Below are 112914 nucleotides of genomic sequence, written 5' to 3' on the forward strand. Positions count from 1 at the left end.
AGCGCCTGCACCGTTGACGCGGTGATCACCGTGGTCGACAGCCCGGCCGTCGCTGCTGGCACCTTCGCAGCGTTCCCGGATCAGGTCGATGCCCAGCGCAAACTCGATCCGAACCTTGATCACGAGTCGCCGCTGCATGAACTGTTCGCCGATCAACTGGCCAGCGCTGACCTGGTGATCCTCAACAAAGCCGACCAGACCAGCGCGGAAGATCTGGCTCGGGTGCGTGCTGAAGTCGCCGAAGAGCTGCCGCCAGCGGTAAAAATCATCGAAGCCAGCAACGGCCGCCTGCCGCTCGACGTGTTGATCGGCCTCGGTGCCGGCTCCGAGGAGCACATCGACAGCCGCCACAGTCACCACGATCACCACCATGACGGTGATGACGACGACCACGATCACGACGCCTTCGATTCGATCTCCATCGAATTGCCGCAAGCCGATGAAAGCCTGCTGCTCGACGCGCTGACGCAACTCGTGGTGCAACACGGCATTCTGCGCGTGAAAGGCTTCGCGGCGATTCCGAACAAGCCGATGCGCCTGTTGATCCAGGGTGTGGGCACGCGTTTCGACAAGCATTTCGACCGTCAGTGGGGCGCCGAAGAAGCGCGCGTCACGCGTCTGGTGCTGATCGGTCAGGAACTCGATGCCGCACAACTCGAAGCGCAATTGCGCGCTGCGCTCAGCGTTTAAGCCATGCACCTGCTCAGGACCCAGCCCGGCGGATTCGTCTCGGACGACAACATTGCCGATCTCGGACAAACCCCCGCCGAGCTGGTGATCCTGTGCAGCGGCGATTCCAGCCTGGCGCTGCTCGCCGAGGCCGCGCAGCAATTGCCCGATGACTACCCGAGCCTGCGTCTGGCCAACCCGATGCAGGTGCAGAATCATGCCTCGGTCGATCTATATGTCGACGAAGTGCTGCGCCACGCCAAGGTCATTCTGATCTCACTGCACGGCGGCATCGCCTATTGGCGCTACGGTGTCGAGCGGCTGGTCGAGTTGTCCGAACGCGGCGTGCAACTGATTCTGGTGCCCGGCGATGACCGCCCGGACCCCGAGCTCAGTGACTTGAGCACGGTCAGCGCCGAAGTACGCGATCGACTCTGGCAATTTCTGCGTCAGGGCGGCATGGGCAATGCACTGGATTTCTTCCGTTGCCTGGGCAACCAATGGTTCGCCCGCGATTACCCGTGGAACGAGCCGCAAACCCTGCCGCGCACGGCAATTTATCACCCACAGAAAAACAGCGCTGCCCTGAGCGACTGGCAAGCCGAATGGCTGCCCGGTCAACCGGTGGCGGCGCTGTTGTTTTATCGCTCGCATTTGCAGGCGGCGAACACCGCGTTCATCGATGTGTTCTGTCAGCGTTTGCAGGCAGCCGGGCTCAATCCGCTGCCGATCGCGGTGGCCAGTCTGAAAGAACCCGGTTGCTTGTCGGTGGTCGAGGACTGGCTCGATGAAGTCGAGGCGGGGGTGATTCTCAACACCACCGGTTTTGCCCAATCGAGCCCCGAAGCACCGCATCTGCGCCCGTTTCGCCGCAACATTCCGGTGATTCAAGCGATCTGCGCCCAGGACAACGAGCCCGGCTGGCGCGACAGCGAGCAGGGCCTCGGACCGCGCGATTTGGCGATGCACATTGCTTTGCCGGAACTCGATGGACGCATCATCAGCCGACCGATCAGCTTCAAGGATCTGGCTTGGCGCAGCGAGCGCAGTCAGTCCGATGTGGTCTGCTACCGCGCCCAGCCCGAACGCATGGATTTCGTCGCCGAACTGGCGCGGCGTTGGGTTGCTTTGGCACGCGTGCCGAACGGCGAAAAACGCATCGCGTTGATCCTCGCCAACTACCCGACCCGCGACGGCCGCATCGGCAATGGCGTCGGCCTCGATACGCCGGCGGCGGCGCTGAACATCCTGCGCGCATTGCGAGCGGAGGGTTATCCGGTCATCGCTGAATTGCCCGATAGCGGCACCGAGCTGATCCAGCAATTGCTCGGCGGTGTCAGCAACGACCTCGACAGTCTCGACCTGCGCCCGTGCCAGCAAAGCCTGGCGATGGACGATTACCTGGCAATGTTCAATGCGTTGCCGAAAGCGAATCGTGTCGCGGTGCAAGAGCGTTGGGGGGCGCCGCAAAACGATCCGATGTGCCGCGACGGTCGCCTGATGATCGCCGGTCTGCGTTTCGGTCTGACTTTTGTCGGCATCCAGCCGGCCCGGGGTTATCAGGTCGATCCGAGCGCGGTGTATCACGACCCGGATCTGGTTCCGCCGCACGGTTATCTGGCGTTCTATTTCTGGTTGCGCAACACCTACGGGGCCCACGGCGTGATCCACGTCGGCAAGCATGGCAATCTCGAATGGTTGCCGGGCAAAGGCGTCGGCCTTTCGGAGAATTGCTGGCCGGACGCGCTGCTCGGGCCGCTGCCGAATATTTATCCGTTTATCGTCAACGATCCGGGCGAGGGCGCTCAGGCCAAACGCCGCACGCAAGCGGTGATCATCGACCACCTGATGCCGCCACTGACCCGCGCCGAAACCTACGGGCCGCTGCGCAATCTGGAGCTGCTGGCCGACGAGTATTACGAGGCGCAACTGCTTGATCCGCGCCGTGCCCGCGAGTTGCAACGCGACATTCTGCAACTGGTGCGGGACACGCAGATCGACAGGGAACTGCAACTGGACGCAGCGCTGGACAGCGATGCCGATGCGGCGATCTGGTTGCCGCGTCTGGACACTTATCTGTGCGACCTGAAGGAATCGCAGATTCGCGATGGGTTGCACATCTTTGGCGAATCGCCGAGCGGGCGCTTGCGTATCGACACCTTGCTCGCGTTGCTGCGCATCCCGCGCGGTGACGGCAAGGCCGCGCAGTCGAGTCTGCTGCGAGCACTGGCTAAAGCGTTTGATCTTGGTTTTGATCCGCTGGATTGCGCGTTGGCCGATGCCTGGAGTGGCCCGCGTCCGACCGAGTTGCAGACTATCAGCGAAGAAGTCTGGCGCACCGCCGGCGACACCCGCGAACGCCTCGAATTGTTTGCCGCAGACCTGATCTCCCAAACACTGAATGTCCCCTGTGGTAGCGAGCCTGCTCGCGAAAGCGGTGTGTCAGTAAAAGACCAGTTGTCTGACCCGACGCCTTCGCGAACAGGCTCGCTCCCACAAGGGCCGGGGTGGGCGGAGGTTGATTCGATACTCGAGCATCTGCGCGAAGTCGTCGCCCCACGCCTCGATGCTTGCGGCCCGGCCGAAATGCGCGGTCTGCTTGACGCCCTCAGCGGTCGTTTCGTCCCCGCCGGCCCCAGCGGCGCGCCCAGCCGTGGCCGTCTCGACGTCCTGCCCACCGGGCGTAATTTCTATTCAGTCGACGTGCGCAATCTGCCAACAACTACTGCGTGGCGCATCGGTTTCCAGTCCGCCACGCTGATTCTCGAACGACACTTGCAGGATCACGGCGATCACTTGCGCCAACTCGGCTTGTCCGTGTGGGGCACCGCAACCATGCGCACCGGCGGCGACGACATCGCTCAGGCCATGGCGTTGATGGGCGTGCGTCCGGTCTGGGCCACGGGCAGTCAGCGTGTGGATGATTTCGAGATTCTGCCGCTGAGTCTGCTCGATCGTCCTCGGGTCGATGTGACATTGCGGGTTTCGGGGTTTTTCCGTGATGCGTTTGCCAACCTCATCCGCCTGTTCGACGCCGCCGTGCAAGCGGTGGCCGCGCTGGACGAGCCGGACGACCTGAATCCGCTGGCCGCTAAAGTGCGTGCCGAACGCGAGGCGCTGTTGCAGTCGGGCGTCGATGAAGATACCGCGCGGCGTCAGGCCGGGTGGCGCATCTTCGGCGCGAAACCGGGGGCGTATGGCGCCGGGGTGCAAGGCGCCATCGACGGGCGTTTGTGGCAGACCCGCGAAGACCTCGCCGAGGTCTACCTGACCTGGGGCGCCTACGCTTACGGCGGCGCCGACGAGGGCACGGCTGCCCGCGAGCAGTTCAGCCAGCGTCTGAGCCAGGTACAGGCAGTTCTGCAGAACCAGGACAACCGCGAGCATGACTTGCTCGATTCCAACGATTACTACCAGTTCCAGGGCGGCATGCTCGCGGCGGTGGAGACGCTGCGCGGCGAAGCGGCGGCCAGTTATCACGGCGATCACAGCCAGCCGGATCTGCCGAAGATTCGTACCCTGAAGGAAGAGTTGAACCGCGTGGTGCGCTCGCGCGCGGCGAATCCGAAGTGGATCGACGGAATCAAGCGTCACGGCTACAAAGGCGCGTTCGAACTGGCGGCGACGGTTGATAATCTGTTCGCCTTCGATGCGACTACGCAGTTGATCGATGACCATCAGTACGCGCTGCTGGCGGAGGCATATTTGCTTGATCCGGCGACCCGGGATTTTGTTCGTGAACATAATCCGCACGCGTTGCGCGACATGACCGAACGCATGCTCGAAGCGCAGCAGCGCGGGATGTGGCAGGAGCCTGGGGCTTATAAAGAGGCGCTGGAGAATCTCCTCTTGGACATAGAAGAAGACACCTGACACAACGCGATCCTGTAGGAGCGAGCCTGCTCGCGAAAGCGATGTTTCAGGCAACATTTTCGTTTGCTGCCCCACCGCGATCGCGAGCAGGCTCACTCCTACAGTTGAAGCAATTCACCGACCATGACCGAGTAATCAATATGACCGACACCCCGCATTTCCCACTCTCCGCCGTGGTCGGCGCCGATGACCTGAAACTCGCCCTGTGCCTGACCGCCATCGACCCGAAAATCGGCGGCGTACTTATCGAAGGTCCGCGCGGCATGGCCAAGTCGACGCTGGCGAGGGGCCTGGCGGACCTGCTCGCCAGCGGCCAGTTTGTCACTTTGCCGTTGGGCGCCACTGAAGAGCGGCTGGTCGGCACCCTCGACCTCGACGCTGCCCTCAGCGACGGTCGCGCGCAGTTTTCGCCCGGTGTTCTGGCCAAGGCTGACGGTGGCGTGCTCTATGTCGATGAGGTGAATCTGCTGCCCGATCACTTGGTCGATCTGCTGCTGGATGTCGCCGCCAGCGGTACCAACCTGATCGAGCGCGACGGCATTTCCCATCGGCATTCGGCCAAATTCGTTCTGATCGGCACCATGAACCCGGAAGAGGGCGAGCTGCGGCCGCAACTGCTTGACCGCTTCGGCTTGAACGTTGCCCTCAGCGGCCACACCGCGCCCGCCGAACGCGGACAGATCATTCGCCGGCGGCTGGATTTCGACAGCGATCCACAAGGGTTCTGCGCGCAGTGGGCGAGCGAGCAACACATCCTGCGTTCGCGCTGTGAAAGCGCGCGCGAGCGCCTGGTAGCCATCCCGCTGGATGACGCGGCATTGGCGTTGATTACCGAGCGTTGTTTCGCTGCTGGCGTCGATGGCTTGCGTGCCGATCTGGTCTGGTTGCGCGCGGCCCGCGCCCATGCCGCGTGGCGTGGGGCGGATGCGATTGCTGAAGAGGACATCGATGCGGTGGCCGAATTTGCCCTGCGCCATCGCCGTCGCGAGCAGCCCTTGGCTGGCGCAGAGCCACAAGCGCAATCTCCGTCAGGCGCAGACAGCAAATCCGGTGAAGGGCAGGGCCAGTGGGGCGAGATGCCGGCAACGGCGCAAGCCACCGGTGCCCGCCGCGACGTTCCGAGCTGGCCGCCACTGGCAAAAAAGCCCTAGGCATTCGCCCCCGGTCGGACGCGGGGGCGAATGCCAGACCCCGTGCCGGACAACTCGACAATGGCCGCCAGGGCCAGCGGCATGCGGCCGGCAGCGGATCGGTGAACTGGCCGGGCACGCTGCTCAATGGCCGCCCCCAGCGCCGCGCCGATCTGCTGTTTCAACAGCGCACCCGCTCGCCCCATGAAATCTGGCTGGTGATCGTCGATGCGTCGGCCTCGACCCGTCGCCATCAGGCTTTGAGCGATGCCAAGGGCCTGCTCGCGCAGCTGTTCGACGATGCTTATCGCCAGCGGGCGCGGCTGGCGTTGCTGACCGCCAGTGGTTCTGCGCCGAAATGGCAGGTGCAAGGCTTGATGGCCTCAAGCGGCCTGAGCGTCTGGCTCGACGGTTTGGGCGCCGGTGGCGGCACGCCGTTGCTCGCGGCACTGGAGCAGGCGCAGCAATGGCTGACGCTGCGACGCAAGCGCTTTTCTGCCGAACAGCAACGCTGCCTGATCGTGACCGATGGTCGCGTGAAAGAACTGTCGGCGTTGCCAGTGCTGGCGTGTCCGGGATTGCTGATCGACATTGAGCGCGGGCCGATTCGACTGGGCCGGGCGAAGGATCTGGCGACCGCGCTGCAAGCGCAGTATCAGCATATCGATGAGCTGGGTTTGCGCTGAAATCCGCCGCACCGCTCGCACCCTGTGGGAGCGAGCCTGCTCGCGAAGGCGTCTTCAGCAACGCTGAAAATCTTCGGTTACATTGATTCGTACAGATTTTGAAATGATTTGCCGCTGTAGAACAGGCCGGTCGACGCTGTACCCTCGAAGGCCATTTTTCATTCAGGATCTACATGAACACCCTCTCGGAGCCTCCCAGTCAGCATTCTCCAGCGCAATATTGCGCGGTCTTGATCCATTCGCAGCATCCCGTCTTCCGACTCCCGACTATGGTTGATAACGCGGCCCTTGAGCCTTTGCGTTGCACTTTGCCGTGTCCGGCCGCCTGAATTCACTGAAGAGAGATCGAGACGTTTTATGGAATGGTTAGCGGATCCCACAGCCTGGTTAGGCCTGTTGACTCTGATCGTGCTGGAACTGGTGCTGGGTATCGACAACCTGGTGTTCATCGCAATTCTTGCCGACAAACTGCCGCCGCGTCAGCGCGATCGCGCGCGGATCATCGGCCTGTCGCTGGCGTTGATCATGCGCCTGGGCCTGTTGGCGAGCATTTCCTGGCTGGTTACGCTCACGCAGCCGTTGTTCGAGGTGTTCGACAAGAGCTTCTCCGGTCGTGATCTGATCATGCTGTTCGGTGGCGTGTTCCTGTTGTTCAAGGCGACGATGGAGTTGCATGAGCGGCTCGAAGGCCATGTCGGCGAGCGCTCGACCAACACAACCTACGCGCTGTTCTGGCCAATCGTGGCGCAGATTGTGGTGCTCGACGCGGTGTTCTCCCTCGACGCGGTGATTACCGCTGTGGGCATGGTCGATGAACTGGCGGTGATGATGATCGCCGTGATTATTTCCATCGGCCTGATGATCGTTGCCAGCAAGCCGCTGACCCGCTTCGTCAACGCACATCCGACCGTGATCATGCTGTGTCTGGGCTTCCTGATGATGATCGGTTTTGCCCTGACCGCCGAAGGTCTGGGCTTCCATATCCCGAAAGGTTACCTGTACGCCGCCATCGGTTTCTCGATCCTCATCGAAGTCTTCAACCAGATCGCCCGGGCTCGGCGCAAACGTTCGATGCAGGGCGTGCGCCCGATGCGCGAGCGCACAGCCCATGCGGTGATGCGTCTGCTCGGTGGCCGCAAGCTGGCGGCGGAGGAGGTTGGTGAGGAAATCTCCGACCTTCTGGACAACGGTGAAGCGCCGGTGGCCGAGCTGTTCGACCGTCGTGAGCGGGTGATGATCAGCGGTGTGCTGCAACTGGCGGAGCGGCCGATTCGCAACCTGATGACGGTGCGCGCCGACGTTGACCTGATTGATCTTGCCGATGACGCCGAAGCCATTCGCACGAAGCTGATGCATTCGTCGTATTCACGCTTGCCGCTGATTCGCGATGGCGCGGTGGACGAGCCGCTTGGCTTCGTACACAAGAAGGAATTGCTCAAGGAGTATCTGGCCGGCAATGAGCCGAACCTGGAGCATCTGGCACGCAAGACCGTCAATCTGCTCGACAGTTACTCGATCCTCAATGCCCTGGAGCAGATGCGCGCGGCATCGACGCACATCGCTTTCGTGGTCAATGAGTTTGGCGATTTCGTCGGCGTATTGACCATGACCGACATCCTCGAATCGATCGCCGGTGAGTTGCCCGATGCCAGTGAAATCGAAGGCCCTGATGTGGTCGAAGAGCGCGGCGGGTTTCTGGTCAGCGGCGCGCTGCCCTTGGCTCGCGTTCGCCAGCGTACCGGCTTCGATGCCGAGCCGACCGAGGATTATCAGACCATGGCCGGGTTGGTCATGAGTCTGCTGGATCGGTTGCCGATGACCGGTGATCGGCTGGAATACGAGGGCTGGCAACTGACCGTCAAAGCGGTCGAAGAGCGGCGGGTGACGCGCGTGTTGCTGGAGCGTGAGGTGGCTTGAGCATTCGCGGAATGGCGCAGCGGTCGCTGCGCTTGTTACTGATGAAACGTAAAGCGGTTCTTGCCCGTATGCTTTGATTCGTACAACGCCGCATCCGCCTTGATCAGCGCCTGATTCAACGAGTCACCCTCAGCCACCCGGGTAATGCCGATGCTGATGGTGACCGGGTGCTGGGTGGGCTGTTCACGCACTGATTGGCACAGTTGCGTGGCAAGGCTTTCAACATCCTCGCGCCGCACTCCCGCCAGATAGATCGCGAACTCCTCACCGCCCATACGCGCGTAGTCAAACGCAATCATCACTGCCTTGATATCGGCTGCGACGCGAATGAGCACCTCATCACCGATGTCATGCCCGTAGGTGTCGTTGACCTTCTTGAAGTTGTCGATGTCGATCATCATCAGGTAATGATCGCGCTCGCGCGGGCTTGCCAGCAGCCGTTGCCCTGCGTGGGTCATGAACGAGCGTCGGTTGGGAATCTGCGTCAGCGGGTCGTTGTAGGCCTGATCCAGCAGCAACCGCGACATCAGGTAGTTGTTCAGCTTCGCCTCGCGGAATTTCAAAAAGGTGTACACCGTGAGCGCGCAGAGGAACACGCTGTAGCAGGCAGTCAGGACGCCGCGCAGTTCAGTGATTTCGGTAGTGGTGGCAAGAAACGGGTTGAGGATCACCCAGATCACAACTTGTACCGCAAAGAACGCCCAGCGCCGCAGCGGCAGTACCGACACGCTGTACAACATGCTCGCTGCTGCCAGCACCAGCCACAAGCTGTGCGAAGCAGGCGCGAGGCCGTCGACGATCATTCGCACACCGACGGTCAATCCCAGGACCAGCAACAGGGTGAGCACATCGAAATGGCTAGCCCTGCGCGTAAAACCGAGCACCACCGTCAACAGCGCGAAACCAGCGAGAAACGCCATCGAGCGCCACGTGAAACCCTGGCCGCCGAGAAAACTGACGATCAGATCAAACAGCAGCCACATGAAAATGCTGACCACATAGATCAACAGGCTGAACGGTTTGAGCCGTTCGAACTCGCGCTGGAGAAACTCGTCCCTCAACTCGTTTGACGCGGTTTCCTTCAACGCTTGCGCTTCAATGGTTTCGAACATGCTTATCCCGCTGTCTGCGCCGATCCTGGCAACCACCCGAACCGGCGGGCGGCGCGCAATGTGTTCGCTCAACAGCAAAGCAGGCAGACAGCGGGTTGTCCAATCCCGGTCGGGTTCAGCGCAGAAGCCGGTGGCGCGAACCAGTGACGGTGCGCAATGACTTGAGTGTTCGCCTCAGCCATGCCAGATCATGGTGAGGTTTGCGTGGGGTTGCGGGAGCCTTTGTCCTGCCGACATGCCGGGCCATATCCCTCGCCAGGGTTTCCTCGGTGCCGATACCTTTGAGCTTTTTCAGCAGCCTGCCGTTTTTATAGAACAGCACTGTTGGCGTGCCCGTGACGTTCGGGTGCTTGGGCGATTGGCTGGTGTTGAGCATATAGATGTTGGCGCGCAGTCGGTAAGGCTCGGCAATCTGCCGAAAGACCGGCCCGGCCCATTCGCAGGCGGGGCAGTGTTCATTGGCGAAATAGAGAATGACCGGACGCCAGGTTTTCAGGGCTTTGCGGTAAACCGGGTCCAGCGCGGAAGTTGTGTTTGTGGCGTTCATCGAAGGGTCCTTTTCAACGAGCGGGTAGGCTCCTTGACGTTAAAGGAGCAGGGGCGTCGCGGTCTACTGTCAGAAATTACAGGTGGGGTACGTAACCACGAGATTAATCCCACAAGAACGCCAGATAGACCTGACAACCAATGCGGGAACCTCACAAGAAACCGCGTGGTAACCTCAATGTATTGCGCCGAGCATCACTTGGAGTGCTATTTTGAGCACTAATCAGAGCACTTCAAGAGGCACAGTTCATGACGCACATTGTTCTTTCTCACGTCGTAGCGAGTATTTCCGAATTGAAAAAAAATCCTATGGGTACAGTGGCAGCTGGTGGAGGCCGGTCTGTGGCGATCCTTAATCGAAACGAACCGGCCTTCTACTGTGTTCCTGCCAAGGAATATGAAGCAATGATGGAGCGCCTGGAGGATCTGGAACTGATCGCCCTTTGCAAGGAGCGAGAAAACGATCCGACCATCAAGGTATCCATTGATGACCTATGAACTGGAATTTTCTGAAAAGGCTTGGAAGGAGTGGCGAAAGCTTGGGTCGGAGCTCAGAGAGCAGTTCAAAAATAAACTTGTTGAAAGGCTGGCAAATCCCCACGTTCCGGCGGCTCGTCTGAAAGGATTGTGTAACGCCTATAAAATCAAGCTTCGAAGCGCTGGATATCGGTTGGTCTATCGGGTCAGGGACGAGGTACTGGTCGTTACGGTGATAGCGGTTGGGAAACGGCAGGGTGGTGATGTGTACAGGCAGGCACTCAACCGCTGACACAGGTATTGCTCAACTGTAACCCTGATTCGCACCATCACGACGCCATCTGACCCAAGTTGGGAACGAACCACCCCTTTCATTAGTGATCGCAGGGACCTTTCTGCGTATTGGGTCGGACCGATCAATTGGTCCGCAAGTCCATATCTCCTTGATTACCAAAGCATTCAATACGACTACAGATTTCTCCTGATTCCTGTGGCACACTTTCTGCTGTCTATTCCGTAGTAACAAACCGTGTTCCGGTATAGCGGAATAAACACAATTCTGGAGTGCTTGCCATGCATCGCCGTCCTTCGTTGTTCAAAGCGTGTGTTTTTGTTCTTGCAGCTTCTTCCTCGGTCATGGGCCTGGCCCAGGCTGCCGACAGCAAGCTCGACAGTGTTCTTGCCCGTGGCAAGTTGATCGTGGGCACTGGCAGCACCAATGCGCCGTGGCACTTTCAGGGCGCGGACGGCAAGTTGCAGGGTTTTGATATCGACATCGCCAGGATCGTGGCCAAAGGGCTGTTCAACGACCCGAGCAAGGTCGAGTTCGTGGTGCAGTCGTCCGATGCGCGGATTCCCAATCTGCTCACCGACAAGGTCGACATGAGCTGCCAGTTCATCACCGTCACCGCCAGCCGCGCGCAGCAAGTCGCGTTCACCCTGCCGTACTACCGCGAAGGCGTCGGCCTGCTGTTGCCGAACAACAGCAAGTACAAGGAAATCGAAGACCTGCAGGCGGCGGGCGATGACGTCACCGTTGCGGTGCTGCAGAACGTCTACGCCGAAGAACTGGTGCATCAGGCATTACCCAAAGCCAAGGTCGATCAGTACGACAGCGTTGACCTGATGTACCAGGCGGTGAACTCCGGCCGCGCCGATGCCGCCGCCACCGATCAGTCGTCGGTCAAATACCTGATGGTGCAGAACCCTGGCCGCTACCGCAGCCCGAGCTACGCCTGGAGCCCGCAGACTTACGCTTGCGCCGTCAAACGTGGCGATCAGGACTGGCTGAACTTCGTCAACACCGCGCTGCATGAAGCCATGACCGGGGTTGAGTTCCCGACCTATGCCGCTTCGTTCAAACAATGGTTCGGTGTTGATCTGCCATCTCCAGCCATCGGTTTCCCAGTCGAATTCAAATGATCCCGTGAGAGTGGGGCGATACCGTCGCCCCGCTCAAGGTACCGCTGACCATGAACTATCAGTTGAACTTTGCCGCCGTGTGGCGCGATTTCGACACCTTGCTGGCGGGGCTCGGTCTGGGCTTGCAGCTGGCGCTGGTGTCGATCGCCATCGGCTGCGTGATCGGCCTGCTGATGGCGTTCGCCTTGCTGTCGAAGCATCGCGCCTTGCGGGTGCTGGCCTCGGTGTACGTCACGGTGGTACGCAACACGCCGATTCTGGTGTTGATTCTGTTGATCTACTTTGCACTGCCCAGCCTTGGCATTCGTCTGGACAAGATTCCTTCGTTCATCATCACGCTGTCGCTGTATGCCGGCGCGTACCTGACCGAAGTCTTTCGTGGCGGCTTGCTGAGCATTCCGAAGGGTCAGCGCGAAGCCGGGCTGGCAATCGGTCTCGGTGAATGGCAGGTCAAGGCTTACGTCACCGTGCCAGTGATGCTGCGCAATGTGCTGCCGGCGCTGTCGAACAACTTCATTTCGCTGTTCAAGGACACTTCGCTGGCGGCTGCGATTGCGGTGCCGGAGCTGACCTATTACGCGCGCAAGATCAACGTCGAAAGCTACCGGGTGATCGAAACCTGGCTGGTGACCACGGCGTTATATGTCGCGGCCTGTTACCTCATTGCCATGCTGCTGCGTTACCTCGAGCAGCGTCTGGCGATCCGCCGATAGGAGGCTGCGATGTACGAATCTCCCAGTTGGTTGCATGAATTGTGGGTCGCGCGCGAGCCGTTGTGGCAGGGCTTTCTGACCAGTGTGCAGGTCTCGGCGCTGGCCATTGTGTTGGGCACCTTGCTCGGCGTGGTTGCCGGCCTGGTCCTGACTTACGGCAAGTTCTGGATGCGTGCGCCGTTTCGGCTGTACGTCGATCTGATTCGCGGCACGCCAGTGTTTGTATTGGTGCTGGCCTGCTTTTATATGGCGCCGGCGCTCGGTTGGCAGATCAGTGCGTTTCAGGCCGGAGCCCTGGGCCTGACGCTGTTTTGCGGCTCGCACGTCGCCGAAATCGTTCGTGGTGCGCTGCAAGCCCTGCCGCGCGGGCAGATGGAGGCGGGCAAAGCCATCGGCCTGACGTTCTACCAATCCCTCGGCTACGTACTGTTACCTCAGGCGCTGCGGCAGATTTTGCCGACCTGGGTCAACTCGTCCACCGAAATCGTCAAGGCGTCGACCTTGCTCTCGGTGATCGGCGTCGCCGAATTGCTGCTCAGCACGCAACAGATCATCGCCCGGAACTTCATGACCCTGGAGTTCTACCTGTTCGCCGGTTTTCTGTTCTTCGTCATCAACTACGGCATCGAATTACTCGGCCGGCACATTGAAAAGCGGGTGGCCCTGCCATGACTCAAGCTCAAGTTGCTTCACAGGATCAGGCATTGCTGGATATTCGCGGCCTGCACAAACAGTACGGCGCGGTGGAAGTGCTCAAGGGTGTCGACCTGAGCATGCAGCGCGGCAACGTCGTCACGCTGATCGGCTCCAGCGGTTCGGGCAAAACCACGCTGTTGCGTTGCGTGAACATGCTCGAAGAATTCCAGGGCGGGCAGATCCTGCTCGACGGCGAGTCCATCGGCTACGACGAGGTCAACGGTAAACGCGTGCGCCATGCGGAGAAGGTTATTGCCCGCCATCGTGCGATGACCGGCATGGCCTTCCAGCAATTCAACCTCTTCCCGCACCTGACCGCGTTGCAGAACGTCACCCTTGGCCTGCTCAAGGTGAAGAAGATGCACAGGGACGAAGCCGTGGTGCTCGCGGAAAAATGGCTGGAGCGCGTTGGCCTGCTGGAGCGGCGCAATCACTTTCCCGGTCAGTTGTCCGGCGGCCAGCAACAGCGCGTGGCGATTGCCCGAGCGATTGCGATGAACCCGAGCCTGATGCTCTTTGACGAGGTCACCTCGGCCCTCGACCCGGAACTGGTTGGCGAGGTGCTCAACGTGATCAAGGGGTTGGCCGAGGACGGCATGACCATGTTGCTGGTGACCCACGAAATGCGTTTCGCCTTCGAGGTTTCGGACAAGATCGTTTTCATGAATCAAGGGCGGATCGAAGAGCAGGGACCTCCCAAGGAACTGTTCGAACGCCCGCAATCGCCGCGTCTGGCGGAATTTCTCAAGAGCACGCGGTTTTGAATCTGTACTTTTGCAATCAGGAGAAACACCCATGAGCATTACGCGTTACGGCACCGGCAGCACCGCCGCCGGCGGCCAGCCTCGTCCATTCGCCCGCGCAGTTGAAGCGGATGGCTGGCTGCATGTGTCCGGCCAGGTACCGGCGGTGGATGGCGAGATCATCGTTGGTGGCATCGTCGAACAGACCCACCAGACCATGAAGAACCTGATCGCCATTCTCGAAGAGGCTGGTTATGGCCTTGAGGACGTGGTTCGCGCCGGCGTCTGGCTGGACGATCCACGGGATTTCAGCAGTTTCAACAAGGTCTTCGCCGAGTATTTCAAACCCGAACACGCCCCGGCGCGCGCCTGTGTGCAGGCGAGCATGATGGTTGATTGCAAGGTTGAGATTGACTGCATTGCCTACAAGAAGAAGGCCTGATACACGCCGATCGTTCCCACGCTCTGCGTGGGAATGCAGCCCGGGACGCTCTGCGTCCCAAAAGCGGACGCGGAGCGTCCGGTGAGGCATTCCCACGCGGAGCATGGGAACGATCATTGGCTGTAAACTCCCGGCGACTTTGAATGGAAACCACTGACATGACCGAAGACACCATCAAGCGCCGGGCACGCGGTCTGGACCGGGCGTTCGATATCCTCGATTTTCTCAAGGAAATCGGCCAGCCCCTGCGCCCCAACGACATCGCCAATGGCATCGGCAGTCCGAAGTCGACGGTCTACGAACTGGTCGCATCCTTGCTGGAGCGACGGATTCTCGAGCCGGTGGGCAAGGACGGCCACGTCTACCTTGGCCGCCAGTTGTACTTCCTTGGTCAGGCGCATCTGCGCCATTTCGACCTCAGCCGCGAGGCTGATCACGCTTTGCAGGAGATCGTCAGCCAGACCCGCGAAACTGCGCAGATGTGTCTGCTCAACGGGCGCAAATACACGGTGGCGTTGATGAAGGAGGGCGAGCGGCATTTCCGCATCTCATCGGATATCGGCGAAAACGCGCCGATCCCGTGGACGGCTTCCGGGCGTCTGTTGCTCGCGCACTTGAGCGATCAACAGATCATCGACCTGATCGACGAAGACGACTACATCCTGCCCGACGGCGAACGCCTGCCACTGGACCGTTTTCTGGCGGAGATTCGTCAGGCCGGCAGCGATGGCTTCTTCTCCTTCGACAGCGTCGCCGACACCTTCACCCATTGCTTCGCCGCGCCGGTCAAAGACCCGCAGGGCGTGGCCATTTGCACTTTGTGCATCGTCGCCCCGCGCGCCGATGCGAAAAACAATTACAGCGACTATCGCCGGGTGCTGATCGAGAGCGCCAACAGCCTCGCCCGGCGGATCAACGAATAACCGTGGCTGCCTGCGGCCGCGCCTGTGAGGATTCGACCATGACCACTGCCATCAACTCTGCCGTAGAAAAAGGCGACGCCGTGATCGGCGCGCAATTGACCCGCGACGTCAGCCTGCCGGCGCTGGTGCTGCACCGCGAGGCGCTGGAGCACAACATTCGCTGGATGCAGAAATTTGTCAGCGACAGCGGCGCCGAACTCGCGCCCCACGGCAAAACCAGCATGACCCCGGCACTGTTCAAACGACAGCTTGATGCCGGCGCCTGGGGAATCACCCTCGCCAGCGCCACCCAGACCCGCGCCGCCTATGCCCACGGCGTGCGTCGCGTGTTGATGGCCAATCAACTGGTCGGCACGCCGAACATGGCGTTGATTGCCGATCTGCTCGCCGATCCGACGTTCGATTTCCATTGCATGGTCGATCACCCCGACAACGTCGCCGACCTCGGGGCTTACTTCGCTTCCCGTGGGGTCAAGCTCAACGTGATGATCGAATACGGCGTGGTCGGCGGCCGTTGCGGGTGCCGCAGCGAGCAGGAAGTCATCGAACTGGCCAAGGTCATCGATGCGCAACCGGCACTGGCCCTGACCGGTATTGAAGGTTACGAAGGCGTGATTCATGGCGATCATGCGGTCAGTGGCATTCGCGAATTCGCCGCGTCGCTGGTTCGTCTCGCGGTGCAGCTACAGGACAGCGGCGCCTTTGCCATCGCCAGACCGATCATCACAGCGTCGGGTTCGGCCTGGTACGACCTGATCGCCGAATCTTTCGAAACCCAGAACGCCGCCGGCCGCTTCCTCAGTGTGTTGCGCCCGGGCAGTTACGTGGCGCACGACCATGGCATCTACAAAGAGGCGCAGTGCTGCGTGCTCGACCGTCGCAGCGACCTGCACGAAGGCCTGCGCCCGGCGCTGGAAGTCTGGGCTCATGTGCAGTCGCTGCCGGAACCGGGTTTTGCGGTGATCGCCCTGGGCAAGCGCGATGTCGCCTTCGATGCCGGTTTGCCGGTGCCGTTGTTGCGCTACAAGGCCGGCGTGGTGCCGGCGGCGGGGGATGATATCGGCGCGTGCAAGGTCACGGCAGTAATGGATCAGCATGCGTTCATGACCGTGGCGCCGGGTGTAGAACTGCGGGTCGGCGACATCATTTCCTTTGGTACTTCGCATCCATGCCTGACTTTTGACAAGTGGCGGGTAGGGTTGCTGGTGGATGAGCAGTTGGCGGTCATCGAGACCATGGAGACTTGTTTCTAAGGCTTGAGATTGCGTTGCGGCGGCTATTCGCGAGCAGGCTCGCTCCCACAAGATCAATGCGTTCCATTGTGGGAGCGAGCCTGCTCGCGAAGACGCCCGCTTAGCCACCACTGAACCACCCGAGATCCCACCCGATGAAAATCCTCAGCAACACCCCACGCATCGCCCTGATTGGCGAATGCATGATCGAACTGCAACAACGCGCCGACGGTAGCCTGCAGCAAAGCTTCGGTGGCGACACCCTCAACACGGCGGTGTACCTGTCCCGTGCGCTGGGCGACAAGGCGCAAGTCGACTACGTCACCGCGCTGGGCGATGACAGTTTCAGCGACGCCATGTGCCAGATCTGGCGCAGCGAAGGCATCGGCCTCGATCTGGTGCAGCGTTTGCCCGGTCGGCTGCCCGGTCTGTACTGCATCCAGACCGACGCCAACGGCGAACGGCGTTTCCTGTACTGGCGCAACGAAGCGGCGGTACGCGATTGCTTCACCACCCCTGCGGCCGAGCCGATCCTCGCGGCGTTGCCGCACTACGACGTGCTGTATTTCAGTGGGATCACCCTCGCCGTACTCGGAATGCAAGGCCGCGCCCGACTGATCAAGACCCTGATTGAAGCCAGACAGCGCGGCGCACGCATCGTTTTCGACAACAACTACCGCCCACGCCTGTGGGCGTCGGTGGAAGAGGCGCGCGCGGCGTATCGCAGCGTCCTGCCTTATGTCGATCTGGCGCTGCTGACGGTGGATGACGAACAGGCGTTGTTCGGGTTTGCCGATTGCGCTGAGGTGTTTGCCACGTACGCACAGATCGGCACGCCGGAAGTGGTGCTCAAGCGCGGCGCCGAGGCGTGTCTGATTCGCTGCAATGGTGAGGCGTTTGAAGTGCCGGCGCACAAGGTTGATAAGGTTGTCGACACCACAGCGGCGGGGGATTCGTTCAGTGCGGCGTACCTGGCCAGGCGCTTGCTCGGCGGCAGTCCGGCAGAGGCGGCGCAAGCGGGACATGAATTGGCCAGTCGGGTGATACAGGTGCCTGGAGCGCTGATCCCCAGGTAATCAGAGAATGGCCGCTTGCTGCGCAATCGGTTCGCGAGCAGGCTCGCTCCCACAATGAAAACGCGGTCGACATGGGGGAGCGAGCCTGCTCGCGAAGAAGCCCGGCAGCCAGCCGATCAATCCCGATAAAACACCTGCACCAGGTGATAACCAAACTTGCTCTTGATCGGCCCATGCACGGTGCGCAGCGGTTTCTTGAAAATCACCGCATCAATCGCGCCGACCATCTGCCCCGGCCGCACTTCGCCCAGGTCGCCGCCGCGTTTGCCGGACGGGCAGGAGGAAAATTTCTTCGCCAGCACATCGAACGCTTCGCCCTTGGCAATGCGCTGTTTGAGTTGTTCGGCCTCTTCGGCGGTTTTCACCAGAATGTGGCGGGCTTGGGCTTTCATCGTGCAATACCTGATAACGGGGTGACAGCGGGGCGCGCGATTATGCCTCAAGTCGCGGGGTCGGGTTGCTCAACTTGCGAATCTTGCTCGCCAGCACTTCAAGGACAAAGGGCTTGGCGACCATGTCCATGCCCTCGTCAAGAAAGCCCTGACGCTCGGCAGCAATCTGCGCGTAACCGGTCATGAACAGCACTTTAAGCCCCGGACGATGCTGGCGAGCAATCTCCGCCAACTGGCGTCCGTTCATACCCGGCAGCCCGACATCGGTAACCAGCAGATCGACGCGTTGCACGGACTCGAGCACGGGCAGGGCGTTCGTGGCGTTTTCCGCTTCGAAGGTTGTGTAGCCCAGTTCCTTGAGCAGATCGAGCACCAGCATGCGCACTGCCGGATCATCCTCGACCACAATCGCGGTCTCGCCCGAAGATGAAGCGGCAATCGGTTCAGCTTTCTCCACAGACGAGGATTCGGGCGTCGGCTCAAGCAAACGCGGCAAGTACAGACGTACACAAGTGCCTTGCCCCGGCACACTGTCGAGGCTGACATGGCCGCCGGACTGCTGGGCGAATCCGTAAATCATCGACAGCCCAAGCCCGGTGCCTTGGCCGATCGGTTTGGTGGTGAAAAACGGGTCGAACGCTTTGGAGCGAATTGACGGAGTCATGCCGGTGCCGTTATCGCTGACCGCGAGCATCACGTATTCCCCGGCCTTCACCGGCTCGAGAATGGTGGTGTCGCTGCTGTCGAGATACACGTTCGCGGTCTGGATCAGCAACGTGCCGCCTTCGGGCATCGCATCGCGGGCATTGATCACCAGATTGAGCAGGGCATTCTCCAGCTGGCTGACGTCGGTACTCACCGGCCACAAATCCTCGGGCAGGCGCAGTTGCAGCTCGATCGCATCGCCCTTGGTGCGGCGGATCAGGTCTTCCAGTGAATGCACCAGTTCATTGACGTGCAGTTGCTTGCGGTCCAGCGACTGGCGCCGCGAGAAGGCCAGCAAGCGATGCGTCAGCGCGGCCGCACGGTTGGCCGACGACACGGCCGCCTCGGTGAAGCGACCAATCTCATCGGCGCGACCGTTGGCGATGTAGCGCTGCATCAAGTCGAGGCTGCCGATGATGCCGGTGAGCATGTTGTTGAAGTCGTGGGCGATGCCGCCGGTGAGCTGGCCGACAGCTTCCATCTTCTGCGCGTGGCGCAAGGCGTCTTCGGCGCGCTCGCGTTCGAACATCTCGTTCTGCAAACGCTCGTTGGCCTGAGCCAGTTGCTCGGTGCGCGCGCTGACCCGCTCTTCGAGGGTCTCGTTGAGATTGCGCAGGGCTTCCTCGGTTTTCTTGCGCTCGGTTTCGTCGATGACAAAGATGTAGAAGCCATTCACTGCACCGTCTGCGCCATGTCGCGGCAGATAATTCATGAGGGCATGACGGGTGCTGCCGTCGCGGTGCGGCGTGTAGAAACTGAAGGAGCAGGAGCGGCCGGCCAGTGCTTCGGCGATGTACGGCGCACGCAGGAAATACGCCTCTTCGCCGATGACTTCGCGGATCGTGCGCCCATACAACTCCTGCGGCGTCAGGCCGTACCAGTCCAGATAGGCTGCGTTGTTCAAGCGAAAACGTTCTTCGGCGTCGACGTAGCTGATCAGGATCGGCATGGCGTTGATGATCAGCTGAAGTTCGGTCTGGCTCTGACGCAGCGCCTGTTCCGTATGTTTGCGTTCGGTCAGGTCCAGCGCCGCGCCGAGAAAGCGCATCGGCCGACCATGATGATCCTTGTAGCAACGCCCGCGCGCGAACACCCAGCGCAGCGTGCCATCGGCCTGCAACAGGCGATATTCCTCGGCGTACTCCGTGCCATGAGTGATGCAGTACTTGATGCCGCGCGCGACCATGGCGCGGTCTTCGGGGTGCACCCCGTGCATGTATTCGCTGATCGGCAACTGCCCGGCGCTGGCAGGATCGACGCCGTGCAGTTCGGCGAAGTGCGCATCGGCGATGAAACGGTCTTCGCCAATGTCCCAATCCCAGGTGCCGACGGCGTCGGTGGCGGCGAGGGCCAGTTGCAGACGCTCCTCGGACTGGCGCTGGGCCTTGAGGCTTTCTTCGGAACGACGCTGCAATTCCAGGGCAATGCGTCGGCGCTCGTTGGTTTCGATGGCGGTGATCAGAATCCCGGCCACCTGTGCGGTTTCATCGCGAATCGGGCTGTAGGTCAGATCCAGCCAGAAATCGGTTTTTTTGCCGTCCCGCTGCACGCTGAAACGCTGCTCGCTGAAGCTGCGCACCTGACCCTGCAGCACCGCTTGGTAAATCGGCTCGGCAAAATCCCGCACCTCTGGCCAGACCTCATGCGTCGGCTGCCCGAACGCTTCGGGATGCTTGCTGCCAGCGAGCAGGGCAAAGCCATTGTTGTAGATCTGCGTGAGTTGCGGGCCCCATAACAGCAGCATCGGCATCGGCGAATGAATCACGATGTCCACCGCCGTGCGCAGGCTCTGCGGCCAGGTGCCGGCGGCGCCCAGCGGGCTGCGGCTCCAGTCGGTGCGGGCAATCAGGGCCTGAGCGTCATCGGTGGTGGATACAGCATTCATGTTTCAATCCTGAGCGTGGTTCGGTGAGACGGGGTCTATCATTGTTGCAGGAGCCGCGCCAAGCGTCGGCCAAATTTGCTCATTCAATGCTTCGCGGGTGCTTTCAGCCATGGAAATCGATGCACTGTTGTCAATATTGTCGCAAAAAAACGGCTCGGATCTGTTCCTCTCTACCGGCGCAGCGCCGAGTGCGCGCATTGATGGCGTGCTGACGGCGCTCAGCGATCAGCCATTCAAACCCGGCGAAACCGCGGCCATCGCCACCTCCCTGATGGACGCCGAGCAGCGCCGGGAGTTCGACCGGGATCTGGAAATGAACCTGGCAATCTCCCGAACGGGCGTCGGGCGGTTCCGGGTGAACATTTTCAAGCAGCGCAACGACGTTTCGATCGTGATCCGCAACGTCAAGGTCGACATCCCGCGATTCGAAGACCTGAAGCTGCCGCCGGTGCTGCTGGAAACGGTGATGCTCAAACGTGGCCTGATTCTTTTTGTCGGCGCGACCAGTTCAGGCAAGTCGACTTCACTGGCGGCACTCATCGATCACCGTAACCGCCACAGCGCCGGACACATCGTGACGATCGAAGACCCGATCGAATATATCCATCGACACAAGCGCTCGATCATCAATCAGCGTGAAGTCGGCGTAGATACCCGAAGCTTTCATGCGGCTTTGAAGAACACTCTGCGCCAGGCTCCGGATGTTGTATTGATTGGTGAGATCCGTGACCGCGAAACCATGGAGCATGCGCTGTCATTCGCTGATACCGGCCATCTTGTGTTGTCGACGCTGCATGCGACCAACGCCAATCAGGCGCTGGATCGAATCATCAATTTGTTTCCCGAGGAGAAGCGCGAACAGCTTTTGCAAACATTGGGCAACAACCTCAAAGCCTGTGTCTCGCAGCGTCTGCTCCGCACTGTCGATGGCCAAAGGCGCGCGGCAGTCGAAATTCTTCTGGGTACGCCGACCATCGCTGACCTGGTCCGACGCGGCCAGTTCGAAGAGCTCAAGCCGATGATGGAAAAATCGACCGGACTCGGTATGCAGACATTTGACGCGGCACTGTTTGCGCTGTTTGCAGAAGGTGCAATCAGTGAGCAGGAAGCATTGAAGAATGCCGATTCGGTAAATAACTTGAAGTTGCGAATCAAACTTCAGCACGACCAGGCAAGTGTTAACAATACAGGCCCCGGCGAGTGGGGTTTGATGGATTGACTTGGTGTCTTCGATTGCATCGAGTGTTTGCACGGCAACAACACTTAATAATTGACTCGTGGTTCGGTTGTATGTGTTTGGGTAAAACGTCATTACGCTGAATGGTCAGCTAGTTGGTTTGATGAGGTTTTACTGTGAACGAAGTTAAGAAAAATAAAGTATTCCGGCCATCGAAAGTTGCGCTGGCTGAATGGAAGTATCGGTCTGCGGCAGATGCTACCGAGCGCGATATGGTTCTTCGGCATCTGGAAGAGGCATTGAATGAGTACACCGAAGATCACGGTATAGACTGGTATGGGCGTGAAGTAGAGTTGCAACCAGGCTCTTCACTGCATGAAATATATAACCCCGGCAGACTTCTGCTCAATGAGCTGCTGAAAACCGGGCCGGTCATTGGTGCAATCGGTCGAGAGGAGGCGCGCGAGCATAACGGCCTGGTTCGGATTACGCCGGAAGGCAAGATGGAAGTCCGTGCCGTCAGAGGTTGGGTAGATCTGGTTGCGGCGCAGTATTTTGAATACAGTCAACCTACGCGCTCGACGGTGAGTCTCATCGCCGACATTGCCGCAGTCGCCGGCGGTTTTGTATGGCCTGATCTGGATGTAACCCTGGATCAGTGGTTCAAGTTTCATGATATCGATCTGCCTGACACCAAGGCCAAGATCAGTAACTTGATCGGGTTGTTCAAGTTTTCACCCGAGGTCAGGGAGCCAGTTGCTTTTTGGGATCACTTTCAATCAAGTGAGCAGAGTCACAACGCGTTATCCGAAGAGCAGTTTGCAGATATTCGTGGCGCCACCGCCAAATTGATGCCGAAGCGCAAACTGTTGTCAGCCTTGTACAACGTCACAGGGCGCGCGGATATATCTCACGAAACGGCGGCGCAGCGCCTCTTTGAATTTGTCGCCTATCCAGTTTCGCTGGATCTTGCCAGAAGTTATATCAAAGAGCTGAATTGGTACGGGGTGAATGACGGGGAAACGCTTTCCGAAAATATTCTCCGCCAATTGTTGATGACCGCGATATTACTCGACCTGGACCCATCGATCGGCCATCGCCACCTGGTCCAACGGCGAGACCTGTACTCGCCAGACAATGTTGAGCGCCATCCATCAGAGATACTCGAGGAGTACACCGAGTTTGTGCGGAACAAGCGCTGGGTAGATCCGATATTGGCGCCTTTGGTGGTTCATCTTCTCCTGGCACGCAACGCACCCGAATTTCTGGTCAGGAAAATTCCGACAGAGGTGACACTTGGGTCGATCGCCTGGATCAAGTTCTGTCGCGCTGTAGTATTGGTCGAGGCAGTAAAGACCGGGGCCTCGCGGGAATTGACCTATGCACAGATCATCGCTTACGGCGAACTGGAGCCGGTCAGTGAAGCGCAGAAGCATATGCGCGATCTGGCGCTGATCGACCCGATCGTGGAGTGGGCGTTGCTCAACCGGATTATTTCCAGAGCCGAGCTCGAACAGGCAGAAGAAACCTGTACACGAAGGGCGATTGACGCGTTTGAGCACCACGCAGACCAATTCGCCCAGCTAGCCCGCGCATTTTCGACACCGTTACCCAACCGAGCGGAAATTGCCCGAAGCCAATTGAGAAAAGCTGCACCTGGCTGCGACACACTGGATGAAAAAGCGCTGTCCGAGAAAGGCGGACAGCAAATCATGTCCATGGTCGAGCTGCACCAATCGGGTGACCTGGTCACCGGTCAGTGGGACAGGCGCACCGTACGTTTGATCGTCAACGGATTGCTGCAACCTGCGATCAACTACAACCCTGCGGGTCTCAGTCTTTATCAGCGTTATCCGCGACTGCTGACGATTGAATCCTGTGACGAGGAAATGGATCGTCAGTTGGCCGTGCATTTCGAAGCGGTGAACGGCGGCATGATGTCTGCCATCAAGCTGGCGTTGGCACACATGCCGGAAGCGGATCTGCAAGTGTTCATGAATGCTGACATTCATTTTTTTACCGTGCGTGAATCGGCATCCTATGTGACTACGCGCCGGGCCGGCGGACCTTTGAATGTAGGGCTTGAACAAGAAACACAACAAAGCCGGGATGCCGCCACGGGACGCTTCGGCGTTGTGATGTACACGTCTGATGAAGACGCTGATCTTTGTTATGAATTATTCACTTCGCGTGCAGAAACCCGCAGGAATGATGCGCTGGGTGCTTTCATCAGACGGGAAAAAAAGCTTCAGCAACGCTCAAGAATGAGCGCCAGTGCCAACATGACGACGCCCCTGAGCAACACCCTGACCCAGAGCGTTCCGCTGAACATCAGGCGCTATACCCATGCCGCGGCCGAGGACGCTTCGATCAGCAGCAGTATGGCGATCATCGATTACTTCGGCGCGCTGAAAGCACCAGCGCAATCTGCGCGGTTGCAGACAGGGTTCTACCAGAAATTCAACGACCCTAACATCGTGCGCATCGCCGGGTTTCTCGCCGAGAACAGACCGTTCCTGAATAAAACCGAGCTCAGAGAGCTCGTGCGTGTACCGACGCCGCTCGAACTCTCCCGGGAGGAGGGCGAACGCTTGCTGACTTACTTCATCGACCTGTTGGTGCCGTTCAAAAAATGCATCGAGGACATCGCCTCGGGCGAAGACAACAAGATGGTGGACGGGGTTTACGGATGTTTGATGGACGGCATCGGCCTGGTGGGAACAGTGGCTGGCGCCAGCTCGAAGGCGCTGAGTATTTCCACCAGGGCCATTTCCACTACTGCCAAGGCCGCGCGTTTCACCCGGCTGGCGTTTACTTCGGCCATCTCGCTTTTCAATCCCTTCGATGGTGTGCCCTCCGGTCTGCAGGCGGGCGGTAAACTGGTACACAAGGGCCTGCTGCGGTTCAACAAGAACACTCATGACCTGATTACTCTGGCCAGGGGGCAATTGCACAGGATCAGCGGTCGCCGGCAATCCTATGATCTGCTTGAAGCGGCTGATAACGCGCAATTCGGGTTGGGTAGCTGGCGGCCACGCGGGGCTACGCATGAAGCCGTCGCCGTGCTGGCCGCGCGCAGTGGTGACAAATGGTACTCGCTGAATCGACGCGGCAACTTGTGGGGCAAGTCTCTGGAGGATTTTGTGTATCAAGCCCCCTTGCAGCTGCCTGCTTCGCCGCGCACGTTGCCGCTCAGTTACACGCGCAAGTTCATCGAGCAAAGCCTGCCCCGTGCCCGGGCCAAGATCGACAACGCATTGGAAATCTTCAACCGTCATGATTTCAAACGCGATCGCGACGCGCTGATGAAGATCGTGTTCGGCGATGCTTCTCAGATGTCCACTGATCGGCTGGTGAACTACTTGCGTTTGATCCGCTTCGATTTCGCCGGTTTCTCCTTGAGCAACATGGTTCTCGACGGCCTCAAGATCAACGATACCCTGGCATCGTTCGATGCAAACAATTACCAGCGCTGGAAAGACGCAGGTTCGAGCGGTGATTGCGCTATAGCGTTTGTTGAGGTCTACACGAAAAACTTCAATCGACACTTCGTCAGCATGGGTCTGAACCACGATGTGATCGCCGACGACCTGATTCATGAGCTGTTCCACGCCAGCGCACAAACCGACGATGTCGGCTATGCCACCGACGCCGTGCATGCCAGTGACAGCGGACAGCAGCTGGATGTGTCCGTATTGCTCAATCTGGGGGCAGGTTGCCTGGCGCAGTCGCAGAACGGCACTGACTGTCATGCGCCGTCCAGAGCCTTCGAAAACGCCGACTCGCTCACGCTGGTCACCTCATTGCTGAGTCAACTGATCACTGACGAGGTCACTTTCGATCAAAACATGACTGTTCTTGGCAGTGCGCTCGAGGCCAGTGCAGGCCGGGCGATTGGCGAGCCGGTGGTCATTACCTTGAACAAACCTCGTTGATGAAAAGCACTGCCGCCAGCCTGTCGGATCAGGGCGTCAGTGCCGATTTCAATCAGCCAGTTCCGGCCGATCCCGAAACTGCTCCAGCGCTTCGGGATTGGCCAGTGCATCGGTGTTTTTTACCGGCCTTCCATGCACGACGTCACGCACCGCCAGCTCCACGACTTTGCCGCTGATGGTGCGCGGTATGTCCGTCACTGCAACAATCCGCGCCGGGACATGTCTCGGCGTGGTATTGGCACGGATCACCTCGCGGATTCGCTGTTCAAGCCCTCGATCGAGTTCGACACCATCGCGCAAACGCACGAACAGCACAACGCGCACATCATCCTGCCACTGCTGACCGATGGCGACGCTGTCCAGTACCTCGGTGATTTTCTCGACCTGCCGATAGATTTCCGCCGTGCCGATGCGCACGCCGCCCGGGTTCAACACCGCATCCGAGCGGCCATGGATCATCATCGCGCCGTGGGGCAACTGTTCGGCGTAATCACCTTGTGCCCAGACGCCGGGGAACAGGCTGAAGTAGGACTGGCGGAGTTTTGAGCCGTCGGGGTCATTCCACAAGCCGATCGGCATCGCCGGGAAATGCCGTGTGCAGACCAGCTCACCTTTCTCACCAATCACCGGTTGGCCAGCGTCGTTCCACACCTCGACGGCCATGCCCAGGCTCTTGCCCATGATTTCTCCGCGACGTACCGCTGACAGCGGGTTGCCATTGACGAAGCACGAGACGATGTCGGTGCCACCGGACATTGAAGCCAGGCACACATCGGTTTTGAAGTCGCGATAGACGAAGTCGTAGCTTTGCGGTGACAAAGCCGAGCCCGTGCACAGCAGGGTTTTCAAGCTGCTCAAGTCATGACTTTCGCGGGGCCTGGCGCCGCTGCTTTCCAGCGTCGCGAGGAATTTCGGACTGGTGCCAAACACACTGATGCGTTCGTCGTCGATCAGGTCGAGCAAGCGCTGATGGTCCGGATAAAACGGCGAGCCGTCGTAGAGCACCACGGCGCTGCCAACCGCGAGCGCTGAAACCAGCCAGTTCCACATCATCCAGCCGCAGGTCGTGTAGTAGAACAAGCGGTCACCGGGACCGAGGTCGCAGTGCAAACCATGTTCCTTGACGTGTTGCAGCAGCACACCACCGGTGCTGTGGACGATGCATTTCGGCACGCCAGTGGTGCCGCTGGAGTACAGCACGTAGAGCGGATGATTGAACGGCACCGGGGTGAAAACCGGTTCGCCGCCGGGTTGATAAAAGTCTTCCCACAAGCAGACATCAGCGTGGGTTTGATAATCCTCGATGCGCGCTTGCGGACGGGCGTACGGGACGATGATCAACTGCTGCAGCGACGGCAGCTGTATCAGGATTTCGTTGAGCTTGGCGGTCTGATCCAGGATTTTTCCGGCGTATTGATAACCGGCACAGGTGAGCAGCAATTTCGGTTCGATCTGGCCAAAGCGATCGATCACGCCGTGGGTGCCGAAGTCCGGCGACGAGCAGGACCAGATCGCGCCGAGGCTGGTGGTGGCCAACATCGCCACCAGGGTTTGCCAGGTGTTGGGCATGCACGCCGCCACGCGATCACCCCGGCCAACGCCCGCCGCGCGCAGGCTCGCCTGAAAACCGGCGACGTGTTCGGCCAGTTCGGCCCAGGTCAGTTGTTCGCGCTGGCCGTTCTCCGCCACAGCAACCACCGCCACGGCATCGTCGCGGCGGCGCAGCAGGTGTTCGGCAAAGTTCAGCGTCGCGCCCGGAAACCACTCGGCGCTGGGCATCTCTGCACCTTCACGCAAGACGGCGTCTGGCTGGGTGTGAAAGCGGATGTCGAAGAAATCGACGATCGCCTGCCAGAACGCCGGGCGCTGCTCGATGCTCCATTGGTGCAGGGCAGGGAAGTCGTCGAGCTTAAGCGAATGCCGCTGATTGATTTCGCGCCGGAAAACGTCCATCCGCGAACCGGCGATACGCTGGGCGTCGGGTTGCCAGAGGATGTCGGACATGGGTTTGCCTCTTCTTATCGGATTCGCGAACTGGCTCGCTCCCACAATGGCCAGGTGTTTATTGCGCCAGCCAGCCACCATCAATATTCCACGCCGCGCCGCGCACCTGGCTGCCGGCTTCACTGCACAAGAACAGCACCAGCTCACCCAGATGCTGGGGTGTGACGAACTCCAGCGACGGCTGTTTTTCCGCCAGCAGATCATGCTGCGCCTGCTGCGGATCGACACCCTTGGCCGCGCGATCATCGATCTGCTTCTGCACCAGCGGCGTCAACACCCAGCCCGGACAGATCGCATTGCAGGTGACATTGCTGGTCGCGGTTTCCAGCCCGACCACTTTGGTCAGGCCGATCACGCCATGCTTGGCGGCAACGTACGCGGCTTTGCCGGTGGAGCCGACCTGGCCGTGCACCGAGGCGATATTGATGATGCGCCCCCAGTTCTTGCGGCGCATGCCCGGCAGGCTGAGCCGCGTGCTGTGGAATACCGATGACAGGTTGATCGCGATGATCGAATCCCAGCGCTCAACAGGAAACTCTTCTACGGCCGCAACGTGCTGAATGCCGGCGTTGTTGACCAGAATGTCGACGCCGCCAAACTCGCGCTCGGCGTAGGCGACCATGTCGGCAACCTGTGCCGGGTCGCTGACATCGGCGGGATGATGGCCGACCTTGCCGCCGAACTGAGCGACGTCGGCGATCACCTTCGAGGCGTCGCCGAAGCCATTGAGAATCAGGTTGGCGCCCGCTTTCGCGAGGGTCAGCGCGATGCCCAGGCCGATGCCGCTGGTGGAGCCGGTTACCAAGGCTGTCTTGCCGGAAAGAGTGGTCATGAATACCTCACACAATGCCAGTGGCGTAGAAAGTGCCGATCACCACGAAAACCGCGAGGGTCTTGATCAGCGTAATACAGAAAATGTCTTTGTAGGCCTCGCGGTGGGTCAGCCCGGTCACCGCCAGCAAGGTGATTACCGCGCCGTTGTGCGGCAGGGTGTCCATGCCGCCGCTGGCCATCGCGGCCACGCGGTGCAGCACTTCCAGCGGAATATTCGCCGCGTGCGCTGCACTGATGAACTGCTCGGACATCGCCGCCAGCGCGATGCTCATGCCGCCCGACGCCGATCCGGTAATGCCGGCGAGCAGTGTCACGGTAATCGCTTCGTTGACCAACGGATTGGGAATCTGCTTGAGCCAGTCGGCCAGCACCAGGAACCCCGGCAGCGAAGCGATTACCGCACCAAAGCCGTATTCAGACGCGGTGTTCATGGCCGCGAGCAACGCGCCGCTGACCGCGCTTTTGCTGCCTTCGGCGAGCTTGCTTTTAATCGCCTTGAAGCCGAACGCCAGCACCATGAGGATGCCGACCAGCAACGCCGCCTGCACCGCCCAGATCGCCGTGAGCTTGGCGATTTCGGTAGTGACCGGCGCGGCCATGCCCGGCAGTGCCAGGCTGTGCGTCTTGCCGTACCACTGCGGAATCCACTGGGTGAACAACAGGTTCATGATGCCCACCGCCAGCAATGGCGACAGGGCAATCCACGGGTTGGGCAGCTTCAGGTCTTCGGCGGTTTCCGGTTCGTTGCGAAGTTCAGTGCCGTAGCCTTCGCCGGCACGTTGCGCCTTGTTGCGTTGGCGCTGCAGAAACAGCATGCCGGCGCAGAACACGAAAATCGTGCCGATCACACCCAGCCACGGCGCCGCCCATGCGGTGGTGTTGAAGAAGGTGCTGGGGATGATGTTCTGGATCTGCGGCGTGCCGGGCAGGGCGTCCATGGTGAACGAGAATGCGCCGAGGGCAATGGTCGCCGGGATCAGGCGTTTGGGAATATTGCTCTGGCGGAACATCTCCGCTGCAAACGGGTAAACAGCGAAGACGACGACGAACAACGACACGCCGCCGTAGGTGAGCAGGGCACACACCAGCACGATCACCAGCATCGCTTGTTTAGTCCCGAGCAAGCGAATCGCAGCGGCCACGATCGAGCGCGAGAAGCCGGACAGTTCGATGAGCTTGCCGAACACCGCGCCGAGCAGGAATACCGGGAAATAGAGCTTGATGAAACCGACCATCTTGTCCATGAACACCCCGGTGAACGCAGGGGCAACGGCGGACGGATCGGTGAGCAGGACCGCGCCGAGGGCGGCGATCGGGGCAAAGAGGATGACGCTGTAGCCACGGTAGGCGGCGAGCATCAGCAGCGTCAGGGCTGCCAAGGCAATGATCACACTCATGGTGTGTCTCTCCAGGATTGTTATTTTTGTGGGTGGAACGGGTGCGGAGAGTGGGTTAGCGAGATTTGTGCCAATCTTCTAACTGTTTGAAATATAAGGAAATTAGATCAGAGTCGCGTTCTGGGAGCTGTTTTTGTCTCTTAATTGAGATTTTCTTTGAATGGGCCGTCGCCTTCGCGAGCAGGCTCGCTCCCACATTGGTCATGCATTCCCCTGTGGGAGCGAGCCTGCTCGCGAAGCTTTTGCTCTAGTCTTAAAATGGAGATCAGATGTCTCTATATGTAGACTCTGCAATCCCCAGCGCAGCCATTTTCTTGTACAGCGTCGACCGCCCCAGCCCCAGCCGAACCGCCGCCTCCGGTACTTTCCCCGCGCATTGCGCCAGGGTCGACTCGATCAACTGCCGATCAAACCGCGCCCGCGCCTGTGCAAATGTCTCCCCAGTGGAGGCTTGCATGCTCGGCTCGGACGTTCGCTCAACCGGAGTAAAGGTGCCAATCGCGCCGCGAATATCCTGCTCGGTCAGGATCAGATCATCACTGAGCAACGCCGCCCGCTCCAGCACATTGCGCAACTCACGGATGTTGCCCGGCCAGGCATGCTGGCCGAGCAACGCCAGCGCGTCGCGGTGCAGTTCATGCTGGCTGCGCAGTTCTTCGAGAATCGCCTCGCTCAGCGCCGGCAGATCATCGAGACGTTCACGCAGCGGCGGCACCTGGATTGGCAGTACGTTGAGGCGGTAGTACAAATCGGCGCGAAATTCGCCGCGCTTGATCGCCGCCTGCAAATCCGTCGACGTCGCGGCGATTACCCGCACATCGCTTTGAATCACTTCATTGGAGCCGACCGGTTCGAATTCTTTTTCCTGCAACACGCGCAGCAGTTTGCTTTGTAGCGGCAGCGGCATATCGCCGATCTCATCGAGAAACAGCGTGCCACCCTGAGCGATTTGTAATTTACCAGTGCGGCCCTTGCGGTCGGCGCCGGTAAAGGCGCCGGGTGCCGTACCGAAAAATTCGGCTTCCAGCAGCGCCTCGGGAATTGCCGCGCTGTTGATGCTGACGAAGGCTTTGTGCGCGCGTGGTGAGGCGCTGTGAATCGCTTGGGCAAGCAACTCTTTACCTGTGCCGGTTTCCCCCAGCAGCAAAACCGGCGAATCAGCGCTGGCACTGCGCCTGGCGCGGCGTTTGACTTCAAGGCTGGCAGCGCTGGTACCGATGAAGTGGGCGAAGTTGTATTTGGTCTGCCGCGCACGTAGCAGCGAGCGGGTCGAGGCGAGTTCTTCCTGCATGCTCAAGTAGCGCTTGAGCATCGGCGACAGCGTGCGCAACTCGTCGAACAGGGCAAAACCGATGGCGCCGATCACGCTGCCGGCGTCGTCGTGGATTGGCAGGCGCATCACCACCAGTGGTTCCTTTGGCGTGTCCTGCATGTCCAGCAGAATCGGCCGACCGGTGCGTACCACCTCGCGCAGCAGGCTGCCGGGGATCACGCTTTCGCAGGGTTTGCCGATAGCGCCTGCCGCTGAATCGAGACCGAAGCGCCGGGCGTAGCGTTCGTTCATCCAGACGATATTCGCATCGCGGTCAACAATCACCGTGCCCTCACTGGATTGCTCGATGATCTCGAACAGCGAACGGATCGCCAGGGTGCGCACCCGTTGGTAGTCCTTGAGGCTTTCGGTGGTGTTCATCCTGTATTCCAAGGTTGATGAAGTCTGTCGGCGCCGTCGGATAGCGCGAGTCATTATGCCGATGGATTGCTACATGATCATCTGGTGTCAGTGATTGGCCCTTTTAAAAGCCCACAAATCGGCTCTCGACCGTTCGTCCGGAAAGTGTGCCTACCTGTAATTTCTGACAGTTGCGGAGAATGAACCTCAGTCGCCTAATGCTTCTACCCGGCGCCAGAAGGCAGGATCCCGATCCAGCGCCCCAGCGCATCAAGGAGACATGAAATGATGAAGGAAGAGATGTTGCCAGAAGATATTTCTGTACAGGATGCGAACATTCTGACGCTAGTCCCGCTTTATATTCCCGGACAAATTCCGGGCATCCACGATGCGGACGGCACGCCTAACGCCAATCGCTTTGGCGTAAACCGCAGCATGTGTACATCCAATGCCGAGGGTTTGCTGGTTAATGTCTATCCGTACCTCAATGCTGAAAAGGGCGACCACATCGTCATTCGCAGCAGCATCGATGCGACCGAATTGCTGTCATTCAATTTGGCGGCGGGGCAGGAGGATGAAACGTCTCATGTTTTCCTGCCGGGGCATTTGCTCAAGCCGGGCTTTCAAACTCTTCATTACGAAGTCATCCGCAAGAGCCAGAACTACGGGCGCTCTACGCCGCTGGATGTGTTGATCCGGTTTCTGATGCCTGGGGGGCCGGATCCGGAGCCGGATCGTCCCGGGCACTATCGTTTGCTGGCGCCACGCCTGCTCAACGTGCCGGCGGGAGGTATTACTCGCCAGCTGGCGGAGTCCGTTGACGGCGTGCAATGGGCTATTCCGGCCTATCCAAACGTTCGTCAGTTCGACATCATGCCCCTGAGCTTTGGCGGCTTGCTCTTTTATCACACCGTGACGATGGAGCAGGTCGGGAAAGAAATCCAGGGCAAGATCCCGGTCGACGTCATTCTGAAGGCCGGTAACGGCGACCAGATTTTTATCTACCGCCCCATCGACGAAGTGCACAACCGCGCCAGCGACTGGTCGCTGCGCACAAGCGTGTACAGCGAAGTGACCTCGGATCTCCTGCGCCCGGTGATTCTCGATGCCGTGCAAGTCGATCCAGACACCGGTGAACTGTTCTACGACCTTGCCACGCTGGGTAGCAAAGACATTCAGGCTGACGTGGTCACGCGCCCGGTGACCTTCGAGATCGGCGATAGCGTCAGGCTGTGGGTTTCGACAATCAAGGGCGGTGTCGAGGCCGAGGTCTTCAGCGAGATCAAACCCGTCACTCAGATCAACAGCACCGTGCGCTTTTTTGTGCCCAACACTACAGTGATGCAACTGGCTCGGGAGCACATCTACGTCCGCTATGAGCTGACCAGCAAAAGCACCGGTGAGACCCGTCGATCAAGCCGAACCACGGTGTGGCTCAAGGGCAGTGCGGTCAACCTGCCGGCACCTAAAATCCTGCCGATCAACGGCGTTGTCGTCGATCCTGCCAACGCCGCCACCGGCATCGTTTCGCCCCATGCCGGGATTTCGGCTCAGGCCTGGCTGCATTTTTATGCGCGGGGAACTGCACCAGGCGGTGTGGAACACCTGTACGACAGTGGGCGGCGTATCAGCAGTTCGCAGGCTGCGCGCGACATGACATTTCCAATGTCGGCGCCCTACCTGGCGAAAATCGATGGCGGTGCACTCGAGGTTCATTACAAGGTCGGCACCAGCATCGACGATCCGCTGGCCGCCGAATCGCTGCGCCACTCCGTGAGGGTTGGCGAGCCCAAGCCGGACTTGCAGGCAGCCATCGTCGTGTGTGCGGTTGACGGTGTGCTTGATCCCGAAAAACTGCCACCCTTCGCCGATGCCGAGGTGCAGGTTCCACCGTTCAAAGACATGAAAGGGCAGACGGTTTATCTCTGGTATCAGTCTGACAACCCTCAGGACCCGCAACGCTATGACGATTCGGTGGACATCAATGATCGTGATCTCGACATCCCGGTTTCGTTTTTTCTTTCGCAGGACTTTCTCAAGGAACATGTGGGCTACAACCTGACCATCGGCTATTCGGTCGAGCCTACCAACGGCTCAGGCACCGAGCGTTTCGGCGCCAATACGCAGGTGGCGATCGGCGCAAGTTCGAAGCAGCCGCTGCCCGCGCCAAAAGTGCTGGAGGCGAGCGAGGCCGGTGTCTTGAACCCGATAGATACGGCTCTGCGAGGGGCTTCGGTGGTGATCGATGCCGAGTTGAAATTCGGTGATTACATCAAGTTATGCTGGAACGGCGATGCGCAGGACGGCGACTATGCGTGGGAGGAGCCGATCTCCTTCAATGGCGATGGCAAGCCTTTCACCCACCAGGTTCCGCAGCGTTATGTGCTGGCCAATCAGGATCTGGGCATCAGGGTTTCCTACACCGTTGAGCGCGACGGCGGTGGCGAGCAAAGCTCTGATGTTCTGATATTGAGTGTCCAGCGCGCGGTATTGCCGCTGCCGGCGATCAGTGAGGCAACCGGCGCCAATCGTGATCAGATAAACCCCGACGATGTGCCCGCCGAAGGCGCCAGCGCGCGGATCGGTGTGACGGCGCAACTCAAGGAAGGGGACGTTGTTACCCTCATGCCCAGCGGCGCGGCCCCGATCGTCAGGAATATACTGCGAACGGATGAAGGCCGGGAACTGATCATGCGTATTTCGCGGCCTTTCATAGACTCGAAAAACGGCGAAAGTTTCACCTTGAGCTACACGATTAGGCGTGCGGCTGGTGGTCCTGATGAGTCTTCAGCGTTCAAGAATTTCGATGTCCGTCGGGTGATTGGCTCGGGCCGATTGAAGGTCATGGGCGCGCGACATAACTCCAACACCTACCGATCTTCCAGTGCGCCGTGCCTGATGTGGGCGCTCAATGCGCAGACGCTGCAACCGATGCTGTCGGAGTGGCGCTATGCCGGCGATGCCGCCTGGGTAGCGGCCACTCAGTTTATCGATACTGCGTCGTCACGGGCGTTGCAGGTGCGCTCTGCTGTCGAGCAGGTCACCCTCAATCCGGTCAATGTCTGCGGCAATGGTGTCGATTCCAACGTGAGTGGTGCCGCCGCGGTTGTGGTGATACGTGATGCTCGGGTGTCGGCCGGCGGGGCAATGGGGGGGCGCGATCTCGCCAGTTTTGGCAATGGTTCCTATGGCGGCAGCATCCCGCCGGTGTATTTGATTCAGGAAAATGTCAGAAACGTCTTCTGTTCCGGTGGCGCTTTCGTCGCGCTCACTCAGGACGGTGTCGCGCTGCCGTTTGGTGAAGCCGGTAGCGGTGCCAATATGGGCAACGTCAGCCCCAGCGGGTTCGCGACGATCGCCAGTAACAGTTACGCATTTGCCGGTCTGACGACAACGGGTGATGTACGTGCCTGGGGCAACGCGAGCTATGGCGGCACGTTGCCGACGGGCGGCTTGAGCAACATCAGACGGGTGTTCAATGGCGGTTTGTCGTTCTGTGCTGAACGGACCGATGGCAGCATCGTGGCATGGGGGGCAGGTGTCGTGGCAAACCCGGTTCCGGGAGTGACCAACGTCGACCGCGTGATCTGCTCGTACCAGGCATATGCGGGCATTACCCAGACCAAGCGGCTGTTCGCGTTCGGTGTAACGGCCTTCGGTGGCACGCTTCCCGCCGATATCGCCAACCGCACCGATATTCAAAGGCTTTGTTGTGCCAATGCCCGGGCGTTTGTGGCGCTGACCACCGGAAAGAACGTGGTCGCCTGGGGTGAGGCTGGCTATGGCGGCAATCTCGCCAGTTTCCCTGGTATTGCCGCGTTGCGCTTCGTCGATGTGGCGTCCACCTGGCAGGCGTTTGCCGGTATCACGGAGAACAATCGTGTGGCCGCCTGGGGGGTCGCACCTGCCGGTGTGGTGCCCGCTCACATTGCCGCTTTGACCAATGCCATCCAGGTGGTCGGCACTTCTCATGCCTTTGCAGTGCTGTGCGCTGATGGTCGGGTCTTCGCCTGGGGTAACGCAACGCTTGGCGGTGATACCTCAGCCGTGGCCGCCCAGTTGATCAACGTCGTGGCCATCTACACCAACTCCCACGGTTTCATTGCGTTGACATCCGACAAACGTGTCGTCACTTGGGGGCAAGCGACGGGTATCGGTGGCGCGAGCGGCCTCAACGGATTCGTTTCCTATGTCGATGGCACCGTTACCGCAATGGAAGGGGCGAGTGTCGAAGCGCACGAAGCGGCCGAGTCCCCATAAAACCTGGTGACCTTTCCAACGCGCATCGCCCGTGCAGCCGATGCTCGACTTTCCGACTTTGAGGTAGCTGAAATGTTCGAAGAAAATACCGGTGTCATGGCAACGCTTCCTGCCCCGACCGTTGATGGTGCAGTCGATGGCACGCTGGATCCGCAAGCGCTGGAGCCGCGGACTGCCGTGCGCGTGCGCGCCTATCCCGGAATGAAAACCAGTGATGTGATTGACCTGTTTCTGAAGCCCGCAGGAGGTGCGACAAGGCTGGTCGACAAAATCAAGATCAGGGCCAACCAAGGTGAAACGGCGCCGGTTTTTCGTATCGATTCGAGCCTCTTCGCGCAATACCTGAGCAATTTTATCGAATTGAATTACGAGGTGTCGTTCGGCACTCAGCGATTGCACACCTCGCAAACGCTGCGCCTTGAAATCAAGGCAGGCTTTGAAGTTGGGCAAACGCTGGATCTGAGTTCGTTCAATTACGTGCTCGTCACTGGTAAGCCTCCGAACAATCCACCTGCGTTCAGCCGCATCACTCGCGAAGCGACGTGGGGAGTGGCGCCTTACGAGTACAGCAGCAGCGATTCCACGGTAGCGGTGGTTGATCAGCAGGCAGAAGTGACTGTCGCCGGTAATGGAACGTGCCTGATCAGTGCCACGGACAGCGCCGGCGAAACGCAGAAGTATCAACTGACAATCAGCGGCATCGGCCAATTGAGTTTTCTCACTGCCACCGCCACCTGGGCGGGTATGCGCAATGCCTGCTCGATCGCCGAATTGCAGCCAGCGACACTGGCGCAAATGCGTCAGCTACTGAAGGTCTACGACAGCCATGCCGGGTCACTGACTGATTACCTCGGACGCTCGCCGTACCCGTTCTGGACCGACGATCTCAACGGCGCCAACACCGCGTGGATCGTGGATCTGGACAAACCGGCAGGCCTCCCTCTGGATCCAAATCCCACTTCGGCTGACCTGAGCGAGGAGCATCAGGTGCTGGGTGTTTCGATGAGTTGAGTCTGCGCGTGACGTAGCACCGGGAGAGATTCCATGAACGTACATCGTTTGCTGGTCAACAGCACGCTATCGCTCTGCCTGTTATCTGGCGGATTCGCTTGGGCGGTCACTGGCCCGGAGGTCGCGCACGTCCTGAACAGCCGTTACGCGATCGATCAGCAACTGTGTCCGGGCAACACCCACCCTTACCATTGCAGTGGAGTGCTGGTGCGCGGTTCGCAGGTCAGTGCCGGGCGCCCCTTCTGGATGCTCAGCACGGAGGCGACGGGGGCGGGTTTTGAACGATTTGCCTACCTGCGCAAAGACATTTCCCGCGATCCTGCGCTGTTGCAGAACGGCTATGTGTTCGCCGATATTTTCACCGCACTGGGTTTGGGTAAAACCTTGGATGTTTTGCATCCCGAGCCGCGCGCTGAAGCGCAGGTCAAGAACTGGAATGATCAGTCGCCTCAGGAGATACCCGTCCAGGGATTGTTTTACGACCGCAACTGGCCGACGGGACTACTGGCCGCGCAGCGTGATCAGCGCGACTACTTTCAGGCGACCGGGGTGTGGTTGCCGGTTTTGCGCCTGGATTTGCGCGATGCCGCGCAACAGGTGTTCGGCTTCAATCAACAGGACCAATTGTACGCCGGCTATCAGGTAGCCGCACGGCTGAATGCACGGTTTCGGGATACCGCCGTGGCCTGTCGTGACGGCAGCGCAGCGTTTCACTGCAATGGTGTGTTGCTCCGCGGCACGGCGGCGTCGACGCAGTTTCATGCGTGGAATCCCAGCCCCAATTCGGTGGGGCGTAACGGGGTGTCGTTCTCCTGGGCCCGAACCGACGTGGGGATGGTGCAAATCGCCGGTAGTCAAGGGCTGATCTTCAAGGAAGCCGCAGCGCCGGCGCCTTACAACGCAGCCTGGCGCTGCGTTTATCCGACCAACGCGGGTACCAGCGGCATCCCCAACAGTTGCCGCACCCACTGCGATGCCCTCGGCGTGACCACGGTGGCCGCATATCGAGCGCAGGGCGGCACATGTTCGTTCAACGTTACGCCGACACAGGTGCAGCTGAGCATTGATGTACGCAATCGCAATCCGGCATGGAACGAAGTGATCATCGCTGCGTGGCCGCAAAACATTCCCCAGCAGTTGCCCCTCGAAGCGATCTTTGTCGTGGCCGGCAGTGCCGGGCTCAAAGATGCCCAGTTCATCCAGCGTGATTTTTATCAACAGACGGCACGCACGCTGCCCGTGGTTCGGATTGCGCTCAATGCGGCCAACGGTGCGCCGTTTGTCTATGAACCCGCGGATCAGGGCGTTCAGTAATTTGTCGGTAAGTGCAGTTCAGGGAGGAATTGTCGTGGGTATAAGAAAGAGAATGGTTGCTTTCCTGGCTTGGTGTTCATTGAGCTTTCTTACCATGCCGATTGCTCTGGCGCTCACCGGACCGGATATAGCTCAAGTGCTCAATGCGCGATTTCGACTGACGGAGGCTGCCTGTCCGGGTGGAACTGCAGTGTATTTGTGCAGTGGCCTGCTGGTGCGGCGCTCACAGAATCCAGCTAACGTGGCGTTCTGGAAATTAAGCCCTGAAGCCGTGTCAGCCGGGTACGAGCGGTTTGATTACTGGCGACTTGATCGCGAGCCGGTTGATGTAAGTGCTCCCAACGGATTTGTGCTGACGGACATTTTGACCGCCATCGGAATCGGCAAAACACTGGAGGTCAACGCTGCGACTGGCGATGCTCAGGCGTTGGTCAAAAACTGGGACGACACGGCGCCGCTGCGCATTCCGTTGCAGGCATTGTTCTATAACCTTGCGGTAGGCGGCTCGCTGCACGCCGCGCAAAGAGACCAGTTGGTTTACTTCCAGGCCACGGGCGAGTGGCTGCCGATCTTGCGACTGCAACGTGATGAGGCCCAGCAGAGCCTTTTCGGCTTCAGCATGGCGGATCAGTTGTATGTCGGCTATCAGGTGGCCGCAAAACTCAACGCCAGGTATGCCGATACCTCCCCGACCTGTCGCGATGGACGGGCGGCGTTTTATTGCAACGGTGTGCTGGTTCGCACCACAGATCAGTCCACGGCGTTCCATTCTTGGAATCCCAGCCCCGGTTCGGTGCGCGGCAATGGCGCCTCGTTCAGCTATTTGAGAGCGGATGCGGGTGTCAGTCGTTTTTACAAATCGCAGGGTTTTGTGATTCGTGAGCAAGCCGCTCCTGCTGGTAATCCGATGAGCTTACGGTGCGCCTACCCCTACGATGCAGGCACTGGTGGGAGCGCGGACGTGTGCAGAACACATGGCGGCCTGTGCAGCGAGTTGGGTGTCAACAGCGTTGAAGTCTGGCTCGCGCGGTATGGCGCTCGCGTGAATGCATCGTGTGCTTTCGACGTTGACCCGCAACAGTTTCAGCTCAGCATTGACGTACGCAAGACCCGTGGTGACTTCTACGGCTGGAACGAATTCATGGTCGCAGCGTGGCCGCAGAACAATCCTGCGCAGTTGCCCATTGAAGCTTTTTTCTACAACGCGCAGGCCTTGGTACCCAGCAACGGATTGCCAGGTGCTCAATACGACCAGAGAGACTATTTTAAGGTCACAGGTCGTTCCATTCCGATCCTTCGCGCCACGCTAGGCACAGCAAGTCCGGTATTTGTTTTCAACCCCTCTGAGCAGGGTCTTTAACCGTTCCATCATGGATGCGCCGCCGCCAACAGCTCTTTGGTGTAGGGATGTTGCGGGTTGTCAAACACGTCGTGACTGGCACCACGCTCTACCACTTGGCCGTCCTTGATGACGATCATGTCGTGTGCCAACGCGCGCACCACCGCCAGATCATGGCTGATAAACAGGTAGGTCAAACCGTATTTTTCCTGCAAATCACGGAGCAGGGCGACCACTTGTTTCTGCACAGTGCGGTCGAGCGCGGAGGTCGGTTCATCGAGCAGGATCAGTGCGGGTTTGAGCACCAGAGCCCGGGCGATGGCGATGCGTTGGCGCTGGCCGCCGGAAAATTCATGCGGGTAGCGATGGCGGCTTTCCGGGTCGAGACCGACTTCCTTGAGCACGCGGATCACTTGCTCATCGCACTCATTGGCCGTCGACTCGCAGTGCACTTCCAGGCCTTCGCTGATGATCTGTGCCACCGACATGCGCGGGCTGAGGCTGCCGAACGGATCCTGAAACACCACCTGCATCTGCCGCCGCCACGGGCGCAGTTGCTTCTGACTGAGGCCGTCCAGCGCTTCGCCCTGAAAGCGAATGCTGCCTTCAGAGTCGAGCAGACGCAGAATCGCCTGACCCAGCGTCGACTTGCCCGACCCGGACTCGCCAACAATGCCCAGAGTCTTGCCGCGCTGAATGTTCAGACTGATGCCATCGACTGCGCGCAGAAACTGCTTGCGCCTGAACAACCCGCCGCTGACCTGGAAATCGACGCGCAGGTCAGCGACCTCCAGCACATTTTCACGTTCGTCACGGGGCAGGGCTTCACCTTCCGGCTCTGCGTTCAACAGCACGCAGCTGTAAGGGTGTTTGGGTTCGGTAAACAGGGTTTCGCAGGGCGCCTGCTCGACGATCTCGCCAGCCTTCATCACGCACACCCGCTGCGCGATGCTTCGCACCAGATTGAGATCGTGACTGATCAGCAGCAGCGACATGCCGAGCCGCTGTTGCAGGGACTTGAGCAGCAAGAGAATCTTGCGCTGCACCGTGACATCCAGCGCCGTGGTCGGCTCATCAGCGATCAACAACTCCGGTTCGCAGGCCAGGGCCATGGCGATCATCACCCGTTGCCGTTGCCCGCCAGAGAGTTGATGCGGATAGGCTTTCAAACGCTCCTTGGGTTTTTGAATGCCGACCAGTCCGAGTAGTTCGAGAATGCGCTGCTGCGCTTGCTTGCCGCCGAGGCCACGGTGCAGCAACAGGGTTTCGCCAATCTGCTTTTCGATGGTGTGCAACGGATTGAGCGAAGTCATCGGCTCCTGAAAGATCATGGCGATGCGATTGCCGCGCAGTTCTCGCAAGACCTTCGGATCAGCACCGAGCAATTCTTGCCCGCGATAGCGGATGCTGCCACGGGTTTGCGCCTCGCTCTCAGGCAGCAGTTGCAGGATCGAATGCGCGGTCACCGATTTCCCCGAACCCGATTCGCCCACCAGTGCCAGGCACTCACCGGGGCGGATATCCAGGCACAGGTCACGCACCACGGTCTGGCCATGGAAGGCGACATTGAGGTTGCGGATTTCAATCAGGTTTTCTGTCATGGTCACGCTTCAGGATCGAGGGTCAAAAGCGTCACGTAACGCTTCGCCGATGAATACCAATAACGAAAGGATCAACGCCAGGGTAAAGAACGCGGTCAACCCGAGCCACGGCGCTTGCAGGTTCTGCTTGCCCTGACCGATCAGTTCGCCCAGCGAGGCACTGCCGGCCGGCATGCCGAAGCCGAGGAAATCCAGCGCGGTCAGCGTTGAAATCGCCCCGGTCAGAATGAACGGCAGGTAGCTGAGCGTCGCGTTCATTGCGTTGGGCAGAATGTGCCGGAAGATCACCTTGCGGTCAGTCAGGCCCAGGGCGCGTGCGGCTTTGACGTATTCCAGATTGCGCCCGCGCAGGAACTCGGCGCGCACCACGTCCACCAGCGCCAACCAGGAAAACAGCGCCATGATCCCCAGCAGCCACCAGAAATTCGGCTCGACGAACCCGGAGAGGATGATCAGCAGATACAACACCGGCAGCCCCGACCAGACTTCCAGCACGCGCTGTCCGAGCAGGTCGACCCAGCCACCGTAATACCCCTGCAATGCGCCGGCGGCGATGCCGATCAGCGCGCTGACGAAAGTCAGCATCAAGGCAAACAGAATCGATACCCGAGCACCAAAGATGACCCGCGCCAGCACATCGCGCGCCTGATCGTCGGTGCCAAGCCAATTGACCGAAGTCGGCGGACTCGGCGCCGGTTTGTTCAGGTCATAGTTGGGCGTGTCGTCGCTGAACGGAATCGGCGGGAACAGCAACCAGCCGCCGTCCTTGCGAATCAGATTCTGCACGTACTCGCTGCGGTAATCGGCCTGGAACGGCAGTTGCCCGCCGAACTCCTGTTCGGTATGGCGCTTGAACACCGGGAAGTACCATTGGCCCTGATAACTGACCATCAACGGTTTGTCGTTGGCGATCAATTCGCCACCCAGCGTCAGCAGGAACAGGCCGATGAACAGCCACAGCGACCACCAGCCACGACGGTTTTTCTTGAAGCGTTCGAAACGGCGACGACCCAAAGGCGAGAGCTTGAACATCAGGCATTCCTCGCGGCAAAGTCGATACGCGGGTCGACCAGGGTGTAGCAGAGGTCGCCGATCAGTTTTATCAGCAGGCCGAACAGGGTGAAGATGAACAGCGAACCGAACACCACTGGATAGTCCCGCGATACCGCTGCTTCGTAACTCATGCGCCCAAGGCCATCGAGGGAGAAGATCACTTCGATCAGCAGCGAGCCGGCGAAGAACACACTGATGAACGCCTGTGGTATCCCCGAAACCACCAACAGCATCGCGTTGCGAAACACGTGTCCGTACAGCACGCGGCGTTCGCTCAAGCCTTTGGCGCGGGCTGTTACTACGTACTGTCGGGTGATTTCATTGAGGAACGAGTTTTTTGTAAGGATCGTCAGAGTCGCGAATCCACCGATCACCAGCGCGGTGACCGGCAGCACCAGATGCCAGAAGTAATCGGCGATCTTTCCCAGCGTCGATAGCGATTCGAAGTTGTCCGAAACCAGTCCGCGCACCGGAAACCAGTTCAACGAAGTACCGCCGGCGAATACCACGATCAGGAACATCGCGAACAGAAACGCCGGCATGGCGTAACCGATGATGATCGCCGTGCTGCTCCAGATGTCGAAATGGCTGCCGTGGTGCACAGCCTTGCGGATGCCCAGCGGGATCGACACCAGATAGGTGATCAGCGTCGCCCACAATCCGAGCGAAATGGTCACCGGCATCTTTTCCAGAATCAGGTCGGTAACTGTTGCACCACGGAAGAAGCTCTTGCCGAAGTCCAATTGCGCGTAATTCTTCAGCATCAGCCACAGGCGCTCGTGGGCCGGTTTGTCGAAGCCGTACTGTTTTTCAATGTCCTTGATCAATTGCGGATCGAGGCCACGGCTGGCGCGCGAAGCGTTGCTCGATGTCTCGCCGGCTCCGCCGCCGACACTGGCGCCGCCAATGCCTTGCAGATGGGCGATGGCTTGTTCCACTGGTCCGCCGGGCGCGGCTTGGATGATGACGAAATTGACCAGCAGGATGATCACGAGCGTCGGAATGATCAGCAGCAGGCGCCGCAGTATGTAACCCCACATCAGTGCGGCCCTCCGGGTCTGCCGCGACTGATTTTCTCGGCGGTCATCTGCTGATTGGTCAGTGGCGTGCGGCTGATTTCCCACCAGCTCTCGATGGCTTCGTCATTGCTCGCCTGCACCGTGGGAATGCCGAAGCGGTTCCACCACACGGTCGAGGTGCCCGGCGGGTAATAGTTGGGAATCCAGTAGTAATTCCATTGCAGCACCCGGTCCAGCGCATGGGCGTAATGCAGCATGTCCGACTGAGTAGAGGCGCGGATCAGGCCGTTGATCAAGGTGTCGACCGCCGGGTTTTTCAACACCATGTAATTGTTCGCGCCGGGATCGTTGGCCGCTGCCGAGCCGAAATAGTTGAGCAACTCACCGCCCGGAGAAGTGGTAACGGGGTAGCCGGTGACGATCATGTCGTAGTCGCGACTCATCAGGCGATTGACGTATTGCGAGGCGTCGATACGACGGATATTCAGCTCGATGCCGATCTGCTTCAGCGTGCGCTTGTAGGGCAACAGCAGGCGGTCCATGCCGTTCTGGCTGACCAGAAAAGTGAAGCTCAGCGGCTCGCCGGCGCCGTTGACCAGTTGATCGCCATCCGGTTTCCAGCCGGCCTGCTCGAGCAGTTGCAGGGCTTGCAACTGCTTGTCACGGATGATGCCGCTGCCGTCGGTCTTCGGCGCCTCGAAGACTTTAGTAAACACTTCTTCGGGAATCTGATCGCGCAGTGGTTCAAGGATTTTCAGTTCCTGTGCGTCGGGCAACTGTCGGGCGGCGAGATCGGTGTTGGAAAAGTAGCTCTGCTGGCGGATATAGACGTTGCGCATCATCTGCCGGTTGCTCCATTCGAAGTCCCAGAGCATCGCCAGTGCCTGGCGTACCTGGCGGTCCTGGAACATCGGCTTTTGCAGATTGAACACGAAACCCTGGGCCGATTGCGGCGCTTCAGTGGCGAGGTGGGCCTTCTGCAAACGGCCATCGCTGAGGGCGGGACTGTCGTAGCCGATCGAATAGCCGGTCGCGGAAAACTCGCGGTTGTAGTCATAGGCACCGCCACGCAGCACCTGACGGGCGACATCGGTGTCGCCGAAGTACTCGATACTGAAATGGTCGAAGTTGTACAGGCCGCGACTGACCGGCAGGTCCTTGCCCCACCAGTCGCCATTGCGTTCGAAAGTGATGCTGCGCCCGGAGTCGACCTTGCCGACCCGGTACGGCCCGCTGCCCAGCGGCGGCTCATAACCACCGCCGCCGGCGAAATCGCGACTCTTCCACCAGTGTTCGGGGAACACCGGCAGGGTCGCGATATCCAGGGGCAGGGTGCGGTTTTCGTTACTTTTGAAATCGAAGCGCACGGTCAGTGGTGCCTCGATTTCGACGCCTTTGACGTCGGCAAACTGGGTGCGATAACGCAGGCTGCCCTGGGTCATCAGCAGGTTGTAGGTGTAGCGAACGTCTTCGGCGGTAATCGGTTTGCCATCGGCAAAGCGCGCCTTCGGGTTGATGAAAAAGCGCAGCGACAGACCGTCTTCAGAGCGTTCCATTTTCTCCGCCACCAGACCATACACCGTGTAGGGCTCATCCAGCGAGCGCTGGGCCAGTGGCGAATACAGCAGGCCGTCGATCTGCGTCACGCCGATGCCTTTGTCTATATAGGGCAGCAGATGATCGAAGTGGCCGATTTCGATTGCCGAGCGCCGCATCGTCCCACCCTTCGGCGCCTGCGGATTGGTGTAGTCGAAATGGCCGAAGCCGGCGGGGTATTTGGCCGGTTCGCCGTAAACGGTCAGTGCGTGTTGCGGGGCAGCGGTCGCACCGGCGGCACCCGTGAGCAGGGCGAGGGCGGTGAGCATCAGTGTGGGAAAAACCAGTCGCATCGTCAGCCTTGGAACGCAAAATCGATAAGCGCAAGTTGTACGCGAGCGGCGCGCCACTCGCCAGCCGTATATGTAACCGAAACACAACGGCCCACCAAAGGGTGGGCCGTTGTCAGCAACAGAACGACGAATCAGTCCTGACGGCTGGTGACTTCCAGCAGGTGGTAACCGAACTGGGTCTTCACCGGGCCTTGCACGACGTTGATCGGCGCGCTGAACACCACGGTGTCGAATTCCTTGACCATCTGGCCAGGACCGAACGAACCCAGGTCACCGCCCTGACGGCTGGATGGGCAGCTGGAGTTGGCTTTGGCGACTTCAGCAAAATCGGCGCCGGCTTCGATCTGAGCCTTGAGTTCGTTGCACTTGTCTTCGCTGGAAACCAGGATGTGGCGGGCAGTGGCTTTGGCCATGGGGAATTCTCCGAACTGTTTCAATAAAAGGTGGAGCGTACCGGAATCAGTCGGTGAATTCTCGGCAAAGTTCCATTCTGATTCCCTGACTCTACTCAAAGATCCGCCGCACGCAGGCGCCGGGCATGCTCGACGTACAGCTCGATAGGGTCCGGCGAAGACGCGGTTACGCCCGGGCTGCGCCGCAAGCTCGCCAGGTGATCCATTGGATAATCAGAGCGTATCACTTGGCCGAGATGGCTACTGAAGCGTCCGACGAAGCCGTCATTCTGCTGGGGTTCGGTGGTGAAATACTGCGACAGGACGCGGCAGGTTGCTTGAACCGGATCCAGCGCCGGCAGCCTGGATTGCGCAACAACCCCGCTCCACGAGTAGTAACGCACGCCGTTGACTTGCTCCGGGCCGTGACCGCCCCAGGCGTGTGGCAGGCCTTGTGGGAATTTGTCATTGAATTGACCGACGCCGACGGTGGTCAGTGCGTTGAGTGCGGCCACTGCATTCTGTGGCAGTGCCACGCTGCCACTGAGCAGCGACAACAAATCGGCAAATTGCGTCGCCACGTTTTGTGCAACGACCTCCGGCAGCTTGCCCGGGACCAGTGCCTTGCGCAGGAAGTCGGCGAGCTCCGAACCATGGTTCGGACCACTGACGGAGGTGACTGAAGCGACGACGTTTGGTGCAAGCGCTGCCGCATAGCGTGCAGCGAGTGCACCTTGACTGTGTCCTATAAGGTTGACTTTCTTCGCGCCTGTGCCTCGCAGCACGCAGGCCATCTGTGACAGCAATTGCTCACCCCGCATTTCATTGTCATGGGTGGCCGAAAGGTGTGGAACAAACAATCGACAGCCAGCTGCTTTCAGCGCGGATTTGACGTCATGGAACAGCTCGAAATGACCGATACGCTCGAACCCGAACAGACCGTGGACCAACAGGATGGGATAACGAGTTGTAGCATTCCGTTGCATGTTCTTACCTTTTTCGTAGAAGTTCATCGGGAAATCACCGAGCCACTCTAAAACACCCCTGTCGCTGAGGAAGTACGAAGAGGCTTCGCGTTGTGTTTGAAAATGGACTACGAGGCGTACGAAATTTCGGAGAGCTGTGAAATCCGAATCGGAAGTTCAGTGGGTCGTTTGTCGGCATAACAGCGCGAACGCCCCGGTTGCCTACCTTGCGAGTAGCGCTTGCGCCGTCGTTGCGGTGTATTCGGCTGACATCAAGAACATTCGAAGAAGTCCTCAATGTAGATGTCAGTGTCGCCATTCGGGGCGGCACGTTTTCCAGGGAGTGGAAACGAAAATGAATAGCCATGAAGTCGAGTTTTGCTGGCGGATGCGTCAGCCGATGGTTGCCGAAGTGTCCATCGAAACTCTTGTCGCGCCGATGATTGACGGGCTCAGTGGGAGCGTGTTGGATCCTTCAGTGGTCAAAGCCATCGTTCGCATTTCTCCTTATGCCAACATGAGCTGCGGCGATCAGTTGATGCTGTATTGGGAGGGGCTGGATATCGAAGGCTTCACCTATCAATACGAGAGTGTTCGATTCATCAGCCAGGCTCAGGTCGGCAGGGACGTAATCTTCGTCATCAAGGCCATGCATGTGGCTGCGCTGGATGGAGGCTCGCTGGAGGTTTACTGGACACTGCAAAGTGCGTCCGCGCCCAAGGCAGTGGAATCTGCACGCCTGCAACTGTCTGTGGGCGACATACGCACGCAATTGTTGGCGCCACAGATCGAAGGCTCGGTAAACGGAGCGCTGGAGCCATCGCGAGTGGCCGAGGGCACCCTGGTGACTCTGCAGCCTTACGCGAGGATGTCGGCGGGCGATCGGGTGATGTTGTCCTGGCACGGCGATACCTCGCCCGAGATCTTTACCGACTCATTGAACGTGGAGGCCTACTCCGTCGCGCAATGCCTGTCGTTCTGGGTGCCGGGTAGCTACATCGAAGCTCACCGAGGTGGTGAAGTGGTCGTCGCCTACCGTGTCGAACAACGCTGTGGAACGGTTCGAGCGTCCGAGCCTGCCACGGTTTTCCTAGGGCCTGCAGTGCGTGCGCAATTGCCTGCGCCGGATGTCGTCGAGGCAGTTGAAAACGTGTTGTCACTGAAGGATTCGGTCGACGGCGTTTCCGTTCTCATCGAAGGGGCGCAGGTGCAAGAGGATGAGTTGGTCTATCTCAAGTGTGACGGTGAGTTCTTCAGTCACCGGGATGATCTTGAAATTACGCGGGAGACGGCTGGTCAAGCGGTGTGTTTCATTGTCCCTCACCGGTTCTGGCGTGAACATCACGGCACAACGGTGCAGATCGCCTACACCGTGGAGCGTCTGGACGATGTCAGTCAGCAATCCCCCGTTAGGCAAATCAGCGTGGAGGCTTTGCCAGTGAATGCCGGCCCTCCGCGCTTTGAATGAGCGGGAGGGCGGTTCGATCAACGTTCGGCTTGTGCGACGCGTCGTGCGGCATCGGTCAGCAATCGCTCAGTTGCATCGAAGCCGAGGCAGCCGTCGGTGATCGATACGCCGTAGCTTAGAGAGCTGCTCAGCGGCTGGCAGCCTTCGAACAGGTGAGATTCCAGCATCATGCCGATCAGCGAGTGGTTTCCCCGCAGGCGTTGTTCAAGGACGTCATTGAAGACTGCTGGCTGGCGCAGTGGATCCTTGCCGCTGTTGGCATGGCTGCAATCGACCATGATCCGGCTGGGGATCTTCAGTCTGCTGAGCTCGGCGCTGATGTTGGCCACGCTGGTTGCATCGTAGTTCGGCCCTTGATGGCCACCGCGCAGCACGATGTGGGTGTCAGCGTTGCCGGCTGTCTGCACGATCGCCGGATGCCCTTGGCTGTCGACGCCGAAGTGCCGATGCGGATGGGCTGCCGAGCGCATGGCGTCGACAGCAACGGCGGCGCCGCCGTCGGTGCCGTTCTTGAAGCCCACCGGCATGTTCAGGCCGCTGGCCATTTCGCGGTGGATTTGCGATTCGGTGGTGCGGGCACCAATGGCCACCCAGCTCAGCAGGTCATCAAAGTAGTTGGCGGCCATGGGTTGCAGGAGTTCGGTAGCGACCGGTAGTCCGAGCCGGATCATTTCCAGCATCAGTTCGCGCGACAGCGTCAGACCGGCAGCCATATCGTCAGTGCCGTCCAGATGCGGATCGTAGGCCAGACCTTTCCAGCCGATCGTCGTTCGCGGCTTTTCGACGTAGGCACGCATGACCAGCAGCATTTCACCGCTGACATCTTCGGCCAGGCGAGCGAGTTTGCTGGCGTATTCGATTGCCGACTGCGGATCATGGATAGAGCAGGGGCCAACGATGACCAGCAGGCGCGGGTCTTCACCGTCGAGGATGGCGCGCACCGCCTGGCGATGGGCATTGACCTGCTGATGCAAGGAGTGGCTGAGCGGTAATTGCTGTTTGAGCTGCAATGAACTGGGCAGACGCAGGGTCAGCGCTTCGTTGGCAGAGTCGAGAGTGGACAGCGGCAAAGCGGAAACTGAAGAGTTCATGTTCGGTCTTCCTGGGCGGATGGCGGGTTTTTCCCGCGCACTCGGCCCTACTGGGGTGTTCGACAAATGGCCGTACGGGCTAGGCGTGTGTGTTTGCCACCGGTAGGTGACCGATCGGAGGCGGCAGGCTGTCCCGAGCGGAGGCTGGTAAATCGCCAGGCGCTAAAGCTGTCGTAACGGTAATAAGTGGCGTAGTTCATGGTGGAATCCTCGAAGTGTGGTGTGTCGCTGAAAGTGATGGGCCTGAAAAAACAAAACCCCCGGTCGGGAGGCCGACCGGGGGTTGAGAAATCTCTGGTAGGCGACCCGTTATCATGGGCGCCGTTTGGGTATCAGGCGCGCCAGTGGCTAAACCAATACCCAAAATAAAAGTTGTCTGGAGCGCAGGCGTCGTTGACCCACGCAGCCGCAATCGAGCGCGAGGCGCTGGCGATGCAAGACTGTGAAGAGGCGTTGAACATGGTCTGTCTCCGATGAATACGCCGAGCTTACTCGACGCTGATACGCGTCAGCAATCAGAAAATGCTATTGCGTGCCGAGCGAAACGGCTATCACTGGTAAACGATCTGGTTAAAGTACATTTTTACGATTGGAGAGAGCTGAATGAGTTATCGAATTCGGCATGCCACCCATGATGATCTTGCGTTTGCGCGGGATCTGACCTGTCGCAACATGCTGCGCTATTACATTGACCACGATCTGTTGTGGCAGGACGAGGCATTCGACGCAGGCTGGCAGTATCGTGAGAACTGGATGATCCTCCAGGATGAACTGCTGATCGGCTTTGTCAGTCTGAGCGAGGATGCCCGAGCGCTGTACATACGCGAATTGCAGATTGATCATCCGTGGCAAGGGCAGGGCGCCGGTTCCTGGGCCATTGATCAGGTGATCGAGATGGCTCGGCAGGCAAGGCGACCGGCACTGCGGCTGACAGTGTTTGACAATAACCCGGCGCAAAAACTGTATGCATCTAAAGGACTGCACATCGTGGGCAGGGATGAGTGTTTCCTCAGAATGCAGCTCGATTTGAGTACAGCTGTGCTCTGAAACCCACAGCCGGCAAGCCCTGAATGACGAATTGAAACTTTTTAAATGCGGCTTTCCGCTAGGTCTGTCTGGCACTTTTTGCTAAGGTGTCCGGCATCCCAATAAGACCATATCGCGAGGTGTCTGCTTGATTAGGGTGCTAGTGGTCGACGACCATGATCTCGTTCGTACAGGCATTACACGGATGCTGGCCGATATCGATGGCCTGCAGGTGGTGGGTCAGGCCGAGTCAGGTGAAGAGTCCCTGATCAAAGCCCGTGAATTGAAGCCTGACGTAGTGCTCATGGACGTCAAGATGCCCGGCATCGGCGGCCTCGAGGCCACACGGAAACTGCTGCGCAGCCACCCGGACATCAAGGTGGTTGCCGTTACGGTGTGCGAGGAAGACCCTTTCCCGACGCGTTTGCTGCAGGCCGGCGCCGCCGGTTACCTGACCAAGGGGGCAGGTCTCCCGGAAATGGTTCAGGCCATTCGGCTGGTTTTCGCCGGGCAGCGTTACATCAGTCCCCAGATCGCTCAGCAGTTGGCGATCAAATCATTCCAGCCAACCAATGATTCGCCGTTCGATGCCTTGTCGGAGCGGGAAATCCAGATTGCCTTGATGATTGTCGGCTGCCAGAAGGTCCAGATCATTTCCGACAAGTTGTGCCTGTCGCCGAAAACCGTGAACACCTACCGCTACCGCATTTTCGAGAAGCTTTCGATCAGCAGCGACGTCGAGCTGACACTGCTCGCGGTGCGTCACGGCATGGTGGATGCCAGCGCCTGACCATGACCGAGACATTTGATTCCAGTGCTTTCCTGTCGACCGTCAGCGGTCGCCCGGGCGTCTATCGCATGTTCGACAGCGAGGCGCGCCTGCTGTATGTCGGCAAGGCGAAAAACCTGAAGAAACGTCTGGCGAGCTACTTTCGCAAGACCGGGCTGGCGCCGAAAACGGCTGCACTGGTCGGGCGTATCGCTCAGGTCGAGACGACCATCACCGCCAACGAAACCGAAGCGCTGCTGCTGGAACAGACGCTGATCAAGGAGTGGCGCCCGCCGTACAACATCCTGCTGCGCGACGATAAATCCTATCCGTACGTGTTTCTCTCCGACGGACAGTTTCCGCGCCTGAGCATCCATCGCGGCGCAAAAAAGGCCAAGGGCAAGTATTTCGGCCCCTATCCGAGTGCCGGCGCCATTCGCGAAAGCCTGAGCATCCTGCAAAAAACCTTTTTCGTCCGTCAGTGTGAAGACAGCTATTACAAGAACCGCACCCGTCCGTGCCTGCAATACCAGATCAAACGCTGCAAGGCACCATGCGTGGGTTTGGTCGAGCCTGACGTCTACGCCGAAGACGTGCGCCACTCGGTGATGTTCCTCGAAGGTCGCAGCCACGCGCTGACCAACGAGCTGTCCACCGCGATGGAAGAGGCAGCGATCAATCTCGAATTCGAACGCGCGGCCGAATTGCGTGACCAGATCGCCTTGCTGCGCCGGGTGCAGGACCAGCAAAGCATGGAAGGCGGAACCGGCGATATCGACGTTATTGCCGCATTCGTCAACCCAGGCGGCGCCTGTGTCCACCTGATCAGCGTGCGCGGCGGGCGAGTGCTGGGTAGCAAGAATTTTTTCCCGCAGGTCGGCATCGAGGAAGACGTTTCCGAAGTCATGGCGGCGTTTCTCGGCCAGTACTACATCAGCAGCCCCGAGCGCGATTTGCCGAGCGAGTTGATCGTGAATGTGGTTCACGAAGATTTTCCAGCGCTGATCGAAGGGATTCATACCTTGCGCGGCCGCGAATTGGCCATCAGTCACCGGGTGCGCGGTACCCGTGCGCGCTGGCAGCAACTGGCAGTGACCAACGCTGAGCAAGCCTTGGGCGCGCGTCTGGCCAACCGTCAGCACACCGCCGCGCGATTCGACGCGCTGGCCGAAGTGCTGAATCTGGATGAGCCGCCGCAACGTTTGGAATGCTACGACATCAGTCATTCCAGCGGCGAAGCTACGGTTGCCTCCTGCGTGGTGTTCGGGCCGGAAGGTGCGATCAAGTCGGATTACCGCCGCTACAACATCGAAGGCGTCACCGCCGGCGACGATTATGCGGCCATGCACCAGGCGCTGACCCGCCGGTTCAGCAAACTCAAGGACGGCGAAGGCAAGTTGCCGGACATCCTGCTGGTCGACGGTGGCAAGGGTCAATTGTCGATGGCCCGTGATGTGCTCAACGAATTGGCCGTGCCGGATCTGATCCTGTTGGGCGTCGCCAAAGGCGCCACGCGCAAGGCCGGTTTCGAAACGTTGTATCTGAATGATGCAGCCCACGAGTTCACCTTGCGCGGCGATTCACCCGCCTTGCACCTGATTCAGCAGATCCGCGATGAGGCGCACCGCTTCGCAATTACGGGGCATCGCGCTCGTCGCGGCAAGACCCGCCGAACCTCAACGCTGGAAGGCGTGGCAGGGGTAGGGCCGACCCGCCGCCGTGACCTGTTGAAACATTTTGGTGGATTGCAGGAGCTGTCTCGTGCAAGCATCGAAGAGATCGCCAAAGCCCCGGGGATCAGTAAAAAGCTCGCTGAGTCGATTTATGCGAACCTGCATAGTGAGTAGAATGCCCCTTCACCTCGTAGCCAGTTGTGCCGATGAATATCCCTAATCTGATTACCGTTCTACGCGTCCTGCTCATCCCGATCTTTATTTTGCTGTTCTATCTGCCCTACGAGTGGAGTTACATGGCCTCCGCTTCGGTGTTCGCCTTCGCGGCCGCAACCGACTGGCTCGATGGTTACCTGGCGCGCCGACTGGAGCAGAGCACACCGTTCGGGGCGTTTCTCGATCCGGTCGCCGACAAGCTGATGGTCGCTGTTGCCCTGGTCTTGCTGGTGCAGGAACACGGCAATCTTTGGCTGACGCTGCCAGCGGCGGTCATCATCGGTCGTGAGATCGTGATTTCGGCACTGCGCGAATGGATGGCCGAACTCGGCGCACGAGCGCAGGTAGCCGTTTCCAATCTGGGCAAATGGAAAACCGCTGCGCAGATGCTCGCGCTGGTGATTCTGCTGGCTCATCCAAAGGCATTCAGCTTCTGGGTCGTGCTCGGTTATACGCTGCTGATCGTATCGGCAGGGCTGACCCTGTGGTCGATGGTTCAATACCTTCGCGCCGCCTGGCCGCACCTGAAGACCGATGTCGAAAATAAATAAAAGTTTTTTGAATCAAGGGGTTGACGGGGCATCTTAATTCTATAGAATGCGCCACACCAAGCGGGAATAGCTCAGTTGGTAGAGCACGACCTTGCCAAGGTCGGGGTCGCGAGTTCGAGTCTCGTTTCCCGCTCCAATTTGTACAGTGTTTGTTGTTGTGCTACTGACAGCAAAGACTTTGAGGCCGAGTAGCAAAATGGTTATGCAGTGGATTGCAAATCCACCTACGCCGGTTCGATTCCGACCTCGGCCTCCACTATCAAAAACCCCGTAGATCAATGATCTACGGGGTTTTTTGTTGTCTGCAGAAAAGTGTGGTGCTCACCTGTTTGCGGAGGGTCAATCAGTCAAGCACGATCCGGTCTGGATGTGGCTGGCACCTTCCACCGTGAGATTCGAGAAAAAGATGCAGCCAATGAGCCGCGCGAACAGCGTCAATGTCTCTGCAAGATCGGGGTTGTCAAACAGAACAGCCCTTGAGTCCAGAGCACATAAGGCACCCCAGAGTCTCCCGTCCGGCAGGAAAACAGGCGCGCCTGCGTAGCTTTCAATCGAATATTGCTTCACCACAGGACGTGACGAAAGTCGTCCATCCTGGCTGATTTGTGGAAGGAAGAGGGCTTGCGGATTTCGTCGAAACTCACTGCAAAGGGTGGTTTCCAGATCCAGCGTATCGCCGACATTTATTCCCAGTTCAATCGGATCGTACGCCGAACAAACGATCCACTCTGTTTCAGTGAATTTTGCGATGCCGGCAAAGCGTGTACCGGTCAGACGGGTGACAAGTTGCAGGATATTGGTGGTCGCTTCGATCTCGGCGATCGCCGAGCGCTCCTCTTGGCTTAAAGACGCTTTTAGAACGGTGTCACTCATTTGCATGGAATCAAATCTCCTGATTGCTTGTACATCCCTGAGCACTGCTCTGGTGACGTTCTGTGAGGCGTGATCGTGGTTGAAGGGGGGGGGGCGTGCTGATTACCCTTTGATTATTGATTTCGGCGCCATCCTTTAGCGTAGACATCCCGTCCAGTCCTGGGTTGCCTGCTCATAATCTCAATCGATGAAACATCTGTCACCCGTGCAGCTAAGGTGATGGTGAGCGTCTGAATCTTTTGAGTTTATCGTCTCAATTTCCAGTCGGGTTGCTGCGATTTGCCAGTAACCTCGGCGTCTACTTCAAGCAAACTCCGTAGCTCCCTGATTTCTGAGGCTTTTTGATTTTCCTTGGTCAGCGATATTTAGTTCTCAAATCGCGCACTCCAAACTTGCTTCACCGGGACGTGATGTATATATTCCCCGCTCGGCTTTTCAAGCGGCCATCCTGTCAGGATCGCAACCGCAAGGCTGAGCAAAGCAACACCGCGCTACCGCCCGAATGGCGAAACTGGTAGACGCATGGGACTTAAAATCCCCCGCTCGTAAGGGCGTGCCGGTTCGATTCCGGCTTCGGGCACCATGAATATCAAGGGCTTGCATGACATACCTCATGCAAGCCCTTAGTTCTTTTTTCCGCAATCAAAAAATCTTTTCCGCAATTCGTGACCGTTAGTCACCTCGTAGGGGTGACCTTCATGCCCTTCCGCATACGGATGTACTGTTCTGTCATCCCTACGGTGGTGTGCCCAAGTTGGTCTCGAGCTTCTCTGATGTTCCCTGTTGACTCCTCTTTATCCGTGGCCGCTTTTGCTCGTAGGTCGCGCATCTGAAATTCTGCTTTTGGAATCCCGGCTGCTTCCCTGGCGTCATCGAACCTTTTTCTGAGCATTCTGGTCGTCATCGGCTGCCCAGAGTCGATTACTACCAGGCGTGTTGATCTGATTTTCTGTCCGGTCTTTCGCGCCATGATTCGATCTATTACGACTTTGAGCTCACCAATGATTTCGATCCTTCGTTTAGCCCCAGTTTTGCCTTGCTGGACGGAGAGCTTTCCGTCCTTTATGTCGCGCTCATCCATCTTCAATGTGTCAGCGACCCTCTGACCTGTTAGATAGAACAGGTCCAAAGCATCTCTTAATGGTTGATCGGCATGCTGGTAGGCTCGGGCAAGGACGTCGTCTTCAACATATATGTCGCGACCGGTTTCTTTATTACCCTTCACGCCTGAGCACGGATTTGCCAAGGATGTGTAGCCGTTCTCGCGAGCGAAGTTCCAAATGGAGCTGAGTAACGCTTTTTCCCGATTTGCACGAATAGGAGCTGCCTTACCGCGATGACGAAGGTACTGGCTGACATGTTTCGGTTCGATTGCTTCTAGAGGGGCCGGTGGGTCGTTGAAGAACAGGAGAAGATTTTTCAGTTCGCGCGCGTTGTCCTTCTGGGTGGCATGGGCTTTCGTGGGTACCACCTCATTCATATAAAGCTCGGCCACGTATGCAAAGGTAAGTACGGTTTGTGTCAGAGCTTGAGAAACGCGGCTTTTTTCGAGCTTTGCGTACTCCAAGATGGCTAGGCCGTAATCTGTACCCAGCGGGATTTCCTTGCGTGGTTTCCCGCCAGTGTCATAAAGGTAGTAGGTGGTGTTGCCGCGTTTTCTCTCGCGTAGGCGAGGAATGCTTCCCGGCTTTGTTGGTCTTCGTCCCATTTATCCCACCAAGCGTGGCTGCCACGTCGGAACTTCTGGTGCGTTTGTAGTTACCCCTGTTAGCGCCGAGGCAATCACGCAGGGCCAGCCATTGCGCTTGATGGTGTGACGAATGCCATTACGCTTCAGTACAGTAATCTGACCGGCTTTAGTTTTGGCTCCAGTCAACTCGCAGACCTGCTCATGGCTAAGAAATTGAATGTTCATGCTGCCTCCTTGCTAGGAAATACAGAGCGCTTCGAATGCGCTTGCGATACCGCTGACCCGAGCAAGGCTGCCGTCGCTGCTCGCCACCAACAGGAGCGGCTTCAGCGTAATGTGTACAGCCACGTCGCTACACAATCCGAACCGACCAACATGGCTGCGCCGCCGCCCGTTGATCCCGCGCAAGGGCAGTCCCCGGACTTTCAGAAAGCGCGTGCACATCGCGAGCACTACTTGGCGCGGATGGCTGAGATGGAGTTTCGCAAGGCGCAGGGGGAGCTGGTGGAAATCAGCTTTGTGCAGAAAGCCGCTTTTGAAACGGCGCGATCGCTTAATCATTCGCTAATGAGCCTGTCGCCGCAATTGGCGCCACAACTCGCCGCGCTGTCGGATCCGTGGGTGGTGGAGAGGCAGCTAACGGCTGCGCTGCGCCAACGACTTAACGAAGCGGCACAAGTGTCAAGCGATGACTTTGGATTTGCGTTTAGCGAGTGCTAAGGATATCCGCTGATAGGCATTTTTCTGCTCGCATCGGAATTGATTGGCGCCTGCTTCCAGTCAGTATTAGCCGTCGGCGTAAAGTGTTATCACGCGCCTACCGATGCAGCAGGCAAGTGTAATTTTGAATCTACCACCGCATGCGTAGTCACCCATTTTAAGACCTGGATATGCAGGTTCTTGTCAGAGGGTTATCGCTCTACTGCGACGCACTTGATCTCCACGAGAAGGCCAGGTCGAGCTAATTCACTGACACCAATGCAGGTCCATGCACAAGTGCTTCTCGGAAATACTTTATCCTTTACGCGTCTGAAAATTGGCATGTGACGGTGCATGTCGACGTGGTAAGTTGTCATTTCTACGACATCTTCAAATTTACAGCCACCTGCCTCCAAGACGATCCGGAGATTGTCCCATGCAGCTAAAAACTGCTGCTCAGGTTCTTCAATGACGGATAATTCCGGCGTCCTGCCTACCTGACCCGCGCAGTAGAGAGTTTTTCCTACCTTTACTGCTGGTGCATAACCCGCGCGCTCGTAGATCAATCTCATGCCATCTGGAACAATGATCTGACGGTCAGTCATGATTGCGGAGCCCCAAGTTAGAACGGTTACGAAAGCTAACTCAGGGGCCAGAGCCGCGTCCACTCAGTTCACTTCTCATCTATTAATCAACCCCACAGGTGCTTTTAGCCGCTGCTGAGTCTTTTTGAACTCATTACCTAATGTGGCTACCTCGATCGATGCAAAAGGCGCGAGCCGGTAGCGTTACTGATCAGAAGCATTTCGATGGTTGGTTCGCTGCTAGGCTGGCTCGTCAGTTCGTGTCGTCATCACCTTGAAATATATCTGCGTAAAGTCGCGCGACTGTAGGGGTAAGGTTATGACCGGCAGGAATGAGAAAGTCGGCGTGTGGTGCGAGCCGTTTTACGTAGATGACTTCGTAAACCCTGCGCACGATTCCAGGTGCTGTTTCTTCCCGGTCCAAGCCAGGCATTATCCCTACCGCTTTGTAACCGGCTTGCTCCAGTGCTTGTTGCATATACGGCGTGCGGGTTGTTGCCATGCCATAGATCAGCCCCGCGCCCATGAACGTGCCGATTTTTTCTCCAAGGTCCTGGGCCGCAACGGCCAGTCTGGCTTGTCTGTGCGGTTTGGCTACCGCGCCGACCCGCCCGAAAATAACGTCAGCACCGTCAATTTTTTCCCACGTGGCGATAGCGACAATCTCATCGTTCTGGCGGACGACGGTAGCGAATATGCCTCGATCCGGATCGTCTTCGAGCACCACGTTGTCTGCGTAGAACTGCTGGTCCAGAAACGGGCTTGCCAACCCCACCGAAATGGAGGGAAACCATGTCCGGAAAAAATCTGTCGCGACATTGATCTCCTCACGTTTCAGGTAATCCCAACTGTAGCCATAGGGTAAATCGGTGAAGCTGCGAATTTGCTCGATCGTTGGCCATTTCATGCGGTTCTGCTCGTTTGTCTGATTGCTTCGATAAGTGGCGCCGGGGTCAGGCCCGAGGGTCAGGGTTATTGGCGGGTGCCGGGGCATGCCTGGCGGCGATCTGCCTGTGGCGCTCGACCACTTCGCCAATGACCAACTGCATCAGCCTCTGCACGATGGCCGTATCCAGCTCGGCCTCCTGAGCAAGTGCTGCCAGACGCTGGTATTGCTGCTGCTCTCTGGCCTCGTCTACCGCAGGCAACTGATATCGGGCCTTGAGCAATCCGACCTCATCGGTACAGCGAAACCGTTCCGCGAGCAGGTGGATGAGGGCGGCGTCGATATTGTCGATGGTTTTCCTGAATGTTGAGAGTTGACGCGCGATGTCGGAGTTTTCCATGAATGACCTCGTGACAGGTGTTCGAAAGAGCTTCTCAATGATTCGTCTGCTGAGCAAAAACCGACCAGTCCTTGTCGCCATCTCCCCTGGCTACCGCCGACGTCATTTTCAATCGCACGGCATCCGCCGCTGGCAACTCCAGCCCCTTGAGACGACCCGCATCGATCGCCAGATTCATATCCTTGAGGCCAAGCGACAGTTTGAATCCCGGTTCAAAATTGCTGCTGACGATGTTCTGCCCATAACGTTGATAACTGGGGCAGGCGAACAGGGTCTGGGTCATGAGCTTGATGAAAATCGAAGGGCTCAGTCCGTGGCGTTGAACGAGTCCGCTGGCTTCGCCCAGCGACTGGATGGCTTGGGTGATCATCATGTTGCCGGCGATTTTCGCGATACAGGCCTGTTCAGGTTGGTCGCCCAGATACCAGGTTTTTTTCCCGAGCAGGTCGAACAGCGGTTGGACGGTCGAGACAGCGGCCTGCGATCCGGCCGCCAGGATATTCAACTCGCCCTTGGCCGCCACGGCGGGCACGCCGAAGACCGGCGCCGCGATCAATGGCATGCCGACGGCTTCATGTTCGCGCTGCAACTCCAACATCAGCGAAGGCGACAAGGTCGACATCACGACATGCACGCAAGCTTTGTCTGCAGTTTCCAGAACAGCCCTGGAGAGCAGCACTTGCCTGACGGCGGCATCATCGGCCAGAAGAGTGATGACTACCTCTTGCTGGAACGCCGAGGCCGGCGTTTCGATAACGCTGATGCCTTCGAGATCCTTGATCGCCGCCTGACTGCGGTTCCATGCTGAGACGTGATGGCCAGCGCGGACGAGCAGTGGAATGATGGCTCTGCCCATGCATCCCACTCCGATAAAACCAATCTTCATTTGCAGTCTCCGGTTGGTATTCGACGACGGTGAGTGCAGACAAGTATGTCGGGCACGGGATTGCTACGGCACTGCCATTGCTGCACTCTCACTGTTCATTTTTGTACGGGGGCGGAGCATGGACTGGAGTGATGTGCGGGTCTTTCTCGCGATTGCCCGCAGCGGGTCATTAGGGGCTGCCGCCAAGCTGTTGGGGGTCAGCCATCCGACCGTGGGGCGGCGCTTGCAGGTGCTGGAACAGTTCAGTGGCCAACCCGTTTTCCTGCGTACCAACCAAGGTCTCGTGTTGACCGACAGCGGCGAGAAGCTCCTCAGCCTCGCGCAGGAAATGGAGCAAAGTGCGTTGGCCATCGAAAGGCGCCTCGCGGGGGACAGCGCACAGCCCGAAGGTGTGCTGCGCATTTCCTGCGCTGACTGGTTCGCCTGTTATGTGCTGGCCCCGGTGCTGAGTGAACTGGGCCGGCGTTATCCATTGATCGTGCCCGAGGTCATTGCCGGGCATCGATTGTTTGATCTGGCTCGCCGCGACGCCGACATCGCGTTTCGAATCGTTCCGTTCACCGAACCCGATATCGTGCACCGCAAGCTGATCTCCCTGAATTACGGGTTATACGCAGCCGTTGGATCTGCTGACCCTGAGCCACAGGGCGCCGGGCTGGGTCTGATCACCATGAGTGTTGCCCAGTCCCATTATCCCGATGTGCAGTGGCTGCAGCAGCGTTACCCTCTGGCGCGTACCGTGTTTACCAGTAGCAGTCGCACAGTCCAGGCGCAAATGTGTGCGCAGGGGCAGGGCGTCGCGGTATTGCCCCGCGCTTTGGGCGACCAGTTGACGGCGCTGCGTCTGATCGATTCAGATGAACCGCCACCAGGCCGCGACATTTGGATGGGCTACCACCAGGACATGCGCCAGATGGACAGTCTGCGCGCGCTTGCCGACCTGGCCTCCGTCATGATTGGCACTCAGGCAGGCGGTTGATTCACTCTGCCGGCTGCATGGCCGCCGTTTGCAGCTCTGCAGCAGATTGGCGCGCCAGACTCAGACTCAGTCCTGCGCCTACCACCAGACACGCAGCGATGCACAGTATGGCGACGGTGAAGGCGTGGGTGATGGCCGCCGCGTCCGTGTCCTTGCCCAGAAGCGTGTAAAAAATGCCACCGATGATCGCTACGCTCAGTGCCGTGCTGATTTGCAGTGTGGAACTGGTGATGCCCGCAATCATGCCGGAATACGCCGGTGCCACGCGTCCAGTGATCATGCGCATCAATGTCGGAAGGGCCAGTCCTTGTCCGAAACCGATCAGAAAGAGAATCACGGCAAGGGACAGCGCAGAGGGCGTGACGGCGGTTGGCGTGTGCGCCACGAGCCAGGCCAATAGCACGAACCCCAGCACTTCGAGTGCCATTCCGAAGGGATTCACATAAGACCCCAGCAAACGCCGGAATAGATGGGTGGCGAGCGGCCCCAGCAAGAAACCAGCGCCGAATGGCAGAAAGACCAGACCTGCACTGAGCGGGCTCGTATGCAGCGCTCCCTGTAAATAGATGGAAAACAGCAGGAAGAACACGCCGATCGCGTAAAAAGTCAGCGCCACCAGCAATGCCCGGCCCAGCCCGGGCGCACGCAGTGCAGCAGGGTTCAGCAACGGCGCGCCTTGCGCTTGATACAAGCGGGCTTCGTAGCGCCAGAACAGCCAGGCCAGCAGTGGCACCGCCGCCAGCGACAGCCAGGCCCACCACGGCCAGCCCGCTTCACGTCCCTCGATCAGTGGAACGATCAGCGCCGCAAGCGTCACCATCGACAACAGCGTTCCACCCAGATCCAGCTTGCTGGTCTGGGGTGCGCGGGTTTCCTTGACCACGGGGATGGCGATCAGAATGACCAGCAACGCAATCGGTAGATTCACCAGAAATATCGACCGCCAGCCCAGGTTCATCAGGTTGAGCGAGATCAGAATCCCGCCAAGTGCCTGGCCGACTACCGACGCCAAACCAAACACCGCACCGTACAGGCTCAACGCCAAGGGTTTTTCCGACTCAGGGAATATCGCCTGCACTGAAGCGAGTGCCTGCGGCGCCATGACAGCGGCCGTCACGCCTTGCAGCGAGCGTCCGGCGATCAACACCCAGGGTGACTCGGCGACACCGCAGATCAGTGAGGCGACGGCAAAGCCAATCAGGCCAACGAAGAACATTCTCATGCGGCCAAAGATGTCGCCAAGCCTTCCGCCGGTGATCAGTGTCACGGCATACAGCGCCGCGTAAGAAGAGATGATCAACTGTTCGGCAGAGGAGGCCGTGCCCAGCGATTGCTGAATCGAAGGCAGCGCTACGTTCACGATGAAGAAATCCAGCGGCGGCAAGAATGCACCGACCAACAGGATGGCGAACATCAGCCAGCGCCGCTGTTCCGGAAGGGCTACTATTTTCTCAGGCATAAGGTCTCCTTTCTGAAACCCTTCGGCTCCAGAATATTTTCGATTGCGAGTCATGCTTTGAATAAGCTGACTTCAATCTAAACGATCAAACCCTGGCTGACGCCTCACATAAATGAACGGCCAATGTTCATTTATGGCAGTGCCGCTGCGCCCCTGCCTCCTCGCAAAATGGCCGCACTGTGGTTCCAGTCGAGCCACACAACCGAAATCGAGGAGTCAGTTATGTCAGGTAAATTCGCTGATCAGGTCGCAGTCGTCACCGGCGCGTCCACCGGGATCGGATTTGCGATTGCACAGGGTTTGATTGCCGAGGGCGCCAAGCGCGTTTACATCACCGGGCGTTCTGCAGCCACTCTGGAGGCTGCGGTGGCCAAGCTTGGCGACAGGGCGGTCGCGGTCATTTCCGATGTCGCGCGCCAGGTTGATCTGGACGAGCTCAAGGCGACGATTGAGGCGCACGGCGATCAACTGGACTCAGTGTTTGCCAATGCGGGTATTTGTGAAAAGAACCCGCTGGGCGAGACCACCGAGGCCGCCTATTTCAACATGTTCGACATCAACGTAAAGGGAGTCTTTTTTACTGTACAGACGTTGATGCCATTGTTGAAAAATGGCGCTTCGATCGTGCTGACGGCCTCTATCTGTTCCAGCAATGGCATGGAAGGACTGAGCCTCTACAACGCCTCCAAAGCCGCGGTACGTTCCTTTGCCAGGACGTGGGCCAACGAACTCAAAGGTCGCAAGATCAGAGCGAATGTCCTGAGCCCTGGCTTCACCCGCACACCGCTGATGGATAACGGCTTGAAGATGAGCGAAACCGACGTCGCCGCGCTGCGTCAGCACGTCGAGCAGATCACGCCATTGGGGTACATGGCCGAGCCTGAGGAAATCGCCTCGTCGGCGCTGTTTCTTGCGTCTGCCGATGCGAAATATGTCAACGGTGTGGAGTTGATGGTCGACGGCGGCCTGTCGCAGATCTGACTACGTGCTCAACCGTAGCGCAGCCCTCGCGCAGGGCTGCCTTCCTCGCTTATGCGCAGCCCCTGCAGGAAACCTCATCATGAACAATGAACAACTGACAGCCCGACTGGACGCCCTGGAAAGTCGCGCCGCCATCGAGTCGCTGATCAGCGCCTACGCCAATGCTTTCGACCGCATCGACGCCTCGCTTCTTAGCTCAATCTGGCACGAAGAGTCGACACTGGATCTACCGGGTTTTGGCCAGGCTGGAAACCGTGACGAAATCCTGGCGATGGCGCAAAACAGCTGGCGCCAGATGCCCCATATGCACCACTGGATGGCCAACCCGCTGATTGAAATCGAGGGTGACAGCGCAGTGGGCACGGTAGCTGCGGATTGCCTGTTTCATGACATTGAAAAAGGCCCGGTGCAAGTCAGCGGTCTTTACCACGACAGGTTTGAACGTCGGGACGGAAAGTGGGCGTTCCTGTCACGTCGTTTTGAAATGCATTTCCTGACGCCGTTAAAAGATTGGGTACCCGCAGCGGGCGAAGAACAGTTTGCACCGTTCGAGCAGCTCAAGGGAACGACAGCGAAAAACGAATAGTCCCGGCCCTTGGCTGTTCGACACCCACGTGGCCGTCATGCAGTTGCATGATGGCCACAACAATGGCGAGGCCAAGCCCGTAGGAGTCGGAATTCTGGTGCCGAGACGCATCGCCACGGTAAAAGCGGTCGAAGAGTTTGCCCAGGGTTTCGTCGCCCAGCACCGGCCCTTGGTTCTCCACCTCAATCCGGGCTCCTCCGTGGGTTTCCAATACCCGTATCAGAATCTCGGTGCCCTCGTAAGCGTAGCGAACAGCGTTCGCCACCAGGTTGCTCAACGCTCTGCGCAGCAGCAAGGGGTCAGCGAGCACGATACCATCGCCCGTTATTTGGAAGCTCATTCGCCGCTCTTCAGCCAAACCCTCAAAATACTCAGCGATGCGCTGTGATTCGTCATGCAGCGACAGTTGTTGGCGCTCCACTACGGCTTGCGCTTCATCGGCGCGCGCCAGAAATAGAATGCTTTCGACGATGCGCGAGATCCGTTCGAGTTCTTCAAGGTTCGAAGCGATCAGCGCCTGATATTCGTCCTCGCTACGGCGTTGGCGAAGGGCAACCTGACAATGTCCCATCAACGACCCGACCGGCGTGCGGATTTCATGGGCAAGGTCGGCGGAAAATTGCGTCAGTCGCTGATAACCCTGAGCAAGACGATCAAGCATCGCGTTATAGGCGTCACTCAGCTGTTGCAATTCAACCGGCGTATCGGCGCTGTCCATACGGCTGTGCAGACGCTCAGGCGTTATGGCTGCGGCATGGGCGGCCATTTTGCGCAGCGGACGCAGCCCGCGACGCAATAACAGATAACCCAGCAACGCGGTTGCCAGAAAGGCAAGGGCCACGGCCAGGTAGATGCGCTCGCGATACGCTGCAAGCATCGCCATTTCCTTGCCCATAAGGTGGGCGGCCGTCAATCGGACTACACGGCCACCCGACGTCGTGACTACGGAGGCGGCGCGCAGCCTTGTTCCCGAGTCGGTCACGCCGCTGCGCAGATCACTGACGCTCAGCTTTGTGTCCTGGCCGATCACCGGCAGTTCAGGCAACGTGACGTTGAGTGGATTGACCTGGATGACCGGTGGCTGCCCCGGCTCTTCAATGATGAAGATGTCGTCTTCGCTGTCGAGCATGTTCTTGAAAATCTGCGGGCTGTCGCGCAGCTTTTCGATGGCGAGTTCGTAATGCAGGAGCTTGCGAAAATGCTCCAGACGGCCCATCACCGCGTGATCGCTGTAGACCAATACCGAGGCCTTCATCGTCTGATACAGATAGAAGCCCGCGCCGGCCACGGCCAGCATCGCGACCATGGCAAACGCCACGGTCGATCGCAGCGTCAGCGAGGGTTGGCGTCGGGACCGCATGGCCTCACCTCGCAGACATAGCCGATACCGCGAATGGTATGGATCAGCTTGATCGGGTAGGGCTGGTCGACCTTGTTGCGCAGGCGCTTGACAGCGACGTCCACCACGTTGGTATCGCTGTCGAAATTCATGTCCCAGACTTCCGAAGCGATTTGTGTCCTGGACAACACATCGCCGGCTCGACGGAGAAACAGATGGAGCAGGGCGAACTCCTTGTTGGTCAGCACGATCACCTGTTGTTGGCGGGTCACGCGGCGCCGGACCAGATCCAGTTCGAGATCGGCAAGGTGGAAATGGTCGGCTTCGCGCACGACACCGCGGCGCAGAATAGTGCGGATGCGCAACAGCAGTTCGGTAAACGAAAAAGGTTTGATCAGGTAATCATCGGCGCCCAGTTCCAGACCGCGAATGCGGTCTTGCAACTGGTCGCGCGCGGTAAGGAACAGCACGGGTACGTCTTGTCTGGCGCGCAACAGCTCGATGATCTGAAACCCGTCAATCCCGGGCAACATCACGTCCAGCACGATCAGGTCATAGGTCGTATGCAAGGCCATGTGCAGGCCGTCAGCGCCATGCTGGGTCCAGTCGACGTTGTAACCGGACTCACCGAGCCCCTTTTTCAGGTACTCACCTGTTTTGGTGTCATCTTCGATCAGCAGGATATGCATCGTCAGGCGCGCTCGGGTTTCTTCATGACGGGATTCAGTCCGCGACATCGGTATCTCGGCTGTGCAGTGTAACGGGATGAGCGGGCGCAGTCGGTTACATTTCTGTCATTCATGGTCAGGGTTGGCGAATGACAAAATTGTCATTCGGCGGTCATCGTGACGTCCCGGTCTGCGGTCGAGGATGGCGACACATCAACCCATGAGGAATCGTCGCCATGCAACTCAAAAACGCCCTGTCTACCACGTTCGGTTTGGTGATGCTCAGCGCTGCCGTCATTGCCACCGCCGCCGACATGCCGGTCATCAAACCACTGCGCGGTACGGTGGAAAGCGTCAGCAACAACACGCTGACCTTCACTGTCCGCTCTGGCGCCCAGCAGACGATCGGACTGACTGACAAGACCGGTATCAGCCGGGTATCGAAGGCCAATATCGACTCGATCAAATCCGACAGCTTCATCGGCTCGGCGGCCATCCCGCAGGCCAACGGAACCTTGAAGGCGCTTGAGGTCACGGTATTCGACGCCAGGCTCAAGGGCAGCGGCGAAGGTCATTACGGTTGGCAGAACGCAGACGGCAGCACTGGCACCATGACCAACGGCACCGTTGGCAAACTGTCCAAAACCGACGGCCGCACGTTGACCGTCAACTACCAGGGCGGCGAGAAACAAATCGTCGTGCCGGATGACGTGCCTATCGCCTACGTCGAGCCAGGCAAAGCCGATGAGCTGGTCAAAGGAACGAAAATCGTCGTGTTCCCCGCTGCAGATGGCACCGCACGCGGCATTGCAGTCGGCAAGGATGGCTTCCAGCCACCGATGTAATCATCTGAGAAAGCTTGAGCGTTGCCGTCTGGCAACGCTCCGCTACACGGAAGGCTTGCAAGGGGAACCACGTGAGACAGAAGAAACTGCATCCCTGGCCGGTTCGCCTCACCCATTGGCTCAATGCGGCCTGCATGGTCTGCATGTTCATGAGCGGTTGGGCTATCTACAACGCCTCGCCACTGTTCAGTTTCTGGTTTCCGGTGTCATTGACCGTGGGCGGTTGGCTGGGCGGGGCACTTGCCTGGCATTTTGCGTTCATGTGGCTGCTGCTGATCAACGGCGCAATCTATGTGCTGTACGGGTTGGCCAGTCGTCATTTCAAACGTGAGCTGCTGCCCATCGGCATTGCCGCATTGAAGCATGATCTGACCGATGCCTTGCGCTTTCGGCTGGTGCATGAAAAGGGTGTCTATAACGCAGTACAGCGCCTGATGTACTGGATCGTGCTGGCGGCAGGTGTACTGATCGTGATCTCGGGTGTAGCGATCTGGAAACCGGTTCAACTTCAAGAGCTGGTCGCGTTACTGGGCGGCTATGACGTTGCTCGTTACGTACATTTTGCGGCCATGGCGATGATTGCAGCGTTTGTGGTGATTCACCTGGTCTTGGTGATTCTGGTACCAAAAACCCTGTTGCCAATGATCACGGGTGGAGTGCGGACGCCTGATAACGAGAAAAATGGGTCATGACTGAATTTACAAAAATAACGCGTCAGCGCGTCAGGATTGAACCTGCGCAACAGCTTGAACTGGAAAACATTCAGCGCCGGCATTTGCTTCGGGCCGGCCTGACGGTGGGCGCGATGTCGATGCTGACCGGTTGCAACCTGCAGGACGGCGATCAGGTCGACAAAGTGCTTTGGGCCATGTCGCGTTGGAACGACCGGGTCCAGGCGTGGCTGTTCAGTGGACGGAAACTGGCGCCGACCTTCGCCCGCGCGCAGATCACCAAGCCGTTTCCGTTCAACGCTTTCTATGGTCAGGACGATATCCCTGAAGTAGACCTGACCAGTTACTCGCTCGCCGTCTCCGGCCGGATCAGGGACAAGGCGCCGTGGACACTCGAAAGCTTGCGCAAGCTGCCGCAACGCAGCGATATCACTCGGCTGATCTGTGTTGAGGGCTGGAGCGCGATCGGTCAATGGGGAGGTGTACCGCTGAAAACCTTCCTGGAACACATCGGCGCCGACACCACAGCGAAATTTGTCGGTTTCAAATGTGCCGATCGTTACTACTCCAGTCTGGACATGCCGACTGCCTTGCACCCGCAGACGCTGTTGGCACTGGATTACGCTGACGTGGCGCTGCCGCCCGAGTACGGCTATCCGCTGAGGGTTCGGGTCCCCACCAAACTGGGATTCAAAAACCCCAAGCATGTTGTCGAGATTTTCGTCAGCAACGACAACCCGGGCGGGTATTGGGAAGACCAGGGCTACAACTGGTTCAGCGGGATCTGATGAAGCAAAGAACGGAACTGTCACGCCAGGAACACTGGCGAGATTCATGACACCAAGCGTGATATGAGGCATGCCGATGACCGGTATTTCTGCAGTACCGCCAGCACCATCCGACTGGCCAACATCAGAACCCAGGATGCGGGCAACGAGTGATGGAGCAGATTTCCAATCTCTCTTGCAGGCTCAGTCCAGGCCACCTTTACAACAGTCAGATAAAGCTCGCACTCGGATGCTCTTTGATAATCTTGCCGCATGTACCTTCAATGGCGAAAAAAGGGCTATCTGCTCTGATGTTATCGGCACAGGGGGACTGAATGCGTTCGCCATTGCAGTGGCTCTTTCGCCGCTAACCGTCACCTGGGTACCGACCGAGATTGTTCGAGCGCCACTGCGTTCGCCTGGGATACGGACTTTTCGCCGTCGCAATCCCTCTTCAGCCGAGAGCTCCTTCCTCAACCGGTCAAGCTCGGAGGATAGGGGTTATGATTAGACGTGTCTCGAGAGCTTGCTCGCCGTAGGCCAGTATTATTAAGGGAGAAGCACATACCGCCAATTCTCACCTGTAGCGTTGAATGGTCTTTCGTTCGCCTGAAGTAGAAAGCCCGATGGCTTCTCTACCGTGGCGAAGGTGGTGTTATGAGGCAGCGTCGACTTACAGCCTATTTTTCCACCCCGCTGTCATCCCCCGTTTATTCTGAGCATCAGAGAGTTATAGCCCGCCTTCAGAGCTACTTTTGGCCGAAGGTAGTCATTCGTGAACGGCCGCTTTCGGCCAGAAGCAGCCCTGATGGGCGTCCATTTTCGGCTATAAGCGGCAGATCAACCTGAGATTACCTTCGATGAAAAACCGCTAGACGCGAACTCGTGGATGTTTCCGAAAACGTCCAGGCTATAGCTGCCAACAGTATTGGCATAAACGCATGAGGAAGGCTAAGAGAAGGCTGTTAACTAAAATTGCCGCCTCTAACTGATGCGCGGAGATAGCCCTTCAAAGATGTTGAATTCAATCGGACAAATGAGGCGGGGCGAAGACCCAGGCCCAGTACGGATACCGGGCCTTTAGCGTCCGCCGCAACCCACAGCGGGCATCAGTTGTGGTGGGCGTACACTAGCCTTTACGCAGGGTCAGCAGAGGGATGCTGAAGTGCTGTCTTCGGACTCATAGGCCTTCGCCATCAAGCCTTGGCAGCAGGCTTCAATCTAAAGCTGACACCCATACGATTGAAAGCGTTCATCGCAGCAATCGCTACTGTCAGGTCAACCAGATCCTTTTCCGCAAACATCGCCAAGGCGGCTGCGTACGCTTCGTCCGATACGTGGGTCTCGCTTACCCGCGTGACCTCTTCTGCCCAGGCTAATGCCGAGCGCTCCTGATCCGAGAATAGGTGCTGCGCTTCATGCCATACCGGTACTAATACCAGCTTGTCCACCGACATGCCTTCTTTGATCAGATCCCGTGAATGCAGATCAATACAGTGTGCGCAGCCGTTGATCTGCGACACTCTGAGAAACACCAAATGGATCAGTTGGGCTGGCAGGTTGGTTGCAGTGGTCGCAAAGTGATGCAAACCTCCAAGCGCCTTGGCTGCACTAGGTGAAATTTGAAACCAATCGAGGCGACTCATGATTAATTCCTCTCTGTAGGGCGATATTAAGCGTGGGACTTGCGGCTCATGGCTGCCGAGCCGGGCGAACGGCTCTCCCGAAATCAAAAAGCAAGGCTCAGCTTCAGGCATCGCTGCCGACCTTTGTACTTCGACCGTCTGGGGGCACCGGCTTCAGGCAACTGTTTCATGAGTCCTAGCTTCGATTTCCTCATGAAAGAACGTGTGCACATCGTCGTACCCTATTTTCTGCGCCGTTTTTAGCGCGTCCGTCCCTTTTGCTGTCCCTTCAACGGTGAAGTAATGCACCTGATTGAGACCGATGGTTTTCAGCACTGCGGATAGGTAGGGACGAAGAAAGTCGGGTTGCCGGGCCCTCTCACCGCTAATGTAGCCGCCGGTGGCTACGGCAACGTAGACGGGGCGATCCAATAACGTTCCAACCTTACCTTTTGATGTGCTCAGGAAAGTTTTTCCGACGCGTACAACGTGGTCAATCCAGGCCTTGAGCGGAGAGGGCACGCTGTAGTTGTGCATGGGAGTAGCGATTACCAGTACATCGCAGGCATTCAACAGGATGATCATTTGGTCGGAGCGACTCAATGTACCTTTCTGATCCTCGGTAGCTATTTCGCTCGGATGGGCCAAGGCATGGGCATAAGTCGCATCGACTGGCGATAACGTGTTCAGGTCTATATCCGTCAGTTCAATCCCGCGTATACCAGCGCGTACTGTCAGAGCGTGCAGAATCCGCTCAGACAGTTTCAAGCTTTCAGATGCATTACCGTTGGGACTGGCAATCAGGCGAAGGATTCGCAAAGGAGCGAGTGGCTTCTGAGACGGGTTCATGATATTGCCTCCTGTACGGGTGATGCGGTCATGGGGTATCGAACTGTTTTTGAAAACGCAGCGCGCCGGTATAAAGGCCTTCGCGGAAGTAGAAGCGTTGGGCGCGCGCGTTGGCCAAACCCGTGTCAAGCACAAGGCGAGCACAACCGCTGGCACGAGCCAGTCGTTCCAGAGCTCGCAATAATCGGGAGCCCCACTGGCCGCCGCGCTGGGCTTCATCGGTGATGAGGTCATCGACATACAAGAATGGGCCATAAATCAGATTCTCCTGAAGGCGGTAACCTGTAAGCGCCACGAGAGCCGATGACTCGAAGGCTCCAACCAGGCGATAGCCGCCGGCTCGCATTCGTTCGATACGACTCATAAAATCGGCCTCGCTTGTTAGGTGGGGGCGCAATTGCTGCATTACCGGGAAAGCGATTTTCAAGTCATGGCGGCTGTCTAGAGGACGCAGGGCAGTGTCGGCCAAGTCGAGCACGCTGGGCACGTAGTCTTGAAGATTGAACGTCATGGGAGAGGCCTTAGTGGGTTGTGATGGTCAAATCTTGAACTAACATTGCCTCAATTTATTGAACCAAGAAGTGAGATATGAACTAGGCCATGATGACTTCCTGTTCGCACCCTTTCGCCTCCTTGGATGGGCAACCCGGCTCGCCTCTGTACCGTCAGTTATATGACCGAGTACTCGCCGCCATCGCCGCTGGCACGCTTTCCCCTGGTGACCGATTGCCTTCGGTGCGAGCTCTCGCCAAGGATCTCGGCGTTGCTCGTGGCACCATCGAGCTGGCCTATTCGCTGCTCACGAGCGAGGGCTACCTCTTGGCCCTGGGGCAGAAGGGCACCGTGGTCAATCCCGAATTGCAGAAGCCGCTACTGTCTGCCCCCGCTTTATCCGTCAGCAGCGAGGTGATTGAAAACTCCCCAGACGCACTATGGCGTCCACCGCAACTTTTGCCGTTTCAGATGGGAGTGCCTGCAATGGATGAGTTCCCACGCAAGATCTGGGCGCGCTTGGGTGCCCGTTATCTGCGAGGCATGCGTTCAGGCGATCTGGACTATCCGCCGCCGCACGGCCTGCCTGCCTTACGCAGCGCCATAGCCTCATATCTGCAGGTGTCTCGAGGTATCGATTGCGGCGCCCATCAGGTATTTATCACCAGCGGCTGGCGCAGTAGCCTGTCGCTGATCGCACATACTTTACTGCGCGCAGGGGAGCGAGCCTGGGTCGAAGATCCTGGCTACCCAACCACGCGCCAAGTGCTTCGTCAATTCGGTATTGAGCTTGAGGCAGTGCCAGTTGATGCCGAAGGTATGGATGTGGAGCAGGCCATTGCCAGGCATCAGGCTGCACAGGTCGTCATGGTGACGCCGGGGCATCAAAGCCCATTGTGTATGGCGCTGTCTTTGCCTCGGAGACAGTTGTTACTCGATTGGGTGGCCCGGAGCGATGCCTGGGTTGTCGAGGATGATTACGACGGCGAGTATCGCTATGTCAGTCGCCCCTTGCCGGCGTTGGCGAGCTTGGATCGCAACGGGCGCGTGCTGTACGCCGGAACTTTCAGCAAGGTGCTTTTCCCCGGTATCCGCCTTGCCTACCTAGTGGTGCCTCAGGGGCAAGTGGCAGCGTTTGAGCGTGTAAGTCGGGCGTTATTCTCCGCAGGCTCGCCAGCGATTACTCAAGCGCTGGTCGCAGAGTTCATTGTCGAGGGGCATTTCACTCGGCACATTCAGCGCATGCGAAGGCTCTACAGCGAACGACGCGCTTTGACTATTGAAGCGTTGGAGCGGAGTTTACCCAATGGACTGCTGGTGGAGCGCTCGCCAGGAGGGATGCACCTGGTACTCCGTTTGCCGGAGGGAGTAGTCGACACTGCCCTGACTGAGCAACTGCTGGCCAAAGGCATCGCCGTGCAACCCTTGTCGCGATGGAGTGTTTCGTCGCGGCGTCAATCTGGGCTGCTGCTGAGCTTCACCAACTGCGCCTGCGCTGCTCAGGGCGAGCAGCTTGGCGCGTTTATAAACCGTGCGCTCAGTTGAGGTTGGCTTTGGTCAGGCCGAACACCTCATCCGAAGAACCAGGGACTGCCTGAAAGGCCACATTGAGGCGATTCCAACCGTTGATGGCGACAATCAGGAACGACAAATCCGACAGATCCTGTTCGGAAAACTGCTCACGCACATCCGCGTAGAGGCTTTCAGGTACACCATGGGATGGCAGTTGGGTCAGGGCTTCTGTCCAGGCGAGCGCCGCGCGCTCTATTGGCGAGAACAGTTGCGATTCACGCCAGACCGCAATGTGATGGAGGCGCAATTCGCGCTCGCCATGGATCTTGGCTTCCTTCACGTGCATATCCACGCAGAACGCGCAGCCATTCAATTGAGACGCCCGCAGCATTATGAGGTGGGCCAGGTCAGCCAGTAGCGGCTTCTTACTCAGTTGCATCGTCAGCTCCACCAGCTTATTGGAAGCCTGAGGCGACTGTTTGAAGTAATCAAGACGGTTGTTCATGGCGGTCACTCGCAGCGGGTTTAGGGTTGTTGGAGCCCACAGTAGCCACGCGTGGTCTAGTCAGACAGGGCCAAGAAAAGACCTTTCAACTAAGCCATACAGTTCTGATTCGCGATTTGCCGTTCGCCGATGTTGCCAAGCCGGTTGTCCGTGAACCCGGCGGAAGGCGACCCAAAGCCGGTGTATAAACTGGCACAGTAAGCGGCAACTGAGTTGCGATGCGCGATAGTTCTGGGGTGGATAACAGGTGCAGCGCCTTTGTGAAGACTGATTCCTCTCGCCGGTCGACAACGCCGAAACAGATCGCAAGAGAGTGGGGCGGTGGGCGGTCAATCCGCAGTTCGCAGAGCAACTCGGGCGTGTTTACGAAGAGTGGAGTGGCATTTTCCTCTCAAAGAAATTCGATGCGACCGGATTTTCAGTCCTATAACGCACTTGAGAACACAGCCATTGGTGCGTGTCAAAAAAACCTTTTTGTCGTCATTTCGACAAAAACGAATAATGGTCAAATTGACTCGGTATAGCTTCAGCACCCTGATTTTTATGACGTTTGAGGTTGGCATGAAATGTGTCAGTGATGGGTAAATGGTTTAATACCCAAGGAGCTGAAACATGAAAAGTGAGTTCGACAATCGTGTCGCTGTGGTAACCGGAGCAAGTTCAGGCATCGGACTGGCAGTCGTTCAACGATTACTAAGCTATGAAGCGACGGTAGTGGCGATGTCCCGTGGCCGGGGCGGCCTGGCTGCACTCAAAGACGTTCATGGTGATCGCCTCCATATTGTCAGTGGCGATGTTACGGTAAGTTCGGATCTTGAGAAGCTTGCACACTGCGTCTCCAGAATCGGGCCTGTAGATTTTCTAGTACCGAATGCAGGAGTCGCTGTATTTGAAGACAGCTTGGCGAGTGAGGGATTCGAGCGAAATTGGGCCATCAACGGAGCAGGTGCGCTTAACACGCTTTCAGCTTTGCGAGCCCAATTGGCGAGACCCGCTTCGGTTGTATTTGTGGGGACTTTTCTTTCCGCTTTGGCCTTCCCAGGCTTGGCTGGCTACATTGCGTCGAAAACAGCACTGACAGCGCATGCTCGAACCTTAGCCGTCGAACAGGCTGAGGCCGGAGTTAGAGTGAACGTCGTATCGCCAGGGCCAACAGCTACGCCGATCTGGCGATCACTAGGGTTGGATAATGCGACGTTGTCCTCAGTCGCGGAAACGGTCAACCAGCGCTTACTAGAGGGTAAGTTCCTTGAGCCGGAAGCGGTGGCAGATGTGATTCTGTTCCTTCTATCAGAGCGAGCACGTGGCATTTACGGCCAAGATGTTGTGGTAGATGGGGGGTATACCTTGCGGTAGGCGTTAGAAACGCATTGAGGTCGAGGAGACACCTATCCGGTGCGGATCGTGCTCTCGGCCTCTATTTTCTGCGCTAACTTTACCTCTAATTGACGTGATCAACTCGGGCCCTTGATTAAGTACATTCTCCACATAGTTGCCCACCTTTTATCAATGAAATTCTCAGCTGGCCAGTGCCGTCACGCCCAGCTTGCCTTGAAGGAAAGACGAACATGGCAAGCCTGCAGCGGTGACCACTTTGCCATATGCATGGCTCATCTAGGTCCGCTTTTGGCTCAGAGTGTGTCAAAACCGCTTGTTAGCGGCTTCCACTCTAATGTTTTTTCCTACTCAGCCCAGGTCAGACATCAGTTGCTCAGATTCAGTATAAGATTCCGGAAATCAGCAGGTACGCCGAAAACGTGGGCTAGATGCTAGAAATCTGGGGGTTGGATGATTGCAAGCAACGTTTCATATCTTTGTCCGGTTTGTGGATACCCCGGGCTTGAAGAGCCTCCATACGATGAGGTTGGCTGCTCTTCTTTTGGCATGTGCCCGTCCTGCGGTACGCAGTTTGGCTATGATGACGCAACATCTGCTCATGCTGATTTGCGGAAATTATGGATCTCTAAAGGAATGCTTTGGTGGAGCAAAGCTCAAGCGTCGCCGAGTGGTTGGGACCCGGTAAGGCAACTACAGGCGGTTGAAAAACGCATCAATATCTGAACAGAACACCGCTCTTAGCCCTGCTATGATTTCTGAGGATTTCATCGCAGGGATCGCCCATGAAGCGCTTTATCCAAGGTGAACATCGAGGCCAAGAAACCTTCCTTCCCGCGAGCCTCGACGATTACGTCACGGATGCCAATCCGGTGCGCGTAGTCGACGTCTTTGTCGACGAACTCGACCTGGTCAAACTGGGTTTCGAAGGCGCCATACCGGCTGATACTGGCCGGCCGGCTTACCATCCCGCGATCCTGCTGAAGATCTACATCTACGGCTATCTGAACCGCATTCCATCGAGTCGGCGTCTTGAACGAGAAGCCCAACGCAACGTCGAGCTGATGTGGCTGGCTGGACGTTTGATGCCCGATTTCAAGACCATCGCCAACTTCCGAAAAGACAACAGCAAGGCCATCCGAGGTGTCTGCCGCCAGTTCGTGGTGCTGTGCCAGCAGCTAGGACTGTTCGAAGAAAATCTGGTCGCCATCGACGGCAGTAAATTCAAGGCCGTCAATAACCGCGACCGCAATTTCACCAGCGCCAAGCTGAAACGGCGGATGGAAGAAATTGAATCAATTATCAATCGGTACCTGACTGCGCTCGACGAAACCGATCGGCAAGAACCCTCGGTCGCTCAGCCCAAGGCTGCTCGTCTGCAAGAGAAAATCGACAAACTCAAAGCTCAGATGAAAGAGTTGCAGGTCATTGAAACTCAGCTCAACGAATCACCGGATAAACAGGTCTCACTGACCGATCCAGACGCCCGTTCCATGATGACGCGCGGCACTGGAATCGTCGGTTACAACGTGCAGACAGCGGTCGATACCCAGCACCATTTGATCGTTGCGCATGAGGTGACCAACGTCGGTTCCGACCGCGATCTACTCAGCTCGATGGCCAAGCAGGCCCGCGAGGCGATGGCGTCAGATACGTTGTCGGTAGTGGCTGACCGAGGTTACTTCAAAAGCGAACAAATCCTGGCTTGTCACGATGCAGGCATCACCGCCTATGTGCCCAAACCGATGACCTCTGGAGCCAAGGCTGACGGACGTTTCAATAACGATGCCTTCATCTATGACGCGGCAAAAAACGAATACATTTGTCCCGCTGGAGAGGCGTTGATCTGGCGCTTTTCCAGCGTTGAAAAAGGCCTGACGCTGCACCGTTACTGGAGTTCTAATTGCCAGGGATGCGTGCTGAAATCGAAGTGCACACCGAGCAAGCAACGACGAGTTCGGCGATGGGAGCATGAAGCCGTATTGGAGGAAATGCAGAACAGGCTGAGCAACGCGCCGGACATCATGCGAGTCCGCAAGCGTACGGTCGAGCATCCCTTCGGGACACTCAAACAATGGATGGGCGCCACACATTTCCTGACACGAAAGCTGAACGGAGTAAGTGCGGAGATGAGCTTGAACGTCCTCGCCTACAACTTGAAACGAATCATGAAAATTCTCGGTACCAGCAGTTTAATGAAGGCGCTGTCGGCCTGAAGAGGTCTGTATTTTGGCCACCCAGCAAGGTAGAAGCGGCGCGAGGGGCTCCCAGACCCTCGTGATGATCCGCAGGACTTGTTGTGAGCAATTACTCAGCTAACAACCGTCAGCGCTGCGCGCCGACAGTGCATCAGCGCGTTTTTACACACTCTGGGCCGAAAGCTGCCATTGCCAAGATATCGCAATGAATATTGGCAGTCGTTAGGGGGGAGTTCGAATCTCTCCTTCATCGCCATATTCTACAAACGCAAACCCCTGATTTTCCTAGAGAAAGTCGGGGGTTTGTGGTTTTTTGCGTCTCAAAAATGGCCATATGGGACTGAGATGGGACTGGCGCACTGTTCTGGTGCGGAAAAGGGGGGCTTGTAAGTGAGCAGTTCAATCTCAATCGGCCGCCTTCAAATTATTCAAAGGCGCAGGGTCTTTCGGTCAGTGCCAGCTGGAAAGCTGTCCCCAACTTCAACTCGCCGCGCGATCAACGTCCGCTTTCGTCGACGCTCCAAAAACATTCGCTCGCACGGTTCAATTGCTCATCGAGCGATTCCCATGCAAATCCGGCATTGCGGATTAGCATCCCAATAATCTCCACAAGCCTTTGCATCTGCTCGATGGTTTCCTTTATGTCGCTCCACTTAATGCCTAATTTGCTGATGTCAACAAACTGATATCTGTCTGCCACACAGCGCACTTCTGTATGCGCAGAAACCTTGTCGCGGATGGTTTGGAATGACTTCATCTTTGGGCTAGTAGACAACGCTGCCCATAGGCCAGTGGCCTCGCAATACAGTTCATCGAATTGGGCTCCACGCTCGGCCTCTTCACTCAGCTCAATGCGTCTGAGAGCTTCAATTATCTCCGGGTCACTTTCGCCCTCAGCCGCAGGAAGTTGCCAAGCAGCAAACTGTTCGCGCAGTGTCTGTCTCACCCCATCGTCGGCTAGCTCCCGAATATGATTGTGTAGGCTCGGAGTTCGCCGGTCGTCATCAAGCGTCAGTTTTGCTATGTCCTGTATGCATGAAAGGAATAATGAGTGTTTGAGGATGCTAAATCCCATACCCCGCTTTCCCGAGCCACGATTGGCTACTACAGCGTCGTCGTAAAGCATCGGGGCAAGGATCGAGTACCTTTGGCGCATCTGAATAAAGGCATCGAGCAAGTGAGATGCGTGAGCCTCAAGTTTATCTTTCTGGGTTGGCATGAGTAGTGAACCACCATAGCTGCTATAGACATAGGATGACCGCTTTACACAGAGAGCTGCCATTTGGATAGAGCTTCCATCACACTTCATTAGCACCGACTGAGGGTAGCTCAATAGGCTGCTCGACGAGACTTACCTAGCTTGAGCCAATGGCGATATGAACTAGGATCTCCAAATCTCTCGCTCAAGGACGAATCCATGTCATATGCATCAGACTGCAATATCGCCACGGCAGATGCCCTGACATCACTACTGCACAACCAGCATGCCCTCGGTGCAGCGATCGAAGAGATCACCCATTGGATCTCAGGAACTGGCGCAGACGATGTTGCCGATAACGCCGTCGCGGCCTTGGAAACATTGGACAGAAATGCACAAGCGCTCACCGACGCGATCATGCGACTCAGAAATTCGTAGTGGCCTACCGATAGGCAGAATTCCAGCCTATGTTCAATCGGCCCCCACACCCGACCCCGGTGTGGGGGCCTTTTTTTGTGGCCGTGGAAGCCGGTCCCCCCAGGGCTGGTCTACCATTCCCTCTATATCTGGTTGATCTCTGGACGTGGGAGTACGCATGACTGATGCATTGGCGGCACTGAAACTGCCGAACGCAGTGGAGGTGCAAACCCTGAAACTGCTGCACCAAATTGAACTGGCACACACGGCTGACGACCTGTTTCGCGCCAGTGATCGTGCCGAAGGTTTCGTGCTGGGCCTGGAGAGGGTCAAGGTGCTGAACGCGGCCAGTATCGAAGGTTTGTATAAGACCTTCGAGGCAGAGGCCACGGCGCGGCGTCAGGAGCGCGAGCAGTGATCATTGAAGGTATTCACGAAGAAGTGTTGCGCGCCCTGGTCGAACAACACGCGGCGCACGCTGGGTGCCGGTGCGCTCGCGACGTGAGTCACTGCGCACCTGGGCCAGCTTGACCGCCGTGGGACGTTTTGCCGAAGGCGTGGGCCTCAGCGGATTCAGTGTAGACCTGTAACCGGTAATAGCTTCAAGGCCATTTCTACAGACCTACATCCGACTGCCTTTGCTTGAAATACGGGCTTCCGGCGGCCCGAATTCTTTCCGCAATTTGTTTTGAGGTCCTGGTTTCACTACCCTAAAACGAACAGAGAATTTGTGTGATGCGGAAAAATCATCACCATAAGGTTATGATTTATAAGGAAAAAATAATGGACTTAAAATCCCCCGCTCGTAAGGGCGTGCCGGTTCGATTCCGGCTTCGGGCACCATAAATATCAAGGGCTTGCATGACATATGTCATGCAAGCCCTTATTTTTTGTGCCGTGGAAATGTTTTCCACGCTCCTGACTGGCCATTCCGTCACCGTCTGGTGCTTGGAAATCCACTCCTTTCTTCAGCGTCGACTGCATCCATCAGCGAGTAAGCGTTTCCGGCGCCACCACCCACACACTACAAGGCATTTTGTACAACAGATGCTCGACCGTACTGCCAACCAGTCGGGCGATTCCTCGGTGAGTGACGCGGCCCATTACGATCACATCGATGTCGTACGCATCGGCATAGCTGGAAAGCACCTTGGCGGGATCGCCCACAATCATGTGCTGGTTCTCTGCCGGAATGTTGTTACGTTCAGCCACCGCCTGGAAAGCTTCGCCTTGGGCGTCGAACAGTTTCTTGGCTGCGGTGGAAGAAAAGATCGCGGACGCGTTATTGAAGCCGAACTCGGCAGCGCTGATCGATGACAGGTCATGGGCATAAATCACGTCCAGGCTGCCATTGCAGACACTGGCCAGTCTTGCTGCTTCTCGCAGGATCCGATCGTTGAGGCCCTGGTATTGGCCCTCCCGATGGAAGGGGTCGACCGCCGCGACGATTCGGCGTGGCAGAGCGTTTTGAGCGTGGCTGACAAAATGCAGCGGCACCGGGCATTCGCGCAACAGGTGGACGTCCAGCGGGGTGAACATCAGTCGCGACAGAACTGATTCGTGCTCCAGAGCCTTTATAAGGACAGCCATCGGCTGTTCCTTCAAATGAATGAGGATTTCCTTCAAAGGATTGTCCACCCAGACGACCTCGGTGGTGACGGTCACCCCGATCTTGCGCAGCGGCCGGGCCTGGTCTTCGAGCCATTGATGATGGCGTTCGACATAGCCCAGGCGCATCTGCTCCAGGGCTTGCTCGTTGACCATTCCTGCGGTCGCCAGGCCCTCCAGATAATCAAACGCGACAATATGCAGTGCGGCATCCGACGCTTTGGCCAGTGCGGCGGCGCGGTCGAACGCCGGACTGTTTTTCATCAGCGGCGACACGACCAGCATGAAACGCGATTGCTCAGACATGACAGTACTCCCGAGGGTAGTCACCCAGGCATTGCGCTGCATGCCTGGAAACAGTGAGTAGTGGGGCATGCGCTTATCCTGGAGCGAGCCAGCAGGGCGGGGTTGATATTTATCAACCAGACATCACCGCGTAGTCGTGAGCGGATGTACGGTCGAGCGAGACCACTGATCCGCGGATAGTTGACCATTATCAACTACGACCCTGCCGCCGCGGCTCAAGCTCTGCTCTGCACTCACCTGTCGGCGGAGGGAAAGCCATCATGGCCACCATGAAAGCCGCAATATTCGTTGAAAAAAACCGCATCGTGCTCGATGACAAGCCGATTCCCGAGGTCGGGCCGCTGGATGCGTTGATCCGCGTGACCACCACCACCATTTGCGGCACCGACGTGCATATCCTGCGCGGCGAATACCCAGTGGCGAGAGGACTGACCATCGGCCACGAACCGGTCGGCATCATTGAGCGATTGGGCTCGCAAGTACTCGGTTTTGTCGAAGGGCAGCGGGTGATCGCCGGGGCCATCACCCCCAGCGGGCACAGTTACGCGTGCCTGTGTGGCTGCGGCTCGCAGGACGGCCCCGACACTCGGCACGGCTTCAAGGCCATTGGCGGCTGGAAGTTTGGCAACACGATCGACGGTTGCCAGGCCGAGTACGTGTTGGTGCCGGATGCACAGGCCAACCTGTGCCCGATCCCCGATGAGTTGAGCGATGAACAGGTGCTGATGTGCCCGGACATCATGTCCACCGGGTTCTCGGGGGCCGAGCGCGGCGAGATCGCCATCGGCGACGCTGTCGCGGTGTTTGCATTGGGCCCGATCGGCCTCTGTGCCGTGGCCGGAGCACGGCTGAAGGGCGCCACCACGATTATCGGTGTCGACGCGGTGGCCGAACGCATGGCCATGGCGCGTCAACTGGGCGCGACCCATACCGTCAATTTCAAGGACGGCAATGTGGTGGAGCAGATCATGGCATTGACCGATGGTCGTGGCGTGGATGTGTCCATCGAAGCGCTGGGCACCCAAGGCACGTTCGAGTCGGCATTGCGGGTGCTGCGTCCGGGCGGGCGTTTGTCCAGCCTTGGGGTGTATTCCAGCGATCTGCACATCCCGCTCGGCGCGTTTGCCGCCGGACTGGGCGATTACAGCATCGTTTCCACCCTGTGCCCGGGCGGCAAGGAACGCATGCGTCGACTGATGGCCGTGGTGCAGAGCGGCGCCGTCGATCTGTCACCGCTGGTGACTCACCGTTTCAGACTGGACGACATCGAGCAGGCGTATGAGTTGTTCGCTCATCAACGCGACGGGGTCATGAAAGTCGCAATCACTCCTTGAAAGCACCTTGGCGTGCCGCTGAAACCGGGGTTTCCATGAACATCAAGATCACTGAAAAACACGCTCCCCACGGCTGGGTCGTGCACATGGATGACTGGGATGTGGGCTTCATGAGCCTCAAGGCTGCGCAGGAATTTGTCGAGGTGCTTGAGGCCCGTATCAACGCCCCTCACGAGTGGCCGAATGCGTTTGCCCAGCCGTTGCCAGCAAGGCCGGTAACGGCTCGCCGCATCAGCGCAAGAGTTGAATGCTCGCCATAAACCGAGTGCAGCAGGGTGCGCAAATCCTGCGGGACGCTACCCATCATGAATGAGGTTTTTGATCTGTCCGGCGCCGCTGCGGCGTTGGGGATCGGCATGCTCATCGGTCTTGAGCGTGAACGGCACAAGGGCACTGGCGATGCGCGACACTGCGCCGGCTTGCGCACGTTCGCCATTACCGCGCTGTTGGGGTATGTCGCGCTACAGGTCGGCGGTGGCCTGCTGCTGGGGATCGTCGCCGGCTGTGTCACGTTGCTGACCAGCGTTGCGTACTGGCGTAGTCAAAGCGACGACCCTGGGCTGACCAGCGAGGTGGCGTTGATCACCGTGCTGATCCTGGGCGCGTTGTGCGCAACCGCGCCGGCGCTGGCCATTGCCCTTGGCGTGGTGATCGCGGGCCTTTTGGCGTATCGCCAGGCGCTGCATCACTTTGCCAACAGCCAGTTGTCCGAAACTGAAATGCGTGATGGCCTGATCCTGCTGATCGCAGCGCTGGTGATACTGCCTTTGGCACCGGACCGATATATCGGCCCGTACGCCGCGATCAATCTGCGCACCATTTGTACCGTGACGGTGTTGCTGATGCTGGTCGGCGCGTTCGGCCACATTGCCGTGCGGGCTTTGGGCTCGCGCTATGGCTACGTCATCAGCGCGATTGCATCCGGCTTCGCCTCCAGTACCGTGACAATCGCGACCATGGGCCAACGCCTTGCCCATGAACCGGACAACATCCGCATCCTCAGCGCCGCGGCGATTTTTTCCAATCTCGCGACGGTGATACAGATCGGCCTGATCCTGACGATGGTTGATGTGGATCTGCTGAACAGTGTATGGGCGCCACTGCTCTTCGGCTTGATCGCTACGTTGTTGTACGGCGCCTGCCTGATGTTCCCCGACCCCACGCGAGGGAGCCGCAGCAAGCCGGTCGACACGGCAGGGGCGTTCAATCTGAAACTCGCGGTCATCGTGACACTGACCCTTACCGGCATCACATTCGTCTCCTCGGCCATGCTCAGCCACTTTGGTCAGGCAGGCTTGTGGCTGACCGCAATGCTTTCGGGCTTTGCCGATGCGCACTCTGCCACAGCGTCCATCGCCAGCCTGGCCAAGGCGGGCCAGGTGCCTTATGACTCGATAGCGGTGCCAGCGCTGATTGCCGTCAGCAGTAACTCGGTGAGCAAATGCGTGGTGGCGTGGGTCAGCGGCGGCAGGCGTTTCGCTGCCTGCGTGATCCCGGGCCAGGTATTGCTGACCTTGGCCATGTGGACGGGCAGTGTGCTGTTTTGAGCGCGATCGGTGCTCTTGCTGACAAAGATCAAGCTGCCAATGGCCACAGCATTCACCCTGAAGTCTGTTTCTCCTGGCTGGCCGCATGCCGAGGTATCCCATGTCACAGACTCCGCGTTTACTGTTGATCGCTCCTTCAGCCATGGAGCGCACGCCGGCGTTCGAGCGCGCGGCTGCACTGGCCCAGGCCATGCAGTTGCCGCTGCACATCGTGGCCTTCGACTACTTGCAGGCGCTGGCCGTGGCAGGGCTGTTTGCCCCCGAGCAGATCCGCCTCGCCCGCGATGGTTATCTGCGCACTCACCGGCAGTGGCTCGCAGAGCAGGCTTCATTGCTGGCGAGGCATCAGATCATGGTCACCAGCGAAGTGATGTGGGTCCAGGATCCCTTCGCCGAGATCCTGCAGTTCATCAACGAAATGCCGTTGCTATTGATCATCAAGGATGTGCAGCACGAGTCCGTGCTGGAGCGTATTTTCTACACCCCGCTGGACTGGCAACTGTTGCGCGATTGCCCGGTGCCGGTGCATCTGGTGACCGACGACACCCATCCGCGCCCACGCCGTGTCCTGGCCATCGTCGATGTCTTGCGCAGCGAAGAGCAGGACTGCCTGTTCAACGATCAGATCATTGATGCCGCCGCCCAACTCGCCGCGCAGTGCGATGCCAGTCTTGATGTGGTGCATGTTTACGACTGGACGGCGGTGTACGCCACGGACATGGGGTTCGGCGCATTGCCGTTGGCCACCGGGATTCATGAAACGCTGGGCACTGCGCAGCATGAGGCATTTACGGCCCTGGCCGAGCGCCACGGCGTGCCGGTCTCATGCCGGCACTTCATCGAGGGCGCACCGGTGCGCAGTATCTGCGGGTTCGCCATCGACAAGCAGATTGACGTCATTGTCATGGGCACAGTGCAGCACCACGGCTTGAGCAAGTTGTTAGGCACCACCGCCGAACAGCTGCTGCATCGGGCACCTTGCAGTGTGTTGGCGATCAAGCCGCAACCCACACTGCAATCCTGAAACTCGATCGCCCCGAGGTGAATCGTTGGCCGACTCACCTCGGGGCGATTCATTTACAGGTCAAGACGATGAATGACCTGGCGTGCGTCGTCAGGATCATTGTGGGTCTCGAAGCCCAGGCTTTTGGCCAGATCGCGCATCGCCGCGTTACTGGCGGCATCGACCGAGTACATCTGGCGGAATCCGTTGCGGCGGGCTGCCTTGATCAGATGCTCCATCAGCAACGTGCCCAAGCCCAGGTGCTGCCATTCATCGGCGACCGTCACCGCGCATTCGCATTGATGGGCGCCTGTGCCGGCATAGCGGCTGATGCCGATTTCGATCAACTTGCCGTTCTCGTGAACCAGTGCAATGAAGGCGGTGCGCTGTTTGTTATCGGTGTCCATCAACTGGTCTAGCAGAGCGGTGCCGGGTTCGCTGATCTGGGCGAGAAAACGCATGTGCCTGGATTCGGGCGACAGGCGCTTGATGAAGTCGTATTCGCGCAGGCGATCCTTCTCAGTGAGGGGCCGGATCAATACATGGCGGCCGTCCTTGAGCGCCTCAATCCAGTATTGTCCGGCGACCGCCGCATAAGCGGCCACGGCCTGATCGTTGTGGTCTTTGACGGTGAGCATGATCATTCTCCATCCGGTTCGAAAGGCTGGCGGACGCTGAAAAAGCGTCCGCTTGCCTCCCTTCTACGCGGTTGCCCACGGCGACATCTGATCTACATCAGACGCCTCTTTCATTGACCCGGGCTTGATGTAAATCAACGCCGGGCAAGGGCGAGAGGGCGCAGTCTTGAAGCCTGCCGGCCCACCGCGCCGGTGCCGAGCGGAGGTGTGTGATGGGCCAATATGAACGTCTGTTGCTGGTCGCCGACCAGACGCTGCATCAATCGGCGGCGATGCTGCGTGCCATCGCGCTGGCCAAGGCGAGCGGGGCGGCGCTGGATGTGCGGGCCTTTGTCTCGCCGGTGCCGATCACCCATCTGTGGGACGAAAAAATCGATGACGTGGATGCTCAGCGCTATCAGCGGCGCTACCGTCGCTGGGTGGCCGATGAGCTCGAGCAGCTCAGCAACCAGGGGCTGGACGGCACGGTTGATGTGGTCTTCTCCAGCCATCCGCTGCTGGACATCCTCAAGACCGTCCATGTGCTCAAGCCCGACCTGTTGATCAAGGACGTGCGACTGGAACCGGCGCTCAAACGCGTGTTCATCACGCCGCTCGATTGCCACCTGCTGCGTGAGTGTCCGATTCCGGTGCATCTGGTCAATCAGATTCGCTATGCGTTACCGCATCGTGTCGTGGCAGCCGTGGACCCGTTCGATCCGGATACCCAAATCAGTGGCTTGAACGACGTGATCATACGGTCGGCCAACGCTTTGGCGTTGCAATGCGACGTGCCGTTGCACCTGCTCTGCGCCTACGATTTGTCCGCTGCCTTCAACGGCGAAGCGCCAATGGTCAATGGTGGCTGGAACGAAGATTTGGCGAACGAACTGCGTCAGACACTGCATCAGGCTTTTGTCGCCCTTGCCGATCGCCACGGTGTGCCCCCTGAGCGTCGACACTTCGTCATGGGCCATCCAGTGCAGGTCATCAATGAGTTCGTCGAGCAGTACCTGGCCGACGTGGTGGTGATGGGCACGGTTCATCGCGTGGGCATCGAACGCGTGATCGGCAGCACCACCGAGCGCGCCTTGTATTCGGTGCCGGGGAGCATTCTGGCGGTGAGGAAAGAGCCTGTGCGGTGAGCATGATCGCAGCGTAGCGAGCCGGCCTGTTCGCTGGCTCGCTAGGGTATTGCATAGATCCTGAAGAGCTTTTTGGCGGCACTGCTGGCGCCGCCCAGATGTTTGTCGAATGCCTGTTCAATTTCGCCGGATCGGTACATTTCACTTAGCGCCGTGTCGACCAGCAGACGGAAATCCTCATCCTCTCGATCCACTGCCATCGCCGTCGGCGCGTACTCGAAAATCCGCTCCAGCAGCACCAGGTTGCCCGATGGATAATTTCTGGTCAGCAGATGCTTGAGCATCATGCGTTCAGCGAAAAACGCATCGGCTTTGCCATTGGCAACCAGATTCAGACCGGCTTCTGCGTTCTCTACCGTGACCAGCGCGGCTACTACACCCAGCAATCGCATCTGCTGTTGTATCCACGTCTCCGTGACCCCGCCGGCGATGGCGGCATAGGTCTGATTGGCCAGACCACGGTTCACCGTGGCTCGCCATGTTGGCCCGGTATGGGCCACTTTGCCATTCAGCACATTGAGCAAGGTTTCGGACGCATCCTGGCGCACCACAGCCGAGAGGCCAGCGGTGTAAATCGGCACCGAGTAGCTGACGATCCTGCGCCGCGCCAGCGTGGGTGGGGTCGGCGTACAAAGAATGTCGATCCTGCCGGAACTGACGGCGTTCATCTCGTCGTTGAGCGAGACCGCTTGGTACTGGATTTTCAACGCCGGCAGATTCAGATCGATCCTGACCTTGTCGGCTATTTTCAGACAGAGATCGATGGCATAGCCGCTGGCTTTATCGGCGTCCTGATCACTGAACGGCATGAAGTCAGGCACGTAGCCAAGGGTGATCGCTTGACTGGCACGGATGCGCTCCAGCGTGTTGCCATGGGTCACTACCGGTAGCAGCGCAAGGACGCAGGCGAGCAGCAGGTGGTGGGCTCTGATCAGTTTCACGTTCATGCGCGCGGTTCCTCGAATTCAGATATCTGTGCTGTACCGAAGACTTCGATCAAGGGTTATCAGGCCGGGGGCCGACAGGCGCAGGGGCATCGACAAAACGTTTGGCAAGGAAACCGTAAAGCAGGTAGCCGAACACCAGGACCAGGATGCCGCCGAACACCGCGTCCTTGCCGCAGGCATACAGCGCATACAACGAATAGGCCACGGCAACCACTAACAGCAGGGTATTGCGCGTGTATACGGCGGCGCTGACTCTGGCTTTGTACATCATCACCAGCAGCCCGGTGGCTGCCGTCACATAGGGAATCAGGTTGGTCACCGCCGCGAGGCTGACGAGTTTTCCAAACTGCGCGCTCGCGTTCGGCGAAATGGTCGACAGCGCCATACAGGTCTGCAGGACGCCGCAGACCAGCATCCCGACGATGGGGGCGTTGCGTGCGCTGACCTTGCTGAACAGTTTCGGAAACATGCCCTGATCAGCGGTCACCTTGGCCGTTTGCGCCAAGGTGAACTGCCAGCCCAGCAGCGAGCCGACACAGGCCATCACCGCGAGCGCCATGATGATGTTGCCGACCAGGGGATTGAACATGTGCGCATAAACGAGCGCGAAAGGCGCTGACGAGTTGGCCAGTTCGGCGTTGGGAATAATGCCCTGAATGACCGTCGTCGATAGCACATAGACCACCGCTGCCCCCAATGTCCCGAACAGACAGGCCAGCGGTACGGTGCGCTTGGGGTTTTCCACCGCATCTGAGGCCTGGGCTGCCGACTCCATGCCGAGAAACGCCCAGAGCGTGAGGGGAATCGCTTTGCTGATGGCCTCGGATATCGGCAGTTGATTCGGGTTCCAGGCGGCGATGATCAGCTCCGGTTTGAACCAGAACCAACCGATGATGCTCAAGCCCGCTACAGGAATGATCACCCCCCACACCGTAACCGCACCAATCCTGCCGGTGATGCCTGGGCCGCCGAAATTCGCCACGGTGGTCAGCCAGAGCAGGCCGACCGTTCCAACGAATAAAGGAATGGCGCCGCTTCCCAGCCAGGGCATGAACGACGTCATGTAGCCCACTGCCGAAATGGCCACCGCCACGTTGGCGATGGCCAGCGACAGGAAGTACAGGTAAGAGCACAGAAAAAAGCCTGACTTTGCATGCGCCTCTTCGGTGTAGGCGGATAGCCCGCCTGAGCGCAGGCAGAAGATGCCGCACTGGGAAAAGCAATACGCGATGGCCATCGAGCCGACAGCGGTGACGATCCATGACAGCAATGAAACAGCCCCGAGTTGGGCCATACTCGTCGGCAACATGATGATGCCTGAGCCCATCATGTTCACCGTCACCAGTGTGGTGAGCCCCATGAGGCTCATTTTCTTGCTTGAGTCGGCCATCGGAGTTCCCTCGATTTGCGCAACGCGTCACCGCTCAGCCATCGAACGCACTGGGAGACAGGCTCAGGCTGCCGACGAAAACGGCGACGGACTATCTGAGCAACTGCCTGAAAAGGCTCATGCGCCTGCCCATTCCTTGCGCTGTGAGGGTTGTTCGGGCAGAAGCTTGATCACGTCCCGTCACAACCCTAGTCGCGGCAGACGGTGGCATTTCTGACAATTATCAATTAATCCGATTTGCCAGCCGTGACACCCATGGATTGGCACTCAAGCCATGGAGCAGCACGCTGAGTAAAACGGTACAGGCCGCCACGGCTACCAACGTCCGACCGGTTTGCAGAGGGTAGTCCAAAATCATTATGGCGAAGACGATGCTGGCCAAACCTCGCGGGCCGAACCAGCCGATGAACAGGCGGGTTTCGAAATCGAAGCCGGTTCCCGCCAGGCTGACAAGTACCGGCACGATGCGAATCACGGTCAGACTGAGCAACGCATACAGCCAGACATCGACCGTGAAACTGCTCCAGACCGAAGGGATCACCAGCGCGCCGAACACGACCCAGGTGATGATCGACAGCAGGCTGGCGAACTCTTCACTGGCCTTGAGCAGGTCATGTTTTTGTTCAGCAAACAGATAGCTGGCGAGCAGCCCGCCGACGAACGCGGCGATAAACCCGCTACCACCCAGTGTTTGGGCGGTGGCAAAGCAAAGCACCGCCAACCCGGGCAGCGTCAGCTGCGACCACATCGGTGTCTGCCAGTGATGTTTTCCAGAGTAGCGCTGCATCAGCCAGGCCATGAAAGTCAGGGTGCCGCCGATGAGCGCGCCGATACCGAGCTCCTCGAAAAACAGCTCTATCGCCAGCGAGAGGGGGGACTGCGTGTGCTCTTCGATCAACAAGGCCAGGAACATCAACAACACCGGAACACAAATGCCGTCGTTGAGCCCGCTTTCCACGTTCAATCCCTCGCGCACGGGCGCCGCAACCTTGGGATTGCTCACGACAGCCTTGCCCAGCGCTGCGTCTGTGGGGGCCAGAAGGATTGCCAGTAATGCCAACTCGATCAAGGGCGCCTGCGGGAACAGCCAGATGCCCAGCAGCCAGCCGCTCAGCATGGTCAGCGGCAGACCGATCAACAGCAAGCGCAGCGGTAATCCTTCGTGCGCCTTGAGCACCTTGAGATCGGCATTGGCTGCATCACTGAACAGGACGATCGCCAATGTCAGTTCTGCGAGAATCCTGAGCCCATGACTATCGATCCGGGGTTGCAGAATACCCAGAAACGCCGGGCCGAGACTCAGCCCCGCCAGCATGAACATCAGTGGTCCATTGAGCAGACGTGACTCGAAGCGCCCGGCAAATATGCTGTAGGTCAGAAGGAAAGCGGCAAGCAGGGCGAGGTTCTGATACATGACCGCTTGCCTGTTTTGATGGATGCCACAGCAATGGCATTACGGGCCTTCTCAGGCGGACAGGGCGCCCATCGCTCCGATACGACGCGCAAAGCCTCGGCGGGCGGGCATGGAAGGGCTCAATGACTCTGGCGGTTGCAGCCGGACACCATCTGCTTGAGGCCGTCCATGTTGCGGATTTTTACGTCGCGTGCGGTGATTTCCACCAAACCCTGATCGCGCAAGTGGGCAATGCCGCGGCAAATGGTTTCCAGACGCAGCCCAAGGTAGGAGCCGATTTCTTCGCGGCGCATTTTCAGCACGAACTCTTTCGACGAATAGCCTCGGGAGCTGAGGCGTTGTGAGAGGTTGAGCAGGAAAGCCGCCAGGCGCTCATCGGAGTTCATGTTGCCCATGAGCATCAACATGCTGTGATCGCGCACGATTTCCCGGCTCAGCAACTTGTTGAGGTTGTGCTGCAGCGATGGCAGGCTTTGCGCGAGTTTTTCCAGCTGTGCGAAGTGAATCGGACAGACTTCGCTGTCTTCCAGCGCATACGCAGTACACGCGTGTTGATCGATGCTGATGGCGTCCAGCCCGAGCATTTCGCCGGGAATATGAAAACCGGTCACCTGCTCACGCCCATCGACGGAGACCACGCTGGTCTTGAACGAACCTATTCGCACAGCGTACAGCGAGCGCAGCGGATCCCCCGTCCTGTAGAGAGCAGCGCCTTTCTTCACCTTGTATCGCTGCACGATCAGTGTGTCGAGTCGATCAACCTCCGGGCCCGTCAGGCCGAGCGGCAGGCACAACTCAACCACGCTGCAGTTGGAACAGGCAGTTTTGAGAATCGGCGGGGAAGCAGTCGCTTCAAGCATGGAAGGGCACCTCCGGGGGTGTGATAAGCATAGATGTCGTGGCGGCGCACGTGCTTTTCATTCGGCCTTCCCGCGTGATTACGGACGGACGGTGTACCCGGATTACCATGAGGTGGGCAACTTCAGCTCATTGAGCTCCAAGGTGGGCGTTTGAATCTGATGTAAGTCAAGTCTTTCGCATTTGCAGGCTCCCAGAATCGGCGGATGACAACATTCATCAGACTTTCGCGGAGCGTGTCATGGGTGATTTTCTCGATACTGAGCAACTGCAAGGGCTGGACGCTTATTGGCGGGCCTCGAACTACCTCGCGGTGGGACAGATCTACCTGAAAGACAACCCGCTGTTGCGCAAGCCATTGACGCTGGCCCATATCAAGCCGCGATTGCTCGGCCATTGGGGGACCACGCCGGGGCTCAATCTGATCTATACCCATCTCAATCGGGTGATCAAGCACTACGATCTGAACATGCTGTTCGTCGCAGGCCCCGGGCACGGCGGGCCTGCGGTGGTGGCACAAACCTGGCTGGAAGGGACTTACACCGAGTGCTACCCCGCAGTGGAGCGCAATATCAACGGCCTGCAACGCCTGTTTCGGCAGTTTTCCTGGCCGTACGGGATCTCCAGCCATGTGTCGGCGCAGGTGCCGGGGTCGATCCACGAAGGTGGCGAATTGGGGTATAGCCTGGCCCATGCCTACGGGGCGGCATTCGATAATCCAGATCTGATCGTGGCCTGCGTGATTGGTGACGGCGAGGCCGAAACCGGCACACTGGCCGCCAGCTGGCATTCCAACAAGTTTCTCGATCCGGCGCGTGACGGCGCGGTGCTGCCGATCCTGCATCTGAACGGCTACAAGATCGCCAATCCGACCATTCTGTCCTGCATCAGCGAGGACGAACTGTCGGCCTTGATGTATGGCTATGGCTACGATCCTTACTTTGTCGAAGGCGACGATCCGCAGCGGGTGCATCAAGACCTGGCCCGTACCCTGGACACCATCATCGGCAAGATCCGCGACATCCAGTATCAGGCGCGTCAGGCTTCGGCCTCTGTAGAAAGGCCGTTATGGCCCATGCTGATATTGCGCACCCCCAAAGGCTGGACCGGCCCCAAATTCGTCGACGGTCATCGCGTCGAGGGTACATGGCGCGCCCACCAAGTGCCCTTGGCGGATTTCCGCAACGCGCTGCACGTGCGGCAGCTGGAGGACTGGATGAACAGCTACCGTCCAGACGAACTGTTTGACGACAGCGGCGCCTTGCTCCCGGAACTGGCAGCGCTGGCTCCCACCGGCCGGCGCCGCATGAGTGCCAACCCCCACAGCAACGGCGGCCTGCTGTTGCAGCCACTCGATCTGCCACGCTTTACCGGTCATGGCGTGAATCTGCCGGCACCGGGTGCCTTGCGCGCTGAAGCTACCCGAGTGCTCGGTACGTACTTGCGCGATGTAATGAAGGGCAACCTGCAGTCGGGCAATTTTCGCTTGTTCGGCCCTGACGAAACGGCCTCCAACCGACTTGACGCGGTGTACGAGGTCACCGCCAAGGCCTGGATGGAGCCTTTGCAAGAGGAGGATATCAACCTGGCGCCTGACGGCCGAGTGATGGAGATTCTCAGCGAGCAAGTGTGTGAAGGTTGGCTTGAGGGTTATCTGTTGACCGGGCGCCATGGCTTGCTGTCGTGCTATGAGGCCTTTATCCATATTGTCGATTCGATGGTCAGTCAGCATGCCAAATGGCTGAAGACGGCCGCCGAGGTACCTTGGCGCGAATCCATTGCATCGTTGAATTTTCTGCTCACATCACACGTCTGGCGCCAGGATCACAACGGATTTTCTCACCAGGATCCGGGCTTTATCGATCTGCTGGCGAACAAAAAATCCGCCATCGTGCGCATTTACCTGCCGCCGGATGCCAACTGTTTGCTGTCCGTGGTTGACCACTGCCTGAACAGCCGTAACTACATCAATGTCGTTGTCGCCGGCAAACAACCGGAATGGCAATGGCTGGACATCGATGCGGCGGTGCGTCATTGCCATGCCGGGGTTGGCCGTTGGGAATGGGCCAGCCACGACGATGAGCAACCTGACGTGGTCATGGCCTGCGCCGGCGACGTGCCGACCCTGGAAACCCTGGCGGCGGTGACGCTGTTGCGCAGCCATGTCCCGGACTTGCGGGTGAGAGTGGTCAACGTGGTGGATCTGATGGCGCTGCAGCCTGGATCGCAGCACCCTCACGGCCTGTCTGACAGCGCGTTCGATGAACTGTTTACCATCGACCGGCCTGTGATCTTCGCCTTCCACGGATATCCGGCGTTGATTCATCGACTGCTGTACAAGCGCACCAATCACGACAATTTTCATGTGCGTGGCTTCAAGGAGGAGGGCGCCACCACCACCCCGTTCGACATGGCCGTCATCAATAACCTCGACCGCTACCAATTGGCGCTGGATGTGATCGAGCGCGTTCCCAGGTTCCATGAGCTGGTGGAGACCGCGAGGGCGCGTTATTGGTCAATGATGGAAAAACACAAGCTGTACCTCATCGAGCATGGCGAGGATCTGCCCGAAGTTCGGAACTGGCAGTGGACACCCGCCGTTATCCACTGAGTGATGACTTGCTTTCCAGCATGTCTGTCTTTCGAGGAACAAGATCACGACGGTGGTCGTGATTCTCCAGTGCCAGGCGGGGATGAAAGCCGGGGCAAATCGAAGCTTCAGTCACGCCAGCAACAAATGGTCTTCCACTTTCGTCACACCCGGTACCGACCACGCCGCCCGTTCTGCAATCTGACGCTCTCGCCACAGATGAACGCGGCCTTCGAGCGTCACGACATCGCCTTCGACTTTGACCCGAATCTTGTGCGCGTGTAATTCGGCGTTGCGTTTGAGCGCCGCCTCGATACGCTCCTGAATATCGAAGACGTCAACCCGCGGGCGCAGCACCAGACGATTGTTCACGCCGGTGACTCCCGACAGCTTGCGGACTGAACGTTCAACGGTTTCCTTCTGGTATTGCCAGTCCACTTCACCTTCCAGCGTGACGCGACCGTGTTGCACAGTAATTTTCAGATCACCTTCGGCAACGTCAGAGCTCCACTGGATGATTCTCAAGGCACGTTCGGCGATGGTGTCGTCCGCGGTCCCGCCGTTGTTCTTGAGTTTGACCTCGATTTCCTGCGCCAGCGCGCGCACACCCTTGACGCTTTTTACTACCCGCTCTGCACTGACTTTCTGTGCAAGGGTATTGACGTGCCCGGAGAGGGTGACCACACCGTTATCCACACTGACACCAATGTTGGCGGCATTGATGTCTGGCTGGAATTCGAGTTCCTCCAGGATGGTTTTACGCAAGTCCAAATCGCTCATGACGGCGTTCTCTCTTTTGGGTGACGGTCCACGCCGGCGAATGCCGCGCACTGTTTTTTCTACGCCTGAATGGCGTAGATACATTGCGATAGATCAACTGCTTCCGTTTGCTCAACCCTTTGTTCAATGCCGTCATTGGTTGACAAATATCAGAGTGGGCGGCGGGCAGCGCCAGATACTTGGATCATCGATTCAGCAACGCTGCGAGCAACCAAGGGGAAAACCATGAACACGCGTTTGTCCATCATCCTGCTGAGTATCCTGTTGGCTACAACCTCCGGTTGCAGCCACCACCATCGCCATGCCCAGGAGATGGATGCGCGACTTGAGTCTGCCGAAGACAACGCGGCAACAGCTCGTTTGCGAGCGGATGAAGCGATGTTGAAAGCTGAGCAGGCGCAGCGTGCCGCCGATGAAGCCAATGAGCGCGCCAGGCGGATGGTCGAAAAGGCAACAGGCAAGTAGTCGGCGATCTATCAAACCGGACACGGACGTCGAGCTGGCCCCCGGCCGGCAAGCATTGCCAGGAAAACACGTGATGTTCAGGCTCAAACGAATTCTGTTGATCGCACCTGCCGAAATGACCCGCACCCCGGCGTTTGATCGCGCCCAGGCACTTGCTCGGGCGAGTGGCGCGTTGCTGCACATCGTGGCGTTCGATCATGTCCAGTCCCTGGCGTTGGCCGGTCTGTTCGACCACGACGCCATGGCGCAAGCGCGTGAAGGCTATTTGCAGATGCATCGCCAGTGGCTGGAGCAGCAGGCCCGGTTCCAACGTGGCGCTGGCGTGCAAGTCAGCACCGAAGTGGTCTGGGCCAGGGCCACGCCGGCGCATGTACTTGACTACATCAATGACTTTCATGTCGATCTGGTGATCAAGGATGCTCACCATGTTTCGGCACTCAATCAAACGTTTCACCAGCCGTTGGACTGGCTATTGGTACGAGATTGTCCCGCCTGCGTGCATCTGGTCACCGAGGCCGCACATCCGAAACCCTTGAAGATACTGGCGGCCATTGACCTGTCGCATCTCGAGGATCTGACCCAAGGGCTCAACGACCGGATACTCGGCGTTGCATCGACATTGGCGTCGAAATGCGATGCATCGTTGCACTTGTTGAACGTGAACAATTGGTCAGTGGTGGGTGATGCGGCGATGAGCGTGCCGAACTTGAGTCTGGATCACAGTTTGTGCGATGCGATCAACGACTCTCAGCAGGAAGCCTTCGATACGCTGGCCGAGCGCTATGGTCTCGATGAAGAGCATAGCCACTTGCTCTCGGGTGTCCCGTACCGGGTGATCGAAGACTTCGTCCGGCAGAACGCGTTCGACCTGCTGGTGCTCGGCATCTGTCACCATCAGGCGCTGGACGGCTTCATCGGCGGCACGGCCGAATGCCTGATGAACCGCGCCCCGTGCAGTTTGATGATGGTCAAAACGATGCCTTCTCCCGTGTGACGAGTCATCGCAGCGGTTGATAAAAATCAACTGCCCCGGACCCGAAAGAGCGATCAATAGCGCTTACACGATGGTTCGAGGAGACGGCCATGCAAATGACATTTCTCGGCGCTGCCGGCACGGTCACCGGCAGCAAATACCTGCTGGAGCATCATGGCCGGCATGTCCTGATCGATTGCGGCCTGTTCCAGGGTTACAAGCAGTTGCGCCTGCATAACCGCGACCCGTTCCAGATTCCTGTAAGCGACCTTGATGCGGTCGTACTGACTCATGCCCACCTCGATCACAGCGGGTACCTGCCGGTGCTGGTGCGCAATGGCTATTGCGGACCGGTGTATGCAACCGCGGCAACCTGTGAACTGGTAAAAATCCTGCTGCTCGACAGCGGCCGTCTGCAGGAAGAGGAAGCGGGATTTGCCAACAAGCACGGCTTCTCCAAACACTCGCCAGCGTTACCCCTGTACACCGAGCAGGACGCCATGCGGGCGCTGGCACTGCTGCACCCGATCGAATTGCATCACCGCATCGACATTATTCCGGGGTTGAGCATCCTGCTGCGCGGCGCGGGGCATATTCTGGGCGCGGCCACCGTTGAAGTCGTCGCCGATGGCATCACGCTGGTCTGTTCGGGTGACCTCGGGCGGCCGAATGATCCACTGATGTACGCCCCGGAAACCATTGAGCAGGCCGACTATTTGCTGGTGGAGTCGACCTACGGTGATCGTCGACATCCACAAGACGCTCCAGAGAAGCAAATGGCTGAGGTGATCAATCGTACGGCGCTGCGCCATGGCATCACCCTCGTGCCTTCGTTCGCGGTCGGGCGTGCACAATTGCTGATGTATTACCTCTATCGCCTCAAGCAGCAGCGGGCGATCCCGGACTTGCCCGTGTACCTCAACAGCCCCATGGCCACTGACGTTACACACCTGTATCAGCGCTTTCGCGGTGAGCATCGCTTGTCACCGGAGGAATGCGACGGGATGTGCCGGGGCACGCAATTCGTGCGCTCGACCCGGGAATCCATCGAGCTGGATCAGCAACGCATCCCGGCTGTGATTATTGCTGCCAGCGGCATGGCCACAGGCGGGCGAGTGCTGCATCACCTCAAAGCGCTGGCGCCCAATCCCTTGAACTCACTCCTGATGCCAGGATTCCAGGCCGGTGGCACGCGCGGTGCGCAAATTGTCGCTGGTGCGGAATCGGTGCGGATCCATGGCCAGGACATACCGATCCGCGCCGAAGTCGTGGCGATGCAGACCCTGTCTGCGCACGCCGATGCCGATGAAATCATCCAGTGGCTGCGCGGTTTCAAACGGCCCCCCAGACATACTTATGTCGTGCACGGCGAACCCAATGCCTCAGATGTCCTGCGCCGACGCATCAGCCTGGAGCTGGGATGGTCAGTGTCGGTGCCGGAGTATCGCGATTGTGTCGAGCTCGGCCCAGGCACCGCTCAGTGACTGCGCCCGCCCTGCGCATACTGCCATTGCTGCCAGGCTTGCCGATACTTCTCATCGGCGCGTTTCCTGGCTTCGGTGAACTTGTGCATGGTCTCTGTGGAAAATGGCTCTTCAAGGACGGCATAGGCCTGTTCGCTGAGTCGATCCGCTTCGTGAAACAGAGCGCAACTGTCTCCGCTTGAGTCGCCGACGCAGGCAGTTGTCATGGTTGGATCATTGATGACCATATTGTGAACCTCGCAAAGCAAAATCAGAGGGTGGGTTGTGGAAGTATCACCCTGTGGCCGCATCTGTAACTTTCACGCGTTCGATCAGGTTGTGACTGTCCCTTACCCGAGATGCGGGCGCAGCCGAGTCATGACTCTATTTCGATCCAGTTTGTCGTCGCAGCGATTGATCCAGATCAATGTCGCTCGCCAGTTTCATCGCCGCTTTGTCGGTTTCCCAGGCGCTTGCGCAAGGGTGGTGGACAAGCCTCGATATTCAGTTTTTCAGAGCGAGAACGAGCACCAGGGGCCTTGCATATGACATTTATCAAGGAAGTCGCCGGGCTATGGCGCAACCTCGATTGACGTTGTTGTCTGATTCTTTCGGCCCGGGTCAGCTGCGTGTGACATGAGCGCAGACGTCCATCTCTCTGGAGACAAACATGAGCCAATATCAACACTTGTTGCTGATCATCAACCCGGCCCTGCGCCATTCCCCGGCGATAAGCCAGGCCGCCGCCCTGGCTAAAGCCAGCGGCGCGTCGCTGCACATCGCAGCGTTGATCAAATGGTGGGATTTCCTGTCGCTGCTGGAGGAAGGGGATCGGGCAAGGGCCCGTGCGGCCTATTTGCAGGACCATCACGAGTGGCTGGCAAGCCAGGCCGCCAGCCTGCGAGGCGAAGGTTTGCGGGTGACGACCGAGGTTGGCTGGTCCGAAGACATGAAACGGGAGATCCTCGATCACGTCACCGTGAACCAGCCCGACTTGCTGATCAAGGAAGTGCAGCACGAATCCTTACTCAAACGCGCTTTGTTTACCCCATTGGATTGGCAGCTGCTGCGTGATTGTCCGGTGCCGGTCTACCTGTTGGGCGCTGCTGGCCCGGGGCTGCCGCGCAAGGTCGTAGCGGCAGTGGATGTAGCTGCAAGCGAAGATGATGGGGGCGCTCTCAATGACCGGATCGTCGAACAGGCCACATCCTTCGCCACTCAGTTTGGTGCAGAGTTGCACCTGTTATATGCCTATGACGTCTCGCAAAACTATCTGGATGAAGTGGTGAACAACTGGACGGTTTCGGAATTGATGAATGCCCGGCGCAAGGAACTGCAAGCGCATTACAGCGCTTTGGCGGGGAAATTCGGTGTGACGGCCGAGCACAGGCATAGCAGGGAGGGACATCCCGTGGCGGCGATCAGTGAGTTTGCCGAAGAGCACGATGTGGACGTGATTGTGATGGGCAGGGTTCAACGTCACGGGCTGGAAAAACTGCTGGGAAGTACCACCGAACATATTCTGTACCAGGTCCCCTGCAGCGTACTGGCGGTCTAGAACGAACAACGGTGCACCTCGCCGAACTGCCCCTTGCCGACTTGTCGACAAGGGGCGGTAGCTTGAGGCTTATTCGCCTTTGATGGGCACAACCTTATCCGCTTTCATGGCTTCAGGTTTTTTCGGCAAGCTGATACTCAGCACACCTTTGCTGAAACTCGCATCGATCTTTTCCGCATCGACGCCCTTGGGCAGCGTGAACACGCGCTCGAACGAGCCGTAGTAACGCTCGCTGAGGTGATACCCCTTGCGCTTTTCCTCCTTGTTGTCTTTTTTCTCGCCTTTGATGATCAGGCTGCCATTCGACAGTTTGATCTCGATGTTCTTTTGATCCATGCCAGGCAGCTCAGCGGTGATCTCGTAGCTTTTGTCTTTCTCGCTGATGTCGACCGCCGGCATGCTTTGGCCGTGCAGCTCGCGACGCCACAAAGGCTCGACGTCAAATAGCCCGCGACCAAAGGGAGAGAGCCCTGAGCCACGGTTGAAGTCTTCGAAAAGATGATCGACTTGCTGACGCAGCTTCTCCAAAGGACGCCAGAGGTCTGCGGCAATCGTATGCTCGGCAGGTTTGTTGGCGGTATCGGTAGCAACTGGCATCTTCTTCACGGAATTGCTCATTTCGGTACTCCTGTTCGAACGAAAGGCGGCCGAAAAACATCCTCTATGCGAGCCGCCAGGACTGAGGAATCTTGCTTACAACGTCAACGTTCCGGACCACAACATCCGGCCAGCGTAAATCGCGGCGGCCCAGATGATGATCAATACACCCGTTTCCGGACCGCTGAGCGGCTGACCCTGACGCGTTTTCAGCGTGCCCAGGTAAATCAACGAGCCAGGCGCGTAGAGCAGAGCGCTGAGCAGCAGGTATTTGGGGCCGGCGGCATACAGCAGCCATCCGCAATAGAGCGCGGCGACGGTGGCGATGGCCATATCGCGAACTTGAAGCGCGCGATGGCCGGCGTAGGTTTCGCCCTGCCAGGTGAGTTTCAGCGCATACACACTGCTGAACAGATACGGCAGCAGGATCATCGATGTGGCGAGTGAAATCAGGGCCAGATAGCTCGCGCTTGAGTACAGCGTCAGCAGCAGAAACAGTTGGATGCAGCCATTGGTCAGCCACAGCGCATTGGCCGGCACGCTGCGGGTGGATTCCTCTGCGAGCGCCATCGGCATGACCTTTTCCTTCGCCGGTGTGAACACTGATTCGGCAGCCAGCAACGTCCACGCGAGCAGGGCACCGCCGACCGAGATGATCAGGCCAATGCTGATCAGCACTGCGCCCCATGGCCCGACAGCCGCTTCCAGAACGCCTGCCATGGAGGGGTTTTTCAGGGCGGCGAGCTCGGGTTGTCTGAGGATGCCTAGCGAGAGCAGCGAAACGGCGATCAGAAGGATCAGCGTGATCACAAAGCCTATGACCGTAGCCCGACCGACATTGGCGCGTTCTGCGGCGCGGGCGGAAAACACACTGGCACCTTCAATGCCGATGAAGACCCAGACAGTGACCAGCATCGTGCTTTTGACTTGATCGAGGGTGCTGCCCAGCGCAGGCGTGCCCCAGAAGTCGACCATGAAGGTTTCCCGTTGAAATGACGCAATCAGCACGCCGATAAAAAGCAGCAACGGCACGACTTTGGCGACGGTCGTCAGGGCGTTGGCCCGCGCCGCGGTGCGCATGCCCCGCAGGATCATCCAGTGCAGTGACCACAACACCACGGACGCCCCGGCGATTGCAGCTTTGTTGTTGCCTTCGCCAAACAGCGGAAAGAAGTAACTCAGCGCAGCAAACAGAATGACCAGGTAACTGACGTTGCCGATCCAGGCGCTGATCCAGTAACCCCAGGCTGAATTGAATCCGAGAAAATCACCACCCAATGCTCTGGCATAGGCAAACACACCGTTGTCCATGGCAGGCATGCGGTTGGACAGCGTCTGGTAAACCAACGCCAGCGACAGCATGCCGACACCGGTTATCAGCCAGCCAATCAAAATCGCTCCGGCGCCAGCGCTGGCGGCCATGTTCTGAGGCAGGCTGAAGATGCCGCTGCCGATCATCGAACCGACCACCAGCGCGACCAACAGGTGCAAGGACAATCGCTTTGGTTCAACCCTGCGCAGACCCAGCGACAGCGGTTGAGGCTTTGAAGGAGGGACGACCGGTTGAACGTCTTGCAATTGAGTAGCCATGACGAGCCTCCACGAGACCGGATTGTCTGCATTGGCCGCGGACGCGGTAATGCTGAATACGAGGATCAATCTCGGTCAGGAGGTCAGGTGTGTCTTTGATAAAAATCAATATCAGGAGGAACTCGCGCAAAGCAACGTGAAGCCCGTACTCGAGAGAATCGCGCACCTGCGCGCCAATGATCGGCTCGTCGCTCGAGGGCAATGAATCAATCGGATGATTATTCCCCTGCCGGAATCGATAACGTCGCCCTCAAACCGCCCTCTGCGCGGTTTGTCAGTTCAATTCGTCCGTTCAGTCGCATCGCGATGGTGTTGACAATGGTCAACCCCAACCCGGCGCCATGCGCCGTGCCACGGCTGTAGAAACGCTCGAACAATCGCTCTCTGTCCGATTCATCGATTCCCGGCCCTTGATCGTCGACCGTCAAATGACAGAAGCCATCGGACTCGCTCAGGTGCACGGTGATCGCACCGTGTTCGGGGGAGAAATTCGCCGCGTTGGTGATCAGGTTATTCAGCGCGATATCGATGGCGGCGGGGTCGGCGAGGACATGAAACGGTTGGTCGCTGACCTCGAAGATCAACTCAAGGTGTTTGCTCAGCAACCACGGTGTCAATTGCACCAGGCTGTTGCGTACGGTTTCGCTGAGATCAATGCGTTGCAGTGGCGGCGGGTCGGGTTTGGGTTCAAGGCGCGCCATGGTCAGCAGCTGGTTGACCAGTCGGCTGGTGCGGTCGACTCCGGAGATCAGAAATTCCAGCGACTCACGACGTTCTTCTTCGGTACCGGCCTCCTGCAGATTTTGCGCATGCACCCGCAGCACCGCCAGCGGCGTGCGCATTTCGTGCGCGGCATCGGCGATAAAGCGACGCTCCCGGCCGAGCACCTCCTGAATCTGCGCGAGCATGCGATTGAGCGCTGCCTGCATGGGCTCCAGCTCACTGGGCAGGGGCGTCAGTTGCAGCGGCTCAAGTGAACCACTGTGACGGGCGCGCAGAGTCGCCGCCATGTCTGCCAGGGGCTTGAGCCCCCAGCCTATGGCCAGCCAGATCATCGCGGCGAGGATCAGGCTGCCGAGCATGTTCGGCCACAGCGTGTGGCGCACGATGCGGTCGACCAGGTCGGTGCGCACATCGTCGCGCTCGCCGACCCAGATGCGCAGGCCGTTCTGCTTGTCTTCCAGCATGAACGCTCGCCATTGCCGACCTTTCAGATCGACCACGTCGCTGAAGCCCGTTCTCGTCGGCGGCGCAGTGAAGGAGGGCGCACTGGCGGTGTGTACCAGCACCTCGCCTTGCGGGTTCCACACCTGGAAGGCGATTTTGCTTTCGTAAGGATGTCCGTCAACCCGTGGCTTGGCTTCCCCGAGAGCCTGATTGAAGGCCTGATACAACTGCGCGTGCTCGGTACTCGCCATCGGCATACGCATCACGCCCTGCAGCAGGCGTGCGTTCTGCGCCAGTTGCGCGTCGTAGACCTCGGCGATTTCGTGGTTGCTGTCATGCACGTTGAAGAGGCTGAGTACCGCCAGACCGGCCAGTAACAGGCCGATGATCAGGGTCAGCGTGCGCCGGCGGATCGATGTCATCGACGCTCCTCCACCAGATAACCCACGCCGCGGATGGTGCGGATCAGGTCGGTGGAGAACTTCTTGCGCAGGTGATGAATGTGCACTTCGAGGGTGTTGCTTTCCGCTTCTTCATTCCAGCCGTAAAGCAACTGGATCAATTGATCGCGAGTCATCACCCGGCCCGGCGGCGACAGCAGTTCGTGCAGCAGCTGATATTCCTTGGGGGTGAGCGCGACCGGTTGGCCTTGATAACTGACCTGCTGGGTGCCGGGGTTGAGGCTGATGCCGGCGTGTTCGATCAGCGCCTGGGCGCGCCCGGCACTGCGGCGCAACAAGGCGCGCAGACGGGCTTTGAGTTCGGCGAGGTCGAAGGGCTTGACCAGGTAATCGTCAGCACCGGCGTCGAGTCCGGCAATGCGGTCTTCGGTGGCATCGCGCGCGGTGAGAATCAACACCGGCAGGTTCGAACCGCTGTCACGCAGACGACGCAACACTTCGAGGCCATCCATGCGTGGCAGGCCGAGGTCCAGCACGGCGACGTCAAATGTTTCGCTGAGCAGTGCATGCAAGGCGCTGCTGCCGTCCTTGAGCCAGTCGACCGTGTATCCCTCGCGACCCAGCGCCTGGTAAATGCCTTCACCCAGCGCTACGTCGTCCTCGATCAGTAATAAACGCACGCGCACTCCTTTCAGTCGAGTTTCTTGTTCACGTCCACCAGCAAGGTGTCGATCTCTTTACGACGCCCGGCATCGGCACTTTCGCGGCCCGCACGAGGTGCGGCTTGTCTGGCCTTGATCAGCGCTGCCTTGGCTTCAGCGTAGCGCTTCTGACGGTAGAGATGGTCGCCCCAGAAGTACAGACTGTCGATGCCATCGGGGTTGAGCTGCAGGGCTTGTTTGAGCAATTGCTCGGCCTTGTCGCTGTCGCCGAAGCCGATCGGCCAGCCCGGTACGCGGTCGTACAGTGCAGCGAGGCTGGTGTATGCCGAGCCTTGCAGGGCCTTGGGGTCAAGCGTCAGGGATTTTTCCAGGTCCGCCTTGGCGTCCTTGGCTTTGCCCAGGGCACCGAGCCCGCCCTCGGCACCGGCCCAACTGCTGGTGACGATGCCTTTCCAGATCCACGCTTCGGCCACATTCGGACGTTGCGTGGTGAACGCGTTGGCTTCGCTGGCCAATTGCTCGAACGCCGCGGCGCGCTGCTTTTCCGCGACCTCGTATTGAATGTGCGCCCAGTTCTGCTGGATGCCGGTGAGACGTTGCTGATCAGCCGGCTCAAGCGCCCAGACACTTTGACTGAGGGCGGCAAACAGCAGGCATGTGGAGAGTTTTTTCATGGCGTTGGAGCCTCGTTATCAGGTTTTTCACTGAGACGGCGGATCAGTGGCAATTGCTTGCGCAAGCCGCGATCCACCAGATGCGGCAGTAAGCTGTTCAAACGGATGAAAAACCGCTCCGGCCAGCCTAGGTACAGGTCACGACGATCGCCGGCAATCGCATGCATCACTGCCGACGCTACGGTCTGCGGATCGTCAACGCTGGCCTTGAGGGCATCGTTCAAGGCTTGCGCAGCGGCGCTGTTCATCGAGGTGCGGGTGGCCCGGGGCGCGACATACAACACGCTGACCCGCGTGTCGGCCAGCTCGCGGCGCAATGCCTCGGAGAATCCGCGCAGGGCAAATTTGCTCGCGCAATAACTGGCGTAACCGGGGTAACCGATCGAGCCATAGGTCGAGCCGACGTTGACCACCATCGCGCTGTCAGCCTGCTTGAGCTGCGGCAACAGCATTTTGGTCAGGCAGATTGGCGCGCTGATGTTCACCGCCAGCATCGCGTTGATGTCACCGTCATCGAGCTGTTCGAGCATGGCGAAGTGATTGACCCCGGCAGCGTTGATCAGCAGGTTGATGCCGCCAATGGCGTCGGCGGCGGCCAACACTTTGCGCCGATCGCTGAGGAAGGTCAGGTCGGCGGCTACCCAGCACAGGTTCTGCGGATATCGCTCAAGCAGCGGCAGCAGCGCCTCCTGATGCCGCGCCACGGCCAATACCCTGGCACCGGCGGCGCACAAGGCACTGGCGATGGCCAGGCCGATGCCGCCACTGGCACCTGTCAGCACCACGCGGGCTTCATGCAGCTGCATGTTGAACCTCAGCGTCCCGCGGCAGACCACGGAACATGTCGGCGTAAAGGCGATAGACGACTTTCGAGGCATGAATGACCGCCGCTTGATCGTCAGGGTCTTGCAGCTGATTCATCAACCGCCGATAGGTCTGCATGTGCTCGATGTCGAGCGAACCGTGGGAGTTCAGATAGCTGAATGCCGTTTCCGGCAGCGCCAGGCGATCGCGAATGCTCCCCGCCGCGTGGGTGGCCAGGGCAATGCTGGTGCCTTCGAGCACGTTTACCATGCCGAACAGACCCACCGGATTGCCCCGGGCGATCAGATCGTAGAGAAAACTGACCATCAGCTCGATCGATAACGACGGCTGACCATCGCGCACGGCGTCGCGATCACCACCACAGGCGGCAATGTCGTTGAGCACCCACTGCTCGTGGCCGTATTCATCTTCAATGTACTCGCACACCGCTTTGCGCAGCCATTCCAGGCGTGTCGGCAGGCGTGCACCGCAAGCCATCATCAGCGGCACGGTGTGGCGCACGTGGTAGTAAGCCTGGGCAAGAAACGCCCGATAGCTGTCGAGGCTGACCTTGCCTTGCAACGCATCGACGATGATCGGCAGGTTGAACAGCTCGTGGCGTTCCCGTTGCGTGGCTTCTTGCAGGGTGTCGAAAAAACTCATTATGCGGATTCCTCGGAAGTGGCGGATTCGGTCAGTTGCGTGCGGTACTGCGCGATGATGGCGTCGCGGCGCGGCCGGCCATTGGCGGTGAGCAGGCCGTTGGCCGCAGTGAAGGGGTGCGCCAGGCGCGTCCACTGATGCACCTGGGCGTAATCGGGCAACGCCTCGTTCGCTTCCGCGACGGCAGCGGCCAGCTCGGCATCGGTGCAGTTCGGACGATGCGGCCAAAGCAGGGCGTGGTTGTGCGGCATCGCCTCGCCATAGACGAACGCTTGAGCGATGTGGCGGCGCTGGGTCAGTTCCGACTCGACCCATTCCGGGTTGACGTTTCGCCCGTAGCTGGTGACGAATTGGTGTTTTTTGCGGCCCTTGAGATAAAGAAAACCTTCCGGATCGAACTCGCCCAGATCGCCACTCGGCCACCATTGATCGGTATACGCCGGCTCCCCCAGATAACCGAGCAACACCGAACCCTTGATCAGCACTTCCCCGTCCTCGGCCAACCGCACCTGAATATGAGGCAGAGGGCGCCCGACGCTGCCCGGACGGCGTGCGCCGGGGCGATTGAGGCATACGACCGAGGCGCATTCGGACAAGCCGTATCCCTCGTAAACCGCTAACCCGACCCGTTGCGCGCGGTGCAGCAGATCCGCTGACACCCGCGCGCCACCGACCGCGGCGAAGAGCAAGGTTTGCGGATCGAAAGCCTTCTGTTCAGCGGCGCTGACCAGAACTTGCAGAAGCTGTGGTACGAGTATCAGGCTCTCCGGCGCACGCTTGGCCAGATAACCGAGCAGGCGCGCAACGTCGATGCCGCTGGCGCCTTGAATGCCGAGGGTTGTCTGGCTTGGCAGGCTCAACACCGCACCGGCGTACAGCGCGGCATAACAGCCCAGGTTCTCCAGCAGGATCGCCAAAGGCAACAGCGCCAGATGGTGCTCCGGTCCAGTGGCTGCGCTTGCCTGATCAAGCTCCCGGGCAACGCGCAGGAAGCTGTCGGCGCTCAGGCACACACCTTTCGGCGTGCCGGTGGTCCCGGAGGTAAACGTGAGTTTCGCGGTGCCCGGCGGCATGCGACTGGGGCCATTGAACGAGCGACACCAGAACTCACCCCGTTGTTGATATCCCGCTGCCAGCAGCTCGGCTTGCAGTTGCGGCTCGGCGATCACCCGTTCGGCCTGGCTCTGTTCCAGACAATGGGCGCGCTGCGCGGCACTGAAAAACGGCGGCAGCGTTACGCAGGTCAAGCCTTCGAACAACACAGCCAGATCCCAAAGCATCGCGTCGACGCCGTTGTCCAGCGCCAGCGCGATCACCCGCACCTGCTCATCGCGCAGCCGCTCCTGGCGATACAACACCTCGGCATACAGCGTGGCGTAATCTATTCTCAGCGTGTCGCCCCACAGGGCTGAGGCGTTGTCATTGCGCCGGGCATGGTCGCGCAGGGTTTCCTGGAAGCGTTGCAATTCAAGCGACATGGCAGGCTCCTTCAACAGAAGTCGGCAAACCCAGGCGAGTGAACAGGCCAATATTGCGCAGGTGAACAAATCCCGCGCGAATGTTGCCGACGTGCACCCAGGGTTTGCTTTCGTAATAACTGCCCCAGTGTTGACGCTCGTCACCCAGTCGCTGTGGATCAGCGGCGCACAATGTCACGGGCTTCAAACCCAGGCGATGGAAGCTGTTGACCAGCCCGATGTTGCCGGTGAAGGTCACCCATTCCAGGCCGCCCATGGCCAGCAGATAGGTGATGGCGATGATGCTCAGGCGCGCACTGCCGGTATCGCTGGCGGCGAGGTTGCCGACTTCGACAATGACCTTGCGATCCACTGCACGACCGGCGGCACTGATCAACGACTGGATCGGTTCATCCAGATAGCGCTCGAGAAACAGTGCCTGTTGATGCGCTCGACGGACCCCGGCCACGGCGCACAACTGGCCGTCGCTGTTGTGCATGCCGAACAGCTCGGGCATGAAATGGCGGATTTCGGCACCGTGAGCGGTGCGGAAACGCTGCTGGATAAAGGCTTCGAAGGGCGCGCGCAACTCGTCCACCGGCAACGCGTTTCTCAGCGTCATCGGCAACGATTCGGCCTCGCCGAAGCGCAAGGGCAGCGGGATGTTCCAGTCGAATTCGGGCATGGGCAGAGCGCCTCCCTCAATGGGTTTGAGCGCAGTATCCAAGCCATTTCTTAACGAAGTCTGAAGATGAAAAACCGTTAACCGCAGCGCCAATCTTCAGACTGTCTTAAGGCTGGGCGAGCACGGTAGGCCAGCGAGAAGATCGTCGTTCCCCAACAATCACGAGGCGTTTCCTATGATCCGCGACACCGCTGTAACCCGTTATGGAAAACTCTCAATCATCCTGCACTGGCTGATGCTGGCGTTGTTCGTCGGGGTGTATGCGTGCGTCGAAATCAAGGGCTATCTGCCCAAGGGCAGTGAGGGGCGCAGCATGCTGATGGGCCTGCATGGCCTGTTTGGCGCCAGCATCTTCGCCTTGGTGTGGATTCGACTGATCGGCCGCCTGACTCCGCGTCCGCCGATTATCCCCAAGCCGCCGGCGTGGCAGACCGCAATCGCGCACCTGACACACCTGGCGCTGTATGGATTGATGATTGTCACGCCTGTCCTGGCCTGGCTGATGCTCGCGGCGGGCGATAAACCGTTTCCGTACTTCGGTTTCCATGTGCCGGCGCCGGTGGCTATTGACCCGGACCTGGCCAAACAACTGAAGTACTGGCACGAATGGATTGGCGGTGCCGGCTACTGGCTGATCGGCCTGCACGCGCTGGCGGGGCTGTTCCACCATTACTGGGTGAAGGACAACACCTTGCAGAGGATGTTGATTGCGCGTGCCCGCTCTTGAAGCAAGCATCTTGCGCCGTTCGTCGAAGGGAATGTCCGCCGCAACTCAAGCGCATGGCTGCGGTGGAGCTGAAAATCCGGAACTGCCAGCCCTCGCCGATGCCGAAATAGCATCGACAACGAGGGCAAAGCCATGACTGAAGAAAAAACCAAAGTGCCGGAAGAAGTACCGGATCAAACAACCCCGGCACATTCCACCGAAGAAGAGCGCGAGCGCTTGAAGGACTTTAACAAGGACGGTATCCCGCCGGGCAGTTGCTGATCAGCGGTCACCGTGGCTGCGTCACCAGTTCCCCGCTGATCGCATCCATCATCGCCGGATGCTCCTCAGCGGCGACGCGCAAATCCTCGGTGACCCGCAACTCCGCACCCGTCGGCGAATAGGTGGCTGCCGCCGTGAACGGTGCGGGGTTGGCCGGCACCGGGCGTTTGCCACGGCGCCAGAAGAAAAAGCTGACCATGCTCAAATTGACCACTGCGAAGACCCAGAACAGGCCGTTGGCGCCGAACGAGTTCATCACCGGCGAGATCATCATCGGGCTGATGGCCGAGCCTAGCGAGTTGATCAGCAGCAAACCCTGAATCATCGGCACCAGCGCTTCGGCCGGGGCGCGGTCGGCCGCGTGGCTGACGGCGACCGGGTACAGCGCGAAGACGCCGCCACCGAGCAGAAACAGCATCGCCGCGAGCATTGTCGAAGACAGCGGCAGCAGCACAATCACCAGCGATAATGCCGTGCACGCCACCGTCAGCAGGGTCAGCACCTGCAAGCGATCGGTGCGGTCGGACCAGCGTCCGACTGGATACTGCAGCAGCATCGCGCCGAGAATCGTCCAGGCCATCATGCTGCCGACTTCACCGACGTCCAGACCTCTGCGTTGCAGATACAGCGGCAACAAGGTGTAGATCGCCGCTATGGTCACCCCCGAGCCGAAACAGCCGACCAGCCCGGTCGGCGTCACGCCCAGCAGTTGCCGGGGCTTGAGTGGCTCGACCTGATCGAGCAGCGGCGAGACGCGCGGCAGGATCACGATCGGCAGCACCGACAACGCAGCAAGCATGCCGGCGACCATGAACGGCGCGCTGTCGCTCATGCCAGTGATGGTCCCGAGCGTCGCCTGGCCCAGAACGCCAGCGCCATAAAGCACGATCATGTACAGCGCGAGCAAGCGCCCGCGAATCTTCTCGTCACCGGCCAGCAGCAGCCAGCTTTCGATCACCAGAAACACACCGACCGTCGCCCAGCCGTTGATCAGGCGCAGGACCAGCCAGCCCCAGGTGTCATAAAACAGACCTTGCAACAGGATCGTCACGGCAATCAGCGAGGCGAAGCTGCCGTAGGCACGAATATGGCCGATGCGCAGAATCAGCCGGTCGTTGAACACCGCGCCCAGCGTCAGGCCGATGAAATAAGCCGACGAAACAATTCCGATCATCGTCGCCGAGGCGCCGGCGGCGTCCAGGCGAAGGGTGGTCAGGGAAGACAGAAAACCATTGCCCAGAGCAATAATGAACAGCCCGAGCAGGGGCGCCAGCGCCATGGCCAGCAAACGCGGAGACATAAAAACCTCAAGAAATCGTACAGCGCAACGTGCGCCTCTGCGCATGCGGTTGCCAGGCTGGAACAGGTGTTGTGCAAATGTCTGCCGATCGGGCAGGGCGGTGGCGTCGGCCGAAATGGCCAGCCCTGCAAGTGCGCGTCTGTGACCAGACGCGCGCTTGCAAGAGCGCGCGGGATTCTACGGCTTGCGCAGGATTTGCCAATAGCCGAAGGCTGCGACGTTAGGACGCAGGCAATTTCGAAGTCGAAGAGGAGGCTGAAAACCCAACATCGAGCTCAGCTCTGACAAGGGCCTGCCAGCGAAAGCTGACGCAGGCCCTTGCTCGTTTCAGCGCCTAAGTATGCGAAATCAACAAATCACTGATGATGCAGATCGAGCCATCCTCTGGCGGCGTGGCGTCGGTGTAGTCGATCTGGTTGTAGACCCCGCCGTGGAAATTGAACACCTGCGAATTCCAGGTTGAGTCGAGCTGCAAATCACCTGATGTACCGACAACGCCGTTGTAGTCAACGGTGACTCGAGCTACGCCGGCAGAGTTGGCGCGAATGGTGATCTTGAACTTCGCCCCCAGCGGCACGCCCTTGAGCACCGTGGTGTTGACCGGAGTGGTCTGATTGAAGCTCTGGCGGAAGCCCATGGTGATGTTGCCTTTTTGCCAGAACACCTTGATGGCCGGGCTGTCGTCGTTTTTCACATGCATTTGCGAGATCACCACTTTCTGCGCTGAGTTGACCTTGGTCACGCTCATCTCCTGATAGTTGAGGTGGTCAGCGGCGCTGGCCAGCGACCAGTAGGTCGCTTCCTTCCATTCGCAGCGGGTGCGGTGAGTGCTCTTGCTCGAGGCGCCTTTGGTGGGGGCGGACAGTTGCAGTGATCCGTCCGGCAGGATCGTGACGATACTGGGGAATTGCGCGATCGCCTGGGCTCCGTTGAGCTCCAGTGCGACCGGATTGTTCGCCGAGACGGGAACCGGAGTGGAGAGGGTGAGATTGCTGATGTTTACGGCCATGGTTTGTACTCCTGACGATAAAAATCATTAGCGACCCAGGCCTTCGGTGGATTGGCACATCTGTCCGCGCGGACTTTCACCATCTCTTGGGCACAGCACCATGGCGGCGCAAGCGGCCGCCGCGAAAACACACAGGGCAAAGGTCACGCCCGTTGCCTCCAGCACTGCGCCGAAAATCGGCGTGCCGGCGGTTTGGCCGAGTGCCAGAAGCAGAAACGGTATGCCCAATCCCAAGTCCGGACGATCCGGAAACAGGCGGATGCCTTGCAGCAGATAAACGCCCGAGGAAACGATATAGGCCGCGCCAAACAGGCACATTGCGATGAGGCCAGACCCGGCTGATATCGAGGCGGCCGACAGGCCCAATGTCCCGAGGGCGATCCCAGCCAGTGCCAGATGCTGAATACGCACGACACCGAATCGGCCGGTGAACACGCCCGTCATGCATCCGCTGATTCCCGCCGCACCCAGGACGATCCACGCCCATGCTATCGACTGATCTGAGAATCCAGCCTCGCTGCGCAGAATGTCGGCACCGAATGTCCAGATCGCCGTGCTCGCCAGGCCCATCAGGAAAGCGCTGGCGCACAAAGGCAGTACGCCGGGTCGACGCAGCATTGCCAGCGAGAAGTTCTGCGCGACGTCACGCTCGACCCGGCGCGGTAGCGCAAACCAGAGCCAGATCGTGACGCCGATGCCGATCAAGGCAAACAGGGCATACAGCTGGCGCCATTGCCCGGCCGCCAATATCGCCGCCAAACCGGAAAAAACGATGCCCGCCGCTGTGCCGGCATTGATAAAACCATTGGCTCGCGGGCGATCCGCATCATCAAGACGCGCTGCCACCGCACTGGCCAATGGCGGCGAAGTCAGACCCGTGCTCAATCCCGCCAGCGCCACGCCGCAGCCCAACGTCAATCCCGCCAGCGCCACGCCGCAGCCCAACGTCAATCCCGACGACGCGAGCACAATCAAACCCATCCCGAGCGCCGCCGCCGCGCCGGCCATTACCGTCAACCCGCGTGGGCTGACTTTGCCGCTGCACACAAATGTCGCGACGATGCCCACGCAATACGCCGCAAATGCACTGCCGCCGATCCATCCAGCGGCGGAAACGCTCAGTGCCAGATCCTGACGAATCTGCGGCAGCAGCAGACCATAGGCGAAGCGTGCCAGACCGTAGGACAACGCCGTCAACGCGAAGGCCGCCAGCACCAGATTGATGCCGCGCTTCACGAGCCCATTCCTCCCGCAAGCGCGCGCCTTTGAAGATCGGTCATTTAGCAGCAGACGTGGTTTTTTTGCGGGTTCTGGTCGCGGGAGCAACGGTCCCAGGCTTGGCCTTTTTCCGTGGTGCCGGCGGCGCTACGCTGCTGGCGACCGAACCTGGCAAGCCATCGGAATCGAACGCATCCAGTTCTGCGCGCGCCTGCAACCAGTGCTCGAAATCACTTCCGTGCGGCCGACCTTGTTCCTCCCAAAGCCTGTAGGCGATCTTGCGGATGGTTTCCTCGTCCATTTCGTTGTCTCCTGCTGATATAAAAAAGTGCCTCGAAGGCGAGCACCCTTGGCGGATCACGGGGAAATCGGATCGCTGGCGGGAAAGGTTTCCTCGACTGCCTGATCCAGTTTCGAGTCACTGACATTGCGCTCATCGGCCCCAAGGTTCTGCTCGCAATGGCAGGTCGAGGACGGGCAGGGTTGGCCCTTCGGGTGAAGATCCGCGCAGGCCTGACTGCAAAACTGCTTGCCGTCACGCTCGAAGGTTTGCTCGCCGCTGCATTTGCAGGTGCAGCCCGGGCAGGCGCAATCAGTTGTTGAAGGATCGTTGGCCATGGGTTTCCTCCAGGTGGTCTGTAAAGGCAGTCGTTACCGATTCTGATAACCCGCCCCGCACCTGCGTTTGATGATTTTCCCCCACGCCCGATGAGTGGTAGAGCGCAGAGGGCGAGGGCAGTACGGCGTTCAACGCGAGGGAAAGATTCAGCGCCAGGATCAGCAGGATCGATACGCTGAAAATGCGCCGCGCCCAGACTTTCGCATTGGTGGTTCGCACCGGTCGCAACGTCAGATAAAACCAGTAGCCGCCCAGGCCAAGTACCACCAGCGGATAAGAAACATTGATAGCCGCAACCCAGCCCAATATCGCCGCGCTGATCAGGAACGCGACCATGTACAGGTTGATCTCGCGTCGTGCCTGTCTGAGCGTCAACGTCGGCAATCCGGCGGCACGAAAGTCTTCGTGGCGCATGACGGTTATCGCGTGGGAGTGGGGCATCTGCCAGCAGCAAAACACCACGATGAGCATCAGCGCCGTGGCATCGAAGCTGCCGGTCACGGCGCAATAACCGACCACCGGCGGCATGGCCCCGGACAGGCTGCCGACCAGCGTGCCCCAGTGCGAACGGCGTTTCATCAGGCAGGTATAAACGCCCGCATAAACGATCAGACCGACTGCCGCCATGTCGCACGCCAATGCTGTGGTGCCGACCCACAGCAAACCGAAGCCGATCACACCCAGCACCGTCGCGTAGCAAAACGCACTGGGCAACGACACAGCGCGAACGGCCAGCGCCCGATGACAGGTGCGCACCATGCGCCGGTCGATATCGCGGTCGACGCAGTTGTTGATCACGCAACCGCAAGCGATGACCAGCGCGGTGCCGAGCAGGGCGGCCAATAAATGCGCCAGGGACACCGGGCGGCCACCGGCGGCAAGCAGATAGCCGCCGAACACCGAAGCCAGGTTGCCGACGATGATGCCTGGCTTGGTCAGTTCCAGCCCGACATTCAGCGACAGCCGCCCTTGCTTCAGTGCGCCAGCATGTTGTGGTGAATGCTGTCCATGATCCATAGCGAAAGCCCAACCAGCAGAAGAATGATCACCACCGAGAAGATCAGCGCTCTGAGGTTCCAGCGTTGCTCCTTGGCGGTGTCCAGATGCAGGAAATATTTGAGGTGGGCGAAGACTTGCACCACGCCAAGTGCAACCACCACCCAGGCGGTGACGCTGCGTGGCAACGTCGGGTACATGACCAGGCCAAAGGGAATGACGGTCAGAATTACCGAAATGATGAAACCGACCATGTACGAACGACTGGTGCCATGGCTGGTGCCGGCACTGCTATGAATCGGGCTCTGGTTATACATGTCACACCACTCCCAGCAGATAAACCACGG

105 protein-coding genes and 3 tRNA genes (2 of these 108 running past the window's edge) are annotated in these 112914 nt (G+C 58.7%); 53 read left to right on the forward strand and 55 right to left on the reverse strand.

Annotated elements, in window-relative coordinates:
• From cobW to J5M66_RS09010, 5 genes are all read left to right on the forward strand, one after another.
• Positions 1 to 690, forward strand: partial view of a cobalamin biosynthesis protein CobW gene (gene cobW, locus J5M66_RS08990; RefSeq protein ID WP_024012737.1) — the 3' portion only. The gene continues 375 nt to the left of window position 1, outside the view; 690 of the gene's 1065 nt are visible here — the last part of the coding sequence; its start codon lies off the left edge, out of view; the stop codon is at positions 688 to 690.
• 3 nt (positions 691 to 693) lie between these two features.
• Entirely contained in the window at positions 694 to 4542 is a 3849-nt protein-coding gene (gene cobN / locus J5M66_RS08995) for a cobaltochelatase subunit CobN (protein ID WP_207807884.1), read from the forward strand.
• A 140-nt stretch (positions 4543 to 4682) separates the two neighbouring features.
• Positions 4683 to 5693, forward strand: a complete 1011-nt coding sequence (locus tag J5M66_RS09000; protein WP_110599352.1) for an AAA family ATPase — start codon at positions 4683 to 4685, stop codon at positions 5691 to 5693.
• On the forward strand, positions 5666 to 6358 hold the full coding sequence (locus J5M66_RS09005) for a VWA domain-containing protein (RefSeq protein WP_110599575.1): 693 nt from the start codon (positions 5666 to 5668) through the stop codon (positions 6356 to 6358). The genes J5M66_RS09000 and J5M66_RS09005 overlap by 28 nt, the downstream gene beginning before the upstream one ends.
• Before the next feature lie 357 nt (positions 6359 to 6715).
• Positions 6716 to 8275: a TerC family protein gene (locus tag J5M66_RS09010; RefSeq protein ID WP_207807883.1), complete on the forward strand. Its 1560-nt coding sequence runs from the start codon at positions 6716 to 6718 to the stop codon at positions 8273 to 8275.
• A gap of 35 nt (positions 8276 to 8310) precedes the next feature.
• Here the strand turns inward: J5M66_RS09010 and J5M66_RS09015 are convergent, their stop codons facing one another.
• Together J5M66_RS09015 and J5M66_RS09020 are read right to left on the reverse strand one after the other, a co-directional pair.
• Positions 8311 to 9387, reverse strand: a complete 1077-nt coding sequence (locus tag J5M66_RS09015; RefSeq protein WP_207807882.1) for a GGDEF domain-containing protein — start codon at positions 9385 to 9387, stop codon at positions 8311 to 8313.
• A gap of 115 nt (positions 9388 to 9502) precedes the next feature.
• Entirely contained in the window at positions 9503 to 9934 is a 432-nt protein-coding gene (locus J5M66_RS09020; protein ID WP_071172255.1) for a thioredoxin family protein, read from the reverse strand.
• A 248-nt stretch (positions 9935 to 10182) separates the two neighbouring features.
• Between J5M66_RS09020 and J5M66_RS09025 the strand changes: the two genes are divergently transcribed.
• The 10 genes from J5M66_RS09025 (at position 10183) to J5M66_RS09070 (ending at position 17657) form a co-directional block, all read left to right on the forward strand.
• Positions 10183 to 10431, forward strand: a complete 249-nt coding sequence (locus J5M66_RS09025; protein WP_039758605.1) for a type II toxin-antitoxin system Phd/YefM family antitoxin — start codon at positions 10183 to 10185, stop codon at positions 10429 to 10431.
• Positions 10421 to 10702, forward strand: coding sequence for a type II toxin-antitoxin system RelE/ParE family toxin (locus J5M66_RS09030; protein ID WP_197890164.1), 282 nt, complete (start codon positions 10421 to 10423; stop codon positions 10700 to 10702). The genes J5M66_RS09025 and J5M66_RS09030 overlap by 11 nt, the downstream gene beginning before the upstream one ends.
• A gap of 281 nt (positions 10703 to 10983) precedes the next feature.
• The gene (locus J5M66_RS09035) at positions 10984 to 11832 is read left to right on the forward strand and encodes a transporter substrate-binding domain-containing protein (RefSeq protein WP_016774493.1); all 849 of its coding nucleotides are present in this window, start codon (positions 10984 to 10986) and stop codon (positions 11830 to 11832) included.
• 50 nt (positions 11833 to 11882) lie between these two features.
• The gene (locus J5M66_RS09040; RefSeq protein ID WP_024012746.1) at positions 11883 to 12545 is read left to right on the forward strand and encodes an amino acid ABC transporter permease; all 663 of its coding nucleotides are present in this window, start codon (positions 11883 to 11885) and stop codon (positions 12543 to 12545) included.
• A 9-nt stretch (positions 12546 to 12554) separates the two neighbouring features.
• The gene (locus tag J5M66_RS09045) at positions 12555 to 13217 is read left to right on the forward strand and encodes an amino acid ABC transporter permease (RefSeq protein WP_071172258.1); all 663 of its coding nucleotides are present in this window, start codon (positions 12555 to 12557) and stop codon (positions 13215 to 13217) included.
• On the forward strand, positions 13214 to 14005 hold the full coding sequence (locus J5M66_RS09050) for an amino acid ABC transporter ATP-binding protein (protein WP_016774496.1): 792 nt from the start codon (positions 13214 to 13216) through the stop codon (positions 14003 to 14005). Before J5M66_RS09045 ends, J5M66_RS09050 begins: the two co-directional genes overlap by 4 nt.
• Before the next feature lie 31 nt (positions 14006 to 14036).
• Entirely contained in the window at positions 14037 to 14426 is a 390-nt protein-coding gene (locus J5M66_RS09055; RefSeq protein ID WP_016774497.1) for a RidA family protein, read from the forward strand.
• 158 nt (positions 14427 to 14584) lie between these two features.
• Positions 14585 to 15349, forward strand: coding sequence for an IclR family transcriptional regulator (locus J5M66_RS09060; RefSeq protein WP_123442632.1), 765 nt, complete (start codon positions 14585 to 14587; stop codon positions 15347 to 15349).
• Between the two features lie 38 nt (positions 15350 to 15387).
• Positions 15388 to 16602: an amino acid deaminase gene (locus J5M66_RS09065; protein WP_207807881.1), complete on the forward strand. Its 1215-nt coding sequence runs from the start codon at positions 15388 to 15390 to the stop codon at positions 16600 to 16602.
• A gap of 134 nt (positions 16603 to 16736) precedes the next feature.
• Positions 16737 to 17657, forward strand: a complete 921-nt coding sequence (locus J5M66_RS09070; protein ID WP_125926822.1) for a sugar kinase — start codon at positions 16737 to 16739, stop codon at positions 17655 to 17657.
• Between the two features lie 116 nt (positions 17658 to 17773).
• Here J5M66_RS09070 and J5M66_RS09075 read toward each other — a convergent pair whose 3' ends face one another.
• A complete protein-coding gene (locus J5M66_RS09075; protein ID WP_123442629.1) occupies positions 17774 to 18049 on the reverse strand; it encodes a peptidylprolyl isomerase in 276 nt (91 codons plus the stop codon).
• A gap of 40 nt (positions 18050 to 18089) precedes the next feature.
• The gene (locus J5M66_RS09080) at positions 18090 to 20639 is read right to left on the reverse strand and encodes a PAS domain-containing protein (RefSeq protein ID WP_207807880.1); all 2550 of its coding nucleotides are present in this window, start codon (positions 20637 to 20639) and stop codon (positions 18090 to 18092) included.
• Positions 20640 to 20748: 109 nt separating this feature from the next.
• On the opposite strand from J5M66_RS09080, the gene J5M66_RS09085 reads away from it, so the two are divergent.
• Positions 20749 to 21858 (forward strand): PilT/PilU family type 4a pilus ATPase, encoded by a 1110-nt coding sequence (locus tag J5M66_RS09085; protein ID WP_207807879.1) that lies wholly within the window; start codon positions 20749 to 20751, stop codon positions 21856 to 21858.
• 134 nt (positions 21859 to 21992) lie between these two features.
• Positions 21993 to 25751 carry a hypothetical protein gene (locus tag J5M66_RS09090; RefSeq protein WP_207807878.1) on the forward strand — a complete coding sequence of 1253 codons (3759 nt, stop codon included), beginning with the start codon at positions 21993 to 21995 and terminating at the stop codon, positions 25749 to 25751.
• Positions 25752 to 25799: 48 nt separating this feature from the next.
• Here the strand turns inward: J5M66_RS09090 and J5M66_RS09095 are convergent, their stop codons facing one another.
• The 4 genes from J5M66_RS09095 to J5M66_RS09110 form a co-directional block, all read right to left on the reverse strand.
• A complete protein-coding gene (locus tag J5M66_RS09095; protein ID WP_207807877.1) occupies positions 25800 to 27755 on the reverse strand; it encodes an acetoacetate--CoA ligase in 1956 nt (651 codons plus the stop codon).
• A 58-nt stretch (positions 27756 to 27813) separates the two neighbouring features.
• Positions 27814 to 28587: a 3-hydroxybutyrate dehydrogenase gene (hbdH, locus tag J5M66_RS09100; protein ID WP_207807876.1), complete on the reverse strand. Its 774-nt coding sequence runs from the start codon at positions 28585 to 28587 to the stop codon at positions 27814 to 27816.
• Between the two features lie 7 nt (positions 28588 to 28594).
• Positions 28595 to 29986, reverse strand: a complete 1392-nt coding sequence (locus J5M66_RS09105) for a GntP family permease (RefSeq protein ID WP_016774505.1) — start codon at positions 29984 to 29986, stop codon at positions 28595 to 28597.
• 265 nt (positions 29987 to 30251) lie between these two features.
• Entirely contained in the window at positions 30252 to 31679 is a 1428-nt protein-coding gene (locus J5M66_RS09110; protein WP_207807875.1) for a sigma 54-interacting transcriptional regulator, read from the reverse strand.
• Between the two features lie 264 nt (positions 31680 to 31943).
• Here J5M66_RS09110 and J5M66_RS09115 point away from each other — a divergent pair, with 264 nt between their 5' ends.
• The 4 genes from J5M66_RS09115 (at position 31944) to J5M66_RS09130 (ending at position 39603) form a co-directional block, all read left to right on the forward strand.
• The gene (locus tag J5M66_RS09115) at positions 31944 to 35918 is read left to right on the forward strand and encodes a hypothetical protein (protein WP_207807874.1); all 3975 of its coding nucleotides are present in this window, start codon (positions 31944 to 31946) and stop codon (positions 35916 to 35918) included.
• Positions 35919 to 35990: 72 nt separating this feature from the next.
• Positions 35991 to 36929, forward strand: a complete 939-nt coding sequence (locus J5M66_RS09120; RefSeq protein ID WP_206420408.1) for a hypothetical protein — start codon at positions 35991 to 35993, stop codon at positions 36927 to 36929.
• A gap of 33 nt (positions 36930 to 36962) precedes the next feature.
• Entirely contained in the window at positions 36963 to 38243 is a 1281-nt protein-coding gene (locus J5M66_RS09125; RefSeq protein ID WP_206420407.1) for a hypothetical protein, read from the forward strand.
• A gap of 94 nt (positions 38244 to 38337) precedes the next feature.
• The gene (locus J5M66_RS09130; RefSeq protein WP_206420405.1) at positions 38338 to 39603 is read left to right on the forward strand and encodes a hypothetical protein; all 1266 of its coding nucleotides are present in this window, start codon (positions 38338 to 38340) and stop codon (positions 39601 to 39603) included.
• Between the two features lie 8 nt (positions 39604 to 39611).
• Here J5M66_RS09130 and J5M66_RS09135 read toward each other — a convergent pair whose 3' ends face one another.
• The 6 genes from J5M66_RS09135 to J5M66_RS09160 all read right to left on the reverse strand — a co-directional run bounded on the left by J5M66_RS09135 (position 39612) and on the right by J5M66_RS09160 (position 46522).
• On the reverse strand, positions 39612 to 41183 hold the full coding sequence (locus J5M66_RS09135) for an ABC transporter ATP-binding protein (RefSeq protein ID WP_206420404.1): 1572 nt from the start codon (positions 41181 to 41183) through the stop codon (positions 39612 to 39614).
• A 9-nt stretch (positions 41184 to 41192) separates the two neighbouring features.
• Entirely contained in the window at positions 41193 to 42215 is a 1023-nt protein-coding gene (locus tag J5M66_RS09140) for an ABC transporter permease (RefSeq protein ID WP_024012756.1), read from the reverse strand.
• Complete coding sequence (locus J5M66_RS09145; RefSeq protein WP_071172270.1) at positions 42215 to 43276, reverse strand: microcin C ABC transporter permease YejB; 1062 nt, start codon at positions 43274 to 43276, stop codon at positions 42215 to 42217. The genes J5M66_RS09140 and J5M66_RS09145 overlap by 1 nt, the downstream gene beginning before the upstream one ends.
• Positions 43276 to 45144 (reverse strand): extracellular solute-binding protein, encoded by a 1869-nt coding sequence (locus J5M66_RS09150; protein WP_123442623.1) that lies wholly within the window; start codon positions 45142 to 45144, stop codon positions 43276 to 43278. Before J5M66_RS09150 ends, J5M66_RS09145 begins: the two co-directional genes overlap by 1 nt.
• Positions 45145 to 45275: 131 nt before the next feature.
• Entirely contained in the window at positions 45276 to 45557 is a 282-nt protein-coding gene (locus J5M66_RS09155) for a peptidylprolyl isomerase (protein WP_016774509.1), read from the reverse strand.
• Between the two features lie 95 nt (positions 45558 to 45652).
• A complete protein-coding gene (locus J5M66_RS09160) occupies positions 45653 to 46522 on the reverse strand; it encodes a triacylglycerol lipase (RefSeq protein WP_123442786.1) in 870 nt (289 codons plus the stop codon).
• Between the two features lie 334 nt (positions 46523 to 46856).
• On the opposite strand from J5M66_RS09160, the gene J5M66_RS09165 reads away from it, so the two are divergent.
• A complete protein-coding gene (locus J5M66_RS09165; RefSeq protein WP_123442622.1) occupies positions 46857 to 47969 on the forward strand; it encodes a hypothetical protein in 1113 nt (370 codons plus the stop codon).
• A 17-nt stretch (positions 47970 to 47986) separates the two neighbouring features.
• Here J5M66_RS09165 and J5M66_RS09170 read toward each other — a convergent pair whose 3' ends face one another.
• The gene (locus tag J5M66_RS09170; RefSeq protein WP_024012760.1) at positions 47987 to 49060 is read right to left on the reverse strand and encodes a 3-deoxy-7-phosphoheptulonate synthase; all 1074 of its coding nucleotides are present in this window, start codon (positions 49058 to 49060) and stop codon (positions 47987 to 47989) included.
• Positions 49061 to 49663: 603 nt separating this feature from the next.
• Here J5M66_RS09170 and J5M66_RS09175 point away from each other — a divergent pair.
• The 6 genes from J5M66_RS09175 to J5M66_RS09200 all read left to right on the forward strand — a co-directional run bounded on the left by J5M66_RS09175 (position 49664) and on the right by J5M66_RS09200 (position 53551).
• Positions 49664 to 50107 (forward strand): GNAT family N-acetyltransferase, encoded by a 444-nt coding sequence (locus J5M66_RS09175; RefSeq protein ID WP_016774511.1) that lies wholly within the window; start codon positions 49664 to 49666, stop codon positions 50105 to 50107.
• A gap of 127 nt (positions 50108 to 50234) precedes the next feature.
• Positions 50235 to 50876, forward strand: coding sequence for a UvrY/SirA/GacA family response regulator transcription factor (gene uvrY / locus J5M66_RS09180; protein ID WP_024012761.1), 642 nt, complete (start codon positions 50235 to 50237; stop codon positions 50874 to 50876).
• 2 nt (positions 50877 to 50878) lie between these two features.
• Positions 50879 to 52702 carry an excinuclease ABC subunit UvrC gene (gene uvrC, locus J5M66_RS09185; protein ID WP_024012762.1) on the forward strand — a complete coding sequence of 608 codons (1824 nt, stop codon included), beginning with the start codon at positions 50879 to 50881 and terminating at the stop codon, positions 52700 to 52702.
• A gap of 32 nt (positions 52703 to 52734) precedes the next feature.
• On the forward strand, positions 52735 to 53295 hold the full coding sequence (gene pgsA, locus J5M66_RS09190; protein WP_206420402.1) for a CDP-diacylglycerol--glycerol-3-phosphate 3-phosphatidyltransferase: 561 nt from the start codon (positions 52735 to 52737) through the stop codon (positions 53293 to 53295).
• Between the two features lie 60 nt (positions 53296 to 53355).
• Positions 53356 to 53431 (forward strand) — tRNA-Gly (locus tag J5M66_RS09195).
• Positions 53432 to 53477: 46 nt separating this feature from the next.
• Positions 53478 to 53551 (forward strand) — tRNA-Cys (locus J5M66_RS09200).
• Between the two features lie 83 nt (positions 53552 to 53634).
• Here J5M66_RS09200 and J5M66_RS09205 read toward each other — a convergent pair.
• Positions 53635 to 54174, reverse strand: coding sequence for a GAF domain-containing protein (locus tag J5M66_RS09205; protein WP_016774514.1), 540 nt, complete (start codon positions 54172 to 54174; stop codon positions 53635 to 53637).
• Between the two features lie 490 nt (positions 54175 to 54664).
• Between J5M66_RS09205 and J5M66_RS09210 the strand changes: the two genes are divergently transcribed.
• Positions 54665 to 54751: transfer RNA gene (locus tag J5M66_RS09210), tRNA-Leu, on the forward strand.
• Between the two features lie 93 nt (positions 54752 to 54844).
• Here the strand turns inward: J5M66_RS09210 and J5M66_RS09215 are convergent.
• Positions 54845 to 55876: a tyrosine-type recombinase/integrase gene (locus J5M66_RS09215; protein ID WP_207807873.1), complete on the reverse strand. Its 1032-nt coding sequence runs from the start codon at positions 55874 to 55876 to the stop codon at positions 54845 to 54847.
• Complete coding sequence (locus tag J5M66_RS09220) at positions 55877 to 56083, reverse strand: DUF4224 domain-containing protein (RefSeq protein WP_093101817.1); 207 nt, start codon at positions 56081 to 56083, stop codon at positions 55877 to 55879.
• On the opposite strand from J5M66_RS09220, the gene J5M66_RS09225 reads away from it, so the two are divergent.
• Positions 56060 to 56578 carry a terminase small subunit gene (locus tag J5M66_RS09225; protein WP_243433098.1) on the forward strand — a complete coding sequence of 173 codons (519 nt, stop codon included), beginning with the start codon at positions 56060 to 56062 and terminating at the stop codon, positions 56576 to 56578. The genes J5M66_RS09220 and J5M66_RS09225 overlap by 24 nt on opposite strands.
• Positions 56579 to 56769: 191 nt before the next feature.
• On the opposite strand, the gene J5M66_RS09230 is transcribed toward J5M66_RS09225, so the two are convergent.
• From J5M66_RS09230 to J5M66_RS09245, 4 genes are all read right to left on the reverse strand, one after another.
• Positions 56770 to 57162, reverse strand: a complete 393-nt coding sequence (locus tag J5M66_RS09230; protein WP_009049394.1) for a RidA family protein — start codon at positions 57160 to 57162, stop codon at positions 56770 to 56772.
• A gap of 232 nt (positions 57163 to 57394) precedes the next feature.
• Positions 57395 to 58048, reverse strand: a complete 654-nt coding sequence (locus J5M66_RS09235; protein ID WP_110599395.1) for a hypothetical protein — start codon at positions 58046 to 58048, stop codon at positions 57395 to 57397.
• A 46-nt stretch (positions 58049 to 58094) separates the two neighbouring features.
• Positions 58095 to 58427, reverse strand: a complete 333-nt coding sequence (locus tag J5M66_RS09240; protein ID WP_042609810.1) for a chorismate mutase — start codon at positions 58425 to 58427, stop codon at positions 58095 to 58097.
• A 34-nt stretch (positions 58428 to 58461) separates the two neighbouring features.
• Entirely contained in the window at positions 58462 to 59313 is an 852-nt protein-coding gene (locus J5M66_RS09245) for an NAD(P)-dependent oxidoreductase (RefSeq protein ID WP_207807872.1), read from the reverse strand.
• 118 nt (positions 59314 to 59431) lie between these two features.
• Between J5M66_RS09245 and J5M66_RS09250 the strand changes: the two genes are divergently transcribed.
• Positions 59432 to 60292, forward strand: coding sequence for a LysR family transcriptional regulator (locus J5M66_RS09250; protein ID WP_207807871.1), 861 nt, complete (start codon positions 59432 to 59434; stop codon positions 60290 to 60292).
• Between the two features lies 1 nt (position 60293).
• Here the strand turns inward: J5M66_RS09250 and J5M66_RS09255 are convergent, their stop codons facing one another.
• The gene (locus tag J5M66_RS09255) at positions 60294 to 61805 is read right to left on the reverse strand and encodes an MFS transporter (RefSeq protein ID WP_223631549.1); all 1512 of its coding nucleotides are present in this window, start codon (positions 61803 to 61805) and stop codon (positions 60294 to 60296) included.
• A gap of 168 nt (positions 61806 to 61973) precedes the next feature.
• On the opposite strand from J5M66_RS09255, the gene J5M66_RS09260 reads away from it, so the two are divergent.
• Both J5M66_RS09260 and J5M66_RS09265 read left to right on the forward strand, forming a co-directional pair.
• Positions 61974 to 62732, forward strand: a complete 759-nt coding sequence (locus J5M66_RS09260) for an SDR family oxidoreductase (protein ID WP_207807870.1) — start codon at positions 61974 to 61976, stop codon at positions 62730 to 62732.
• Between the two features lie 79 nt (positions 62733 to 62811).
• Positions 62812 to 63318 carry a nuclear transport factor 2 family protein gene (locus J5M66_RS09265; protein ID WP_042609814.1) on the forward strand — a complete coding sequence of 169 codons (507 nt, stop codon included), beginning with the start codon at positions 62812 to 62814 and terminating at the stop codon, positions 63316 to 63318.
• Here J5M66_RS09265 and J5M66_RS09270 read toward each other — a convergent pair.
• Complete coding sequence (locus J5M66_RS09270; RefSeq protein ID WP_039760264.1) at positions 63290 to 64678, reverse strand: heavy metal sensor histidine kinase; 1389 nt, start codon at positions 64676 to 64678, stop codon at positions 63290 to 63292. The genes J5M66_RS09265 and J5M66_RS09270 overlap by 29 nt on opposite strands.
• A complete protein-coding gene (locus J5M66_RS09275; protein ID WP_039760267.1) occupies positions 64651 to 65346 on the reverse strand; it encodes a heavy metal response regulator transcription factor in 696 nt (231 codons plus the stop codon). The genes J5M66_RS09270 and J5M66_RS09275 overlap by 28 nt, the downstream gene beginning before the upstream one ends.
• A 215-nt stretch (positions 65347 to 65561) precedes the next feature.
• On the opposite strand from J5M66_RS09275, the gene J5M66_RS09280 reads away from it, so the two are divergent.
• The 3 genes from J5M66_RS09280 to J5M66_RS09290 all read left to right on the forward strand — a co-directional run bounded on the left by J5M66_RS09280 (position 65562) and on the right by J5M66_RS09290 (position 67629).
• Positions 65562 to 66170, forward strand: coding sequence for a hypothetical protein (locus J5M66_RS09280; protein WP_042609816.1), 609 nt, complete (start codon positions 65562 to 65564; stop codon positions 66168 to 66170).
• 71 nt (positions 66171 to 66241) lie between these two features.
• Positions 66242 to 66862: a cytochrome b/b6 domain-containing protein gene (locus tag J5M66_RS09285; RefSeq protein WP_207807869.1), complete on the forward strand. Its 621-nt coding sequence runs from the start codon at positions 66242 to 66244 to the stop codon at positions 66860 to 66862.
• Entirely contained in the window at positions 66859 to 67629 is a 771-nt protein-coding gene (locus J5M66_RS09290) for a molybdopterin-dependent oxidoreductase (RefSeq protein WP_207807868.1), read from the forward strand. Before J5M66_RS09285 ends, J5M66_RS09290 begins: the two co-directional genes overlap by 4 nt.
• Before the next feature lie 1175 nt (positions 67630 to 68804).
• Here the strand turns inward: J5M66_RS09290 and J5M66_RS09295 are convergent.
• From J5M66_RS09295 to J5M66_RS09305, 3 genes are all read right to left on the reverse strand, one after another.
• A complete protein-coding gene (locus tag J5M66_RS09295) occupies positions 68805 to 69254 on the reverse strand; it encodes a carboxymuconolactone decarboxylase family protein (protein WP_122506013.1) in 450 nt (149 codons plus the stop codon).
• A 153-nt stretch (positions 69255 to 69407) separates the two neighbouring features.
• Positions 69408 to 70082 (reverse strand): NAD(P)H-dependent oxidoreductase, encoded by a 675-nt coding sequence (locus J5M66_RS09300; RefSeq protein ID WP_123442617.1) that lies wholly within the window; start codon positions 70080 to 70082, stop codon positions 69408 to 69410.
• Positions 70083 to 70110: 28 nt separating this feature from the next.
• Complete coding sequence (locus J5M66_RS09305) at positions 70111 to 70593, reverse strand: GNAT family N-acetyltransferase (protein WP_122506015.1); 483 nt, start codon at positions 70591 to 70593, stop codon at positions 70111 to 70113.
• Positions 70594 to 70682: 89 nt separating this feature from the next.
• On the opposite strand from J5M66_RS09305, the gene J5M66_RS09310 reads away from it, so the two are divergent.
• On the forward strand, positions 70683 to 72119 hold the full coding sequence (locus tag J5M66_RS09310) for a PLP-dependent aminotransferase family protein (RefSeq protein WP_123442616.1): 1437 nt from the start codon (positions 70683 to 70685) through the stop codon (positions 72117 to 72119).
• Here J5M66_RS09310 and J5M66_RS09315 read toward each other — a convergent pair.
• Positions 72112 to 72591 (reverse strand): carboxymuconolactone decarboxylase family protein, encoded by a 480-nt coding sequence (locus J5M66_RS09315; RefSeq protein WP_122506017.1) that lies wholly within the window; start codon positions 72589 to 72591, stop codon positions 72112 to 72114. The genes J5M66_RS09310 and J5M66_RS09315 overlap by 8 nt on opposite strands.
• 612 nt (positions 72592 to 73203) lie before the next feature.
• Here J5M66_RS09315 and J5M66_RS09320 point away from each other — a divergent pair.
• Both J5M66_RS09320 and J5M66_RS09325 read left to right on the forward strand, forming a co-directional pair.
• On the forward strand, positions 73204 to 73947 hold the full coding sequence (locus J5M66_RS09320) for an SDR family oxidoreductase (RefSeq protein WP_123442615.1): 744 nt from the start codon (positions 73204 to 73206) through the stop codon (positions 73945 to 73947).
• A 764-nt stretch (positions 73948 to 74711) separates the two neighbouring features.
• Positions 74712 to 76142 (forward strand): IS1182 family transposase, encoded by a 1431-nt coding sequence (locus J5M66_RS09325; RefSeq protein WP_207807867.1) that lies wholly within the window; start codon positions 74712 to 74714, stop codon positions 76140 to 76142.
• A gap of 478 nt (positions 76143 to 76620) precedes the next feature.
• Here the strand turns inward: J5M66_RS09325 and J5M66_RS09330 are convergent, their stop codons facing one another.
• On the reverse strand, positions 76621 to 77343 hold the full coding sequence (locus tag J5M66_RS09330; protein ID WP_123442784.1) for a hypothetical protein: 723 nt from the start codon (positions 77341 to 77343) through the stop codon (positions 76621 to 76623).
• A gap of 198 nt (positions 77344 to 77541) precedes the next feature.
• On the opposite strand from J5M66_RS09330, the gene J5M66_RS09335 reads away from it, so the two are divergent.
• Together J5M66_RS09335 and J5M66_RS09340 are read left to right on the forward strand one after the other, a co-directional pair.
• A complete protein-coding gene (locus J5M66_RS09335; protein WP_123442613.1) occupies positions 77542 to 77760 on the forward strand; it encodes a hypothetical protein in 219 nt (72 codons plus the stop codon).
• Positions 77761 to 77917: 157 nt separating this feature from the next.
• Positions 77918 to 78157, forward strand: coding sequence for a hypothetical protein (locus J5M66_RS09340; RefSeq protein WP_123442612.1), 240 nt, complete (start codon positions 77918 to 77920; stop codon positions 78155 to 78157).
• Positions 78158 to 78726: 569 nt separating this feature from the next.
• Here the strand turns inward: J5M66_RS09340 and J5M66_RS09345 are convergent.
• Complete coding sequence (locus J5M66_RS09345; RefSeq protein WP_123442611.1) at positions 78727 to 79653, reverse strand: universal stress protein; 927 nt, start codon at positions 79651 to 79653, stop codon at positions 78727 to 78729.
• Positions 79654 to 79913: 260 nt separating this feature from the next.
• On the opposite strand from J5M66_RS09345, the gene J5M66_RS09350 reads away from it, so the two are divergent.
• From J5M66_RS09350 to J5M66_RS09365, 4 genes are all read left to right on the forward strand, one after another.
• On the forward strand, positions 79914 to 80987 hold the full coding sequence (locus J5M66_RS09350; protein WP_123442610.1) for an NAD(P)-dependent alcohol dehydrogenase: 1074 nt from the start codon (positions 79914 to 79916) through the stop codon (positions 80985 to 80987).
• 35 nt (positions 80988 to 81022) lie between these two features.
• Positions 81023 to 81247, forward strand: a complete 225-nt coding sequence (locus tag J5M66_RS09355) for a hypothetical protein (protein WP_123442609.1) — start codon at positions 81023 to 81025, stop codon at positions 81245 to 81247.
• A gap of 45 nt (positions 81248 to 81292) precedes the next feature.
• Positions 81293 to 82534 carry a DUF4010 domain-containing protein gene (locus tag J5M66_RS09360; RefSeq protein ID WP_207807866.1) on the forward strand — a complete coding sequence of 414 codons (1242 nt, stop codon included), beginning with the start codon at positions 81293 to 81295 and terminating at the stop codon, positions 82532 to 82534.
• Between the two features lie 100 nt (positions 82535 to 82634).
• Positions 82635 to 83558, forward strand: coding sequence for a universal stress protein (locus tag J5M66_RS09365; RefSeq protein ID WP_207807865.1), 924 nt, complete (start codon positions 82635 to 82637; stop codon positions 83556 to 83558).
• 53 nt (positions 83559 to 83611) lie between these two features.
• Here the strand turns inward: J5M66_RS09365 and J5M66_RS09370 are convergent, their stop codons facing one another.
• Entirely contained in the window at positions 83612 to 84175 is a 564-nt protein-coding gene (locus tag J5M66_RS09370) for a GNAT family N-acetyltransferase (RefSeq protein ID WP_024012773.1), read from the reverse strand.
• Positions 84176 to 84387: 212 nt separating this feature from the next.
• Between J5M66_RS09370 and J5M66_RS09375 the strand changes: the two genes are divergently transcribed.
• Positions 84388 to 85299 (forward strand): universal stress protein, encoded by a 912-nt coding sequence (locus J5M66_RS09375; RefSeq protein ID WP_207807864.1) that lies wholly within the window; start codon positions 84388 to 84390, stop codon positions 85297 to 85299.
• A gap of 41 nt (positions 85300 to 85340) precedes the next feature.
• Here J5M66_RS09375 and J5M66_RS09380 read toward each other — a convergent pair whose 3' ends face one another.
• The 4 genes from J5M66_RS09380 to fnr form a co-directional block, all read right to left on the reverse strand.
• On the reverse strand, positions 85341 to 86246 hold the full coding sequence (locus tag J5M66_RS09380; RefSeq protein ID WP_207807863.1) for an amino acid ABC transporter substrate-binding protein: 906 nt from the start codon (positions 86244 to 86246) through the stop codon (positions 85341 to 85343).
• A 49-nt stretch (positions 86247 to 86295) separates the two neighbouring features.
• On the reverse strand, positions 86296 to 87636 hold the full coding sequence (potE, locus tag J5M66_RS09385) for a putrescine-ornithine antiporter (RefSeq protein WP_110599410.1): 1341 nt from the start codon (positions 87634 to 87636) through the stop codon (positions 86296 to 86298).
• Between the two features lie 223 nt (positions 87637 to 87859).
• Positions 87860 to 89050 (reverse strand): cation:proton antiporter, encoded by a 1191-nt coding sequence (locus J5M66_RS09390; RefSeq protein WP_207807862.1) that lies wholly within the window; start codon positions 89048 to 89050, stop codon positions 87860 to 87862.
• 119 nt (positions 89051 to 89169) lie between these two features.
• Entirely contained in the window at positions 89170 to 89910 is a 741-nt protein-coding gene (fnr, locus tag J5M66_RS09395; RefSeq protein WP_122610493.1) for a fumarate/nitrate reduction transcriptional regulator Fnr, read from the reverse strand.
• Positions 89911 to 90149: 239 nt separating this feature from the next.
• Between fnr and J5M66_RS09400 the strand changes: the two genes are divergently transcribed.
• On the forward strand, positions 90150 to 92519 hold the full coding sequence (locus J5M66_RS09400; protein ID WP_207807861.1) for a phosphoketolase family protein: 2370 nt from the start codon (positions 90150 to 90152) through the stop codon (positions 92517 to 92519).
• Positions 92520 to 92630: 111 nt separating this feature from the next.
• Here the strand turns inward: J5M66_RS09400 and J5M66_RS09405 are convergent, their stop codons facing one another.
• On the reverse strand, positions 92631 to 93278 hold the full coding sequence (locus tag J5M66_RS09405; RefSeq protein WP_024012779.1) for a BON domain-containing protein: 648 nt from the start codon (positions 93276 to 93278) through the stop codon (positions 92631 to 92633).
• Between the two features lie 225 nt (positions 93279 to 93503).
• Between J5M66_RS09405 and J5M66_RS09410 the strand changes: the two genes are divergently transcribed.
• From J5M66_RS09410 to J5M66_RS09420, 3 genes are all read left to right on the forward strand, one after another.
• Positions 93504 to 93743 (forward strand): Lpp/OprI family alanine-zipper lipoprotein, encoded by a 240-nt coding sequence (locus J5M66_RS09410; RefSeq protein ID WP_024012780.1) that lies wholly within the window; start codon positions 93504 to 93506, stop codon positions 93741 to 93743.
• A 73-nt stretch (positions 93744 to 93816) separates the two neighbouring features.
• Complete coding sequence (locus tag J5M66_RS09415; RefSeq protein WP_207807860.1) at positions 93817 to 94737, forward strand: universal stress protein; 921 nt, start codon at positions 93817 to 93819, stop codon at positions 94735 to 94737.
• Between the two features lie 89 nt (positions 94738 to 94826).
• On the forward strand, positions 94827 to 96200 hold the full coding sequence (locus tag J5M66_RS09420) for an MBL fold metallo-hydrolase (protein WP_207807859.1): 1374 nt from the start codon (positions 94827 to 94829) through the stop codon (positions 96198 to 96200).
• Here J5M66_RS09420 and J5M66_RS09425 read toward each other — a convergent pair.
• Positions 96194 to 96406: a hypothetical protein gene (locus tag J5M66_RS09425; protein WP_243432867.1), complete on the reverse strand. Its 213-nt coding sequence runs from the start codon at positions 96404 to 96406 to the stop codon at positions 96194 to 96196. The two genes, J5M66_RS09420 and J5M66_RS09425, sit on opposite strands and share 7 nt — an antisense overlap.
• A 443-nt stretch (positions 96407 to 96849) precedes the next feature.
• Between J5M66_RS09425 and J5M66_RS09430 the strand changes: the two genes are divergently transcribed.
• The gene (locus tag J5M66_RS09430; protein WP_207807857.1) at positions 96850 to 97737 is read left to right on the forward strand and encodes a universal stress protein; all 888 of its coding nucleotides are present in this window, start codon (positions 96850 to 96852) and stop codon (positions 97735 to 97737) included.
• Positions 97738 to 97806: 69 nt separating this feature from the next.
• Here the strand turns inward: J5M66_RS09430 and J5M66_RS09435 are convergent, their stop codons facing one another.
• The 9 genes from J5M66_RS09435 to J5M66_RS09475 form a co-directional block, all read right to left on the reverse strand.
• Positions 97807 to 98355, reverse strand: a complete 549-nt coding sequence (locus J5M66_RS09435) for an Hsp20/alpha crystallin family protein (RefSeq protein ID WP_207807856.1) — start codon at positions 98353 to 98355, stop codon at positions 97807 to 97809.
• Positions 98356 to 98430: 75 nt separating this feature from the next.
• Positions 98431 to 99924, reverse strand: a complete 1494-nt coding sequence (gene arcD / locus J5M66_RS09440; RefSeq protein ID WP_207807855.1) for an arginine-ornithine antiporter — start codon at positions 99922 to 99924, stop codon at positions 98431 to 98433.
• 218 nt (positions 99925 to 100142) lie between these two features.
• Positions 100143 to 101513, reverse strand: coding sequence for an ATP-binding protein (locus tag J5M66_RS09445; protein ID WP_151550605.1), 1371 nt, complete (start codon positions 101511 to 101513; stop codon positions 100143 to 100145).
• Complete coding sequence (locus J5M66_RS09450) at positions 101510 to 102172, reverse strand: response regulator (protein ID WP_016774538.1); 663 nt, start codon at positions 102170 to 102172, stop codon at positions 101510 to 101512. The genes J5M66_RS09445 and J5M66_RS09450 overlap by 4 nt, the downstream gene beginning before the upstream one ends.
• Before the next feature lie 11 nt (positions 102173 to 102183).
• Positions 102184 to 102828 (reverse strand): tetratricopeptide repeat protein, encoded by a 645-nt coding sequence (locus J5M66_RS09455; RefSeq protein ID WP_016774539.1) that lies wholly within the window; start codon positions 102826 to 102828, stop codon positions 102184 to 102186.
• Positions 102825 to 103634 carry an SDR family oxidoreductase gene (locus J5M66_RS09460; RefSeq protein ID WP_110599427.1) on the reverse strand — a complete coding sequence of 270 codons (810 nt, stop codon included), beginning with the start codon at positions 103632 to 103634 and terminating at the stop codon, positions 102825 to 102827. The genes J5M66_RS09455 and J5M66_RS09460 overlap by 4 nt, the downstream gene beginning before the upstream one ends.
• A complete protein-coding gene (locus J5M66_RS09465; protein ID WP_130900931.1) occupies positions 103621 to 104295 on the reverse strand; it encodes an iron-containing redox enzyme family protein in 675 nt (224 codons plus the stop codon). The genes J5M66_RS09460 and J5M66_RS09465 overlap by 14 nt, the downstream gene beginning before the upstream one ends.
• Positions 104295 to 105773: an AMP-binding protein gene (locus J5M66_RS09470; RefSeq protein ID WP_207807854.1), complete on the reverse strand. Its 1479-nt coding sequence runs from the start codon at positions 105771 to 105773 to the stop codon at positions 104295 to 104297. The genes J5M66_RS09465 and J5M66_RS09470 overlap by 1 nt, the downstream gene beginning before the upstream one ends.
• Positions 105763 to 106437 (reverse strand): thermostable hemolysin, encoded by a 675-nt coding sequence (locus J5M66_RS09475; protein WP_207807853.1) that lies wholly within the window; start codon positions 106435 to 106437, stop codon positions 105763 to 105765. The genes J5M66_RS09470 and J5M66_RS09475 overlap by 11 nt, the downstream gene beginning before the upstream one ends.
• Before the next feature lie 175 nt (positions 106438 to 106612).
• On the opposite strand from J5M66_RS09475, the gene J5M66_RS09480 reads away from it, so the two are divergent.
• The gene (locus J5M66_RS09480; RefSeq protein WP_016774544.1) at positions 106613 to 107164 is read left to right on the forward strand and encodes a cytochrome b; all 552 of its coding nucleotides are present in this window, start codon (positions 106613 to 106615) and stop codon (positions 107162 to 107164) included.
• Between the two features lie 132 nt (positions 107165 to 107296).
• Positions 107297 to 107425: a hypothetical protein gene (locus J5M66_RS27165; RefSeq protein ID WP_016774545.1), complete on the forward strand. Its 129-nt coding sequence runs from the start codon at positions 107297 to 107299 to the stop codon at positions 107423 to 107425.
• Between the two features lie 7 nt (positions 107426 to 107432).
• Here the strand turns inward: J5M66_RS27165 and J5M66_RS09485 are convergent, their stop codons facing one another.
• The 8 genes from J5M66_RS09485 to J5M66_RS09520 form a co-directional block, all read right to left on the reverse strand.
• A complete protein-coding gene (locus J5M66_RS09485) occupies positions 107433 to 108770 on the reverse strand; it encodes an MFS transporter (RefSeq protein ID WP_323167399.1) in 1338 nt (445 codons plus the stop codon).
• 289 nt (positions 108771 to 109059) lie between these two features.
• The gene (locus J5M66_RS09490) at positions 109060 to 109734 is read right to left on the reverse strand and encodes a polysaccharide lyase family 7 protein (protein WP_123442600.1); all 675 of its coding nucleotides are present in this window, start codon (positions 109732 to 109734) and stop codon (positions 109060 to 109062) included.
• A gap of 27 nt (positions 109735 to 109761) precedes the next feature.
• Positions 109762 to 110970 carry an MFS transporter gene (locus J5M66_RS09495; protein ID WP_207807852.1) on the reverse strand — a complete coding sequence of 403 codons (1209 nt, stop codon included), beginning with the start codon at positions 110968 to 110970 and terminating at the stop codon, positions 109762 to 109764.
• A gap of 40 nt (positions 110971 to 111010) precedes the next feature.
• Positions 111011 to 111253 (reverse strand): DUF2934 domain-containing protein, encoded by a 243-nt coding sequence (locus tag J5M66_RS09500; RefSeq protein ID WP_136493453.1) that lies wholly within the window; start codon positions 111251 to 111253, stop codon positions 111011 to 111013.
• Between the two features lie 56 nt (positions 111254 to 111309).
• Positions 111310 to 111570: a metallothionein gene (locus J5M66_RS09505; RefSeq protein WP_125916139.1), complete on the reverse strand. Its 261-nt coding sequence runs from the start codon at positions 111568 to 111570 to the stop codon at positions 111310 to 111312.
• On the reverse strand, positions 111545 to 112588 hold the full coding sequence (gene cyoE, locus J5M66_RS09510; RefSeq protein ID WP_207807851.1) for a heme o synthase: 1044 nt from the start codon (positions 112586 to 112588) through the stop codon (positions 111545 to 111547). The genes J5M66_RS09505 and cyoE overlap by 26 nt, the downstream gene beginning before the upstream one ends.
• Positions 112546 to 112884, reverse strand: coding sequence for a cytochrome o ubiquinol oxidase subunit IV (gene cyoD, locus J5M66_RS09515; RefSeq protein WP_016774550.1), 339 nt, complete (start codon positions 112882 to 112884; stop codon positions 112546 to 112548). Before cyoD ends, cyoE begins: the two co-directional genes overlap by 43 nt.
• Position 112885: 1 nt before the next feature.
• Positions 112886 to 112914, reverse strand: the final stretch of a protein-coding gene (locus tag J5M66_RS09520; protein ID WP_024012803.1) for a cytochrome o ubiquinol oxidase subunit III. 586 nt of this gene lie beyond the right edge of the window; only the last 29 of its 615 coding nucleotides appear in the window; its start codon lies beyond the right edge, outside the window — the gene reads right to left on this strand; the stop codon is at positions 112886 to 112888.

Source organism: Pseudomonas sp. 67(2021) (assembly GCF_017491835.1).
In the GTDB taxonomy this organism is placed as follows: Bacteria; Pseudomonadota; Gammaproteobacteria; order Pseudomonadales; family Pseudomonadaceae; genus Aquipseudomonas; species Aquipseudomonas atacamensis.

What these genes read in the sequence shown, in the direction of transcription:
- J5M66_RS09025 (WP_039758605.1), top strand. Translation starts at nt 10,183, where the DNA reads ATGACGCACATTGTTCTTTCTCACGTCGTAGCGAGTATTTCCGAATTG.
- J5M66_RS09170 (WP_024012760.1), bottom strand. Translation starts at nt 49,060, where the DNA reads ATGAACTCTTCAGTTTCCGCTTTGCCGCTGTCCACTCTCGACTCTGCC.
- J5M66_RS09125 (WP_206420407.1), top strand. Translation starts at nt 36,963, where the DNA reads ATGAACGTACATCGTTTGCTGGTCAACAGCACGCTATCGCTCTGCCTG.
- J5M66_RS09135 (WP_206420404.1), bottom strand. Translation starts at nt 41,183, where the DNA reads ATGACAGAAAACCTGATTGAAATCCGCAACCTCAATGTCGCCTTCCAT.
- J5M66_RS09175 (WP_016774511.1), top strand. Translation starts at nt 49,664, where the DNA reads ATGAGTTATCGAATTCGGCATGCCACCCATGATGATCTTGCGTTTGCG.
- J5M66_RS09290 (WP_207807868.1), top strand. Translation starts at nt 66,859, where the DNA reads ATGACTGAATTTACAAAAATAACGCGTCAGCGCGTCAGGATTGAACCT.
- J5M66_RS09335 (WP_123442613.1), top strand. Translation starts at nt 77,542, where the DNA reads ATGTCATATGCATCAGACTGCAATATCGCCACGGCAGATGCCCTGACA.
- J5M66_RS09055 (WP_016774497.1), top strand. Translation starts at nt 14,037, where the DNA reads ATGAGCATTACGCGTTACGGCACCGGCAGCACCGCCGCCGGCGGCCAG.
- J5M66_RS09330 (WP_123442784.1), bottom strand. Translation starts at nt 77,343, where the DNA reads ATGCCAACCCAGAAAGATAAACTTGAGGCTCACGCATCTCACTTGCTC.
- potE (WP_110599410.1), bottom strand. Translation starts at nt 87,636, where the DNA reads ATGGCCGACTCAAGCAAGAAAATGAGCCTCATGGGGCTCACCACACTG.
- hbdH (WP_207807876.1), bottom strand. Translation starts at nt 28,587, where the DNA reads ATGACCACTCTTTCCGGCAAGACAGCCTTGGTAACCGGCTCCACCAGC.
- J5M66_RS09075 (WP_123442629.1), bottom strand. Translation starts at nt 18,049, where the DNA reads ATGAAAGCCCAAGCCCGCCACATTCTGGTGAAAACCGCCGAAGAGGCC.
- J5M66_RS09250 (WP_207807871.1), top strand. Translation starts at nt 59,432, where the DNA reads ATGGACTGGAGTGATGTGCGGGTCTTTCTCGCGATTGCCCGCAGCGGG.
- J5M66_RS09160 (WP_123442786.1), bottom strand. Translation starts at nt 46,522, where the DNA reads ATGCAACGGAATGCTACAACTCGTTATCCCATCCTGTTGGTCCACGGT.
- J5M66_RS09235 (WP_110599395.1), bottom strand. Translation starts at nt 58,048, where the DNA reads ATGAAATGGCCAACGATCGAGCAAATTCGCAGCTTCACCGATTTACCC.
- J5M66_RS09215 (WP_207807873.1), bottom strand. Translation starts at nt 55,876, where the DNA reads ATGGGACGAAGACCAACAAAGCCGGGAAGCATTCCTCGCCTACGCGAG.
- J5M66_RS09015 (WP_207807882.1), bottom strand. Translation starts at nt 9,387, where the DNA reads ATGTTCGAAACCATTGAAGCGCAAGCGTTGAAGGAAACCGCGTCAAAC.
- J5M66_RS09340 (WP_123442612.1), top strand. Translation starts at nt 77,918, where the DNA reads ATGACTGATGCATTGGCGGCACTGAAACTGCCGAACGCAGTGGAGGTG.
- J5M66_RS09465 (WP_130900931.1), bottom strand. Translation starts at nt 104,295, where the DNA reads ATGAGTTTTTTCGACACCCTGCAAGAAGCCACGCAACGGGAACGCCAC.
- J5M66_RS09280 (WP_042609816.1), top strand. Translation starts at nt 65,562, where the DNA reads ATGCAACTCAAAAACGCCCTGTCTACCACGTTCGGTTTGGTGATGCTC.
- J5M66_RS09425 (WP_243432867.1), bottom strand. Translation starts at nt 96,406, where the DNA reads ATGACAACTGCCTGCGTCGGCGACTCAAGCGGAGACAGTTGCGCTCTG.
- J5M66_RS09265 (WP_042609814.1), top strand. Translation starts at nt 62,812, where the DNA reads ATGAACAATGAACAACTGACAGCCCGACTGGACGCCCTGGAAAGTCGC.
- J5M66_RS09400 (WP_207807861.1), top strand. Translation starts at nt 90,150, where the DNA reads ATGGGTGATTTTCTCGATACTGAGCAACTGCAAGGGCTGGACGCTTAT.
- J5M66_RS09060 (WP_123442632.1), top strand. Translation starts at nt 14,585, where the DNA reads ATGACCGAAGACACCATCAAGCGCCGGGCACGCGGTCTGGACCGGGCG.
- J5M66_RS09010 (WP_207807883.1), top strand. Translation starts at nt 6,716, where the DNA reads ATGGAATGGTTAGCGGATCCCACAGCCTGGTTAGGCCTGTTGACTCTG.
- J5M66_RS09445 (WP_151550605.1), bottom strand. Translation starts at nt 101,513, where the DNA reads ATGACATCGATCCGCCGGCGCACGCTGACCCTGATCATCGGCCTGTTA.
- J5M66_RS09435 (WP_207807856.1), bottom strand. Translation starts at nt 98,355, where the DNA reads ATGAGCAATTCCGTGAAGAAGATGCCAGTTGCTACCGATACCGCCAAC.
- J5M66_RS09345 (WP_123442611.1), bottom strand. Translation starts at nt 79,653, where the DNA reads ATGTCTGAGCAATCGCGTTTCATGCTGGTCGTGTCGCCGCTGATGAAA.
- J5M66_RS09095 (WP_207807877.1), bottom strand. Translation starts at nt 27,755, where the DNA reads ATGTCCGACATCCTCTGGCAACCCGACGCCCAGCGTATCGCCGGTTCG.
- J5M66_RS09255 (WP_223631549.1), bottom strand. Translation starts at nt 61,805, where the DNA reads ATGACTCGCAATCGAAAATATTCTGGAGCCGAAGGGTTTCAGAAAGGA.
- fnr (WP_122610493.1), bottom strand. Translation starts at nt 89,910, where the DNA reads ATGCTTGAAGCGACTGCTTCCCCGCCGATTCTCAAAACTGCCTGTTCC.
- J5M66_RS09260 (WP_207807870.1), top strand. Translation starts at nt 61,974, where the DNA reads ATGTCAGGTAAATTCGCTGATCAGGTCGCAGTCGTCACCGGCGCGTCC.
- J5M66_RS09040 (WP_024012746.1), top strand. Translation starts at nt 11,883, where the DNA reads ATGAACTATCAGTTGAACTTTGCCGCCGTGTGGCGCGATTTCGACACC.
- J5M66_RS09065 (WP_207807881.1), top strand. Translation starts at nt 15,388, where the DNA reads ATGACCACTGCCATCAACTCTGCCGTAGAAAAAGGCGACGCCGTGATC.
- J5M66_RS09275 (WP_039760267.1), bottom strand. Translation starts at nt 65,346, where the DNA reads ATGCATATCCTGCTGATCGAAGATGACACCAAAACAGGTGAGTACCTG.
- J5M66_RS09320 (WP_123442615.1), top strand. Translation starts at nt 73,204, where the DNA reads ATGAAAAGTGAGTTCGACAATCGTGTCGCTGTGGTAACCGGAGCAAGT.
- J5M66_RS09270 (WP_039760264.1), bottom strand. Translation starts at nt 64,678, where the DNA reads ATGCGGTCCCGACGCCAACCCTCGCTGACGCTGCGATCGACCGTGGCG.
- cobN (WP_207807884.1), top strand. Translation starts at nt 694, where the DNA reads ATGCACCTGCTCAGGACCCAGCCCGGCGGATTCGTCTCGGACGACAAC.
- J5M66_RS09220 (WP_093101817.1), bottom strand. Translation starts at nt 56,083, where the DNA reads ATGAACATTCAATTTCTTAGCCATGAGCAGGTCTGCGAGTTGACTGGA.
- J5M66_RS09360 (WP_207807866.1), top strand. Translation starts at nt 81,293, where the DNA reads ATGAATGAGGTTTTTGATCTGTCCGGCGCCGCTGCGGCGTTGGGGATC.
- J5M66_RS09165 (WP_123442622.1), top strand. Translation starts at nt 46,857, where the DNA reads ATGAATAGCCATGAAGTCGAGTTTTGCTGGCGGATGCGTCAGCCGATG.
- J5M66_RS09050 (WP_016774496.1), top strand. Translation starts at nt 13,214, where the DNA reads ATGACTCAAGCTCAAGTTGCTTCACAGGATCAGGCATTGCTGGATATT.
- J5M66_RS09115 (WP_207807874.1), top strand. Translation starts at nt 31,944, where the DNA reads ATGATGAAGGAAGAGATGTTGCCAGAAGATATTTCTGTACAGGATGCG.
- J5M66_RS09310 (WP_123442616.1), top strand. Translation starts at nt 70,683, where the DNA reads ATGATGACTTCCTGTTCGCACCCTTTCGCCTCCTTGGATGGGCAACCC.
- J5M66_RS09035 (WP_016774493.1), top strand. Translation starts at nt 10,984, where the DNA reads ATGCATCGCCGTCCTTCGTTGTTCAAAGCGTGTGTTTTTGTTCTTGCA.
- J5M66_RS09230 (WP_009049394.1), bottom strand. Translation starts at nt 57,162, where the DNA reads ATGACTGACCGTCAGATCATTGTTCCAGATGGCATGAGATTGATCTAC.
- J5M66_RS09420 (WP_207807859.1), top strand. Translation starts at nt 94,827, where the DNA reads ATGCAAATGACATTTCTCGGCGCTGCCGGCACGGTCACCGGCAGCAAA.
- J5M66_RS09245 (WP_207807872.1), bottom strand. Translation starts at nt 59,313, where the DNA reads ATGAAGATTGGTTTTATCGGAGTGGGATGCATGGGCAGAGCCATCATT.
- arcD (WP_207807855.1), bottom strand. Translation starts at nt 99,924, where the DNA reads ATGGCTACTCAATTGCAAGACGTTCAACCGGTCGTCCCTCCTTCAAAG.
- J5M66_RS09105 (WP_016774505.1), bottom strand. Translation starts at nt 29,986, where the DNA reads ATGAGTGTGATCATTGCCTTGGCAGCCCTGACGCTGCTGATGCTCGCC.
- J5M66_RS09070 (WP_125926822.1), top strand. Translation starts at nt 16,737, where the DNA reads ATGAAAATCCTCAGCAACACCCCACGCATCGCCCTGATTGGCGAATGC.
- J5M66_RS09225 (WP_243433098.1), top strand. Translation starts at nt 56,060, where the DNA reads ATGGCTAAGAAATTGAATGTTCATGCTGCCTCCTTGCTAGGAAATACA.
- pgsA (WP_206420402.1), top strand. Translation starts at nt 52,735, where the DNA reads ATGAATATCCCTAATCTGATTACCGTTCTACGCGTCCTGCTCATCCCG.
- uvrC (WP_024012762.1), top strand. Translation starts at nt 50,879, where the DNA reads ATGACCGAGACATTTGATTCCAGTGCTTTCCTGTCGACCGTCAGCGGT.
- J5M66_RS09110 (WP_207807875.1), bottom strand. Translation starts at nt 31,679, where the DNA reads ATGAACACCACCGAAAGCCTCAAGGACTACCAACGGGTGCGCACCCTG.
- J5M66_RS09085 (WP_207807879.1), top strand. Translation starts at nt 20,749, where the DNA reads ATGGAAATCGATGCACTGTTGTCAATATTGTCGCAAAAAAACGGCTCG.
- J5M66_RS09410 (WP_024012780.1), top strand. Translation starts at nt 93,504, where the DNA reads ATGAACACGCGTTTGTCCATCATCCTGCTGAGTATCCTGTTGGCTACA.
- J5M66_RS09405 (WP_024012779.1), bottom strand. Translation starts at nt 93,278, where the DNA reads ATGAGCGATTTGGACTTGCGTAAAACCATCCTGGAGGAACTCGAATTC.
- J5M66_RS09315 (WP_122506017.1), bottom strand. Translation starts at nt 72,591, where the DNA reads ATGAACAACCGTCTTGATTACTTCAAACAGTCGCCTCAGGCTTCCAAT.
- J5M66_RS09505 (WP_125916139.1), bottom strand. Translation starts at nt 111,570, where the DNA reads ATGGCCAACGATCCTTCAACAACTGATTGCGCCTGCCCGGGCTGCACC.
- J5M66_RS09485 (WP_323167399.1), bottom strand. Translation starts at nt 108,770, where the DNA reads ATGCGCAGAGGCGCACGTTGCGCTGTACGATTTCTTGAGGTTTTTATG.
- J5M66_RS09375 (WP_207807864.1), top strand. Translation starts at nt 84,388, where the DNA reads ATGGGCCAATATGAACGTCTGTTGCTGGTCGCCGACCAGACGCTGCAT.
- J5M66_RS09350 (WP_123442610.1), top strand. Translation starts at nt 79,914, where the DNA reads ATGGCCACCATGAAAGCCGCAATATTCGTTGAAAAAAACCGCATCGTG.
- J5M66_RS09380 (WP_207807863.1), bottom strand. Translation starts at nt 86,246, where the DNA reads ATGAACGTGAAACTGATCAGAGCCCACCACCTGCTGCTCGCCTGCGTC.
- J5M66_RS09020 (WP_071172255.1), bottom strand. Translation starts at nt 9,934, where the DNA reads ATGAACGCCACAAACACAACTTCCGCGCTGGACCCGGTTTACCGCAAA.
- J5M66_RS09150 (WP_123442623.1), bottom strand. Translation starts at nt 45,144, where the DNA reads ATGCGACTGGTTTTTCCCACACTGATGCTCACCGCCCTCGCCCTGCTC.
- J5M66_RS09355 (WP_123442609.1), top strand. Translation starts at nt 81,023, where the DNA reads ATGAACATCAAGATCACTGAAAAACACGCTCCCCACGGCTGGGTCGTG.
- J5M66_RS09305 (WP_122506015.1), bottom strand. Translation starts at nt 70,593, where the DNA reads ATGACGTTCAATCTTCAAGACTACGTGCCCAGCGTGCTCGACTTGGCC.
- J5M66_RS09045 (WP_071172258.1), top strand. Translation starts at nt 12,555, where the DNA reads ATGTACGAATCTCCCAGTTGGTTGCATGAATTGTGGGTCGCGCGCGAG.
- J5M66_RS09480 (WP_016774544.1), top strand. Translation starts at nt 106,613, where the DNA reads ATGATCCGCGACACCGCTGTAACCCGTTATGGAAAACTCTCAATCATC.
- J5M66_RS09470 (WP_207807854.1), bottom strand. Translation starts at nt 105,773, where the DNA reads ATGTCGCTTGAATTGCAACGCTTCCAGGAAACCCTGCGCGACCATGCC.
- J5M66_RS09415 (WP_207807860.1), top strand. Translation starts at nt 93,817, where the DNA reads ATGTTCAGGCTCAAACGAATTCTGTTGATCGCACCTGCCGAAATGACC.
- J5M66_RS09205 (WP_016774514.1), bottom strand. Translation starts at nt 54,174, where the DNA reads ATGCAAATGAGTGACACCGTTCTAAAAGCGTCTTTAAGCCAAGAGGAG.
- J5M66_RS27165 (WP_016774545.1), top strand. Translation starts at nt 107,297, where the DNA reads ATGACTGAAGAAAAAACCAAAGTGCCGGAAGAAGTACCGGATCAAACA.
- J5M66_RS09140 (WP_024012756.1), bottom strand. Translation starts at nt 42,215, where the DNA reads ATGTTCAAGCTCTCGCCTTTGGGTCGTCGCCGTTTCGAACGCTTCAAG.
- J5M66_RS09155 (WP_016774509.1), bottom strand. Translation starts at nt 45,557, where the DNA reads ATGGCCAAAGCCACTGCCCGCCACATCCTGGTTTCCAGCGAAGACAAG.
- J5M66_RS09370 (WP_024012773.1), bottom strand. Translation starts at nt 84,175, where the DNA reads ATGCTCACCGTCAAAGACCACAACGATCAGGCCGTGGCCGCTTATGCG.
- J5M66_RS09145 (WP_071172270.1), bottom strand. Translation starts at nt 43,276, where the DNA reads ATGTGGGGTTACATACTGCGGCGCCTGCTGCTGATCATTCCGACGCTC.
- J5M66_RS09490 (WP_123442600.1), bottom strand. Translation starts at nt 109,734, where the DNA reads ATGGCCGTAAACATCAGCAATCTCACCCTCTCCACTCCGGTTCCCGTC.
- J5M66_RS09460 (WP_110599427.1), bottom strand. Translation starts at nt 103,634, where the DNA reads ATGCAGCTGCATGAAGCCCGCGTGGTGCTGACAGGTGCCAGTGGCGGC.
- J5M66_RS09080 (WP_207807880.1), bottom strand. Translation starts at nt 20,639, where the DNA reads ATGAATGCTGTATCCACCACCGATGACGCTCAGGCCCTGATTGCCCGC.
- J5M66_RS09120 (WP_206420408.1), top strand. Translation starts at nt 35,991, where the DNA reads ATGTTCGAAGAAAATACCGGTGTCATGGCAACGCTTCCTGCCCCGACC.
- cyoE (WP_207807851.1), bottom strand. Translation starts at nt 112,588, where the DNA reads ATGGATCATGGACAGCATTCACCACAACATGCTGGCGCACTGAAGCAA.
- J5M66_RS09455 (WP_016774539.1), bottom strand. Translation starts at nt 102,828, where the DNA reads ATGAAAAAACTCTCCACATGCCTGCTGTTTGCCGCCCTCAGTCAAAGT.
- J5M66_RS09130 (WP_206420405.1), top strand. Translation starts at nt 38,338, where the DNA reads ATGCCGATTGCTCTGGCGCTCACCGGACCGGATATAGCTCAAGTGCTC.
- J5M66_RS09240 (WP_042609810.1), bottom strand. Translation starts at nt 58,427, where the DNA reads ATGGAAAACTCCGACATCGCGCGTCAACTCTCAACATTCAGGAAAACC.
- J5M66_RS09365 (WP_207807865.1), top strand. Translation starts at nt 82,635, where the DNA reads ATGTCACAGACTCCGCGTTTACTGTTGATCGCTCCTTCAGCCATGGAG.
- cyoD (WP_016774550.1), bottom strand. Translation starts at nt 112,884, where the DNA reads ATGTATAACCAGAGCCCGATTCATAGCAGTGCCGGCACCAGCCATGGC.
- J5M66_RS09295 (WP_122506013.1), bottom strand. Translation starts at nt 69,254, where the DNA reads ATGAGTCGCCTCGATTGGTTTCAAATTTCACCTAGTGCAGCCAAGGCG.
- J5M66_RS09390 (WP_207807862.1), bottom strand. Translation starts at nt 89,050, where the DNA reads ATGTATCAGAACCTCGCCCTGCTTGCCGCTTTCCTTCTGACCTACAGC.
- J5M66_RS09325 (WP_207807867.1), top strand. Translation starts at nt 74,712, where the DNA reads ATGAAGCGCTTTATCCAAGGTGAACATCGAGGCCAAGAAACCTTCCTT.
- J5M66_RS09430 (WP_207807857.1), top strand. Translation starts at nt 96,850, where the DNA reads ATGAGCCAATATCAACACTTGTTGCTGATCATCAACCCGGCCCTGCGC.
- J5M66_RS09000 (WP_110599352.1), top strand. Translation starts at nt 4,683, where the DNA reads ATGACCGACACCCCGCATTTCCCACTCTCCGCCGTGGTCGGCGCCGAT.
- J5M66_RS09475 (WP_207807853.1), bottom strand. Translation starts at nt 106,437, where the DNA reads ATGCCCGAATTCGACTGGAACATCCCGCTGCCCTTGCGCTTCGGCGAG.
- J5M66_RS09300 (WP_123442617.1), bottom strand. Translation starts at nt 70,082, where the DNA reads ATGAACCCGTCTCAGAAGCCACTCGCTCCTTTGCGAATCCTTCGCCTG.
- J5M66_RS09500 (WP_136493453.1), bottom strand. Translation starts at nt 111,253, where the DNA reads ATGGACGAGGAAACCATCCGCAAGATCGCCTACAGGCTTTGGGAGGAA.
- J5M66_RS09030 (WP_197890164.1), top strand. Translation starts at nt 10,421, where the DNA reads ATGACCTATGAACTGGAATTTTCTGAAAAGGCTTGGAAGGAGTGGCGA.